Raw genomic sequence first — 115,343 nt, 5'->3', positions numbered from 1 at the left:
ACCGAACGTCGAGAACCTGCTGCCGCCCACCGTGGACGCGGCGGCCGGGATGGGCCTCGACGTCGTCGAGGCCACCGAGTACTACAAGACGTCCCGCGGGGAGAAGCCGAACGGCGCCACCCGCAGCCTGATCTCGCGTCGGGCAGCGGGATACGGATGGGACGCCTTCACCCACGCGGAAGTGCTTCTCACCCAACCGCTGTGCGTCGTCGTCGGCGACAAGCCCGGCGCCTTCGGCTCCTACCGCCACGGCCTCGAGATCTACCGCCGCGCCCGCTCCGAGAAGAAGCAACTCGTCGTGGCCGAAGGCTTCTCGCACTACGACCTGTACGACCAGCCCGAGCCCGTCAAGATCGCCCTCGACGCCCTGATCCCGTTCTACGACACCAACCTCTGACCACGCGCGACAACACCCCATCCAGAAGGAGACACAGCAATGGACAGCATCACTTTCCCCAACGGCCCGATCGCCATGGCAGGCAACCTGTTTCTGCCCGACAACTTCGATCCGCAGAGCAGCTACGCGGCGGTCGTCACCGTGCACCCAGGTGGCGGTGTGAAGGAGCAGACCGCGGGTCTGTACGCCGCGAAGCTCGCCGAAGAAGGCTTCGTGGCACTCGCCTACGACGCCTCGTTCCAGGGTGAGAGCGGCGGCGAACCTCACCACCTCGAGGACCCGGCAGCGCGAGTCGAGGACGTGCGCGCGGCCGTCGACTTCCTGCAGAGCCTGGACTACGTGGACGCCGAGCGGATCGGTGTTCTCGGTGTCTGCGCCGGCGGTGGATACGCCGTGAACGCGGCCCTGACCGACTACCGGATCAAGGCCGTCACCACCGTCAGTGCCGTGAACATCGGCACGTCGTTCCGGCGCGGGTGGTTCGGGACCGACTCCGACGCGGCCGCGGTGCCCACACTGCAGGCGGTCGCGCAGCAGCGGACCGCCGAGGCCCAGGGCGCCGACCCGGCGTACATCCCGTACGTTCCGGAACAGCCGGACGAGAGCACTCCGCGCGACCTGGTCGAGGCGCACGACTACTACCTCACCCCGCGTGCGCAGCACCCGAACGCGAAGAACAAGCAGCTGTTCACCAAGAGCATCTCGCGGATCTTCACGTTCGACGCGTTCCACCTGGTCGAGGACCTGTTCACGGCACCGCTGCTGATCGTCGCCGGCAGTGAAGCCGGTTCGCTGTGGATGTCCACCGAACTGCACAGCCGGGTCCGCAGCCCCAAGAAGCTGGTGGTCGTCGACGGCGGCGCCCACATGGACTTCTACGACGTGCCGAAGTACGTCGACCGGGCCGTGGCCGAGGCGACCCCGTTCTTCCGGGAGAACCTCGCAGCTCGCCCAGTCGAGAACTGACACCACGACGAAAGCCCCGCATCCTGCCGGATGCGGGGCTCTTCGGTCGATCCGCTCAGGCGTGGGCCATGACGGCTTCGGCCTGCGCGATGATGCCCTCGGCGGTCTTCACGTGGGCGATGTCGATGTGCTGGCCCTCGAAGTCGACGGCCGCGCTACCGGCGGCCTCGGCCACCTTGAACGCCTCGATCATGCGGCGGTAGAAGTCGACCTGCTCGGGGGACGGCGTGAACACGTCGTTGGCGATGGCGATGTGCGACGGGTGGATGCACACCATGCCGCGGTAGCCGAGTTGCTTGTTGTCCAGGCAGAATTGGCGGGCACCGTCGAGGTCCTTGATGTCCTGCCACACGCCGGCGACGGGATGGTGCAGGCCCGCTGCGCGGGCGGCGAGGACGAGTCGACTCCGCAGGTACAGCGTCTCCAGGCCGGCCGGGGTGAATTCGAAGCCCAGTTCGCGTCCCACGTCCGCGCTCGGACCGGTGGCGCCCAGCAGGCTGGAGATGCGCGGGGTGGCTGCGGCGATTTCGTCGCAATGCGCCATCGAGACCGCGGTCTCGTAGCTCACGATGAGTCCCACGCTGCCCGCCTCGAGCCCCTGCCGGGCCTCGATGTGCGACACCACGGCGTCGATCCGCACGAGTTCCTCGGCGTCGAAGACCTTGGGCAGGAACAGACCGGTCAGCCCCGGCCGGATCACCGCCTCGAGGTCACTGCCCTGGATCCCGGTCACGAACGCATTGGGCCGCACCCACACGTCGGCGCGAACACCCTCGGCGTGCAAACGGTCGATGGTGGCGGCGGTGACGCCACGCGCCTCGTCCTTGTCCGCGACGGGAACCGAGTCCTCCAGGTCGAGGATCAGGGCGTCGGCGCCGGAGGCCAGCCCCTTGTCGGCCCAGGAAGGCTTGTGACCGGGCACGAACAGCATGGAACGGTACGGATTCATGAACTCTCCTCAGTAGTGAGTACGGGAAGTAGCGGGTATGGGAAGTAGCGGGTATGGGAAGTAGCGGGTATGGGAAGTAGCGGGTATGGGAAGTAGCGGGTCAGGACTCGTCGGCGTAGAGGACGCCGGACGCGAGCAGCTCGTCGATCTTCTCGGCGGGGAGCACCTCGCCCGCGACGGAACGGGTGTCGGCGCCGACCTTGGGAGCACGGTCACCGCGGTCCGGGCGCTCGCCGTCGAACGTCCACGGCGGCCGGATCAGGGCCAGGCCGTCGGGTTGCCACTCGACGAGGTCCAGGTGCTCGACCTGCTCGTGCTCGAGGTAACCGGTCATCGACAGGACCGGGGCGAACGGCACGTCGGCCTCGGTGAGGACCTTCTCCCAGTGGTCCTTCGACTTCGTGGCGAACTCCGCCTCGACGATCGGCACCAGCTCGAAGTAGTTCGACTCCCGCGGGCGGTATTCGGCGAACCGGGGGTCCTCGGCCAGGTCCATGCGGTCCATCGCACGGCACAGCGACTGCCAGAACTTCTGCGAGGACGACAGGTGGACGGCCAGGTACTCGCCGGTCGACGTCGGGACGCAGAAGTTCTGCGCCTGCGGGTGGCGGCTCGTGCGGGCCGGGTTTTTGCCGAGTTCGAAGGACTGCGTGATGCCGTCGATGGTCAGTGCGCTGACGGCCTCCATGATGGACGTCTCCATCCGCTGCGGCTGACCCGTCTTCAGCCGCCCGACGAGGGCCGCGAGGACGCCGGTTGCGGTGCTCAGACCGGTGACGAGGTCCGCGCTCAGGCCACCGGCCAGCTGCGGGTGGTCGCCGTCGCTGAACAGCGAGTACAGACCGCCGAAGGCGTGGCCGATCGTGTCGTAGGCGGGACGGTTGGCCAGCGGACCACCGGCGCCGAATCCGGTGACGGACCCGTACACGATGTCGGGACGCAGGGCGCGGCAGTCGTCGGGGCCGAGCCCCATGGCGGCCACCTTGCCCGGGCGCAGGTTCTCGAGCACCACGTCGAAGTGCGGCACCAGCGCCTTGACCAGCGCGACGCCCTCCTCCGACTTCAGGTCGACCGACAGACTGCGCTTGCCGGTGTTGTACTGCCGGAAGTAGGGGCTGGCGTCGTTCTGATGGCGCCGGAAATCTTCTCCGACCACAGGGCGCTCGACTTTGACCACTTCGGCGCCGAGGGCGCACAGCATCGACGTCCCGAACGGGAGCGCGATGTATCCCCCGATCTCGAGGATCCGGATACCGTCGAGCGGCTTGTGCTGCATGTTGCCTCGCCTTCGTCTCAGCAAAATATTATATATCGTTTACAGTGGGGTCAAGCCCCGCCGGATCGGAGTACCCCACCGAGGCGACTCCCAGTCGGCTGGATCACGGCAAGGCACTTCCATGGAGCTATGCAACATTATATACTTTGCATGGTGCAGCTCACATATCGAGCAGAAGGCTCCGCCCACCAGGCCGGACACCTCGGTCCCGCCTGCGATCCGGACCACTTCCACCCCTTATCGACCAGCGAAGGAGCGGCACCATGAGTGTGCAGACAGAAATTTGGCAGGGGCAGTACGACAAGCTGTTCATCGGCGGACAGTGGGTACTGCCGGCCTCCGAGCGCACCTTCGACGTGATCTCGCCGGCCACCGAAGAGCTCGTCGCGCGCGTCCCGGAAGGCGTCGAGGAAGACATCGACGCGGCGGTGAACGCGGCACGCGAGGCGTTCGACAAGGGGCCCTGGCCCAGGATGGCACTCGACGAGCGGATCGCGGTCCTCCGGAAGCTCAGCGCGGAACTCGCCGCGCGCGAGGCCGACGCCGCCAGACTCGTCAGCGCCGAGATGGGTTGCCCGATCACCCTGTCCACGAAGATGCAGTCCATCGGACCGCGCCTGCTCCTGGACTCCTTCCTGGACCTCGCCCCCGCCTACCCATGGGCCGACACGCGGTCGTCCGCAACCGGCAGCGCGCTGGTGACCCGCGAACCGGTCGGGGTCGTCGCAGGCATCGTGCCGTGGAACGCCCCGCTGCTCATCACCATGATCAAGCTCGCGCCGGCGCTGCTGGCGGGCTGCACCATGGTCATCAAGCCCTCCCCCGAGACCCCGCTCGACGCCTACCTGCTCGCCGACATCCTCGACGAGATCGGTCTCCCCGCCGGCGTCGTGAACATCGTCCCCGCCCAGCGCGAGGCCAGCGAGTACCTGGTGCGGCACCCCGGCATCGACAAGGTGTCGTTCACCGGGTCGACCGCGGCGGGCCGTCGCATCGCCTCGCTCTGCGGCCACGACCTGCGCCGTGTGACCCTCGAGCTAGGCGGCAAGTCCGCCGCGGTGTTGCTCGACGACGCCGACCTCGATGTCGCAGTCGCCGCGATCCGCGCCGTGTCACTGCGCAACAGCGGCCAGGTGTGCAGCAACAAGACCCGGATCGTGGTGGCGCGCTCGCGCCGCGACGAACTCCACGACCGGCTGGTGGACCTGATCAAGTCGATGCCCGTCGGCGACCCGTTCGACCCCGCCACCGAAATCGGCCCGATGGTCAGCGCCAATCAGCGGTCCCGAGTCGAGGGCTACATCGACGACGCGAAGGGATCCGGCGCCTCCCTGCTGGTGGGCGGCGGACGTCCCGACGGTCTCGACCGCGGCTGGTACGTCGAGCCCACGATCTTCACCGACGTCGACCCTGCCGCGAAGATCGCGCAGGAGGAGATCTTCGGCCCGGTTCTCACGGTGCACACGTTCGACACCGAGGCCGAGGCGATCGACATCGCCAACAACTCGGAATACGGCCTCAACGGATCGGTGTTCGCCGCCGACCCCGAACATGCGCTGGCTGTGGCACGCCACATCCGCACCGGCACAATCGAAGTCAACGGGAACCCGGCGGGCTTCAGCGCCCCGATGGGCGGTTTCAAGAACAGCGGCATCGGGCGCGAGGCGGGCCTCGAGGGCTTCGACGCCTACGTCGAGCTCAAGTCCTACGGAATCCCGGGCGGCCTGCTCGGTTCGCTCTCCTGACCCAGATCTACCGAAAGGCAACACACATGGGCAACATTCCACCCGTCGAAGAAGCTGCCGCCCGGCTCGTCACGGATCTGACCTTCGACTCCATCCCCGCCGACGCGCTCGCCGGTGCGCGCCGCCTGATGCAGGACCAACTCGCCCTTCAGGTCGGCAGTGCCTCGCTGCCGTGGAGCAAGGCACTGCTCGAGCTGACGCGCGCGGCGCACGTTCCGGGCAAGTCACACGTCGCCGCGACAGGCGACGAGATGAGCGCCGCGGACGCGGCATTCGTCAACGCCTCCTTCGGCCACGGCTTCGAATACGACGACGCCCACCGGGCCAGCTCGTCGCACCCGGGCAGCACCGTCGTGTCCGCCGCACTCGCGGTCGGCGAGGAACTCGGCGCGACGATGCGCGAGGTGATCACCGGCATCGTCGCCGGCTACGAGGTGTACACCCGCATCGGCAACCTGGCCGCACCCGAACTACTCGAGCGCGGCTTCCACCCGCACGGGTTGCTGTCGAACTTCGGTGCGGCCGCCGTCGTCGCAAAGATGCGCGGCTTCGACGTCGAGACGACCGTGCACGCCCTCGCCATCGCCCTCAGTCACGCGTCGGGCACCACCGAGTACACGTCGTCCGGTGGCTCCATCAAACGCATCCACTCCGGCATCGGCACCCGCAACGGGATCCGCGCCGCCGAGATGGCGGCCGCGGGCATCACCGGTCCGACGACGTTCCTCACCGGCGGTAAGGGCTTCTACCGCACATTCGTCGGACGCCCGGTCGCCGACGACGCCGCGGCCACGTTCGGCCTCGACAAGACGTTCGAGATCACGCGCGTGTGGATCAAGCCGTACTGCTGCTGCGGCATCAACCACGCCTACATCGACGGCGCCCGCCAACTCTCGGCCCGGGCCGCGGACGTCGACTCGGTGCTGCTGGGCATTCAGACCGGCGGCGACGTGGTGATCGGCAACAAGAACGCCAACGCGTACGCACCGAAGATCATCGAGCACCTGCAGTACAGCCTGCCGTTCCAGTTCTCGCTGTCGTTGCTCGGCAAGGGCAACGGATTCTCGACCCACCACGCTTACATGGCCGGCCGGCTCGACCTCGGCGCCGGCAGCGACATCGCCGCCCTCGCCCAGAAGGTGAAGATCGAGGTGAAGCCCCAACTGGACACCGCCTACCCCGGCCGCTGGGTCGGCGACATCACCGTCACCTACACCGACGGCACCAGCGAGAGCCTGTTCGTCGACAACCCCACCGGCACCGCCGAGAACCCGATGTCGCAGGAGGACCTCGATGCGAAATTCCGCGACGTGACCTCGGCATCGCTGGGCCCCGAGCGCGGCGAGACCCTGCTGCAGGCCATCAAGGGCGGCGACCTCGACCAGCCCGCCGCCGACTTCGCGGCCCTGCTGAAGGTCTGATTCCCTCCGACCGCCGGCCCCAACCGGGCCGGCGGCCGATGACGAGAAAGAGAGCTGATGGACGCCCAGACCACAGCCCGGCCGATCCCCGTCGAGTTCACAGGATCCGGTGGGGTCCGTCTTGCCGGTGATCGGTGGGAGACCGACGATCGGTTGACCGATTCGACCGAGGGAACCATTCTCCTCCGCCACGGCGGCGGCCAGACCAGGCACTCGTGGGATCGCACGGCGGCACGATTGGCCGAGAACAGATAGCGCGCAGTCACTTTCGACGCGCGCGGGCACGGCGACAGCGGATGGGCACCCGAGTACTCGGCCGAACTTTTCGCGGCCGACCTCGAAGCGGTACTCGCCGAACTCGGCGGCCGTGTCGTCGTCGTAGGAGCGTCGCTGGGCGGCCGGACGGGCATCGTCGTCGCGGGCGGACGCCCCCGTTCCGTCGCCGGGTTGGTGCGGGTCGACATCACGCATCGAACCGACCACACCGGCCAGCGGAGGGTCCGCGACTTCCTGGGCGCGGCGCCCGACGGGTTCGCCTCGCTCGACGACGCGTCCGCGGCCATCGACGCCTTCCGCGGCACGCCACCCCGTCGTCGCCGCAGCGACGGGTTACGAAAGAACCTGCGTCTCAAGGGCAACGGCCGCTGGTACTGGCACTGGGATCCAGCCTTCGTCGGCTACGCGGACAACCGCGGCAATTCCGACGAGCGGCGGCTCGCCGACCTGACCGCCCGGATCACGGTTCCCACCTTGATAGTTCACGGATCGAGGTCGGAGATCGTCTCGCGGGAGGCGGTCGACGAGATGCTCGCCCTGGTGCCGAACTCCGAGGCCGTCGAGGTGGACGCGGGGCACATGATCGCCGGCGACGACAACGAGGCATTCGCCCTGCACCTCGAGGGCTTCCTCGATCGGGCTCTCCCGTCACGCTGAGCGGAGTCAGCCCGTCGTGCCGGCGACCATCACGGCGACCATTGTCACGGGCTTGTCCGTGCGGTTGCTCCACGCGTGCTTGATGCCCCGGTTGATCACCGTGTCACCCGGCCTGAGCGGAGTCAGCCCGTCGTGCCGGCGACCATCACGGCGACCATTGTCACGGGCTTGTCCGTGCGGTTGCTCCACGCGTGCTTGATGCCCCGGTTGATCACCGTGTCACCCGGCCTGAGCAGGGTCTCACCCGTCTCGTAGATCGCATAGATCTCACCGTCGATGATCGTCGCGATATCGACGGTCTCGGTGGCGTGCAAACCGACGATCTCCTCGCTGTCCGCCTTGGCATCCTCGCCGTGCAGGTTTCCGATCGATGCCGCATAGACAGCCGGATCAATTTCGCTGTCGGGTGGAAATGTCGCCAGGCGGACGACGAGCCCACTGGCCGGCGGCGCGAGTTCCACCTCGGATTCGAGGGTGTCATCGTCGGTGAAGACGGCGGGGAGTGCATCGACCCTCCACACGTCGTTCACGGAGAAGGCAGGCAGTGCGACCCGAGTGCCGGTTGTCTCGTCCACGACGATCGTCGACTTGCCGTCGGCATCGACTCCGGCGATCACGCGCCGTGCGGTCTTCTTCAGGTGCTCACCACTCATCACTGTCCCTTTCCGCTCGAATGCGCCGCCCACGACATGACGGACGTCTCAGTTCGTACAGTATCATATATAATGTTGGCAATGTATGGACCGGCGCGCGTGCAGCGGAGTGTCCAGATAATTGGACACCTTCACCCCGGCTTCCCGGCCTACGTTCAGCGTGGCGAACCCGCCGAATCGAGGAACCACGGAGGTTGCATTGACGACTCGGAATCCATCGGCCGCCGAAAGAAAGTGGTCGACCTGGAAGATGCTGCGAGCGCGAATACGTACGACCGTCATGGCGATCGGCGTTGCCGCAGGCGTGTCCGTCGGTACGGTCATCTCTCCCTCGGCAGGCGCAGCCCTGGCTGATGATGCGGCGGGACCGAGTTACCTTCTGGTCGGTGGCACAGGTTCGTCGAACATCGGGGTGTTGCGCGAATCCGGCGGTCGGCTGACTCCTGTCGGGCAGCCCGTGCCCACCGATACCGGCACGCTGTCGATCGCGGTCACGCCGAATGGCCGATTCGCGTATGTCGCACATACTGTCTCGGGAACACTCCAGGGATTCCGCGTCGGCGACGACGGTGCACTCGAGCGCCTCGAGGACGCCCGCCTCGCCCCCGGCCGACCGATCGTGGGTGCAGTCGTGAGCCCGGACGGGAAGTGGCTCTTCGCCACCGTCGGCTCGATGACCAACGACGTGCAGACGTATGCCATCGCGCCGTCCGGCGCTCTGACACTCGTCGATTCGGTGACTATTCCCGGCGCGACGAGCGGCCTGTCCATTCCGGTGGTGTCTCCGGACGGTCGATTCCTGTTCGCCCCGAGCTTCATCGGGGCGACTATGGATTCCTTCGCGATCGGATCCGAGGGCAGGTTGACACCGACCGGCTCGCAGGTGCCGACCGGTGATCGTCCGGCGTTGCCGTCGGTGACGCCCAACGGCAAGTTCCTGTTCATCACCAACGAGGGGACCAACGACGTCTCCGGCTACCGCATCGCGCCCGACGGTGCACTGACCCCGATCGGGCGCTTCCCGACGAAGGCGATTCCGCACGGTATGGCCATCACACCGGACGGCAGGTATCTCTACCTTCCCCAGACCGGCGGTCAGAGTGTGAACGGATTCGAGATCCGAGACGACGGCGCCCTGGTTCCCGTGCCCGGCGCGGATGCGCCCAGCGCACCGGGACACTTCCCCGGCCGTGTCGTGCTGAGCCCGGATGCCCAGCGGCTCTATGTCATCGACACGCTGACCACGACCGGCATCGAGAAGGTGTTCACCTACCGGGTGAAGCCGGACGGGGCACTCGAGGCCACGGGAGAACCGCCGGTCGATACGGGTGTGACGTTCTCCGACGGCGCCACCGGAGTGTTCGCATCCGTCGGACCTGCGTGAACTACCCACCCACCCCGCACTACCGAATGAAATGTGGAAAGGACATCGACAATGGGACTACTGGACGGCAAGGTCGTCTTCATCACCGGCGCCGCACGAGGGCAGGGTCGAGCACATGCGGTGACCGCTGCGAAGGAGGGAGCCGATGTCATCATCACCGACATCTGCTCACCCGTCGACGGGATTCGATACGCGCTGGCGAGCAAGGAAGATCTCGACAAGACACAGGCTCTCGTCGAGAAGGAAGGCCGACGGGCGGTCAGTGCAGTCGCCGACGTCCGTGATCAGGCCGCGCTCGACGCGGCAGTCTCTCTCGGGCTCGACGCATTCGGCCGGCTCGACGCGGTCATCGCCAACGCCGGACTGTGGGATCTCGGGCCCAAGTCCTGGGAAATCACCGAGCAGATGTGGACGACGGTCACCGATGTGGTGCTCGGCGGTACCTTCCGGACGATCAAGGCCACCGCGCCGCATCTCGTCGAGCAGCGTGGCGGTGCGATCGTATGTATTGCGTCGGTAGGCGGGCTGGAGGCAACGGCCGGATACACCCACTACATCACGGCCAAGCACGGCGTCCTCGGCCTGATGAAGAACACCGCTCTGGAGATCGCGGAGTACAACGTGCGGTGCAACGCGGTCTGCCCCGGCGCGGTGGACGCGAAGATCTGGGACAACCCGATGGGCCACCAACTGTTCGTCGCCCCCGGCGAGAAAGCGAACCGCGATGTGGCGATAGCCGCCACGTACGGCTATGCGCTGCTGGCCGGCAGGCCCGCGCTTCCGCCGAACGCCACAAGTAATGCCGCATGCTGGCTGCTGTCCGACTACGCCGAGCACATCACCGGTGTCGCCCTGCCGGTCGACGCCGGCCACCTCCTGCTCCCCGGCGTGAATTTCGCGCCGCAAACCGAGGGACCGGAAGCCGATCGTTACCGCTCACCTGCCCAGTCGCCCGACGATCTGTGACAGCCTGACGACACCGGCCCCGACCGCTGCACGCGGCCGGGGCCGGTGTCTGAGCGTCCCCCTCGGCCGACCCTTGTTCGAAGCGCGCATATATTATATTGTGTTCTCGCTCACATGTGATGCGAGTCCGTTCTCATCGCGCCTGGCCGGAAGGTGGTGTCGGAGTGCTCAGTAGCTCAGCGCATTCCACGGTCGACGCTCGGCCGGAAATCGCGTCGTCGTGGATGCGTTCGCAATTGTCGGGTCTCGACTCCGATACGACGCCGAGGCTGGACAGGATCGACGTCTCCTCGGACGGGTGTCTCCGACGGGCCGCGGCGCCCGTTCTGGATCGCATCTGCCGCGAGTTCGACGGTGCGCCACTGGTGTTCGTTCTCGCCGACCACGACGCCCGAATCCTGGATATCCGACACGCCAGTCCTGCCGTCCGCGACGCGGTCGCCTGGATGGGAATCGAGCCCGGAATCCGGCTGGCCGAGGATGAAGTGGGAACCAACGCGGTGGGCACTGTCCTGGAGGCCCGGCAACCGCTGCTCGTCCACGGCCCCGAACACTTCATGTCCGCCTTTCACGAGTTCAGCTGCTTCGGCCAGCCGATCATTCATCCAATAACGCGACGACTCGAAGGCGTTCTCGACGTCGGAGGCGGCGCAGGCGAGGATCACCGGTACTTCGCGCCGATCGCCCAGCGGTTGGTCGGGGAGATCGAGGACCGGCTGGCGCTGAGCACACCTGTCGCGCAACGAAATCTGCTGGCGGCCTTCCATTCTGCGGCACGGCGGAAGGAACGGCCGGTGATGGTGCTCGGCGAGGGGATGGTGCTCGCGACCCCGGCGGCCCTCGACCTCCTCGATCCCGCCGACCATGCGGCCGTCCGAGCCGGCGCCGACACCGCTCACACAACGGCCGTCACCAATCGCTTGACGCTCGAATCCGGTCGCGAAGTGGAGTTCACCTGCACTCCGGTCGATGGCGGGAACGGCGTCCTGGTGGATTTCGCTATGGCGAGAACGAGCCCGAAGCCGCAACCACGACCATCGGTCGAGGAGTGGCCGCTCCTCGTCGTCGGAGAAACCGGCACCGGCCGGACAACCGAGGCGGTGCGTGCGGCCGGACCGGGCGGGGCGATCGTCGACGCCGCGGACGTCGTGCACACGGGTGAGCAGGCCTGGGCGGTCGGACTCGGCCGGCAGCTCGAGCAGGATGGTGCCGTCGTGATCATCGAGAACGTCCACTTCCTCACCGATTCGATGGCCACACTGGTTGCCCGCCTCATCCGGGGCACGCGGCGACACGTCGTTCTGACCTCGACGAGTGCGAACGACGACGCGGGGATCCACCCCTCCCTGGTGGGGCTCTGCGCCGCGCGACGTGAACTCGCTCCGCTCCGTCGGCGCCGCCACGAGATTCCGGGGCTGGCCCGTCGGATGCTGGCGGAGGAGGCCGTGACGTCCGACCTGCGCCTCACCCCGGCGACACTGCAGGTCCTGGCGGCACATCCGTGGCCGGGCAACCTCGCCGAAATCCGGCGGGTGATCCACGCGCTGGCCCGGACCCGCTCGGCCGGAGACATCATTCCGACCGACCTTCCCGCACCGTACCGGGAAGTCGGCACACCCCTGTCGCCCATTCGACATGCCGAACGGGAAGTGATCGTCGCGGCGATCGAAGCTGCCGGCGGGAACAAACTCAAGGCCGCGCAGTCACTCGGGGTGAGCCGGTCGACTCTCTACAACCGGCTCCGGGTTCTCAAGATCGCCTGACCTCTCCGGTTCACATCCGGCCCAGCCGTGCCAGTCGCTCCTGGGTCGGCGAACCGTCCTCGGCGGAGTTCAGCACCAATTGCTGCTCGGGCGCGCCGGAGTAGCGGAAGATCTCCCAGTCGAGGGTCAGCTCACCGACGACCGGATGATTGAGCACCTTGACGCCGAAGTCCTGGCGCGCCACGTTTCGCGCCGCCCACCATTGTCCGAACTGACGATCGGCGATCGTGAGTTCGCCGACGAGCGCGGACAGGGCCGGATCGGCCGGGTTGATGGCCGCCTCGCGGCGCAGGATCGCCACACAGGACCGCGCGACCGCCGTCCAGTCGTCGAACAGCTCCCGCATCCGAGGGTCGGTGAAGATGAGCCGCACATAGTTCAGCTCGTGCGGAGCCATCGCATCGAAATCGGCATACACCTTGGTGGCCAAGGGATTCCACGCCAAGATATCGGTCCGAGGACCCAGCACGATGGCCGGGGTGTCGGTGAGCTGGTCCAATAGCCGTCGCACCTGCGGGCGTACCCTGCTGCCACCGGTGCGTGACTGCGCCGCCGGACGGGGCGTGGACCGGTGGGTGGCGTGATCGGCCAGACTGTCGAGGTACTCGGATTGATCCGAGTCGAGTTGCAGCGCTCGCACCAGCGCGGCGAGCACCTGCTCGGACGGGACGAGCCGGCCCTGCTCGATCCGGGTGTAGTAGTCGGTGCTGATCGCGGCGAGCTGCGCCACCTCCTCGCGCCGCAGCCCGCTCACCCGGCGGCGCTGGTCGAGGTCGGGTAGGCCGACGTCGGACGGTGACAGCTCGCTGCGGCGGGTTTTGAGGAACGCGCCGAGCTCACGTAGGTGTGGTGCCTGGTGTATCGGACTGGGCATACAGCCAGGGTAGGTCGGGGGCGCCAGATTATCCTGGGAAGGATTGTTCCCAGGATAAATGTCGCCCTTCCCCGGTTTCCCCGGAGCTCCGAGACTAGGTATCGAGCGATTCGGAATGCGGATCGGAATTCTCGAAACACCACGGAGGCACCATGACCACCAAGACCGATGTTCGGTTCAACAGCAGCGGCTTTCAGCTCGCCGGCCACCTCTACACCCCGGCCGAGGCCGCCGGGCGGCTGCCCGCGATCGTCGTCGGGCATCCCATGACCGGTGTCAAGGAGCAGACTGCGGCACTGTACGCGCAGCGCCTCGCCGATCAGGGTTTCATCACCCTGGCGTTCGATGCCGCGTACCAGGGTGAGAGCGAGGGCGAACCGCGCGGACTGGAGGATCCGTTCCAGCGCGCGGAGGACTTCCGGAACGCGGTGACCTACGTGAGCACCCGCGACGACGTGGACCCGGAGCGGATCGGTGTCCTCGGCATCTGCGCCTCGGGCGGCTACGTGCCGTTCGCCGCACAGACCGACCACCGGATGAAGGCCGTCGCCACCGTCAGCGGCGCGGACGCCACCTGCTTCTTCCGGGTGCCGGACCCCGAGGCCTTCGCGAAGCTGGTGGATCAGGCGGGCGCCGCGCGGACCGCGGAGGCGAAGGGCGAGGACATCCCCATGGTTCCGGTGCTGCCGGACTCGGTGGACGCGTCGACGCCGAAGGCCGTCGCGGAATTCTTCGACTACTACAAGACTCCGCGCGCACAGCACCCGCGATCGATCGGGAAGTTCGCGCTGCGCAGCGTCGACCATCTCGACCAGTTCGACGCCTACGCCGGTGTCGCGAAGATCGCGCCCAGGCCGCTGCTGATGATCGCGGGAACCGAGGCCGAGACCAAGGGCTTCAGTGAGGGCGCGGTGGCGGCCGGCGGCGAGACCGCCGAGCTGTTCGAGATCGACGGCGCCACCCACGTCGACCTGTACGACGTCGACCAGTACGTCTCGCAGGCAGCGGACAAGCTCACCGAGTTCTTCACGAAGAACCTGGCCGGATAGCCGGATCGGCTGCCGGTCGGTGTGACCGTGCCCCGGCCCCCGACCGGGGCACGGTCACGTCAATAGTCCTTTGGTCGTATCGGAATACGACCGGTGACGGATTCCCAGACGCCGCGTCGGCAGCCACACTGAACGCAAAGTATGGCCACCGTCACATTTATCCGACCGCGTGATCCGCAAGCGGATCCTGCCGATCCAGAAGGCCGCAGATGACACTCATCAGGGAACGCACCTCCGTCTCACCGGTGGTGCGCGCATGAAGACGCGAGGGGCAGTCCTGCTCGAGGTCCCGGGACGATACGAGATCGTCGAACTGGACCTCGACGAACTGCGCCAGAACGAGATTCGCGTCCGGATGGTCGCCGCCGGCCTCTGCCATTCGGACGACCACTTCGCCACCGGCGACCAGACGCCCGGGATCCTTCCCATCGCCGGCGGTCACGAAGGTGCAGGCATCGTCGAGGCCGTCGGCCCCCACACGCCCGGCTACGAGGTCGGCGACCACGTCGTCTTCTCCTTCCTGCCGATATGCGGCCGATGCAAGTGGTGCGCCCGGGGGCTGCAGAATCTCTGCGATCTGGGTGCTCTTCTGACCACGGGCTGCCGTTTCGACGATCCCGGTTCGTACCGGCTCTCTCGGGGCGGCAGGCCGGTGGGTCAGCTCGCCGGACTCGGCACGTTCTGCGAACGCATCATCGTCTCGACCGCATCGGCGGTGAAGATCGACAAGGCAGTCCCACTCGAGGTTGCGTGCCTCACCGGGTGCGGCGTCGGAACGGGCTGGGGCGCCGCGGTCAACTCGGCCGATGTGCGCGTCGGCGACGTCGTCATCGTGGTCGGGATCGGCGGCATCGGAATCAACGCCGTCCAGGGTGCGGCCCACGCCGGTGCCAGTGCCGTCATCGCGGTCGATCCCGTTGCGTTCAAACGAGACACCGCACTGAAGTTCGGTGCCACGCACGCGGTCGCGACGATCGAGGAAGCGAACGCGATCACAGCCCCGCTGACCAACGGCCAGGGCGCCGACTCGGCGATCGTCACCGTGGGAGTGATCACCGGGAAGATTGTCGGCGAGGCACTCGCTGCGGTCCGCAAGGGCGGCACGTGTGTTCCGGTCGGAATCGGCGACACCTTCACCAAGGACGGGGACATCAATCTGCACGACCTCACGCTGAGCCAGAAACGGCTGCAGGGTTCGCTCTTCGGTGCGAGTCGGCCGACGTCCGACATTCCCGCGCAACTCGAGCTCTACCGGCAGGGGAATCTGCTGCTCGACGAACTCGTGACGAACCGGTACACCCTCGACGAGATCAATCAGGGATACGAGGACATGAAGGCGGGAAGGAACATCCGGGGGATCGTCGTCTTCGATCACGAATGACCGCCTCACGACACTCGACAGCACGCCGATTCCAGGAGTCCTCATGACATGCGACCACGACCACCATTTCATCAACGGACGCCGGGAGCGCACCCACTCGGCGGACCGCATCTCGGTGATCAATCCGGCCACCGAGGAGCAGTTCGCGTCCATCGCCGACGGCGACGCGTCCGACGTCGACGCCGCGGTGACCGCGGCTGCGGAGGCCGGCGAGAAGTGGGCAGCGCGCACACCGGCCGAGCGTGCCGGTTACCTGCGCGGTCTGGCCGATGCCTTCGAAGCGCGCAGCGACGAGATGTCGGCGCTGGTCACGCGTCAGAACGGAACACCGATCAGCATCTCCCGCGCCATGCAGAGCCAGGTTCCGGTCGCCTACCGGTACTTCGCGTCGTTGGCCGACGATCTCGAGACCGAGAAGCTGGTCGAGACCGCGAGTGGTGACGCGGTGCTGCGCCGTGAGCCCGTCGGCGTGGTGGGCGCCATCACGCCGTGGAACGGACCGCAACCGTTGATCGCCTGGAAGCTGGGGCCGGCGTTGGCCGCCGGCTGTACCGCCGTGATCAAGCCCGCACCGGAGACCTCTCTGGATGCGCTCGTCTTCGCCGAGATCCTCGATGCCGCAGGAATTCCGGATGGCGTGGTCAACATCGTCACCGGCGGCCGGGAAACCGGTGCTGCCCTCGTCTCACACCCGGGCGTGCACAAGGTCGCATTCACCGGCTCGACGGTCGCGGGCAAGGCGATCGCGGCCGAATGCGGCAGGCAACTCAAGCACGTCACGCTCGAGCTCGGCGGCAAGTCGGCGGGAATTCTGCTCGATGACGTCGACCTGGACGCGTTCACACCCCTGGTGATGTCCGCGTGCGCGCCGAACACCGGCCAGACGTGCCGAGCGTTGACCAGAGTGCTGGCGCCCTCGTCGCGGTACGACGAGATCGTCGAGATGCTCGGCGCGACACTGAGCGCCATACCGCAGGGTGATCCGACCGACCCGGCCAACTTCTTCGGACCGCTCGTGAACGCGACGCAACGCGACCGAGTCGAGTCGTACATCGAACTCGGCCGCACCGAAGGCGCCGAGGTCGTCATCGGCGGCGGGCGCCCCGAGAAGCTCGATCGCGGTTACTACGTGGAGCCGACGATCTTCCGTAATGTCACAAACGACATGCGCATTGCTCGCGAGGAGATCTTCGGGCCGGTGCTCGTCGTGATGCCGTACGACACGATCGACGAGGCGATCGCCATCGCAAACGACTCCGACTACGGATTGGGCGGCGGAGTGTTCTCACCCGATCGCGATCGGGCAACCGAGGTTGCCCGCCGCATCGTGACCGGCAGCGTCGGGGTGAACACGTCGACCCTCCCGATCGAGACGCCGTTCGGAGGTCTGAAGAACAGCGGTATCGGACGCGAACTGGGCCCCCAGAGCCTGGATGCCTATCTGGAATACAAGACCATCTTCCGCGGCAGGTGACGCCGAGGCGGTGATCGAACGTCATCGCCTCAGCCAATAGGCCACGGCTTCAGCACGATTCGATGCATCGAGCTTACGCAGGATGTGGGTGATATGGGTCTTGACGGTCCCCTCGGAGATCGACAGTTTTCGTGCAATCGATCGATTGGCGTCGCCTGCCGCCATGAGCTCGATGACATCCACCTCGCGGGTCGACAGCACGGGATGGCGTAGATCGCTCATCGTGATCTGCGGTGGGGCAGCGATTTTCACGTCACTCACCAACCGGGCCATCCCTTCGCTGAGCGAGGTCAGTCCCTCCAGAACCGAGACTCGCGCCAACGTGTGACTCAACCCCTCGGCATAAAGGTTGAGCACCGCGCGGTCGGTGGTATCGACGTCGCGAGCCGGATAGTGGCTGTCGGCGTGGACGAGCCCGATGACCTTGCCGTGCGAACGCAACGGAGCCACGATGTACGACGTGCATCCGGACATCGAGACCAGTTGCCGATTCACCCGCGGATTGTTCTGAACGTCGAACACCAACCCGGAGCGAGCTCGATCGACCACGTCCGACTCGATGATGGAGCCGTCGAGCTTCGGTGGATCCTGGCGGCCGGCCGCAACCATGTCCCGGGCAAGTCGGGGGTCCCGCTCGATGAACATCGAATGCAGGTTCCATGTCGCATCACCGATGGTGGAGACGAGCGCGCGATCGAACCCGATGGTGCACGCCTCGGCCGCGGCCTGTGACAGAAGCTCGTTCGCGGTCGTCGCGACCTGCAAGCGGCCGAGTGCCCGGCGAATCCGCCGCATGGTCTCGACACCCTCGGCGACGCGGGCGTCCTCGACCCGCGACTCCAGGTCGCGGACACGGCCGAGGAGGCCGGTCAGCTCGGCGAGACGAGGCGGCGTGGGGCCCGCCGCGGGCTGGTTCATCTCAGCTATCACGCAGTCCCACACATGCGCCAGGAGCCGCTTCGCTGACGACACGCGCGAGCACTCGGCGACGGAGATGCTGCAGTCCAGGACGTCGCCGGCAGCGATACCCAGCTCGCGAATCTGCGCGGTGACGTCTGCGTCGAGCTCCACATCACTGCGTCGTGTATCTGGGGAAGTCATACTCATGGCACCACTCCAAGACGGGGTGTCTACATCATATACAAATATGATGCGTGACACACGTCCTCAGGACGGCCGAATGCCGGGCGCGCAGTCCACGCCCCCGGCAGACGGTCGCCGATCAGGCGACTGTCTGTCGGGGTACTGCGATTTCAGGGCTGGATACCCGTCTCCGGGCCGATGTACTCCCGGACTCGAACAGCCTTACCGTCACGCGCCTCGACGATCTGCACGAGGTGCAACTTGACCTCCTGGCCGCCCATCTCCAGTTCGACGGACGCCTCGTTGAAAAAGCCGTTTTCGGTGAACGTGATGCCCTCGGGGCGGAAGTCCGGCACGGGCCCGCCCCCGGCGCGTTCGTACACGGCGGCGACGGCCTCGGACACCGAGACCCACTTGTCGTCGGCGCTGTGCCACACGGGGCAGTCCTCGACGCAGATCTCGAGGAACAGGTCGATGTTCGCCAACGCTTTGACCCAGTTCTCCGAAAGTTCGATGGTTGCCTGGTCTGGGGTGCTGCTCATCTGTGGTCGGACCTTCCTGTCGGATTTACTGCAGGTGATCTGCGTCACCCATGCTGCCCGCGCGTGAACCGATCGAGTGTCCAGATATCTGGACACTGCTCGAAAGATGGGGATCGTCCATAAGTCGTAGTGAGAATCCGACCGCAGGCAGATGCACGCGCACTATGCCATTCGCCACACTGGCTCGACGCATATGACGCAGATCACCAACTCGATATGTCCACCTCCGCCTCGTTGCGGTCGACACCCATATCCGAATCGACACAGGAGTCCCATGACTACGGCAACAGTGGCGGCCGAGCCGAGCCGAGTAACGCTCCGCGGCCGCCTGGGCGGCTTCGACCAGGCGTACCTGGTCCTCGGCATCACCGTGCTAATGGCACTGGTCGGCGGCGCGACGACGACGAACTTCCTCACCACCGGAAACCTCACCAGCATCCTCAGTCTGTCCGCAGCGTTCGGCATCCTCGCCGTCGGCGAGGCGATCGTGATCCTGGGCAAGGGTCTGGACCTGTCCGTTGCGGGAATCGGCCTCGGCTGCGCGCAGGCCACGTTGGCACTGATGAGCACGGGTATGCCCGAGTGGCAGGCAATCGGCCTGATGGTCGCCCTGGCCGTCGTCGTCGGCCTCGCCAACGGAGTGATCATCGCCTTCCTCAACGTGCCCGCACTGTTCGTGACGCTCGCGACCGGCATGCTGGTGATCGGTGGCATCGACATCCTCGTCCTCACCCAGAACGTCTACAGCGTTCCCGGTTCGTCGCTACTCGCAGCGATCGCCAACGGTTCCGTGCTCGGGGTCCCGCGTCCCGTGATCATCGCGGGGTCAGTCTTCCTCATTGCCTGGCTGTTCATTTCGTACACGTCCCCGGGACGCCTGATCCGCGCGATGGGAGACAACTTCGACACCGCGCGAGCGTCGGGCGCCCCGGTCCGGCCGCTGCAGATCCTCACCTACGCGATCTCGGCACTGCTCGCCGCCGTGGCCGGCTACGTCGCGGTGTCCATCCAGGGAAGCGTGCAGACGACCATCACGTCATTCGACCCGATCCTGTTCACCGCCCTCACGGTGGTGGTGATCGGCGGTGTGTCGCTGTCCGGCGGCCGGGGAACCATCCTCGGTGTCCTCGCCGGTGCGATATTCGTCGGAATCCTCAACAACCTGTTGATACTTCACGGGCTGAGCACCGCCGTCCAGGACCTCATCCGGGGAGCGGTACTCATCTCGGCGATCGCGTTCGACGCATGGCTGCACCCGCGGAACGAGGAGACCGAGAAATCCGGCGAACTGTGACACCCGATCGGAAATACATCACTCACACAGGCTCTTCCGGCCAGCAGAAGGAATCGAGAACCATGAAGACGATGAAGAAGATCGCCGCGTGCATCATTGCGGTGGCGGCCACAGTCGCCGTCGCGGGGTGCACGGTCAACAGCGGTACTGCCGCGACCCGATCCGAGGGAGGCGAAAAGGCGTTCGGTACCAACGTCGAACTGCTCCCGGCGCGACAGACGGCACTCGACGCGATGCAGGGCAAGAAGATCGCATTCGTGCCGATCCTCTACAAGGGCTACCAGTTGACCGAGAACTGGGGCACGACGATGCAGCGAACGTTCGACAACCTGGGAGCGGACTTCACGGTCTACGACTCGAACTTCAGTAGCGACCGAATGCTCAGCACCATCAACGATCTGATCGCGCGCAAGGCGGCCGACGTGCTGATCCTCCAGAACCAGGATCAGGGCCTACTCGACAGCGTCATCGACCAGGCGGCGAAGGCCGGCATCTACACGGTGGTGCTCAACATGATGTCCAACCGGCTCGGAGACGCCTTCGTCGGAGTCGACGTCTACGGTGCCGCGCAGTCGATCGCGGGCCGTGCCGTCGAAGACTGCGACAAGCGCAACGCCCCCAAAACCATCTCGATCATCGACGGTCCCGGCAACGACCCGGCGTCGATCCTCTGGAATCAGGGCATCAAGGACGCGGTGGAGCCGCTGGGCTACAAGGTTCTCGTCAACCACTCGCAGTTCCAGAATGCGCAGGCTCAAGCGGCCGCCGAGTCGGTGATCCAACAGCAGCAGGGTGAGCTGTGCGGCTTCATGGTGACGTTCGACCTCAATTCGATCACCGTCGGGCAGACGGTCAAGGCCGCGGAGTCACGGGGACAGGTGCAGCCCGGATCGATCGGCGTCTACACCCTCGACGCGGACAGCAACTGGTGCGATGCGCTGAGGCAGGGACTGGTGACCGCGTCGGCGGCCTACGACGTCCAGGGCATCGGCGCCGCCGGCGCCGCGGCGGCCCAGAACTTGATCTTCGACGGCGCACAGCCCGGTGCCGGCAACTCGGTCGCCTACGTCTCGAGCACAGTGGTCGACAGAAGCAACGTCGACCAGACCACGATCGCCTGCTACACGAGCCGGTAGGGACCGATACCTGATGACAACATCGACTACTTTGCGCCGCAGCGGCTTCGGTCCGCTTCGCCGCGGCATCGATGCCTTCCCCCTGACCGGAGGTCGGCCGGCCGAACGTATCCCGCGGTTCCGCACCATCTCCGACCTGTTCGAGAAGCGGTGGATGGAGGGTGCCGTCCCACTCGTGCTGGCACTCGCACTGTGCGTGTATGTCCTGGCGACGACCAACGTCGGCGCGGCCAACGCACCGCTGATACTCGACGAGGTAGCCGAGTGGGGCCTGCTCGCAGTCGGCCTGACGGTCGTCCTCGTCGGCGGCGGCATCGACCTGTCGATCGGATCGATGGTGGGCGTCTGCGCGCTCGGCGCGATGGTCGCCGACCGGGTCTGGATGTGGCCGACCGCGGTCGTCGTCCCGGCGGGGATAGTGCTCGGGGCGTTACTCGGGTCGGTCAACGGGTACCTCATCGCCCATCGGCGGATGCGCCCGTTCATCACCACCCTCGTCACACTCATCGCGTTCGGCGGGGCGGCAGCCGCACTGCAGAACGCGTACAGCACCCAGATCGGCATCGGCAAGCAGTCTCTCGTATGGGACTTCTTCAGCAACGGCACGATCATCGGGATCCCCACCGAGTGGTTCGTCTTCGCGGTGGCGCTGATCGTCGTGCACCTGGCACTGACGCGCTCACGTTGGGGCTGGTGGGTGACGGCGACCGGATCCGACCGGCGCTCGGCGCGTCGTAACGGCATTCCGGTTACCGCCGTGACCTTCTGGACGTATGTGCTGTCCGGCGCGTTGGCCGGCACAGCTGCGATCCTGACGTCGGCACGGCTCAGTCGTACCGATCCCAATATCGGACGGGGTTGGGAGATCATCGTGCTGACCGCGGTCGTCCTCGGTGGGGTGAGCCTGAAGGGCGGGCGTGGTTCGGTGCTCCGCGCGACGGTCGGCGTCGTCGTGGTTGCCATCATCCAGCAGGCCACCGTCGCCGACGGCGCGCAGGGGTCCTACTACACTGTCATTCTCGCGGCCGTGCTGCTGATGTTCACGATCCTCGATCTGCAGTGGGGGAAGTACCGGCAGCGGGCGGTCGAGAAGCTGAAGATCGATCCGGCCCGCCTGTCCCTCGGCCCGCTGGTCGACGTCACCGAACCGGGCACCGTGTGGTCGCTGAACCGGCGGCTCACCGATGCGCCGCCGGTCGGCCTCGGCAAGATCCGGGGAGCGGAGGACTGTGCGGTCGACTCGGACGGCAACGTGTACTGCGGGGACCAGCGCGGCTGGGTGTGGCGGTTCCGCGGCATCGACGACACCGAGGGCGAGATCTTCTCCCGCACCGGCGGATTCCCGTGCGGACACGTCTGGGATGCGGAGGGTCGCCTCGTCGTCGCGGTGGGTGGCATGGGTATCTACCGCATCGGGAGCGACGGCGAACCGGAACTCGTCGCCAACAAGGTCACGCGCAGTCCCCTGTCACTCATCGACGATTCGGGCCTGCGAGCCATCGACGATCTCGACATCGCTCCCGACGGCTCGATCTACGCCTCCGACTTCTCCACACGGACCAACACAGCCGACTTCCTGCTCGAGCTCGTCGAGTTCCGGCCCAACGGCCGGGTCATCCGAGTCACTCCCGACGGCAAGACCGAGGTGGTCGTGTCCAACTACGTCTTCCCCAACGGCATCTGCACCGCACACGACGGCGAGTCGATCCTCATCGCGAGCACCGGCTTGTGTCGCATCGATCGGCTGTGGATCTCCGGGCCGAAGACGGGGCAGCTCGAACCGGTACTGGAGAACCTGCCCGGCTACCCGGACAACATCAACAGGTCGTCTGATGGCAACTACTGGATGCCGTTGTGCGCCATGCGCACCCAGATGTCCGATCTACTCGGGAAGTACCCCGCGGTCCGCCGCAGGATGACCCGCGAGGTGTCCGTGGACAACTGGGTGGTGCCACAGCTCAACGTCTCGTGCGTGATCAAGTTCAGTGACCGCGGCGAGATCCTGTCGGTGCTCTGGGACGAGTCGATGGAGAACTATCCGATGGTCACCGCGGCGAAGGAACGCGACGGTGCGCTGTACCTGTGCGGCGTCAGCAACAACCGTATCGGCCGGCTGGTACTCGACCCGAGTGAAGTCGGCACCATCGATCCCTCGGCGGTGCCGGGGACCGCTCGCACGCGCACTCCCGAGGAGGTCACCCGATGAGTTCGACCCTGAGCACCCTCAGAGAATGGATCAACCCGAATCGGGGCAGGCACCGCACCGTGCCGCCGATGGACACCGGGCTGCGCCCCAATCTCCGGTTGGACGAGGCAACGGAACTCTTGCCTCCCGGGCGGTACGAGCCCGACGACGTGGTAATCACCCGGTCCGGCGCTGCGGCTTTCAGCAGTGGCAACGTCGTGTTCGACTACCACGACGGTGAGGTTGTTCTCCGCGCCGAGTTCTCCGGCAGGGTCGCGGCCCTCGCGGCCGTCGGCGACGAGGTCGTCGCTGCGGTCGAGGGTCGCGGGCTCTGTGCGATCTCACCGTCCGGTGCGGTCGCGGAGATCTGCACGGACCCGTCGGTCACCTCGTGCGTGACCGCGCTGACGGGGACTCCCGACGCCGCCCTGCTCGTGGCCGTCGGCTCGACCACCGGGCAGTCCGCGGAGTGGGCACGGGCCCTGGTCACCGGCGACCGGTCCGGACAGATCGTGCGGGTGGACGGGGCCCGGGCACGGGTGGTTGCCGAAGGCCTGGCATGGCCGTCGGGGATCGGTATGGCCTCCGACCGCGACGTGCTCGTGTCGATCAGCCTGGAGCACCGCGTCGAACTGCGCGAACTCACGGCACTCGGCGACCGGGGGCGCACGATGACGGCGAACCTTCCGATCTACCCCGGTCGGGTGAGCGCCGACGACGGCGGCTACTGGTTCGCCGCGCCGTATGTACGCAACCGGGTCACGGAGATGCTGCTCGACGAACCCGAGGTGCTTGCCGAGATGATCGGCACGATCAGCCGCGACGAATGGTTCGTCCCGCGCCTGCACAGCGAGGACCCCTTCACGGAGACGATGCAGATGGGACAGCTGCGGGTGCTCGGGGTCGTGAAGAGCTGGGCGCCCGCCCGCTCCTGCGGGCTCGTGTTCCGCATGGACCGCACGGGCAGAGTCGTCGAGAGCGCCCATGCCCGCGTCGACAGCAACCGTCACGGCGTCACCGGTGTCGCCGTCCGGGACGGACAGGTGATCGCCGCGGCGTGCGGGTACGGGAATCTGCTGAACCTACAAGAGCACAACAGATGAGGATGGCAACGATGTCAAAGGTAGCGAGTGGCTCATCCGCCGCGCCGGTGATCCGGTTGACGAACGTCGGCAAGAGCTACAACGGAACCCACGCGCTCGCCGGAGTCGACTTCGATGTCCGCCCGGGCGAGGTCCACGCCGTACTGGGTGAGAACGGTGCCGGGAAGTCGACGATGGTGAAGATCATCTCGGGCGCGGTCGCGCACGACACCGGCACTCTCGAGATCTCCGGACGGGAGCGAACGTTCGCGACACCGCGCGAATCGGTGGAAGCCGGTGTGGCGATGGTCTACCAAGAAGGGTCCCTCGTCGAGTCGATGACGGTCGCGCAGAATCTATTCATGGGCGACGAGAAAGTGTTCAACAACCTCGGTCACCTCAATGTCATTGCCCGAGAACTACTCGAATCGCACAACTTCCACATCCGCCCCGACGTGGCGGCCGGTTCACTCGGTGTGGGCCAGAAGCAGATGGTGGAGATTGCCCGCGCGGTCCATCGGAATGCGGACCTGGTGATCCTCGACGAACCGACCGCATCGGTGACACCCGAAGAACGGTTGCAGTTGTTCATGTCGATGCGGAGTCTCGCGCGGCGCGGGATCGGCGTCATCTTCATCACCCACATGCTCGACGAGGCGTTCGAGCAGGCGGATCGCATCACCGTCCTGCGCGACGGCGTGGTCCAGGGGACCCTGGCGAAGCCGGAGTTCACCCACGACCGGGTAGTCAAGATGATGGTGGGCCGCATCGTCGAAATGGGACGCGTGCTGCCGGGCCGCACACCGGAACCGACGCCGACGCTGCAGGTCGAGGACCTGACACTGCTGCCCGCTGTGCGTAACATGGCGTTCTCCGCCTACGCGGGTGAGATCGTCGGCCTCTACGGGCTGGTCGGTGCGGGGCGCAGCGAGGTCGCGATGATCATCAGCGGCATCACGAAGCGTCGTCGCCTCCGCGGTGGCACGGTGCAGCTCAACGGAAAACCGGTCCGCTTCCGAACACCGCGGCACGCGCGGCGGGCCGGCATCGTCTACATCACCGAGGACCGCAAGGCGTCCGGCTTCTTCAGCCATCTGACGATCGCGGACAACATCTATCTCGGCCACCTGTGCAGCGCACTCCGCCTGCCGTTCCTGTTCCGCCCCCGTGTCCGGAAGACGGTGGCGCAGCGGTTCGTCGACCAGTTCGAGGTTCGCACCCTCGCACCCGACAAGGCCACCCTCGAGGAGCTGAGCGGCGGAAATCAGCAGAAGGTCGTACTCGCCAAGGGACTGACCCGCAAGCCGCTGGTCGCGATCATCGACGAGCCGACCCGCGGTGTGGATCTGGGCACGATTCCGGAGATTCACGCGATGATTCGCGCTCTCGCCGACGACGGAGTCGCGGTGGTGGTCATCTCGTCCTACCTGCCCGAGATCCAGGCGCTGTCCGATCGGGTCCTGGTAGCACGCGCGGGCAGCATCGCAGCCGAGTTCTCGCCGGAGGAAGCCGACGAGGAGAGCCTCATGTTCGCGGCGGTCCACTGACGCGCGGCGTCACGGCCTCCGTCACGACACCCGTTCGATGAGATTCACCTTGACGTGGTCCGGTCGCGCGAGGGTGCGCTCGGGCACGAGCTCGACCGCCGCCTTGACGCCCAGCGCCGACCGGACCCGCTGCTCGATCGACGACCGCAGGTCGTCCTGCTGCTCGGTACCGAGTCCGTCGGAATACTCCACGACCAGCATGAGCGGCTTCTGGGTCGAATGCCCCTCGAAGTCGACGCGGATCCGCATCTCGCCGGTGGTGGCCGGCGTCAGCTCCGACACCAATTGCTTGACCGCGGACGGAAAGAGGTTGATGCCGCGCACGATCAGCATGTCGTCGGTCCGGCCGACGCACCGCACCTTGTACCCGGTGCGGCCGCATGCGCAGTCGGTGCCGGTGACGACCACGTGGTCGCGGGTGCGGAACCGCAGCAGCGGCGACGCCTGCCTGCGGAGCGCCGTGTACACCAACTCACCCTGCGCGCCGGGCACGGGCGCGACCATCTCGTCGGTCTCCGGATCGATCAGCTCGGCCACCATCAGGTCCGGGGAGAGGAAGTGCATTCCGTCGCCGGCCTCGCACTCGCCCCAGTAGATGCAGGCGATATCGGTGCCGCCCAGCATCTCCCGTGATGTGGCACCCCACAACGACTCGAGCTTGCAGCGCACGGCGGGCAGGCCGCCACCGGGTTCGCCGCCCACACTGATCGCGCGCACACCCAGATCGCGGGCCCGCAGGCCGAGGATCGCCGGCGCCTGCTCGGCCAGATACGCCAGAAAGTTCGGCGTGCCGATCAGCGCACCGGGCCGCTGGTCCGCCTGCACCCGCAGGAGTCGCTCCGCGCCCGCCTCCGCGCCGATCGGAATGTCGACGATGCCCATGTACTGCGCCATCTGCACGACGGGGATCCCGCCGACGAAGCCCTTGCTCATACCGAACCCGTGAAGCAACCGGTCACCGGGACGAAAACCGTTGGCGTACAGTGCCCGCGCTCCGAGCTCGGACCAGACGTCGATGTCGCGCCGCGTCAACCCGACGTAGGATGGGCTGCCGGTAGTGCCCGACGACGCCTGGATCTGCACGATGTCGGCGGCCTCCGCCGCGACGTGGTTGCCCAGCGGCGGCGTGGCCGCCAGGCTGTCCCGCAGTTCCTGCTTCTCGGTGAACGGCAGCCCCGCGAGGTCCTCCACCGTCCGCACACGGGTGACGTCGACGGAATGCTCGGCGAACTTCGCCTTGTAGAAGTCGCTGCGGGCGGCCAGATAGTCGAGTTGCTCGCGCAGCCGACGGTTCTGCAGATCCGCAGCGTCGCCGGGAGTGAGCGATTCGACCGCGCTCCAGTGCCGTGACGAATGAGGAACAGCCATGGTGCGATCCCTCTTCCTACTCGAATTCGGCCCTGATGGCGTCGGTGTGCGCGCCGAGGGCGGGCACCGCGCCGCTGCGCACCGGCCACCCGTCGGCCACCGCGGGCGGCAGCAGCGCAGGCACCGGGCCGGACGGGGTACCCACCTCGCGCCACCGTCCTCGCTCGACGAGCTGCGGGTGCTCGGCCAGGTCGCGCACGCTGTTGAGCCGGGCGTTGCCGATCCCCGCGGCGTCCGCCGTCTTCTGGATCTCCGCAAGCGTGTGCTCGGCGCACCACGCCCCCACGACCGCGTCCAGCTCGTCACGCGCCTCGACGCGAGTGTCGTTGTGCGCGTATCGGGGTTCGTCGGCGAGTTCCGGCCGGCCGATCATCTCGGCGAGGCGTCCCCACTCGCGGTCGTTTGTGGTCCCGAGCACCGCGGTCTGCCCGTCGGAGGTGGGGTACGCGCCGTAGGGCGCGATCATCGGTGAGCCCATACCGACGGGCACCGGCTCGGTGCCGGCGTGGATCACCTGATTGAGGGCGAACCCCATCATCTCGGCTACGGTGTCGAGCATGGCGATCGGGATGACCGCTCCCCTGCCGGTCCGCTCCCGGTCGTAGAGCGCGGCGAGCACGGCGGAGTACGCGTACAGCGCCGTGCCGACGTCGGCCACCGGGATGCCCGGCTTGGCCGGCTGCCCCGGTGCGCCGGTGATGCTGCAGGAGCCGCCCTCCGCCTGGATGAGCAGGTCGTAGGCCCGCTTGTGGTCGAGGGGACCACCCTTGCCGTAGCCGGAGATGTCCACGACGATCAGCCGCGGGTAGTCACGCGAGAGGTCCCGGGTACCGATTCCCAACCGGTCGAGCGCGCCGGGCGCGAGGTTGCTGACCACGACGTCGGCGGTGGCGAGAATGTTCAGGAAGGTGCCCAGGTCGGTTGCGGACTTGAGGTCCAGCGCCGCCGACTCCTTGCCGTGGTTCAGCCACGTGAAGTGCGCCGACATCCCGCCGACGACGGAGTCGTAGGCGCGCGTCGAGTCGCCGAAGCCAGGGGCCTCCACCTTGATCACCCGGGCCCCGAGGTCCGCGAGGTGGCGCGTGCACAGCGGCGCCGAGATCGCCTGCTCCAGCCCGACCACGGTGATGCCGGCCAGCGGACCCTGCGTTCGTTGTTCGGTTGCGGTCACGTGAACTTCGGCTCCCTCTTCTCGCGGAACGAGGACACGCCCTCGACCACGTCCGGACCACCGAAACCGAAGAACTCCAAGCCCAGCGAGGCGTCGAAGATCGGCATGGCCTGTCGGTACCAGCCGTTGAGCGCCATCTTGGTGCCCTGGATCCCGGTCCGGGAGCCGGCGGCCAGCTTCCGCGCGATCTCCATCGCCCGGTCCTGCACCTGGTCGTCGTCGACGCACAGCGACACCATGCCGATCCGCTCCGCCTCCTCGCCGGTGAGCACCTCGTTGGTGAGCAGGTGGTACTTGGCCTTCGCCATGCTCGTCAGCAGCGGCCAGCAAATGGCCGCGTGATCCCCGGCGGCGACACCCAGCCGGACGTGGCCGTCGACGATCTTCGCGCGGCGGCCCGCCACCGAGATGTCGGCGAGCAGCGCGGCCACGAGGCCGGCACCGGCGGCCGGTCCGTTGATTGCGGAGACGATCGGCTGCGGGACCTCGATGATGTTGCGCACCAGGTCGCGTGCCTCACGCATCACCCGGGTCCGCGACGAGTAGTCGCCGATCATGGCCTCGACGAGATCGAAGCTGCCTCCCGCCGAGAACGCCCGGTCGCCGGCGCCGCGGATGACCACGACGCGCACCGACTGGTCGAGACCGATCACCGGCCAGATGTCGGCCAGCTCGCGGTGCGCGTCCGGGCCCACCGCGTTGAGGTTCGGCCCGTCCAGCATGATGCGGAGAATGCCTTCTTCCGGGCGGTCTACCTTCACGGACGTGAAGTCCTCGTAGCTGGTCACTGTTGCTTCCTTCCTGGGAAATTCTCGGGTCGATCGGTGCGCCGGCAGCTCGGTCAGGCGCCGACGTCCCACCGCGACGCGACATCCGCGGTCGCGACCGTGCCCACCCGCGGCGTCTCGGGTTCGCGAGCGGGTGTGCCGCTGAAACGCGGCGCGGGCATCGGATGCAGGACACCGCCGACGGTCCGGTACACGCCGCGCTGGGTGTTGTGGGGATCCACGGCGGCCTCGTCGAACGTGAGCACCGGGGTGACGCAGGCATCGGTACCCGCGAATACCTTCTCCCATTCGTCGCGGGTGCGGCGCTCGACAGCGTCGCCGATGAGCTTGCGCAGATGCGGCCACGCGGCGCGGTCGTTCTGGTTGGGCCAGTCGTCGGTATCGGGGCCGAGCCGCGAGGTGAACTCCCGGTAGAAGTCGGGTTCGAGCGCGCCGACGGCGATGTAGCCGCCTTCCGCGCACCGGTAGGTGTCGTAGAACGGTGCTCCGGAGTCGAGAAAGTTCGTCCCCGGATCGTCCGAGTAGAGGCCCGCGGCGCGCAGACCCTGCAGCTTGGCGGTCAGGGCCGCGACGCCGTCGACCATCGCCGCGTCGATCACCTGCCCCCGCCCCGTTCGGGCGGCGGAGACCAGGGCGCACGCAATGCCGTACGCGCCCATGGCGCCGCCCGCCGCGTAGTCACCGAGCAGGTTGATCGGCGGCCGCGGCGCACTGTCGGACCGTGCCATGGCGTGCAACGCGCCGGACTGCGCCACGTAGTTGATGTCGTGTCCGGCGTCCCGCGACCGCGGACCGGTCTGTCCGTAGCCGGTCAAGCGCACGTAGACGAGGCGATCGTTGCGTGCCATCACCTCGTCCGGTCCGAGCCCGAGCCGTTCGGTCACGCCGGGCCGGTATCCCTCGATGAAGACGTCCGCGGCTTCGGCCAGGCGCAGCACACTCTCACGTCCGGCCGGGTCCTTGAGGTCGACGGCCACCGCGTCGACGCCGCGGTTGACGACGTCGACTTCCTCGGTGAGACCGTCCGTCTGGCTGAGGGCGCGGGCCGACCGGTTCGGGGGCCGCACCACCCGCACCACATCGGCTCCCATGTCGGCGAGCAGCATCGAGACATACGGCACCGGACCCATTCCCGCGAGCACCAGCGCCCGGACTCCAGCCAGCGGACCGGTCATCGTCACACTCCTTCGTAAGTGGGGCTCAGTACGACCGCGGCAGGCCGAGCACCTGCTGCGAGACGTAGTTGCGCACCATCTCCTGCGAGAACGGCGCGTTGCGCAGGAGTCGCACCTCCCGCCACAGCCGCTCGATGTGGTACTCCTTCGCGTACGCGTAACCGCCCAGTGTCGAGAACACCCGGTCGCACGCTTCGAAGCCGGCCTCGGCGCCGAGGTACTTCGCCGCCGCGGCCTCGTGCCCGCACTCCTGCTTGTCGTCGAACAGCTTCGCGGCGTGCATCGCCATCCGCTCGGCGGCCTCGAGACGGATCCACGAGTCCGCGAGCGGATGGGCGACGGCCTGGTTCTGGCCGATCGGGCGATCGAACACCACCCGGTTCTTCGCGTACTCGGTGCCGATCTCGAGCGCCGCGCGACCGAGGCCGATGCCCTCCATCGCGACGACGATGCGTTCGGGGTTGAGTCCGTCGATGATGTAGTAGAAGCCCTTGTCGACCTCGCCGACCACGTCCTCGTCGGCCACGAACAGATTGTCGATGAACAGTTCGTTGGTGTCGATGGCCGCGCGCCCGAGCTTGTCGATCTCGCGGATCGTGACGTGCTTGGGGTCGAGTTCGGCGAAGAAGATCGTCATCCCGTGCAGCGGCTTGTCGTCACGCCGCGGCGACGTGCGGGCAAGCAGCAGGATGCGGTGCGCGTTCTGAGCGTTGGTGATGAACACCTTCTGGCCGTTGATGACCCAGCCGCCGTCGACCTTGGTCGCCTTGGTCTTGATACGGGACGTGTCCACGCCGGCGGTCGGCTCGGTGATGCCGAACGCGGTGAGCATCTCACCCGAGGCCAGCTTTGGGAGATACTTCTTCTTCATCTCCTCCGAGCCGTACCGGACTATCGGCGCCGGCGGGAAGACGTAGAAGTGGATCGCCGAGCCACCGCTCATACCGCCGCCGGAGGAGGCGATCTCGCCCATCATCACCGCGGCCTCCTGGAGACCCAGGCCGATTCCGCCGTACTCCTCCGGGATCATCGCGCCGAGCCAGCCCCCGTCCGCGAACGCCTTGATGAAATCCCAGGGGTATTCGTGCTTGTTGTCCTTGTCGAGCCAGTAGTTGTTGTCGAACTTCCGTGCCAGCTCGCGAGTCGCCTTGCGGACGATCTCGATGTTGCTTTCGGTGTCGAAATCTGCCATCTCAGTACTCCTAGTCTTCGCCCGCGTACACGGGAATGTCCTCGAGCGGCGTCGCCGGGTCGAGCGACGACATGTCGCCGATCGGGGCACCGATGAACCGCGACCGGATGGCGCGGCGCATGATCTTTCCGTTCTTCGTCTTCGGCAGCGTCGGCACCGCATAGACTTCGGGCGCAAAGGATTTCCCCGCATTCGCCAGCGCCGTCGCCTGCAGGTCGTCGTTGTCGACACCGTCGGCACGCAGAACCGCGAACGCCACCGCACGCTGACCGCGCATCTCGTCCGGCACGCCGATCACCGCGACCTCCGTGATCCGGTTGTCACGCAGCAGCGCCGCCTCGATCTCGGCCGGCCCCACGCGGCGCCCGGAGAGCTTGATCGTGTCGTCCGAGCGGCCGTGGATCCGCCACATGCCGGCAGCATCGACGCTCGCGAGATCGCCGTGCACCCAGACGCCGTCCCAGCGACTCCAATAGGTGTCCAGGTAGCGGTCCCGGTCCTGCCAGAAGGCGTGCGTCATTCCAGGGAACGTGTTGAGCACCGCGAGTTCGCCGATCCGGCCGACGACGGGCGTGCCGTCGTCGTCGAGCACGGCGGCATCGACGCCGGGCAGTGGTCCGGTGAACGCCGCCGGTGCGGCGGGCAGGAACGGGTAGCCGACGAGGATGCCGCCGCCGACCTCGGTGCCGCCGCTGTAGTTGACGATCGCGCGCTCTCGCCCGCCGACCTCGTCGAACAGCCAGAACCAGGTCGGCTCGTCCCATGCCTCTCCGGTGGAGACGAACGTCTTCAGGGTCGGCATCGCCGGAGCGCTGCCGTCGCCCGCCGCCTTGAGTGCGCGTGCCGCCGTCGGTGCGATGCCCTGCACGGTGACACCGTTGCGGTTCACGATCTCCCACATACGATTCGGTGTGGGATGGGTGGGCAGGCCCTCGATCATCACGATGGTCGCGCCGAGCTGCAGCGGGCCGGTCATGAGCATCGGGCCCACGAGCCAGCCGAGGTCGGTGATCCAGGAGACCACGTCGTCGGCGTGCACGTCGAAGCCGTAGGCGAAGTCGACCGCGGTCTTGGCCGCGAAACCGCCGTGCGAGTGCACGATTCCCTTCGGCCTGCCCGTGGTGCCGGACGTGTAGACGATCGTCAGCGCGTCGTTCGACTCGGTGTCCGCCACGTCGACAGGGTCCGGATCCGCGGGCAGTTCGTCGTAATAGACGTCGCGGCCGGCCTGCATCGGCACGTCGGTGCCCAAATGCCGGATCACCACGACGGAGCGGACCGACGGCGCCTGCGCCAGTGCGGCGTCCGCGGTCGCCTTCATCTCGACGACCTTGTCGCGACGGGTCGTGCCGTCGGCGGTCACCAGGAGCACGGCGTCCGAATCCTGCAGTCGCGTGACCAGGGCGTCGGGCGCGTAACCACTGAACGTGGGTACCGCGACCGCGCCGATCATCGCGATGGCGAGGAAGGCCACGGCCGCCTCGGGCACGACCGGCATGAACAGCACCACCCGATCCCCGCGGCGCACTCCCAGGCCCGCGAGGTGCGCCGCGAACCGGCTCACCTCCGACCCGAGCTCCGCGAAGGTCAGCGTGCGCCGCTGTCCCCCGTCGCCCTCGTAGACCACCGCGGTCTTGCCGGCGAGGTCACCACGGGCGTGCCGGAGGGCCGCCAGTTCGGCGACGTTGATCCGGCCACCCGGGAACCATCTCGGGAATTCCTTGCCGTCGGACTCGTCGAGAACACGGTCGAACGGAACCGAGAACTCGACGTCGAGGTCGGCGAGCGCCTCGCGCCAGAACCAGTCGGGGTCGGCGACGGCGCGACGGCCCAACTCGGCGACGGCGGCGGCATCGGCGCCGAATCCCCAGCTCTTCATCGCGGCGAGCAGCCTCGAGCGCTCACGTACCGCGGGGCCGGGAATCCAGGCCATCTCCTCGGGCCGGCTACTGTCGCCCATGTCTGTGTTCTCCTCGTCTGGGGCTGTCGGTGGTCGGGTCGGGGTGAGCGATCAGGCCTGCGCGTCGGCCGACTTCTTGAGCATCAGGCCGACGCGGGTGGCGTCGCACACGATCTCGTCGCGCTGGTTGATGCCGTAATGGCGGAACGTGACGATGCCGGAGTCGTTGCGACTCTTCGATTCCCGGGCCGACACGATCTCGGTGCGCACGTGGATGGTGTCACCGTGGAACACCGGCTTGGGGAACTTGATCGAGTCGAAGCCGAGGTTGCCAAGGGTTGTCCCGTAGGTGGTGTCGTGCATCGAGATACCGGCAACGAGGCCGAGGAGGAACAGGCTGTTCACCAAACGCTGCCCGTGGATGGAGTCTTTGCTGTACTCCGCATCCAGGTGGAGCGGCGCCATGTTCAAGGTCATCGTGCTGAACAGGACGTTGTCGGTTTCGGTCACGGTGCGGCGCACCTCGTGATCGATGACCATTCCCGGTGCGAATTCCTCGAAGTACAGACCCGGCATGTGACGTCCTTTCTCTCGAGCGACGACGAGTACGACCGTCGATCGCTGCAGTGCGTAGCCTCACTGTAGAAGAAATATATTATGCACGCAAGGCTGCAATGTTTAGTGCCTGATGCATTGCGCAAGTCCATCTATTGGTGAATAGTATATGATGCATAACACACAGCGTCGACGGTGTGATCCCGCAGACAAGACTGAAGGACGCCCTTACGTGAACAACACCGAAGAAGACCTCATGACCGACCTCGCGCCCAAGCAAGTCCCCAAGTCCGAACCGACACCAGAACCGCGCAAACTCACAGCCTGGGGCATCACAGGAATGCTCGTGGTGCTGTACCTCATGAATGCGTCCGACAAGGCGGTGTTCGGCCTCATAGCGCAACCGCTCAGTGAAGACCTCGGACTGAGCGCGTCGCAGATCGGCTTCACCGGCAGCATGTTCTTCCTCGCCTTCAGCTTCGGCGGCTTCTTCGCCGGGCCGATCAACAAGGTTCTCGCGCTCCGGTGGTCCATCGCGATCATCGCCGTGCTGTGGGGCGTCGTCATGCTGCCGCTGGTCGTGTGGTCGACATTCGCCGTGCTGCTGGCGAGCCGGATGCTCCTCGGCCTCACCGAAGGGCCGACATCCGCGCTGCTGCACACCGCCGCCTATTCATGGCATGCGCCCGCGAAGCGGGGTCTGCCGAGCGCACTCATCATCAGCGGAAGCATGCTGGCCAAAATGCTCGTCGTCCCGATCCTCGCGCTCGTGGTGGCCGAGTACGGGTGGCGAGCAGCCATCCTCGTGCTCGCTTTCGCAACCACGCTGTGGTGCATCCCGTGGCTGCTGACCTGGCGGCCCGGCCCGTACACCGTCGGCGGCAAGCACACGCCGACGGACGACACCGACAGCGAGCCGGCGGTCGCGTGGCGGCGGCTGCTCACATCGAAGACCTTCGTATCCGCCGTCCTCATCGCGATGAGCGCCTACGCACTCATGACCGTCGTGCTCACCTGGTTGCCGTCGTACTTCGAGCAGGGTCTGGGGTACTCGCGGCTCGAGTCGGGCACGTTGTTCGCGGCACCGAGCTTCGTCGGGCTCGCGACGCTCGTCGGCGGATCCTGGCTGAGCGACCGCGGCATCAGCCGCGGCCTGTCGATCCGCCTGGTCCGCGTGGTCGTGCCGTGCGTCGGCGTCATCGTCGCCGGGGTGCTCCTGCTCAGCCTGCCGGCCCTGGGGACCCCGATCCTCGCGGTCTGCGCGGTCTCGGTGGCGTACGGGCTGGTCGTTGCGGTGTTCCCGCTGCTCAATGCCGCGGTGATCGCGACGTGCCCGCCGCGCCAGACAGCAGGCGTGATCGGCGCCTTCTTCGCGTTGCAAGCGATCGGCGGGATCATCGGACCGTGGTCGATGGGGATCGTCGTCGACGCCTCGGCAAGCAAGATCGACGGGTACCAGGCGGCGTTCCAGTGCCTGGGCATCGTGGGTGCCGTCGTCGCGGTTCTCGCGCTGATTCTCGCCGACCCGGCGCGTGATCGCGAGCGCCTCCGCGTCACCCGCTGACCCACAGGCGATCCGATGTGCGCAGTACTTCCGGCAGCAGCCAGGAGTACTGCGCACAAACGTCTGTCCCGTCGGAGTTATCTCGAGCCGCTGCCCCTTTCCGGCATTCAATATATTATGTTTTAACTGTACTCGTCGAACGATCGGAGCGCGTCCCGTGACAGCATCGCACGCCGCACTGGAAGCCACCCCGGAGGAATGGCGGCTGCGTGCGCGGTGCCGCGGCATGGATATCGCCGTCTTCTACCTCGACGAGGACAATAGGAATTCGCAACTTCAGCGCGAGAGTATCGCGAAGAACATCTGCCGACGCTGCCCGGTGATCAACGAATGCCGTCAGTACGCCATCCGTTTCGGCGAACAACACGGCGTGTGGGGCGGATTGACCCCGAGGGAACTCGGCGCTGCAAGAAAGTGGAGCCGCTGGCAGCGGTAGACACATCGGCGCCGCCCTCGCCAGTCTCCGGCAAGGGCGGCGCTGTGTACCGATCCGATCAGTCAGCGGTATTGGGCTGCAACCGATTCAGGATTGTCGAGATGTCGTCGACGTTCTCGAGGTCGTACACGGCCTCGATGACGGCGTCCGCGTCCGCGTCGCCCACTACTCCTACTCCGTCGATGTTGTGGCGGAACTTGGCGATCAGTTCGTCGTCGGTCATGTAGGTGACCGGGTCGGGGGATGGACTGCCCTTGGGGTAGCCGCGTTCGCCGGAGAACCGGGTGCCGCGCGCATGGACCTCGATGCGCGATCGGCGTGCGGCCGGGTTGCTCGCCAGTGCCGCGGTGTAGTCGGGGTGTTCCTGAAAAGTCGTCTTCGTGGTGAGCTCGAGGACGGACGGGTCGAGGACCGCTTCCGGCGTCTGCCAGTCCTTGCCGGGGGAATCCGGTGGGCGGCGAGGGCAAGGCCGTGGGTCATGCTGAACTGCGCGTCACGCGGATTGCGGATGGTCTCGTTGACCCACACCGGCTGCATCACGAAGCTCTCGCCCCAGGCGTTGATGGCCTCGATCTCGTCGGGCTTGATGTCGTTGACCTCGATGATCTCGGTGAGGGCATCGAACAGCGCGTGCATCACCCGGCAGTGGGGATACGGCTTGAACGACTGGAACGGGGTGAAGGTCCACTCCGTCCCGAGACCCGCGGTGATGGGCGCCGGCTCCCAGCGCGAGGTCCCGATGAATCGGGGAAAACCGTACTCGCGGTCGTCGAGCATCTGGTGGTCACCGGTGTGCCCGAGTTCGGCCAGGCTCGCGGCCGTCACGGCCGACAGGGCCATACCCCCGGCGAGCTGGTATTTGATCGTGGTCGACGGCGCGTGCATCATCCATGCCCGCTGGGTGTTGGTCGGCATCGTCGAGCCCATGATCCCGAGCGCATCGGCCAGCGTCTCATTGCCGAACCCCTTGACGACGCCGATCGCGGCCGCCGCACCGAACAGCGTGCTGCTGTAGCCGATGACCTTCGGAATGGTCACCACACCGTCTTTGATGTCGCGCAGATAGTCGGTGGCCTTGCCGATGCGGTACGACATCTCGTGCGCCACCGCTATCGCCGTGAGCAGTCGCTCACCCGAGGAGTGCAGGGCCTCGGCGGTCGCCAACGCACCGGGCACCACGTAGGGGGTCACGTGACCGGGCGGCAGGACCGCGTCCTGGTCGAGCGCGTTGACCAATTCGGCGTTGGCGAAAGCCGCACCGGGTACCGACGTCTTCGTGCCCGTCCCGATGATCGACGCCGAACCGCCCGCACCACCGAGGAATTGGCCGTACTCGACACCGCGTTGCGCACCCGCGTCGCCGAGCGATGCCACCGCGCAGCCGAGGGTGTCCAGCAGAATCCGCTTGGACTCGGCAACCACGTCACCCGGGAGTGATCGCCCTTCGGCGCCCGCGGCGAAATCCGCGAGTTCTTCGACAATTGTCGGCATCAGATTCTTCCTCTTCTTGCTGTGATGGTGGGTGTGACGTTGGCTTCGGTTATACAGGCCACTGAATGTGCTTGACCTCGAAGAACTCCCGAAATCCCTCCTCTCCGCCCTCGCGGCCGATTCCGCTGTGCCCGGGTCCACCCCACGGGGCGTCTCCGCGCATGCCGCCACCGCCGTTGACGGTGACGGTGCCCGACCGCAGGCGACGAGCGAACGCGAGAGCGTCGGGGGTGGGGCCCCACACGTTGGCGTTGAGCGCGTACTTGACATCGTTGGCCATGCGGAAGGCGTCGTCCAGGTCGGTGTAGGGCATCACCACCCCGACGGGAGCGAAGAGTTCCTCCTGCGCGATCTCCGCGTCGTTCGAGATACCGGTGACCAGAGTCGGTTCGAGAAAGAATCCGTCATCGAGGCCGGGCGGCCGGCCCCCACCGACAGGAATCTCGGCGCCCGCCTCCCGGGCGCGCGCCAGGAAGCCCTCCACATTTCCACGATGTTCGCCGGTGATCAACGGTCCCAGGACAGTGTCGGGGTGATGGGGGTCGCCGACCGTGAGGCCACCGGGGAACTTGCCCGACCTCTCGACGTACTCGTCGAAATCGGCCTGAGGCACCAGGGTTCGTGTCGTCGCCCCGCACGCCTGGCCGCTGTTGCGGGTGAAGCGCAGCGCGGACGCGGGCACCGCCTTCTCGATGTCGGTGCCGGGCAGCACGATGTTGGGTGACTTGCCGCCGAGCTCGAGGACGACCTTCTTCAGCGTCGGGGCCGCCAAGGTGAGGATCTTGCTGCCGACCGCGGCGGAACCGGTGAACGTCACCAGGTCGACCTCCGGGGCACTGACCACCTGCGCAGTCACACTCGGCGAACCGAAGACCAGGTTGACCGCGCCCGGCGGAAATCCCGCCTCCTCGATCAACCGCATGATCGCGGCCGTCAGCAACACGGCCCGCGGCGAGGTCACCAGGACGGTCGAGCAGCCCGACGCCAGTGCGGGGCCGAGCTTGTACGCGCACATCATGACCGGGACGTTGTAGGCGACGACCGCGGCCACCACACCGGCCGGGTCCCGCACCAGCATGCTGCTCGAGACCACCGGGTCGTGATGCAGCGGAAGGGGCTGCTCGTACCCGTCCCGCGGCCCCCGCGCCGCCGCGTCGGCGAACCACCGGAAGAATCGGACGGGCAGATCGACGTGCAGGGCCGCGGCGCTGCTGATCGGTGTGCCGATCTCGGTGGCGGCGAGGTCGACGATCTTCTCCCGGTCCCGCTCGAGCAGATCCGCCAGCCGGTGCAGCAGGGCACCGCGCTCACCAGGCCCGAGACGGCTCCACTCGCCGTCGTCGAACGCCCGCCGGGCAGCGGACACCGCTGCGGCGACCTGCGCGGGGCTCGCCGCCGGTGTGACGGCCAGTTCCCGACCGGTCGTCGGGTTGATCGACCGGATCGCCTCCCCTTCGCCCGCGATCCGGCGGCCGTCGATGTGGCACTCGGCCTCGACAATCGGTGCGGTCATGACAATGAACCTCTGTCTCTCGATCGTGAACGGCGCCCCTCCCGCCTCGCGGCCGCGCAAGGACACCATACTCAATATATTATGTTTTACGAGCCTTTCGGCCGCTATCCCGCCATGTAGCCGCCGTCGACGACGAACGAGCCGCCGGTTGCATAGCCGGCTCGATCGGACAGGAGCCAGCACGCCATCTCGGCGATATCGTCGGGTTGCGCGAGTGCGCCGAAGGGAATCCGGGACATGATGGTGGATCCGCTGCGGCGCTTGGCGTCCTTCATCAAATCGGTGTCGGTGTAACCCGGGCACACCGCGTTGATCCGGATGGTCGGCGCGTATTCGATTGCCGCAGTTTTGGTCAGGCCGACGACGCCGTGTTTCGCCGCCGCATACCCGGCTGTGGTTTTGAATCCGGTGAGACCCGCGAGCGATGCGGTATTCACGATGACGCCCCCACCCTGCGTCACCATCTGCTTCAACTGGGCGCGCATACAGAGCCACACGCCCTTGAGGTTTACCGCGATGGCCCGGTCGAATGCCTCCTCGTCCCAATCCGCGACGGATCGACCACCCTGACCGATCTGCCCGCCGCTCACGCCCGCATTGTTGAACGCGCCGTCAAGGCGGCCGTAGTGTTCCACCGCCGCGGCGACCATCGCATCCACCGACGATCCGACCGTGAGGTCGGCGGGAAGCGCGACCGCGTCACCGCCCGCCGCACGCACGAGGTCCGCCGTCGCCGCGACGCCTTCCTCGGACACATCGGTCGCCGCGACCCGGGCGCCTTCCTTCGCGGCCAGCAGGGATGTCGCGCGCCCGATGCCTCCCGCCGCGCCGGTAACGAGTACTACTTTCCCGTCGAGCAATCCTGACATTTCCGATCATCCTTCCGAGCAGACGTTGTGGTACCGATCTATCCGACGCGTGATGCCGGCCAGTCGCGGGCCGGCGAACGCCATGCGGGCCAGTTGTCCTCGGGCTCGGGACGCGTCACCGACACATGGTGAAAGCACTCTTGGCACTTCACGACCATGCGGGGCCCGAGGTGGTTGGCGACGGGATAGCGAGCGAGACTCGTTGCGCCGCATGACGGACATGCGCCGTCGACGGTCGTGCGTTCGACGTAGACCCGGTCGGTCTCGGGACGGGGGAACAGGAGCCGGTCGACTGCCATGGGGATGCCTTTCTCAGAGATTCCAGTTGCGGGGGGTGGCCACCGGCACGCTCCAGCGCCCCTGGTCGCGGTCGGCGGCCAGCTGCGCTCGTCGTGCCGATGTGGCGGCCTCGTCGACGTCACCGTTCACGATCACGACCCCGTGGGCGTCCGCCGCGAACTCAGGGCTGACAAGTCCGCTGCGGACGTCCTGCAGCACCTTCCCGGAGATACGGGCGAGGGGGTCACCCCAGCCGCCGCCACCGCCGATGACGAAGCGCAGCGCATCGCCGGCTTTCAGGACGAGTCCGGAGAACTTGCCGGTCCGGTAGCGCGCACCGCGCCCGAACTCACCGTTGTTCGGGTCCGGTCTGCCCTGGTCGTCGAACATGCCGAACAGCGGCTCGGCTCCACGCAGGTCGAGTGGGTCGCCATGTTCGGCAAGGTCGAAGTTGTCGATGTACCAGCCGTAGGCCGGCGAGCCGGCGCCACCTCCGTTCGAGCCGGGAGCGCCGCAGCGGACCCGGTCGGCGGTGATGGTGACCATCGTGTCGGACTCGGCGAAGATCGAGTAGACCGAGCCGAGACCGCCGCGGAATTCTCCGGCTCCGGCGGTGTCGATCACCATCTCGTGCTGGACGATGACCAGGGGGCTCTCGATCTCGACGTGTTCCTGCACCGACGTCCGGCAGTTTCCGATCGGAATCACGCAGAAGGAGACACCGTCGTCCTTCCACGTGCCGCCCCAGCCGCCACCGGCGAGCGCGAATGCACCCCACGGCGTGCCTTCGTGGCCCGGGCGGGTGTCGATGCCGCCGAGGCTGACGACGACGGCAGTGCCTGTGTCACAGGCGAATGCCTCGTCCATCGCCTGGCTCAGTGCCTGGGTGACGACGTTGATCCCCCGCGCGCCAATGTCGGCGTGGTTGGAGCAACTCGACGGCGGCAGAACCTGCACCACGCTGCCGGACGGCAGCAGAGTCTCGATCGGCCGCAGCGTGCCACTGTTGACCGGTGTCGACGGGTCGACCATCAGCTTGACCGCCTCGATGCAGCGCGAGGCCTCGCACCAGGCGGTGCCACAGTTGCCGAGGGGCTGCCGACCCGAACCGGAGAAGTCGATCTCCATGGAATCTCCGCGGACCTTCACCGTCACGTTGACCGGGATCGGTTCGTCGGTGACGCCGTCCTCGTCGAGGAAGTCCTCTGCGGTGTAGTCGCCGTCCGGAATACTCGCGATGCCGCGCCGCATGCTGGCCTCGGTGGCCTCGATAGCGAAGCGGCCGGCCGCGCGCACCTTCTCCAGGCCGCCGCGGGCGATCAGATCCTGTAACTGGCGCTCGCCGACGACCAGGCAGCCGTGCAGGGCCCGCAGGTCGCCGAGCACGAGCTGCGGCACCCGGTTGTTCTCCAGGATGAAGTTGAACAGCGGACGAACCGGAACGTCGTTCGCGTACAGCAACGTCGGCGGCAGCTTCAGCTGCTCCTCGAAGTGCGTCTGGGTGCCGTTGGAGAAGCCACCCGGGATCGCCCCGCCGAGGTCGACGAGGTGGGATGTCGAGTGCAGCAGGAACTCCACACGGCCGTCAACGAATACGGGCCGGAGCAGGTTGACGTCGGACTGGTGGATGGTGCCGCGCCACGGGTCGTTGACGAAGATGACGTCACCGGGCTGCATGCGGTCGATGTCCCAGTCGTCCATCACGAAGTTCGCGATGTGCGGGGCGGTGAACGCGTGCTGCATGCAGCCCTCCCACAACGCGACCGTTTCCCAGCCGTCGTCGGTGCGCATGTGAATCGCGCTGGTGCAGTCCAGGATGTCGCGACAGACCGGGGAGAAGGCGCTGCGCATCAGCGAGTCCAGCATCTCCCGGGCGACCTCAGTGAGGCCGTAGCGGAGGATGTCGAGTTCGACGTCGACCGCGGGGCCGGGGTCAGGGGTGGTGATCGTCATGGTCTGCTCCTCAGCTCTGGGGCTCGATGATGAGATTCAGGTCGCCGTCCACGTAGGCCGTCCGGCCCGGAAGGACGAGGGTTGTCGCGAACTTCTCGGCGACGAGGGCGGGGCCCTGCACCCGCTCGAAGGGTTGGAGGCGCTCCCGAACGTAGATGGACACCTCGACCTGCTCGGTCGTGCCCGGCAAGGTGAGCTCCGTCGTGCGGAGGAACGCCTCCCCGTCGTCGGGGGTGAGGTCGGTCTTGTGCTGCTCGCGCGGGATGATCGCCGTCACCTCCACCGTCGAGATCACGACGGGGATCTCGGTGGCCGCGAAACCGTATGACTCCCGGTAGAAGTCGTGGAACTGCGGCACCAGATCGGCCACACTGCCGGCAGTGAGAGCGCCGGAGTGGATGGGCATGCGATTGTCCCACGTCTGGCCGCGATACATCGCGAAAACGGCCCGCTCGAAGCGGATTCGATCCACGTCGGCGCCCTGGCTGTCGAGTTCGCGGCGGATGCGGTCCTGCAGCCCAACGAACGCGGCCTCGATCGCTTCGGCGCTCGCGGGTGCGAGCGGGCTCATGATCGACTGTGCCCGGGTGACCATCAGGTCGCTGCGGAGCAGCCCCATGGCCGAGAACTGGCCGGGGTTGCGAGGCACGATCACCTTGTCCAGACCCAGGATCTGCCCGACGCGGTCGGCGAGCATGGGGCCGGCCGACCCCGAGGGCTGCAGGGCGAACTCACGGACGTCGAGACCCCGGTAGACCGAGATCGTGCGGACCTTCGCGGCGATGTCCTCACACGCGACCTCGTAGGCGGCCGACGCGAGCTCGAGGGCCGACATGCCGAACTGCTCCCCGGTCTTCCGGAGCGCATCGAGCGATGCGTCGACGTCGAGCCGAATGGAACCGTTGGCGAACAGGTCCGGCTGGAGGACCCCGAGAGCCGCGCACGCATCGGTGAGCGTGGGCTCGACGCCCCCGCGCCGGTAACACACCGGACCGGGATTCGATCCGGCCGAAGCCGGACCGACCGCCACATTGCCGAGCGTGCTGGGCCGGATCAGGCTACCCGCACCCGAGCCGACGCTCTCCACGTCGACCAACGGCATGGTCAGGGTGAGACCGGTTTCCAACGTCCACAGATCGGTGAGCGGCGTCTTGCCGTGCACGATCGCCGCCACGTCCGTGCTCGTGCCACCGACGTCGATGGTGAGCAGGTTCGGCGAACTGCTCTCGTTGGCGAGCTTGACGCTGCCGCTCACACCACCGACCGGACCGGAGACCAGCTGGAACACCGGGGCCCGGCCGGCGTCGGCGAACGTCGCGACACCGCCGTTCATCATCATGATCCACAGCGTCCCAGCGTAATTGCGCTCGGACAGCTGGCTCATCAGTCGGTCGAGGTAGCCGACGACGGCCGGGCCCACGTACGCGTCGAGGGCGACGGTCGTGGTGCGCTCGTGCTCCTTGGTCACCGGGTAGAGCGCGGAGGTCTGAATATAGGCGTCCGGCAACTCTTCTGCGACGATCTCCGCCGCCCGCTGCTCGTGGTCGGGGTTGATGTAGGAGTTCATCAGGCACACCGCCACCGACTTCGCACCCTGGCTCGCGAGGGAACGTGCAGCGTCGCGAACGGCGTTCTCGTCCAACGGCAACAACTCAGACCCGTCGTACCGCAGTCGCTCGGGAACGCCGAATCGCGATTCACGCTGCACGATGGGCCGCTCCTGGTGCGGTCGCAGCCAAGTGGGATCGTAGAAACGGTCACCGAATTCGCGGTGCATACGACCGATGTCGAGCAGATCCCGGTGACCGCGCGTCGCGATCAGACCGGTGCGCTCGCCGGTGCGGCTGAGCAGGGCGTTGATGCCCACCGTGTGCCCGTGCACGATCTCGGCGACGTCCGGAACCTCGACACCGATCGCCTCGATGCTCAGCAGTACCCCCTCCTCCTGCTGAAGGGTCGACAGCACCTTGCCGTCTCGGGTCTCACCCGTCCTGCGGTTGAGCGCAATGATGTCGGTGAAGGTGCCACCGACATCGATGCCGACAATCCAGTCGGCTGCCCGCTCACTCTGCGTCATATCTCGGCCTCCGTGCTGTGTGCTTCAGTGACATGCGCAGTGCATCTGCGCCACGTTTGTGTTACACGTCACTCTTCCGCACGGAGGATGCGGGAACATCTGACGGAGGTCGTAGATCCGTACGACCTTCGGCCGACGCCAGCCTTACGTCGTAGTTCGCGTGACGTCGGAATTGCGCAACCAGATCGACACGGCCTCGGCCCGGTTGGCTGCGCCGAGTTTGCGAAGGATGCGGGTGATGTGGGTCTTGACGGTTCCCTCGGAGATGACCAGCCTGCGGGCGATCTTGCCGTTGGAGTCGCCCTCCGCCATGAGTCGCACGATCTGCACCTCGCGGCGGGTGAGGACGGAGTCGTCGTCGCGACCGAGCGCGACGGACTTCGCTACTGCTACCCCGGGGCCGGATGCCTTGGTCCAGCGTCCGAGTCCGTCCAGCTGGGTACGCACCGCCGAAAGCCCCTCGAGCACACTGACTCTCGCCAGGTTCTGGCTCATCCCTTCGGCGAACGTCGACAACAGTGCTTGATCGACACTGGTGAGTTTGCGTTGCTGGTGATAGCAGTCGCCGTGCACCAGGCCGACGACGTCGCCGTCGACCATCAGCGGCGCAATGCCGTACGACGAGGATCTGGTGATCTCGGCCAGCGGGCGGTTGACGCGAGGGTTGTCCTGCACCTCGTGGACGAGCGTCGCTCGAGCACCGACCACGGTGTCGTTCTCGACGAGCATGCGGTCGAGAACGGGCGGATTCTCCCTGCCCACCGCCACGATCTCCTCCGCCCAGCGAGGGTCGCGGACGACGTGCATCGAATGCAACCGCCACGACCCGTCCACCGTCGACAGCAGCGCACGATCGAAGCCGAGGCTGCACACCGCCTCGGGAGCGCGGGCCAGCAGCGCGTCGACGGTCTGCGCGTCGCCGACCCGTGCCAACGCCGACTGAACCGTAGCCAGAATCTCCGCGTGGTCGGCCAGCCCCAGCTGCGCCACCGCAGCCTCCGCCTCGCGGATGCGACCGAGAATCGCCATCAAGGCCGTCAGAACATCGCACGACTGGTCGTGACGGCCGATCGCACACGTCATCTCCGCAGTCACCAAGTCCCACAGCCAGCCCAGCGCCTGACTGTGGGACTGTGCGCCGACCGGCTGCGGACCGCTCAGGTCGCGGTCGAGCAGCACACTCACGTCGTGGGTGATGTCGGCGATCGCATCGTGCAGCGCGACGGCATCCTGCCGGATAGACGAGTTGCGCATACTGCACTCCCATGAAGTCGCTGACCTACGCACCATGCTAGGCATCCTGCTGAGCCACGTCACGACCCGCGGCGGGCTAGCGGCGCTGCGGCTCCAGCGCCTCCGGGACCTCCGACGGCGCGGTCGCGTCGCGTGTCACCCGACGGGATTGGTCGAACAGCCCGCCGACGACCACCAGAACCGCGCACCCGATGATCAGTAGCGATACGCCCCACGTCGAGTGGCTGGGCGACATGGTCACCATCGTCAGCGCGAGGATCGGGGCCAGGCCCCCTGCTGCGGCGCCGCTGACCTCCCGGCCGGTGCCGATACCCGAGGCGCGGACCTCGGTGGGGAATTGCCGTGCCATGTACGGGCTCGCCGCCACCATGATCATCGGCGCCAGGACACCCGTGGTCACGACCATGACACCCCAGATGAGCGGGGAGCGGCCGGTGTCGAACAGCCAGAACGCCGGGAAGGCCATCAGGGCGACCCCGATCGCTGCGCCGATCATGACCTTGCGGGTGTCCACACGGTCGGACAGGCGCCCAATCAGCGGACACGCGATGATCGCCGCGATGCTCGCGAACGTCACCCCGAGGGCGCCGACATTCTTCGCCACACCCTGAAACTCCGTGAGGTAGGACAGTGAGAACGTCTTGAAGGTGTAGGAGAGGGCGGAGTACCCGCCGTACACGGCCGCGACCACGACCAGGCCCCGCCAGTTGCCGCGCACCAGGTCGCGCAGAACCTGGAAGCCCTTACGTTGCCGCGCCTCGGTCGCCACCTTCTCGAATTCCTCCGACTCGGGCATCGCGCGGCGAATCCAGTAACCCACGATCACGATCGCGAAGCTCGCGATGAACGGCACCCGCCATCCCCACGTGTAGAGGGCTTCGTCGTCGAGGCTGGTGACCGCGGCAACTGCGAGCGACGCCGCAAGCAGGCCGATCTGGGCGCCCATCACCGGATAGGCGCCGTACCGGCCCCTGGTCTTCTCGTCGGCATGCTCGTACGCCACCGTGATTGCGCTGCCCAGTTCGGCACTCGCACCGAAGCCCTGCAGGATCCGCAGAATGATCAGCAGCGCCGGCGCCGCCACGCCGATCGCGGCATACGACGGTACGAGTCCGATGAGCCCGGACGCGATTCCCATGATCAGCAGGCTGATCGACAGCACAGCCTTGCGCCCGATGCGGTCACCCAGGATTCCGAAGAGGATGCCCCCGAAGGGCCGGGCCAGGAATCCGACCGCGAACGTGGAAAACGCCGCGAGGGTGCTGGCCGACGAATTCGCCGACGGGAAGAACACCTTGCCGAAGACGAGCGCCGCCATCGACGCGTAGAGGTAGAAGTCGAACCACTCCAGCGAGGTTCCGATGATGACAGCAGCTCCGACCTTCTTCACGCTCTTGGGGGATTCCCGCCGAACGGATATCTCGCGTTTCTTCGCCACGCGTCAAGTCCTCTCTCGGGGCCAACTTGTCGCGTTAATCTATTATGCATAATCTTTAAAATCAAGTGGCTGGGATCACGGGTGGTGAACGAAAGGGACGTGCGCCACCCCTCGATCGATACCCGGGGCGAGGGTCGCGGACCGCTGCCGCGTAACGCGCGAACAGTGGTGGTTCGCTACGCCGATTCGACGCTCTCGCGCTCGGCAGTCGCCGGCACGGACTCGACGACCAGATCGTCGATCGCAGTGGCTTCGCGTGACAGGTCCGACCGGGCGAACGTCGCGAGGATCAAGCTCGACCATTCGACGCTCGGCCGGGTCGCGTGGTCGTAGACCGCCAGCAGCAATTCGTCCTTGTCGCGGAACAGCCGGTACGGAATCGTCGCATCGACCTTCAGTTCCACGCCGAGGCGACGCATCGTCAGCCCCGCGGCGCCGTCACGCTGAGCGAGTTCGAACGCAGCCTTCACACGACGAATTGGACAACGCCGCATTCGCCGCGGCCGAGGCCGTTGCCGCAGCGTTGGCCTGAACGGTCACTGCGTCTCACCGGCCGGGCCCATTCCGCCGTCAGCCGCCCGGACCGCCCGTTCGGCAGTGATGGGGGTACGCGTTCGACAAATTGCGTAGCTCGTCTTGCCCGCAGTTCGACGCCGTGCGTGAACGCGCTGATCGATTCCAATCGAACACGAAGACCCGGGGTACCCGCCTCCCTCTCGGCCGTACTGGTTGTTGTTCATCTGTATAGTGGCGGTGAGAAGAGAAGAGGTGGGTATGGAGCCCTTGGTTGATCCACGTGCCAGCGATGCGGACCTGACGGCGAAGGCCCGCATTCGTAATGCGGCGCTCGATCTGTATTCCCGTGACGGGGAGGATCGGGTGTCGATGCGGGCGGTTGCCGCGGCCGCGGGAGTCACGGTGGGGCTGGTGCAGCACCATTTCAAGACCAAGGCGGGTATCCGAGATGCAGTCGAGCAGTTGGTCATCGACTATTTCGCGACCGCGATCGCGGGAGCCGCGAGCACGGGATCGCCGGCGGAGGTGGCGTCGGCACGCGACGAGGCGGTCGGCCGGATGCTGGAGGCGAATCCGACTGTCGTGAACTATATTCGGCGCGCACTGCTCGATCCGGCCGGCCCGAGGGGTCGTCTCCTCGAGCGTCTGACCGACCTCACGTACGCGGAGATCACGAAGTTACGGGACTCCGGTGTCGCCTCGACGAAGAAACGCGACAGCGTGCAGGTGATCGAAGTTCTGGTGCGTCAGCTCGGGCAGCTGTTTCTCGCGCCGATGATCAACACGATGTGGGAGCAGTTGGCCGGCCCGGACGCGCCGGTGGAGGATCGGCCGGTTCTGGTGGTGGGGATGGAGGATCCCGATCCGGCTTCGTGACCTCGGCCGGGCCCGCCGGTCACGCGATTACGGCAGACATCAGTGCGGGTGCACCCTCGGGGTGCACCCGCACTGTCGTTCCGGCCGGGGGGACCTCAGCCGAGCCGTTCGATGATGGTGACGTTCGCCTGGCCGCCGCCCTCACACATGGCCTGGAGTCCGTACCGCCCGCCGGTGCGTTCGAGTTCGTGCAGCAGGGTGGTCATCAGCCGGGTGCCGGTCGCTCCGATCGGGTGGCCGAGGGCGATCGCGCCGCCGTGGGGATTGAGCCGTTCGGGATCTGCTCCGATGTCGTGGAGCCAGGCCATCGCGACGGGCGCGAAGGCCTCGTTGACCTCGTAGGCGTCGATCTGGTCGATGGACAGGCCGCATCGGTCCAGGGCCCGGCGGGTCGCCGGGATGGGGGCGGTGAGCATCATGATCGGATCCGCTCCCAGCACGCTCATGTGGTGCACGCGGGCGCGCGGTGTCAGGCCAAATCTGTTCACCGCCGACTCGGAGGCGATGAGCATGCCCGAGGCACCGTCGCTGATCTGGCTGGATACTGCCGCGGTCAGCCGGCCCTGCGGGGTCAGGGTGGGCAGTGCTGCCATCTTCGCCGCCGTGGTGTCCGGGCGTGGGCACTCGTCCACGGCCACGCCGTCGAAGGGTTCGATTTCGGCGTCGAAGTATCCCTGCTCGAGGGCGTGCACGGCCCGGCGATGGCTTTCGAGGGCGTAGGCCTCCATCGCGGAGCGGTCGAAGTTCCATCGCCGGGCGATCAGTTCGGCGCCCCGGAACTGGGAGATCTCTTCGCCGCCGTACCGGGCGGTCCACGTCTTCGAACCCGAGTACGGATCGGTGGCACCGTACGGTTCGCCGGCCGTGACGGACGACATCAGCGGGATCTGACTCATGTTCTGGACGCCGCCGGCCACGACGATGTCCGCGGTCCCGCTCATCACGGCCTGCGCCGCGAAGTGCACCGCCTGCTGGGAAGACCCGCATTGCCGGTCCACGGTGACCCCGGGCACCGACTCCGGCAGTCCGGCCCCGAGCGCCGCGATCCTGGCGATGTCGCCGGACTGTGCCCCGATGGTGTCCAGGCACCCCAGGATCACATCGTCCACCATGGCTGGGTCGAAATCGTTGCGCCCGATCAGGGTTCGGATGACATGCGCCGCGAGGTCGACCGGGTGCGCGCCGACGAGGCCACCCCCGCGTCGGCCGACGGGGGTCCGAACCGCGTCCACGATGTATGCCTGTGACACGTGCTGCTCCTTCGTTGCCGGGGCGTCGTTACCGCGGTGCCATGCGGATGGCGCCGTCGAGGCGGATGGTTTCGCCGTTGAGCATCGGGTTGGTGACGATCGCCTCGACGAGCTGGGCGTATTCGCTGGGATCCCCGAGTCGGCTGGGGTGCGGGACCTGGGCGCCGAGGGACTGCTGCGCCTTCTCCGGGAGGGTGGCGAGCAGCGGGGTCTTGAACAGGCCGGGGGCGATGGTGTTCACCCGGATCTGCAGTGACGCCAGATCGCGGGCGATGGGCAGGGTGGCCCCGACGACGCCGCCCTTCGATGCGGAGTAGGCGGCCTGCCCGATCTGCCCGTCGAACGCGGCGACCGAGGCGGTGTTCACGATGACTCCGCGTTCACCTGCGACCGGCTCGTTCTGCGCCATCGCGTGGGCGGCGAGGCGGATGACGTTGAAGGTTCCGGTGAGGTTGACCTTGATGACGCGCTCGAACGCGTCCAGTGGGAACGGTCCGTCCTTGCTTACGGTCTTGATTGCGTTGCCGATTCCGGCGCAGTTCACCACGATCCGCAGTCCGCGATCGATATTGGCCAGCGCGACGGCGTCGGTGACCGCGGCGTCGTCGGTGACGTCGGCGGGCACGAATTGCACGGTCTCCCCCAGCGCGGCGAGGTCGGCGGGGTCGGCGGACGGCAGGTCGAGCGCGATCACGCGGGCGCCGGACTTCGCCAGCGTGGTGACGGTGGCCAGACCGAGGCCGGATGCGCCGCCGGTGACGAGGGCAGTCGTGCCGGAAATGTTCATGGGTGTACTCCTGTGAAGTGATGCGGGGACGAACGACGTGAGTGGGTCAGAGGGTGCGGGCGATGAGGTCCTTCATGACCTCGTTGGTGCCGCCGTAGATCTTCTGCACGCGTGCCGCGGTGTACATCTGGGCGATCGGGTATTCCATCATGTAGCCGTAGCCGCCGAAGATCTGCAGACAGCGGTCGACGATCTCGCACTGCTTCTCCGATCCCCACAGCTTGGCCATCGACGCGGTCGCGGCGTCGAGCGTGCCGTCGATGGCCCGTTGGATGCAGTGGTCGATCAGTGTCTTGCCGGCCAGGACCTCCGTCTTGCATTCGGCCAGCACGAATTTGGTGTTCTGGTAGTCGAGGACCGACTTGCCGAACACGGAGCGGTCCTTGGCGTAGCGGATGGCCTCGGTGACGGCGGCTTCGGCCATGGCGACGCCGGTGATGCCGATGCTCAGCCGTTCCCGTGGGAGTTGCTGCATCAACTGGTAGAAGCCCTGGCCCTCGACCTCACCGAGGAGGTTGCCGACGGGAACACGCATGTCGGTGAAGAACAGTTCGCGGGTGTCCTGTCCGTGCTGACCGATCTTCTGCAGGACGCGACCGCGTTCGAAGCCGGGCAGGCTTTCGGTTTCGGCGACGAGCAGCGAGATGCCCTTCGCTCCCAGGGAGGCGTCGGTCTTGGCGACGATGATCAGCAGATCGCAATGCGAGCCATTGGAAATGAACGTCTTCGACCCGTTGATCACGTAGTCGTCGCCGTTGCGGATGGCGGTGGTCCGCACCGACTGTAGATCCGATCCGGTGCCGGGTTCGGTCATCGCGATGGCGAGGACCAGCTCACCGGTGACCAGTTTCGGCAGCCACCGCGCCCGCTGCTCGTCGGTGCCGAATGCGGAGATGTAGTGGGCGGCGATCGTGGAATGCACCCCGAACCCGAACGCGGAATCGTGGGCGAACGTCAACTCCTGCTGGACGACGGCCTCATGGCCGAAGTTGCCTCCGCCACCACCGAATTCCTCCGGAAGGTCGAGGCACAGCAGTCCCGCGGCACCGGCCTTGTTCCAGAAGTCACGGTCGACCTGGTGTTGCGCGGCCCACCGTTCCTGATGGGGTGTGCATTCCTTGTGGAAGAACTCGGCGGCGTGCTTCCGCAGCACCTGCTGGTCGTCGTTCTCCCACGGGGAGCGGTAATCGGGAAATAGTTCAGACATGACGGGCTTCTACTTTCCGGTGAAGGCGGGGGCGCGTTTGGCGAGGAACGCGGACTGCCCCTCGTGACAATCCGCAGACCGTACGGCGATGTGGAAGTTGCGTTTTTCGTGTTCGAGGCCCTGGCTCAGTGACGTCTCGAGTGCGCGCAGAGCGGCGTCCTTGGCCAGCGCCACCGCCAGCGGGGAATTCTTCGCGATCCGCTGTGCGAGAGCAACGGCGTGCGCCCGTGCCTCACCGTCCGGGACCGTCTCGGCGATCAGGCCCGCGGCGCAGGCTTGGTCTGCGGTGCGGAAGTCACCGGACAGCAACATCGCCATGGCCTTTGACTTTCCGACCGCACCGACCAGACGCTGGGTGCCCCCGGCGCCGGGGATCACTCCCAGCTTGACCTCGGGCACTGCGAATTTCGCAGATTCACCCGCGATGGCGATGTCGCAGGCGAGGGCCAGTTCGCACCCGCCGCCCAGCGCCAACCCCTCGATGGCGGCGATGACGGGTTTGGGGAAGGTCGCCAGGTCGGACCAGAACGTGCCCCCGAACTCCTCCCGCGCGCCGAGCAGCGCGGCGTCACGAAGAGTGTCGAAGCCGGTGATGTCGGCTCCGGCGCAGAACGTTCCGCCTGCCCCGGTGATGATCACCGCGCGAATGTCGTCGTCGTGCCGGAGGGCGCGCAATTCTGCGGCCATCGCGGCGAGCAGATCGTTGCTCATGCTGTTCTTCGAGCCGGGGCGGTTGATCTCGAGGATGGCGATGCCGCCCTGCCGGGTGGTGACGAGAATTGCCGGTGTTTCAGTCACAGGGTGTCCTTGTAGATGTCGGCGTGCGCGGCGCGCATCACCTTCTTGTCGAGCTTGCCAACGCTGGTTCGGGGCAGTCGGTCGCAGAAGACGACCGTGTCCGGCAGCTGCCACTTGGCGAACGACCCCGTGAGGAGGGCGTGGATCTCCTCGATCGGCAGGTCGTCGCCGTCTGTGGTGACGACCAGCGCCACGGGGCGTTCCTGCCAGCGCGGGTGGTGGACGCCGACCACGGCGGCTTCGGCGACTTTCGGGTGGGCGGTGATCGCGTTCTCCATGTCGATGGACGAGATCCATTCGCCGCCGCTCTTGATGACGTCTTTGATGCGGTCGGTCAGTTTCAGGTAGCCGTACGCGTCGATCTTGCCGACGTCTCCGCTGCGCCAGTACCCGTCCTGGAAGCGGTCGCCGTCGTCGTCGAGTTTGTGGTAGCGCTCGATGATCCAGGGTCCGCGGAGCAGGATCTCACCCTGCGCCTGTCCGTCGTGCGGCAGGTCGTTGCCGTCGGCGTCGACGATCCGGATGTCCACACCGTTGACCGGAAGACCCTGCGAGCGTTTGAGATCCCACTTCTGCTCGTCGGTCAGCGTGGTGCGCAGCGACGGCTTGATCGCACCGTTTGCGGTGACGAACGGCGTGGTCTCGGTGGCGCCGTAGCCGTGCAGGATGTCGGCGCCGGTCAGGTCGTGGAAACCGCGCATCATCGACAGTGGCGGCTCGGTGGCACCGGAGAGCAGTTTCGTCCGCCGGAAATCGGGTTTGACGTCCAGGGTCCTGATGTAGTCGAGCATCGGCTCGAAGATCGCCGGCGCGCCGTTGGCGACGGTGACCTCTTCGGCGATCATCTCGTCGACCAGCACCGAGGTGTCCTCGGCCATGTACCGGCCGGGAAGCACGATCTTCGCGGCGCTGTAGGTTCCGGTCTGCGGCAGCCCCCAGGACTGTCCGTGGAACATCGGGGTGATGAGCATGACGGCGTCGTCCGCGCTCATACTCAGCGCTGCCGCCTGACTCATGGTGTGCAGGTAGATTCCTCGGTGCGAGTAGTAGATCCCCTTGGGCCGCCCGGTGGTTCCGGTGGTGTAACACGCACTGTAGGTTGCATGTTCGTCGATCATGGGCCAGTCGTACACCTCGCTCGCGTCGGCCATGAGGTCCTCGAAGTGGTGGACGTTCTCGAGCGTGGTGCTGATCTGCGACATCGGCTTGTCCGACATCAGCACCCAGCCCTTGACGTTCGGTGCGTGTGGGGCGAGGGCTTCGGCGACAGGGAGCAGGGACTCGTCGACGAAGATGAACCGCGCGTCGCTGTGACCCACCACATACGCGAGGTCCTCGGGTGACAGCCGCAGGTTCATCTGCAGCATTGCCGCGGCGATACCCGGGATCGCCCAGTACAGCTCGTAGTGCCGCTTGCTGTTCCAGTCCAGGATGCCGACCATGTCGGCCGGCCCGATCCCGAGCCACGTCAGGACGTTCGCCGCCCGCTGGACCCGGCGGTAGGCGTCGGCGTAGGTGTAGCGGTCCCAGCCTCCGTCCGCGGTGCGGAACACGATCTGCTGTTCGGGGTACGTGCGGGCCGAGTGCCGGATCAGGGTGGTGGTGTTCAACTGGTAGTGGTCGCCGTGCGTGGACGGTAGACCTTGGATGATCGCGCTCGTCATCACTGCTCCTCAGATCCGTTCGATGATGGTGGTGTTGGCGGTGCCGTTCGCCTCGCAGATGCTCTGCAGCCCGACCGATGCGCCGGAGCGCTCGAGCTCGCACAGCAGGTCGGTGAGCATCCGGGCGCCGGTTGATCCGAGGGGATGGCCGATGGCGACCGATCCGCCGTTGACGTTGAGCTTGTCGTCGGGGACCCCGAATTCCTGTGCGAACATCATCGGGACTCCGGCGAAGGCCTCGTTGACCTCGAAAAGGTCGATGTCGTCGACCCCGAGACCGGAGAACTCCAGAGCCTTGCGGGTGGCGTCGAGGACCGCGGTGAACTGGATGACCGGATCGGCGCCTGCCACCGACAGCGCGCGGAACCGTGCCCTGGGCGTCAGTCCGTGGCGTTCGGCGAACGCGCGGTCGGCGATCAGCAGGGCGGCGGCACCATCACTGAGCTGCGACGAGTTCGCGGCGGTGGTGCGCCCGTCGGCGGCGAACACCGTCGTCAACGATGCCATCTTGTCGCGGTCGAGGTGCTCGCGGATGCCCTCGTCACTCTCGACGAGCGCGCTGGCCGCATCGTCGGGATCTACCCGCATCGGTACCAACTGCTCGCGAAACTTCCCCGCCCGGGTCGCAGCGAGAGCGCGCCCATGGCTGCGGGCGCTGAAGGCGTCCAGGGCAGCCCGGCTCAGGTCGAATTTTTCGTTCATCAGCTCCGACGACGGGCCCTGCGCCACGAGGGCGCCGCCGTAACGGGCGAGTTCGCGCGGGCTGTAATGCGGTCCGAGCGGTGCCCCGGGCACCATCGCGGCCGGCATCGGCACCTGCGACATCGACTCGACACCGCAGGCGATCGCCAGATCGTAGGAGCCCGCGAGCACGCCCTGCGCGGCGAAGCTGACCGCCTGCTGACCCGAGCCGCACTGCCGGTCGACGGTCACCGCGGGCACCGACTCCGGAAATCCGGCGGCGAGCACGGCGTGCCGGCCGATGTTGCCCCCCTGTTGTTCCTGCTGCAGAACACAACCGGTGATCACGTCGTCGATCTGGGCGGGATCGATGCCGGTGCGCTCGACCAGCGCCCGCAGCGTCTGTCCGAGCAGGTCGACCGGGTGCCAGGCGCTCAACGCGCCGCCCCGCCGCCCGACCGGGGTGCGGACGGCGCCGACGATCACGGCTTCACGAACGGTCATGCTGGTACTCCTTGTCCAGGTTTCTGAATTCCGATGAGCGGTATGTCGACCCGCTCGGCGAGTTCTTCCCATTCCTTGCTGGTCCGGGTGGCGAAGATGCGCTCGAGTTCGTCGCGTTCCCCCGCGACGCCGAGGACGTCGCGGGTGCGGGACCAGAAATGCGGTTCGAGCGCCGCGAGGGCGATGTGCCCGTCGGAGGTGGCGTAGATGCCGTATCCGGGAACGGCGCCACCGAGCGGTGTCGACGAATGCCCCATCAGTCCGTGGCGCACCGCGGCACCGGCATCGGCTGCAGCATCCGCGAGGACCACACGGTAGCTCTCCCCCCGACGGGGTTTCGACGATGCACCGAGAGCGAGGAGCGCTGCCGACACGGCACGTTCGGCGCCGAGCAGATCGGCGACGGGAACAGTGGGCATGAGCGGCGGCTGCAGTGTGCCGTTCACCGCCTGGTAGGTCAGGTCGTGACCGGGCAGGTCCTCGAGTGCGCCGTCGTGGCCGACGATCTCCACGTGCGCGAGGCGTGGGTGCACCGACTGCAGTTCGGTGAGCCCGAGTCGGCGCAGCGCGGAGGGCCGCATGGCGGTCACCAGTAGGTCGGAGGCCGCCAACTCGGTATCCAACCGTTCGCGTCCCGCCGGATCCTTCAGATCCACTGTGAGAACCTGCTGGCCCTGTGTGAGTTCGCGATACCACTGCGGGCACGCGCTGCGGAGCGGATCACCCTCGGGCGGTTCGATCTTGGTGACCGCCGCTCCCATCACCTGCAGGCGGGCGACGGCGAGTGGTCCCGGCAGATTCACGGCAAGTGTGAGGACCCGTACGCCCTCGAGCGATTTGGATTCGAGCATCAACATTCCCTTCGTTGCTATACAACTGTATCGGAAAATATCTGTTTGTAAATAGAACTGGTCAGCGGTATCGCATCGCGCGCTCGTCGCGGGAGCTCGGGGTGCGCCGCGCTTCAGGCTTTACATATGAATGTTTTTCTATACAGTCGTATAGGAGAACGAAGTGTCGTGATCATCGCTGTTCAGCGAACTTCGTTGCGCCAGAACACAATCATCACAACTTAGGAATCAGTCATGAGCTATGCCCGCACAGCAGGTCCTCGGCCCGTCCTGGCCGACAAGTTCGGCCTTCGGGACAAGGTTGTCGTGATCACCGGGGCGTCGTCGGGGCTCGGGGTCGCGTTCGCCGCGGCATGTGCCGAGGCCGGTGCGGACGTGGTGGTCGCCGCACGGCGCGCACCCCTTCTGGAGGACACCCTCGCCACGGTGACCGGCACCGGTCGCAGCGGCCTCGCCGTGGCCGCGGACGTCACAGACGCCGACGACTGTCACAAGGTGGTCGGTGCGGCCGTGGAGCGGTTCGGGCGCGTCGACGTGCTGATCAACAACGCCGGCATCGAAGACCACGCACCCGCGTCGCGGCTGTCGTTGGCCGAGTTCGAACGGGTCGTCGCGGTGAACCTCACGGCATGCTTCTCGATGGCCCAGGCCGTCGCCCCCGCGATGGCGCCTGGCTCGTCGATCGTGAACGTGGCCAGCGTCATGGCGCACACCACACTCGACGCCCCCACGACGGCGTACTCGGCGTCGAAGGCCGGACTCCTCGGACTCACCCGGTCACTCGCGCGACAGTGGTCGGGGCGCAAGGGAATTCGAGTCAACGCACTGCTCCCGGGGTTCTTCCCCTCGGAGATGACCGACGGCATGCCCACCGAACTCATCGGTCCCCGACTCGTCATGGGCCGCCTCGGTGACCCCGCCGAACTCGCCGCGGCGATGGTCTTCCTCGCCTCCGACGCCAGCAGCTACATGACCGGTAGCCAGCTCGTGGTGGACGGCGGGTTACTGCTCTCATGAGTTCCCCGATCAACGAGCGGCCGATCGTCGTCGCCGGCGTATCCACCCGAGTGCTCGAAGTCGACGGAGACGGGCCGCCGATCCTGCTGCTGCACGGCTTCACCGACTCGGCGGACTCGTGGCGCCCGCTCTTGCAGGAGTTCGCGAGCCGGGGCCGCCGCGCAGTGGCGGTCGATCTGCCCGGCAGCGGTCGCGCCGATCGGCTGGCCCGCCCGGCGTTGCCCCACCACGACGCGTTCGTCGACGGGTTCGTACGTGCCTACGCCGAACGCGGCGATGTGGTTGTGGTGGGAAACTCGCTCGGCGGCCTGCTCGCGCTGCGCGCGGCCGCCCGCAGCGAGGTGCCCCTCGGCGCCGTGGTCGGCATCGGGCCGGCAGGCCTGGCCTACGGCTGGCGACTGCGGTATCTCACGACGGTCCTGCGTTGCCTGGATCCGTTGCTGCAGTTCGTCGACCGAGCACCCGTGCCCGCGGCGCTGATCCGCCGCGGGGCAGCGCGGTTCTATGCGCGCGGCCTCGCCGCAGGCCGCGCCGAGTCCGGGCTCGCGCTGCGGTACGCGGAGCACGTCCACGGCATGCGTGATGTGGGCAGATTGCGCAGCGATCTGCTCGCGCTGAGTCGGGAGAGCGATCACGACCCCCTGCGAACCGACCGGATCCGCCTACCGGTCCTACTGATCTGGGGCCGCGAAGACAAGCTGGCAGATCCGAACAGCGCGCCGGCCTTCCTGTCCACGGTGCCCACGGCAACACTCGAGACTCTCGACAACTGCGGCCACTGCCCGCAACTCGAGGAACCGGGCCGCATCGCCGACCTGATCCTGTCCACCCCCTGCAACCAACCGACACCGAAAGCAGACAGCTAATGGGCTCCACCCCGACCGCGAGCAACATCGATCGCGTCATCGCCACCATCGTCAACGGCATCGAGGTCGCCAGGTACGGCGGCCTCAAGACCGAGGAGGAGCCCGCACCGCACGACGTCGTGGCACACGAACCGGTGTACCGCCTGCGGCACTACTACCCGGACTCGCCGGCCGGGCTTCCGCCGGTCATCCTCGTGCCACCGCTGTCGCAGGTTGCCGTCGTGTGGGACATTTCGCCGCAGACCAGTGCGGTCGCGATGCTGCGCGAGCAGGGCCTCGACCCGTGGGTGGTCGACTTCGGAGATCCGGCGGTCGAGCCGGGCGGCAACGAGCGCACCTTCGGTGACCACGTACTCGCCGTCGCCGACGCGGTGCAACGGGTCCGGCAGGCCACCGGTCGGGACGTGCATCTCGTCGGGTACTGCCAGGGCGGCATCTTCTGCTACACGGCGACCGCGTATCTCGGCAATGCCGGCGTGGCGAGCGTAATCGCGCTGGGCAGCCCGCTCACGACCCTCGACATCGACCGCGTCGTTCCACAGGACCTGTTCTGGGGCATCGTCGGGCTCGAGAGCAAGATCATCGGCAAGACCGGCCTTCCCCGATGGTTCGTCACACAGCTGTTCAACTGGTCGAGCCCACATCGCAACATCCGCAACGACATCGAATTCCTGCTCGCCCTGCACGACCGCGAGTCGCTGCTGCCACGCGAACCGCAACGCAAATTCCTCAAAACCGGCGCGTGGATCAGCTGGTCCGGTCCCGCACTCGTCGAACTGCTCGAATTGCTCGCGGACAACCGCCTGGTCGAGGGCGGCGTCGTGATCGGTGACCGCACCGTCGGATTCGCAGACATCACCTGCCCGATCCTCACCTTCGTCGGTGAGGCCGACTTCCTGGCACCGCCGGCGACGGTGCGCGCGGTCCGGCGGGCGGCACCCAACGCCGACATCCACGAATGCACCCTGCCGGTCGGACACTTCGGGCTGCCGGTCAGCTCGCATGCCAAGCAGAAAACCTGGCCCGGCATCGGTGCGTGGGTGCGCTGGACGAACGGAGAGGGTGACCTGCCCGACTTCATACACGAACTCGAGCCGTCCTCCGACGTCGAGGCACCGGCGCCACGCGGAAGCATCGCCGGACTGACCTACGGCGCCGGTCTCGTCGCCGGAACCGGGTTCAACCTCCCCGCCGCCCTGTCGCGCGCCGGAAAGCACCTGGCCACCACGGTCGTCGAGCTGTCGAGGGAAGCCGCCGCTGCGGCGCCCCGCCTGGTGCGGCTCGAATCGATGGGTCCGCGCACCACGATCTCCTACGGTGCGCTACTCGACGACCTGGCCCGCTCGCGCCCGGACAAGGTGGCCTTCCTGTTCGCCGATCGCGTGCACACCCACGCGGAAACCAAACAACGCATCGACAGCGTCGTCTGCGGGCTGGTATCGGCGGGTGTCCGCAAGGGCGAGCGAGTCGGAGTGCTCATGCACACCCGCCCGAGCTCCCTCGTCGCGATCGCGGCCCTCAACCGCATCGGTGCGGTCGCCGTGCTGCACCGCCCGGGGCACGACCTCGCCGAAGAGATACGGCTCGGGCACGTGACGAAGATCCTCGCCGACCCCGAGCACGCGGCGACCGCGGCAACAACCGCGCTGCCGGTGTTCGTTCTCGGCGCAGTCCACGAAGACCGCGACATCCCGTCCGGCGCAGTCGACCTCGAGCAGGTCGATCCCGACCACGCGCGCCTGCCTGCCTGGTACCGGGCGAACCCGGGGTGCGCCGGCGACGTCGCGTTCGTCCTCTTCGGCGGCGCTGAGGAGCAGACCCGCGCCGATCTGATCACCAACGGCCGGTGGGCGACCTCCGCGTTGGCGGCCTCGACTGCGTGCGCGTTGACCCCGGGCGACACGATCTACTCCAGCAGCCCACTGCACCACCCGACCGGTCTGCTCCTGGCGACGGCCGCCGCAACCGCATCCGGTGCCCGCGTGGCACTGATCGACGAGTTCGACCCGGAGACGTTCTGGTCCCAGGTACGCCGCAACCGGGCCACAGTGGTGACCTACACCCGCGACATGCTCGAACCGCTGGTCGACGCGCCGGAGCGAATCCGGAAGAACCATCCCATTCGACTCTTCGTCGGCTCGGCGATGCCGGCCGACCTGTGGCGGCGGGTCAGCGACCGGTTCGGATCGGTCGGTGTCCTGGAGATGTACGCCTCGACGCGTTCGGACGCAATCCTCGGCAATGTCAGCGGTCGCAAGATCGGTTCGGTGGGCAAACCGCTGCCGGGAACGCCACGGGTGTGCGTCGTCGAGATGGAGGACGGCCGGATCCGCACCGGCGAGGACGGCTACGCGGTGCCTGCTCGGCCGGGACAGGTCGGCCAACTGCTCGTCGACGCCTCGGGGAAGATCTTCGCCGGCAACGACATCGCGCTGCGCGGTGTGTTCGACCGGGATGACGAGTGGATGGCTACCGGCGACCTGTTTCGCGTCGACCGGGACGGTGACTTCTGGTTCGTGACCTCGATGCCCGGCGCCACCGAACAACCCGACGAGTGCCTCCTCGAACTCCGGGCGGTCGAGACGGCGCCGGCACAGTGACCGCGCGATGGGGAACTGGCAGCGAAACACGTCCCAGGCTCGGCAAGTCCGGTAACCCGCCGACTCGACGCCGTGGCGGCAGCCGGACCTCTTCCCGCGGCAGCACCGCGGGATCTCGCAGCGTCGATCAGTACCGCCCGTTCGCCGGATTGTCGCCGTCGACCACCACCCTCGCCGCGAGTTGCCGCCGGAGGAGGTTGAGCGCCGCGTGCTGGAGGAGGAGTACGGCCTCGACGTTCGTCCCGAGGATGCGCGCGACCTCGACGGCTGGGAGGCGGTGCGCGAGCCGGAGTCGCAGCACGGTCTTGTGGTGGTCGGGGAGGGTGTCCATCAGGATCGCGGCCCCGGCTGCCTCCTCGTCGTCGATGGTCACGACAGGCCTTTCTCTCGGATCGCACCACTGTCGCCGACCCGATGTCCCAGGTGGAAGGGACCGGCGTCCCGTTCGTCCGGGATCTTGCCGACACGGCTCCGACGGCCGGCCCGACGCTTACGCTGAATGTCATGGCCGCTCTTCGTGCGGAGTGGATCAGAATCTGGCGCAACCCGGCAGACACGCTCGCGACCGTTGCGTTCAACGCCGTCCTGATGATCGGGGCCTGGTTCCTGCTGCCCCGGAGCTGGTTGTTCGAGTGGACCGGGCCGTCCGGCTTCGCCCTGGCCCTCGCCGGCTGGATGTACGCCGACGTCACCGCCACCAACGTGCTGGCGCCGGACAGTGAGCGGGTTCTCGCCGCACTCGACGACCGGGACGCGCTGGGTGCGATGCTCGGCGCCAAGGCGGTGGCGCTGTGGATGCTGATCGCCCCGATCTGCGCGACCATCGCGATCGTCGTCGGCTTCGCCGAGCAGGACTGGCTGTTCACCGCGGTGGTGGTGGTCGCGGTGGCGCTGTGCCCGTTCGGTGCGCTCGCCGGGGCGAGTCTGGTCGGGGTGTACTTCCCGTATCACCAGCGGCCGCTGCGGTGGCGATGGGAACAACGTGCCCGGTGGCGCACCGTCGTCGTCCGGTGGCTGATCCTGCTGGTGGTGCCGTACGGGGTGTTCCCTGCGTTCTCGGCGGCGATCGCCGTCGTCCCGGTCGTGCTGTGGCGCCTCGTCCGTCCGGCCGACGTGCACTCGCGGATGGGTACCGCGGACTTCGCGCTGTGCGTCGTCCTCGCCGTCGTCATCTCCGCGCTGATGTGGGTGGCGGCGCGGCGAATCGCTTTGTCACGCATACAACGCCACGAACCGTTGGCCGTCTACCTGCGTGACCGAGACAGGGGCTGAGCCGGATCTGTCGCGGGTCCCTGCCTACGTGAGTGCCGATGCGTGCCCCGGCACGCTTTCCCACTCACCTGCGCAGGTGAGTGGGAAAGCGTGCCGGGGCACACTTTGCCACTCACGTCAGGAGAGGTGCTCCGGCTGGGGCTGCGACTTGTGGACCTGGTCCGATCCGACCGCGTCCTGGCTCGCCTCCGGTGGGCATTCGGCGCTGTACTTGCCGGCGTGTTCCAGGGAGACGACGACGGACTTCGACGTGGGACAGTTGCTGCCGGTCGCCGTGGAATCGAGCGGCACCAGCGGATTGGTCTCCGGATAGTAGGCGGCGGCCGACCCCCGGGGCGTGTCGTACTCGACGATCCGGAAGTCGTGGGCGCAGCGGACGCGGTCGTCACCGTCCCAATGCGTGAAGAGGTCCACCATGTCGCCGTCGTCGAACCCGAGGGCCGCGATGTCGTCGCGGTGCAGGAAGATCACGCGGCGCCCGCCCTCGATGCCGCGGTACCGATCGCTGAGCCCGTAGATCGTGGTGTTGAACTGGTCGTGGCTGCGGATCGTCTGCAGGATCACGTGCCGCGGGGGCACCTGCAGCACGTCGATCGGGGACACCGCGAATTCGGCGCGCCCCGAGTGGGTGGGGAACGTCCGGGAGTCGCGCGGCGGGTGCGGCAGAACGAAGCCGCCCGGCTTGCGGACGTTCACCTCGTACCCTTCGCATCCGGGCACCACCCGCGAGATGTGCAGGCGGATGTTCGCGTAGTCGTCCCGCATCTTCTTCCACTCGAGACCGTAGCGGTCGCCGAGCGTCGCCTCGGCGATGCGCGTGACGATACCCACCTCCGAATCGAGTTGCGGGCTGGCCGGTTTCAACGGACCCCGGGAGGCATGAACCGAGCACACCGAGTCCTCGACGGAAATGAACTGCGGCCCACCGGCCTGGACGTCCTGCTCGGTGCGTCCCCGCGTCGGCAGGATCAGGGCCGTGTCGCCGCACACGAGATGCGACCGGTTGATCTTCGTCGAGACGTGGACCGTCATCCGGGTCTTGCGCAGCGCGGCCGCGGTGACGTCGGTGTCCGGGGCGGCCTGGACGAAGTTGCCGCCGAGCCCGAGGAAAAAGTGGGCCTTGCCGTCGCGCATGGCCCGGATCGAATCGACGGTGTCGTAGCCGTTCTCGCGGGGCGGGTCGAAGTCGAACTCCTTCGCGAGCGCGTCCAGGAAATGCCGCGGCGGGCGCTCCCAGATCCCCATCGTGCGGTCGCCCTGCACGTTCGAGTGCCCGCGCACCGGCAGCAGCCCGGCGCCGGGCTTCCCGATGTTCCCCTGCGCGAGCGCGATATTGGTGACTTCCTTGATGATCGCCACCGAGTTGTGGTGCTGAGTGAGCCCCATCGCCCAGCAGAACACGGTGGCATCGGAATCCCGCAGCATCCGGGCCGCGTCGGTGATCTGTTCCCGCGACAGCCCGGTGGTCCGGGTGACGACGTCCCAGTCGAGGTCGGCGACGTGCTGCTTCCACAACTCGAATCCGATCGTGTACCGGTCGATGAATTCGTGGTCGAGGGCGTCCCATTCGACGAGCAGTGAGCCGAACGCCTGGAGCAGGGCCAGGTCGCCGTTCAGCGCGATGGGCAGGTGCAGGTCGGACAGGTCGGTACCGTGCCCCACCATCCCTCGCGGGGTCTGCGGATTCTTGAAGTTGACCAGACCGGCCTCGCGGAGCGGGTTGATCGACAGGATCTTCGCGCCGTTCTGCTTGGCCTTCTCCAGTGCCGACAGCATCCGCGGATGGTTGGTTCCCGGGTTCTGCCCCTGCAAGACAATGAGTTTCGCCTGATACACGTCGTCCATCGTGACGCTGGCCTTGCCGATGCCGATCGACTCCTGCAGCGCGATGCTGGTCGATTCGTGGCACATGTTGGAACAGTCGGGCAGATTGTTCGTCCCGAACGCGCGGACGAACAGCTGGTACGCGAACGCGGCCTCGTTCGACGCCCGGCCGGACGTGTAGAAGATCGCCTCGTCCGGACTGTCCAAGGCGTTCAGCTGCTCGCCGATCAGCGTGAAGGCCTCGTCCCATTCGATGGGCTCGTAGTGCGTTCCGCCGGGCCGCTTCACCATCGGATGCGTGATCCGGCCCTGCTGCCCCAGCCAGTGCTCGCTGTGGCAGTCGAGTTCGGCGATACTGTGGCGGGCGAAGAATTCGGGGGTCGCCCGGACCCGCGTCGCCTCCTCCGCCACCGCCTTGGCGCCGTTCTCACAGAACTCCGCGGCGTGGCGGTGACCCGGGTCGGGGTCGGGCCAGGCGCAACTCATGCAGTCGAAGCCCTCGGCCTGGTTCAGGCGCAACAACGTCTCGGCGGTGCGGACCACACCCATCTGCTCGAGCGCGCGTTTCATCGACACCGCGACAGCGGTCGGCCCGGCCGCATGGTCCTTCGGGTGCCCGACCTCGAGGTCGGCCTCGTCGTAGTCGAGTTCCTCGTCCCTGTGACGCATCGTTCAGCCTTTCGTCACGATCTCCCCACCAGGCAGCCGAGGTAGTCGATGACGTCGTCGGTCGCGGTGGCCGGGGCGGTGAGCGCGACGTAGCCGTCGGGGCGCACCACCACCAGCGTGCCACCGTGTGCCCCGTAGGCGCTACGCGCGAAACCGCGGTCGTCGACGACGTCCACGCCGGGACCGCGGGAATCACCCACCACCACGTATTTCACGTCGTCGGGCGCGTCTTCGGCCAGGGTCTGCAGGGCGTGCCGGGGCCCGCCGTCGAACCCGAGAACCGTGAAGTGCGTCCCGCGGAAGACGTCGAACAGTCGCAGTGGGGAACCGTCCGGGCTCAGGCACGGCGCGTCGGGTGCGCGGTCACCCGCGCGGACGCCCGTCGTCACGTCCCCGTCCCGGGACAGCGAACTCCACGGGTAGCCCAGACCGAGTTGCTGGCCGTCCTCGGTCGCCGCGCCGGCGAACCCCGATGAGTCCTCGCGTCCGAGGTTGTCGGTCACCTTCTGCAGCCCCGCGCTGCTCACCCCGAGCGTCCAGCGGGCGAGCGGCAACCGCTCCTCCTGATACGTGTCGAGGAGCGACGGATCCGCGGAGCCGGCCAGGACGAGCGCGAGTTTCCAGCCGAGGTTGTAGGCGTCCTGGATCCCGGTGTTCATCCCGAGCCCACCGGCGGGCGGATGAACGTGCGCGGCGTCGCCGGCGAGGAACACCCGGCCGTCGCGGAAACGGTCCACCATGCGCACGTTCACATGCCAGGTGGACAGCCACGTCGGTGCGGACAGTCGCACGCCGGGATCGCAGGCGATGTCGTCGAGCACTCGCTGGAAGTACTCCAGCGACGGTTCGGGCAGGTTCCCCTCCTCGTCGAAGTCCGCGAACGGCACTCCCTGGAACTGCCAGGAGTTGATCCCACGGAACGGGCACAGCGCGACGAAGCCCTTCTCGGGGTGCGACCACTGGTACCAGCGGTCGGGGGTCAGGCCGTCGACGGACACGTCGCCGAGGAGCATGCCCTCGATGCCGCCCGTCCCCTCGAACGACACCCCGAGCGCCTTGCGCACTGTGCTGCGTCCGCCGTCGCAGCCGACGAGGTAACGCGCCATGACGGTCCCGCCCCCGGCGAGCCGGACGGTCACCTTGTCGGTGGTCTGCTCGAAACCCACCACCTCGACGCCGCGCTCCACGTCGATACCGAACTCGGAGAGACGCTCTCGCAGAATCTGCTCGGTCCGCCACTGCGGGATCATCAACCCGCTCTCGTAGGGCCGGTCGGGTGTGGGGTTCAGGTCTGCGTGGGGGTCGCTGTCGCCCACCACCCGGCCCCGCACCGCGACCCGGTTGGGAAGGTGCCGGAATCCGGCCTCGACGACCTCGTCGACGATACCGAGATCGTCCATCACTTCTTGGCTGCGCGCGGTCAATCCCTTTCCGCGCGAACCCGCGAACGGCTCGGGAGACTTGTCGAGGATCCGCACTTCGACGCCACGCCGCGCCAGTTCCAGAGCGAGCGTGAGACCGGTCGGCCCGGCCCCGGCCACCACTGCCTCGGTAGGGCTCATGGCGTCATCGTATTCGCGGCGGCACCGATCCCGCGGGAAAGTCGCCGCACCCGCTCATCGGCTCTCGCTCAGAAGTTTCCGCGGGCGGCTTGTTCGCGTTCGATGGCTTCGAAGAGGGCTTTGAAGTTGCCGATGCCGAAGCCGAGGGAGCCGTGGCGTTCGATGAGTTCGAAGAACACGGTGGGCCGGTCGACGAGGGGTTTGGTGAAGATCTGCAGCAGGTAGCCGTCCTCGTCGCGGTCGACGAGGATGCCGCGTTTCTGCAACTCCTCGATCGGGGCGCGGACGTTGCCGATCCGGGCCCGCAGTTCGGGGTCCTGGTAGTAGGAGTCCGGGGTGGCCAGGAACTCCACCCCCTCGGCGGTGAGCCGGTCCACCGCGGTGAGAATGTCATTGGTGGCCAGCGCCAGGTGCTGGGCGCCGGGACCGCCGTAGAAGTCGAGGTACTCGTCGATCTGCGAGCGTTTCTTGGCGATGGCGGGCTCGTTGAGCGGGAACTTCACGCGGTGGTTGCCGTTGGAGACGACCTTGCTCATCAGTGCGGAGTAGTCGGTGGCGATGTCCTCGCCGACGAATTCGGCCATGTTCGTGAAGCCCATGACCCGGTTGTAGAAGTCGACCCAGTGGTCCATCTTGCCGAGTTCGACGTTGCCGACGACGTGGTCGAGGGCCTGGAACAGGCGCTTGGGGGCGCCGTCCCGTTTGGTGTGCGACGAGGTCCGGGCGAGGTAGCCGGGCAGGTAGGGGCCGGTGTAGTGGCTGCGGTCGACGAGGGTGTGGCGGGTGTCGCCGTAGGTGGCGATCGCGGCGATCCGGACGGTGCCGTGCTCGTCGGTCACGTCGTGGGGTTCGTCGAGGACGGTGGCGCCCTGGGCGCGGGCGTGGGCGATGCACTTGTCGACGTCGGGGACGGCGAGGGCGATGTCGACGACGCCGTCGCCGTGGGTGCGGTGGTGCTCGATCAGCGGGCTGCCGGGGTTCACGGCGCCGTTGATGACGAAGCGGACGGCACCGGATTCGAGGACGAAGCTGTGGTGGTCGCGGTTGCCGGTGGTCGGTCCGGAGTAGGCGACGAGGGTCATCCCGAACGCGGACTGGAAGTAGTGGGCGGTCTGGGTGGCGTTGCCGACCACCCAGACGACGGCGTCCCAGCCGCTGACCGGGAACGGGTCGCGGGTGCCGTCGTATTCGACGAGCCCGACCAGTTGTTCGAGCTGGCCGAGGTCGAGACCTGCCAGGCGTTCCTTGTCGGTGAGAGTCTGCTCGATCGTCATCGCTGTCTTCCTGTTTCGGGGACGGAGGGCTTGGCCTGTTGTGTGGGTCACTACGAAAACCCAGACCGGCCACATAGGCAACCGAGCCAGCAGAAGCTAGCCGTGGTGCCACCTTCGGGCGCCTCGAGGACGGATTTCTTATACAGTCGGACTAGTTGAATTCGTTCGGAGAGGTCTGGCCATGAAGGACGCAGTGCAGTTGGACGAGCTCGACTTCGCCCTCCTCGACGCCATGCACGACGACCCGAAGGCCGGCGTGCTGGAGCTGTCGCGCCGGATCAAGGTCGCGCGGGCCACCGTTCAGGCGCGGGTGCGCAAACTCGAGGAGTCCGGCGTGATCGCCGGGTACGAGCCGCGCCTCGACATCGCCGCCGCGGGGTTCGACGTGCAGGCGTTCGTCACGCTGGAGACGGCGCAGGGCGCACTCGACTCCGTGACGTCGGAACTGGAGTCGATCCCGGGTGTGCTCGAGGCCTTCGCGACCACCGGTTCCGGCGACATCCTGTGCCGCATCGCCGCCGGCTCCCACCTCGGGCTGCAGCAGACGCTGATCGATCTGAACAAGTCGAGCGTCGTCGCCCGGTCCACCAGCGTGATGGTGCTGTCGGTGATCGTCCCGTACCGGTCGATGCCGCTGCTGCGAACCCTCGACCGACCGCGTCCGGCGAAGGCGCCGGCCTACCGCACCGCGCCCGCAGACGCGGATTAGCAACGCGTTCCCCGCTTCTGCTGCACAAATTGAATAGAAAATCGACGAACTTCTTTCTCGGTGATGTTCATCGTGGCTATCTGCTGCGCAGCCGGTTGCGGCGCACGAGTGGTGCCCACCACAGTGATCGCCGTAACAGCGCGGGCACGGCCGGGAACACCGGCCGGATCGCCCCGAGCCCCGGCCGTCCAGAAACCGAGAGAAGCCATGAAGAATCTGCTCACCCGATTCGAAGAGAAGGCCCCCGAGATCGTCTTCGAGTGGCACGACACGGAGACCTCCGCCCGCGGATGGACGGTGATCAACTCGCTGCGCGGCGGTGCTGCCGGCGGCGGAACCCGGATGCGCCGCGGTCTCGATCGGCGCGAGGTGGAGTCGCTCGCCAAGACCATGGAGGTCAAGTTCACCGTCTCGGGTCCGGCCATCGGCGGCGCGAAGTCGGGCATCGACTTCGACCCGACCGACCCGCGCAAGGACGAGGTGCTGCGCCGCTGGTTCAAGGCCGTGACCCCGCTGCTGAAGTCGTACTACGGCACCGGCGGCGACCTGAACGTCGACGAGATGGCCGAGGTCGTGCCGATCACCGAGAGCTACGGGCTGTGGCATCCGCAGGAGGGCGTCGTCAACGGGCACTTCGCGGCGACCGATCGTGAGCGGGTGCAGCGGGTCGGGCAGCTGCGCCTGGGCGTCGCGAAGGTCGTCGAGGATGCGCGGTTCACGCCCGACCCGCAGGCGAAGTACACGGTGTCGGATCTGATCACCGGGTGGGGCGTCGCCGAATCGGTGCGGCACTACTACCGGGTCTACGGCGGCGAACTGGCCGGCAAGCGCGTGATCATGCAGGGCTGGGGCAACGTCGGCGCCGCCGCCGCGTACTACCTGGCGCAGTCCGGTGCCCGGATCGTCGGAATCCTCGACCGCAACGGTGGATTGACGAACACCGACGGCTACGACTTCGAGCAGATCCGCGCGCTGTTCCTGGCCAAGGAGGGCAACGAACTGCGCGCAGCCGGCATGGTGCCGTTCGAGGAGATCAACTCGACGATCTGGAGTTCCGGCGCCGAGATCTTCCTCCCCTGCGCCGCGTCCCGTCTCGTGACCCGCGACCAGGTGGACCGGTTGATCGCGGGCGGCCTCGAGGTGGTGGCGAGCGGCGCCAACGTGCCGTTCGCGGACGACGAGATCTTCTACGGCCCCACCTACGAATACGCCGACAAGAGCGTCGCCGTCGTCCCCGACTTCATCGCCAATTGCGGCATGGCCCGGGCGTTCGCGCTGCTGATGGAGGGCGACATCGAGGTGTCGGACGAGGCGATCTTCGGCGACGTCTCCGCCACCGTGGCGACGGCGCTCGAGCGTTGCTTCGCGCGTTCGTCGCAGCCGACCGGAATCGCCGGTACCGCGTTCGAGATCGCACTCGATCAGCTCGTCTGACGGCACGGGAGACCCCATGAACACAGTTCACGACCCACCGGCCTCCACCACGCGCCTGCAGCAGGCGATGAAACCGCGGCAGCTGGTGATGATGAGTCTGGGCGGCGCGATCGGTGCCGGACTGTTCGTCGGCTCCGGCGCGGGCATCGCCGTCGCCGGGCCCGCCGTGCTCGTCTCCTTCCTCATCGCCGGGTTTCTCGTCGTCCTCGTCATGCGGATGATGGGCGAGATGGTGGCCGCCGACCCCGACAGCGGTGCGTTCTCCGTCCACGCCGAGAAGGCGATGGGCCCGATCGCCGGCCGGACCATCGGCTGGCTCTACTGGGTGCAGGTCGTCATCGTGGTCGCCGCGGAAGCGACCGCGGCGGCGGCGATCACCGCCGCCTCCCTACCCGGGGTGCCGCAATGGGTGGCCGCCCTGGCGTACATGAGTGTGCTGACCGCCGTGAACCTCGCGGGTGTCTCCCGCTTCGGTGAGTTCGAATTCTGGTTCGCCGCACTGAAGATCGCGGCGATCGTCGCGTTCCTGGCGGTCGGCTCCGCGATGATCTTCGGCTGGATCCCGAGTTTCGACGCGCCCGGTCTGTCGAACCTCACCGGCCACGGCGGATTCGCCCCCACCGGAGTCACCGGCATCGCCGCGGGCCTGCTGATCGTGGTCTTCGCGTTCGGCGGCACCGAGGTGATGGCCATCGCGGCCGCCGAGACGTCGGAGCCCCGGCGCAACGTGAGCCGGGCGGTGCGGTCCATCGTGTGGCGGATCCTGGTGTTCTACGTCGGTTCCGTCCTGATCATGGTGACGGTGCTGCCGTGGACGGCGGGGGAACTCGCGACGGGTCCGTTCGTCGCGGTCCTGAACGCCGCACACGTGCCGGGCGCCGGCGCCGTCATGACCGTCGTCGTGGTCATCGCGCTGCTGTCGTCGCTGAACGCCATGCTGTTCAGCGGTTCCCGGATGATCTACTCGCTGTCCGAGCGCGGGGCGGCCGCGAAGGTGTTCGGCCGGGTGTCGGGCAACGGCGTCCCCCGCCTGGCGGTGCTGGCGTCGGTGGCGTTCGGTTTCGTCACCGTCGTCCTCAACTACCTGGCACCGGATCGTGTTCTCCCGCTGCTGCTCAACGCGGTCGGTTCGACGATCCTGGTGTTGTGGACGTTCGTCACTGTCTCGCAGATCGTGCTGCGGCGGCGCGCCGAGAAGTCGGGCCGGACGGATCTGCCGCTGAAGATGTGGGGCTTCCCGTATCTGTCGTATGTCGCACTCGCGCTGCTGGCCGCGGTCGCGGTGCTCGCGTTGTTCGACGACGCGGCACGCAACCAGCTGTTCGCGACGCTCACGTTCACGTGTGCGATCACGCTCGCATGCTGGGCGCTCGGGCGCAGGCAACGCGGCGCGACCAGCGGTGAAGCACCGGAGAAGCTGCCCGAGACCGTCAGCTGAGAGGCCACCGCCGCACGCTCACGGACGTCGAGGGGTCGTCCGCGAGAGTGCGGTGGTGTCCCGCTCAGCGGACACCTCCCGGTCGCCGAACGTCCCCGCGGCCTACCGTCGACTACACACGACGAAGGGGCGGGAATGACCACACCTCCAGACGTTTTCGCCCCGGCCACGCTGGGCCCCATCACGTTACGCAACCGCATCATCAAATCGGCCACGTTCGAGGGACGCACCCCCGACGCCCTGGTCACCGACGAATTGATCGAATTCCACCGCCGCCCCGCGGCGGGCGGAGTCGGAATGTCGACGGTGGCCTACTGCGCCGTGGCACCGGAGGGTCGCACCGAACGCGGACAGTTGTGGATGCGCCCGGACGCCGTCCCCGGGCTGCGCCGACTCACCGATGCCATCCACGCCGAGGGTGCGGCCGCATCCGCCCAACTCGGGCACGCCGGACCCGTCGCCAACGAGAAGTCCACCGGACTGCCTGCGCTCGCACCGTCGCGGTCGTTCAATCCGCTGAGCATGCGGATGATCCGCAGCGCCACCACCGCCGACATCACCAGAATCACCGCCGCCCACGGCACCGCGGCGCGGCTCGCCGTCGAGTCCGGCTTCGACGCCGTCGAGATCCACTTCGGCCACAACTATTTCGCCAGTGCGTTTCTCAGCCCGAAGCTGAACCGTCGCACAGATTGCTACGGTGGATCGCTCGAGAACCGGGCCCGGGTGGTGCGGGACGCCGCCCGCACCGTGCGCGACGCCGTCGGCGGCCGGGTTGCGATCCTCGCCAAGCTCAACATGGACGACGGCGTCCCCGGCGGGTTCTGGCTCGACGAGGCCATCCAGGTCGCCCGGCTTCTGGAGCACGACGGCAGCGTCGACGCCCTCGAACTCACCATGGGCAGTTCACTTCTCAATCCCATGTACCTGTTCAAGGGTGACGCGCCGGTCCGCGAGTTCGCCGCCGCTATGCCGCAGCCCGTCCGCCTCGGCGTGCAACTGGCAGGCAAGTCGCTGATCCACGCCTACCCCTACCGCGACCTGTTCATGCTCGAGCACGCCCGCCAGATCCGCGCGGCGGTGGCGTTGCCGCTCGTCCTGCTCGGCGGAGTCACCGACCGGGCGGGGATGGACACCGCCATGGCCGAGGGGTTCGAATTCGTCGCCATGGCCCGCGCGTTGCTGCGCGAACCCGATCTGGTGAACCGCATCCGCGCCGAGTCGCGCACCCAATCGCTGTGCATCCATTGCAACAAGTGCATGCCCACCATCTTCAGCGGAGCACGCTGCGTGCTCGTCGACTGATTCGCGGCACGGCCGGCCTGCTCACACGTGGAGCGCGAGGAGGGATCCGATGCCGACGACGGCGCCGAAGATCAGTGGGATGCAGATGATGTCGATGAAGATGCCGGTGCTGATCATCTTGATCATCGGCACGTAGCCCGATCCGTAGACGATGGCGTTCGGTGGCGTCGAGACCGGGAGCATGGCGCCGGCATTCGCGCCGAACACGCCGGCCATGGCCGGGATGATCGGGTCGACGCCGATGGCGAGGGCGATCGGGATGATGATCGGGACGACGATGCCGACGCTGGCCGTGTTGCTGGTGGTCTCGGAGATGACCAACCCCATGACGATCGCGATCAGGGCGAGAACCCAGGAACTCTGCACACCCGTGGCCCGGGCGATGGTGGTGCCGAGGGTTTCCGCGAGTCCGGTGGCGTTCATCATGGTGCCGATCGTCAGGCCGGCGCCGACGAGGAGAACTGTGCCCCAGTCGATCTTGGCGGCCTCCGACCAGGTGAGGGTGGATTCGCCGCTCCCGTTCCCGCGGGGCAGGAAGAACAGCAGACCGGCGGTGAGGACGACGACGGATCCCTCGTTGAGGTGATCGGTGAAGGCGGTGACGATCGGGCTCGTGACACCGAAGGTGGTGACGAGGGACGGCAACACCCAGAGGACAACGGTGACGAGAAAGATCACCAGGACGTTGCGTTCGCCGCGGTTCATCGGGCCGAGGTCTGCGTAGTGGGCGCGGAAGTAGTCCTGCCCGCCGCGGATGTGCTTCACCTCGGGCCGGTTGACGAGGATCAGCGCGACCCACATGACCGCGCCCATCACGAGGAGGTACGGGGCCGACATGGAGATCCAGTCGAACAGTTCGACCTTGTAGCCGGTCATCCGCTCGATGGTGCCGCGGCCGATGACGTTGGCGATTCCGGTGATCGGGGTGAGGACCGAACCGATACTCGCGCCGTAGGCAATGGACAGCATCAGCAGGCAAGAGAATTTGGTGCGGTTGGTCCTGATGCCCGGGTTCTGCTCCTGAATGAGATCGCCGATCGTCTTGACCACGCCGATGCCGATGGGAAGCAGCATCGCGGCGGTGGCGGAAGACGACACGAACATCGAGAGGATGCAGGCGACGACACCGAACGCCGCCGCGGTGCGGTACGTGCTGTTGCCGATGCCCGGGAACGAGAGCACCTTGAGGGCGAACCGCCGGTCCAGCCCGTGCACCGTCATTGCGCGGGCCAGGATGAAGGCGCCGATCACCAGGAACACCGTCGCGGAGCCGAAGGACCCGTACACCTCCTGGGGTGTGCCGACGCCGAGGACGACGAGTAGGGCGATGCCGATCAGCGCGGTCACCGGGATGGGGACGGGTTCGGTGATCCACAGCAGGACCACGACGGTCAGAACCGCGAGCATGGCCTGCTGGGAATTCGGCATGTCGATCGGCAGCACCAGGATGCCGATGAGCAGGGGCAGCGCGGCGATCAGGCCGAGACGTCCGCGGATGAAGTCGAAGCGTTCCTCTCCTGCGAGTTTCGGTGGCTGCTCCGTCGCGGGGGCGAGTGTGCGCATGTCAGATCCTTGCCAGCTGCGGAATGGAGGGCAGGTCTTCGTCGACTGCGGCACCGCTGTGCCATCCGCGGACAGCGCTCGCGGCGATGTCCTTCGCCTCACCGAGGTAATCGTCGGCGGTGACGAGTTGCGCGGGCAGCAGTTCGGCGACACCGGCCTCCGCCGCGACCTCGCGCAGGGTGTCGGCGAGCACGCGATGCGAGGTTCGGGCGCGGGTCGCAGCCGTGTAGAGCAGGTCGTGGGCGCGTTCGCGGCCCAGGGCTTCGGCGAGCTGGATCATCTGCGCCTCGGCCATGACCAGCCCGCCGTCGAGGTCGAGGTTCGCGCGCATCCTGTCGGCGTCGACCCGCATGCCCGTGACGATGACGAGCGCTTCGGACAGGGCACTGCCGGCCAGGACCCCGAGTTGTGGGATCACCTGCCATTCGATCTGCCACTCGCCGGCGCTGCGTTCGTGGCCCGCCTCCTGGATGCGGCTCAGCGACGACAGCAGCGCCCCGGCGGTCTGGGACAGTCCGATGATGGCCTCCGACGAGATCGGGTTGACCTTCTGCGGCATCGTCGACGACGCACCGCGGTGGCTGTTGTAGGGCTCGAAGACCTCGCCGATCTCCGTGCGGGAGAGATCGACGATGTTGCGGGCGAGCTTGGCGCACGTCGCCGCGACAGTGGCGCAGAGCCAGCCGTATTCGGCGATACCGTCGCGGTCGACATGCCACGGGATGTCGGTGTCGTGCAGGCCGAGCAGATCGGCGACGCGGGTCCGGACGTCCGCGGACTTCGCTCCGAGCGCTGCGGACGTGCCGCCCGCCCCGAACAGGGAGATCACGGCGATCCGCGGCACCGCCTGCTGGAGACGTTCGCGGTGTCGGGTGAACTGACCCAGCAGCGTCCCGAGGGTGGCGCCGAACGTGGTCGGCACCGCCTGCTGGGCGTGGGTCCGGCCGGGCATCACGGTGCCGGCGTGGGCCTCGACCTGGACCGCGAGCGCATCGCCGAGTTCGCCGAGCTGCCAGTCGAGCGCGGCCAGCGACCGCGCGAGCTGCAGGGCGAGCCCGGTATCCATGATGTCCTGCGTGGTCGCACCGTAGTGGACGCGACCGTTCGGTCCGTCCGGCAGCGCCCCGGAGATCTGCCGCACCAGCCCGAGGATCGGGTACCCGACATTCTTCGACGTCTCCCACAGGGAGTCGCGGTCGATGTTGTCGATGCGAGCCGCTGCCGCGATCGCCGCGGCGTCGTCTGCCGAGATGACCGCGTGCTCACCCTGAGCGATGGCGAGGGCCCGCTCGGTGGCCAGCCAGCTCTCGATGCAGCTGTCGGCGGAAAAGATGTCGAGTTGCGCCTCGTCCCCTGCCAGGTGAGTGAGGAGGGAGAACGGGTTTCTTGACTGAATGGACACGAAGGGCCTTTCGCCTGACGTAGTGGATCACCCACATCCGCGACTGTGACTCACGCCATGTGGAATCGGTTCCACATCACTGTGGCGTAAGCCACTCGTTCTGTCAAGAGAGGTCGTTTCCCCGACGTCCGCCGTCGTCCTCGACGCCTTTACCTGCGGTTACGTTGGGTATGGTGGGCTTGTGCCCAAACTTCAGGACGTCGCCGCGCTGGCCAAGGTGGGGGTGGGTACCGCCTCACGCGCGATGAGCGGGCGCGGCTACGTGGACCCCGATACGCGCAAGAGAATCCTCGAGGCGGCCGACGCATTGGGCTACCGGCCGAACAAGGTCGCCCAAGCACTGCGGGAGAACAAGACGCGCGTCGTCGGATTGCTACTCCCCGACATCTCGAACGAGTTCTACACCGACAGCGCCGCCGTGCTGCAGTCCGTTCTGTTCGAGGCCGGATTCCAGCTCGTGGTCAGCGCGAGCGGCAACGATCCGGAATCCGAGGAACGCGGACTGCGCTCCCTGCTCGATCACCGCGTCGACGGAATCATCCACGTCCCCGTCGACGCTCGGCGTACATTGCCGACCGGCGTGCCGATCGTGCAACTCAACCGTCACTCGGTCCCGCTACAGACCGACGCAGTCGTCAGCGACGACGAATTCGGCATCGAAGCGATCACCGACCTGGCCCTGCAGGCGGGACACACCGATCTCGCACTCGTCATCGGCGGGGCCGATCACAGCACCACCGCCGACCGCATGCGCGGGTTCCGCAACGCCGTCGACCGCGCGGGAATACCGGAGGCGCCCAAGGGAACTGCCGGGCGCCGCTTCCGCATCCTCGAGGGCGACTTCACCTCGGCATGGGGGCGGAACGCGATGCACGCGATCGCCGGCGACCTGCCTGACGTCGTCATCGCCGCCAGTAGCCGGATCGCGCTGGGCGTCCTGCACGCCTGCTCCGACCTCGGCCTGTCGGTGCCCAGCCACCTGTCCGTCGCCGCGCACGGAAACCCCGAATGGTACGAGGTGTTTCCGCCCGGAATCACGTCCTACGCCCCGCCCCTGGCCGAGATGGGGCAGGAGGCGGCGGTGCGGATCCTCGCCAAGATGAAGGCCGGCGCCGAGGACGGCGTCCCCATCACGACGAGACTGAGAGGAGAAGTCCACCACCGTCATTCGATCGGCGGCAGCCTCTCCGCGCCCACTTCGTGACGACTTCCGGTCACCAGCTCGTCTGCGCCAGCACCGCATCCAGCGCCGCGTAGCTCTCGTTCATGCCGCCCTCCATGCCGGACTGCAACATGCCGTCGCGCTCCTCGGGGGTGTGGAACTGACTGACGACAGACAGCTTGGTGCGCCCGTCACCGAGGTCGGTGTAGGTGTTGTTCTCGACGATGACGTGGCCCGGCATGCCGTCCCACTCGAACGTGTACACCAGGCGCTCCTCCGGGGTGATCTCCCTGAATCTGCCCTCGAAACCGTGGGTCTCGCCGTCCGAGTGTTCGACGAAGCGCCAGTGCCCGCCGCGTTCGAATTCCCAGCGTTCGACGTCGAGTTCGTTTCCGCGACCCCACCACTGGGCGAGGAGTTCCGGTCTCGTGAACGCGGCCCACACGCGTTCGCGGGGAGCGTTGAAGATGCGTTCGACGTGGATCTCCCGGTCCGTCGGCGTCGAGACGGTCGCGGTCGTGGAAGTCTGCGAAGTGCTCATGACGTGCCTTCCGTTCGATTGAGAAATTCGTCCAGACGGTCCAGGCGCCCTTCGAGCGACAGCTGGTAGTCGCGGATCCAGGCCACCTCACGCTCGAGGGCATTGGTCCCCAGCATGCAGTACCGCACCCGGCCACGTTTCTCGGTCACGACCATCCCGGCCTCTTCGAGCAGTCGAACGTGCTTCTTGATGCCGGTGAGAGTCATCTCGAAGAGTTCGGCGAGGTCGCTGATCGAGCAGGCGCCGTCACCGAGCCGGCGGAGAATCCCACGTCGCGTGGGGTCTGCCAGTGCGGCGAACGTAGCGTCGAGAGCCGAATACTGAACCATCCAGTTCAGTGTTGCACCGACCCCCGCCCCGGTCAAGACCGGCGCCGAGGGACCCACGAGCGTTTCGGGCGCTCAGATAAGCTTGGGCCGTGGTCCACCGATGACAGCGTCGCCCGACGAACACGAAGAGGCGATCCGCGATCGCCCGCACAGTCGCGCCACGCCCGCGAGAGCGCGGCGCAATCCGGCACTCGTTCAGGCCGACATCCTCGAGGTCGCGACCGCGGAATTCGCCGAGAAGGGCCTGTCCGGCGCCAGCGTCAACGAGATCGCCGAGAAGACGCAGACCACCAAACGCATGATCTATTACTACTTCGGCGGCAAGGAAGGTCTGTACACCGCCGTCCTCGAGCGCAACTACAAACTCATCCGCGAACTCGAACACGAGGTGGACCTCGAACACGCCGAACCGGTCGATGCGCTGAGGTTGATCGCGCAGTTGACGTTCGACCACCACGACACGCATCGCGCCTACGTCCGCCTCGTCAGCGGAGAAAACATGATGAAAGGCAAGTACATTCGGCAGTCCGACGAGGTGGCCGGACTCGGCATGCCCGTGCTGGCGGTACTCGAGGACGTGCTGCGCCGCGGTCAGGAGGCCGGCGTGTTCCGCCGGGACGTCGAGGCCATCGACGTCCACATGCTCATCAACAGCGTGTCGCTGTTCCGCATCTCCAACCAGTACACGTTCGACGCGCTGTTCCAGCGCGATCTCGCCGCCGACGAGCTCAGGTCGCACCTGCGCACCGTCATCGGTGACGTCACGGTTCGCTACGTCTGCATCTGACGGCCCACAAGCTCCTCCACACACCCTTCGCGCCTGCTGAGAGCGGGTTTGTCGCGCCGTTTGTACCTACTGGACACTTTTTGGCCCGCGAGGTACAAAGCTATTGCGCCCGTCACATCCGGTGCGCTAGATTCAGGGCCTGCGCAGGACGAACTTCCGTTCGCCATACGAACGCCAGTCGGGCGGTGTCATGCACGCACAGAGGAGAGACCGAATGACGACGACTATCGATGCCACGGGCACCGGTCCTCGGACAGACCTGCAGAAGGTCAAACGAGCAGCCACCGCCGCATTTCTCGGCAGCATGCTCGAGTACTACGAGTTCTACATCTACGCCTCCGCAGCCGCCCTGGTCTTCGGCAAGGTCTTCTTCCCCTCGTCCAGCGCGGCCACCGGAACCCTGTTGTCGCTGGCAACGTTCGGCGTCGCGTACATCGCCCGGCCCATCGGAGCGGTCCTGCTGGGACATCTCGGAGACCGCGTCGGACGTAAGAAGATCATGCTGTTCACGCTCGGATTGATGGGCACGGCAACATTTCTCATCGGCTGCCTGCCCGAGTACAAGCACATCGGAATCTGGGCGCCGATCCTCCTCGTCTGCCTCCGCGTGTGTCAGGGAATCTCGGCAGCCGGCGAGCAGTCCGGAGCCAATTCACTGACCCTCGAGCACTCCCCGGAACACCGGCGGGCCTTCTTCACCAGCTGGACCCTCACCGGCACGCAGGCCGGCTTCATCCTTGCCACCCTGGTGTTCCTCTCCGTCGCCACCCTGCCCGAAGACCAGCTTCTCAGCTGGGGATGGCGGATCCCCTTCCTCGCCAGCGCCATCGTCGTCTTCGCCGCGTACATCGCGCGACGCAAGCTCGAGGAGCCGGAGGTCTTCACCGAGAATCGCGAGAACGGCGAACTCGAACGCTTTCCCGTCGCGACACTTCTGCGCACCCACTCGACCGATGTGCTGCGAGTGATTCTCTGCGCGTTCCAGTCGGTCGGCGGCACCATCTTCGCGGTCTTCGGACTCGCGTTCGCGACCAGCGCCGAGGTAGGCATCAGTCGCCCGACCATGCTCTGGGCGGCCGTCGTCGCCAACGTCGTCGCGTTGTTCATGCAGCCGTCGCTCGCCGTCCTCGCCGACCGCATCGGCCGCAAGCCGGTGTTCATCAGCGGCGTCGTCGGTCTCGCGCTGTCGATCTTCCTCTACTTCTGGGCGATCTCCACCGCGAACGTGGTACTCATCTTTGCCGGCGCGATCGTCTTCACCGGAATCTGCTACAGCGCACCGAATGCCATCTTCCCGTCGTTCTACGCGGAGATGTTCAACACGAAGGTGCGATTCTCCGGCATGGCGCTCGGCACCCAGATCGGTTTCGCCTTCGCCGGTTTCGCACCCACCATCGCATGGACCATCGTCGGCGACAGCCGAACGAACTGGATCCCGGTCGCGATCCTGGTGGCGGTCGCATGCCTGATCTCGGCAGCGGCGGCCTCCACCGCACGCGAGACCTACAAGACACCGCTCGCGCAGCTCGGCAAGCCCATCGCCTGACACGTCGCCACCAATCCTTCACACGTTTACGACGACAAGGAAGAACCCATGACCACCACACGCTTGAAAATCGGAATCGTCGGCTGCGGCAAGATCGCCATCAACCACGCCAAGGCTCTGCACGCCATGCCCGAGGTGGAACTGGTCGCCTGCAGTGACACCGACCAGGACAGAGCCGAATCCTTCGCTGCCGCACACGGAATAGCCCACGCCTACGACGACCTCGAGACTCTGCTCGGCAGCGGCCTCGACGCCGTCACCATCTGCACCCCGCACCCGACCCACGAAGCGATCGTCCTCGCGGCCGCCGAACACGGACTGCACGTGCTGTGCGAGAAGCCGATCGCGATCGCGCTCGACGAAGCCGACCGCATGGTCGAGGCGACGGCCGCCGCGGGGGTGAAGTTCGGCGTACTGTTCCAGCGCCGATTCTGGCCTGCCGCTCAGCGCATCCGAGCCGCCATCGATGCCGGCGCGCTCGGCGGCGAGCCCGTCGTCGCCACCTGCACCGTGCGGCTCGGCCGCGACCGCGAATACTACACCTCCGACCCGTGGCGCGGCCGCTGGGACACCGACGGTGGAGGTGTGCTGATGACTCAGGCCATTCATTACATCGACCTGCTGCAGTGGTTCATGGGTGACGCCGTCGAGGTGAGTGGTCATATCGACACCCTGGTGCACGGCGACTACATCGAGGTGGAGGACACGGTCGCAGCCACCGTGAAGTTCTCGTCCGGCGGACTCGCCACCATCACCGCCGGCACGACTTTCACACCCGGTCTGGGCACCCAGATCGTGGTCGGTGGACGCAACGGGCGCACCGTGAGCCTGACGGAATTTCCCGAGGGGATGCCGGCGGTCAACGACATCTGGACCGTCGAGGGCGAGGAGGAGTACCTGCAGATGCACTCGACGGACATCGAATCGGATCCGCCGCTCTCGCAGATCCATGTCGGTCTCGCGCCGTTCCATCAGATGCAGATCGAGGACTTCGTCCACGCCATCGTCGAGGACCGCGCGCCCGCGGTCTCCGGACGCGACGCGCGTCGCGCGCTCGAGATCGTCCTCGCCATCTATGAATCCTCCCGGACCGGGCAACCCGTCTCACTCACCTCGGGCGCCCTCGCCGGACTGCAGTAACTGCACCGCAACCTTTTTCACTCCGTCAGGCGAGGACGACACGATGCATTCACCGACCTTCCTGGTCGTCAACGGACCGAACCTCAACATGCTCGGGACGAGGCAGCCCGAACATTACGGTCACCACACCCTCGACGACGTCCGCATAATGTGCGAGCGGACCGCCGAACCACTGAACGTCGAATTGACGTTCTTCCAGTCGAATCACGAAGGCGCGGTGATCGACCGCATCCATCAGGCCCGGGGATCCGCACACGCCATCGTGATCAACCCCGGCGCGTGGACCCACACGTCCGTGGCCCTTCGCGACGCGTTGGTGGTCCCGGAGATCCCGATCGTCGAGGTGCACATCACCAACATTCACGCCCGCGAGGAGTTCCGTCATCGCTCCTTCGTCTCGCCGATCGCGAGTGCCGTCATCGCCGGTGCCGGGATCTCCGGGTACAAGTTCGCGATCGAACATCTCGCGGCCGTGCTGGCCCCGGCAGAAGGGGACGCGATCCGGCCATGACCGACAGACCACTGCTGTCACTCTCGCCGCTCACTGCCGTCGACGCCTCACCACCGGACCTGGTGGCCGCGGCCGCCGACGCCGGCTTCGACTGTGTGGGAATCCGGGCGAGAGCGGCCGCCACCGACACCCAATGGCCGATGCTCGACAACGGCCCGATGGTACGAGAGACGCGCCGCCGCGCCGACGATCTGGGCATCGAGATCCTGGACGTCGAGGTCCTGCGGATCACCGGCACAGACGACGTGGAGGCCGCTCTGCGGGTACTCGACGCGGCGTCGACGCTGCGTGCGAGCTATGTGCTGGTGAACGGCAACGACCCGGAGCCCACCCGGCAGGCCGATACCTTCGCACACCTGTGCCGTGAGGCGGAGCAACGAGGTGTGTCGCTGGCGTTGGAGTTCATGGCGTTCAGCCGGATCCGGACCCTCGGCGACGCCACCGCCGTTCTGACGCACGCTGCCAGTCCCGCCGCGGTGCTCGTCGTGGACGCGCTGCACCTGGCTCGGACCGGCAGCACAGTCGACGAGGTCCGGGCTGTTCCCGACCGCTGGCTGTCGTACGCTCAGCTGTGCGACGCCCCGAGCGCGGCGCCGGCCGGTCACGCCGGACTGATCACCGAAGCGCGCACCGACCGGCTGCTGCCCGGCGAGGGTGAACTCCCGTTGCACGACTTGGTCGGTGCCCTTCCCGCCGGCACCGTCTTCTCCGTGGAGGCCCCGGTCCTCGCTCACACTGGGTGGGCGGTCGGCGACCGCGCCGAGTATGCGTACCGGGCCCTGCGCGACACGGTGTCCGCGGCGTAGGCCCGGCCGGCGACGGCGCCCGCGGCATCTCGGCGCCGGTACGGATCGGTAACGAATCCGGACGACCCGCCTGTCGCCGCCCTGGGCATCTCGCGGGCGCCGTTAGCGTCGGAGCCGTCGGCACACGTCCGCACACCCAGGGGGCGCAGATGGAAACACGCGTCTTTCCTCGCCGCCCGGCGATCGTGGTGGCGCTCGCGGTGTGCGCGACGTTGGCCGTCGTCGCGGTGCTCGGCACCGTCGACCCGTGGACGCCGAAGATCGGACTGTTCACCGGCGGCGCCGATCTGCACGTCTACCGCGACGGTGGCTGGCGGGTTCTGCACGGCCTGCCGCTGTACAGCGGACCCGTCGCGCTGGGGTTGCTCTACACCTACACGCCGTTCTCCGCGATCGTGTTCGTGCCGCTCGAACGCATACCCGGCGCGTACGTCGACAACCTGTGGATGGCGTTCAACCTGGGTGTGCTGGCGGGCTGCATCCTCCTGTGCTGGCGCATCCTCGGGTACCGGATCACCCCGCACCTGCTGCTGGTCACCGCGCTGACGACGGTGACCTGCACCTTCGTCGAACCGGTGCGGACGACGCTGTTCTACGGCCAGGTCAATCTGGTGCTGATGCTGTGGGTGCTCTGGGACTTCTCCCGGCCGGAGCGCAGCGTGCTGCGCGGGGTGGGTATCGGGCTGGGCGCGGCCGTCAAACTGACCCCCGGCTTCTTCGTCGTCCAGCTCCTCGCCCTGCGCCAGTGGCGGGCGGCCGCGGCCGCGACGTCCATCTTCGCGGGCACGGTGGCGTTCGCCTGGGTGATCGTGCCCGACGACTCCCGCCGGTACTGGACCAGCACGTTCTTCGACTCCACCCGCATCACCGACGACGCGCACCCGTCCAACCAATCGTTGCGGGGAACACTGACCCGGCTCACGGACGGGCAGGCACCGCCGTGGCTGTGGCTGATCCTCGCGGGAGCCGTCGCCGTCGTCGGCCTCGTCGTGTCGGTGCGCCTGTACGAACGCGGCGAACGGTTGCTGTCGGTGGTGCTCGGCGGGCTCACCGCCGCCGTGGTGTCGCCGTTTTCGTGGAGCCATCACTGGGTGTGGCTGGTGCCGCTGATGGTCTACCTGATGCACCGCGCGGTCTCGGACACCGGACGGTGGTGGTTCGCGTTCGCCGCACTGTTCGCGTCGACGGCGGCGTGGCCGTACTGGTGGAGCCCGGACTTCGCCGTCGTCGGACTGTTCCTGTTTCCACCGTCGTGGCCGGTCGCGTTCGGGCTGCAGAACATCTACGTGCTCGTGTACGTCCCGGTCCTCGTCTCGGCGATCCGGATGGTCACCCGGCGCACCCGGCATCGGCCGATCCTCACCTTGGTCGTGACGTACCCGCCGGCACCGGAACCGTCGGAGATGTCGCTGCGAAGCGCGTGACGGCACCGCCTTTCCGCGCCCCTCGACGCACCGTCCGGAATACCCTGGCAAGTGCACGCACCGTGCACCGCCTGGACTCTGCACCCCCGGAATCGAACTGCCATGACCGAGCGCCCGCCGAGTGATTCGACGGTCGCGACTGGGCCGCCCACCGAACTGGGCGAGGAAACTCAGCTGCCGCCGTCGACGACGTCGGGCGCCGAACCGGTGTTCGTCGTCGACAGTGGCGTCGAACGCCTCGTCGCGGATTGGGAGTCGTCGGGTTCGCCGGCCGAACTCACCGAGTACCTGCCCGACACCGCTGCGATCCGGCGGGCGGCGCTGATCGAGTTGATCAAGGTGGACCTCGAGTATCGGTGGCTGCGTTCGGGCTGCCCGAAACGCATCCCGGAGTACTGCCTCGAATTCCCGGAACTACTGGCCGAACCGTTGCCGCCGGAACTCGTCTACCTGGAGTACCGGGTCCGCAGTCGGAGCGGCGCCGACGTCGATCCCGAGGAGTACGTCGCCGAGTACCCGCAGCAGGCGGACCGGTTCGAGACCCTGCTCGAGGACGACCGGCGCATGGACCGGCGCTCGGCGAGCGCGGCACTCGGCCCGGACGACGACTTCGACGTCGGCGGGCGCCTCGACGATTTCGATCTGATGATGGAACTGGGCCACGGCGCGTTCGCGCGGGTGTTCCTCGCCCGGCAGCGGTCGATGCAGCGGTGGGTGGCGCTGAAGATCTCCCGCAACATCGGCAACGAGCCGCAGACCCTCGCGCAGCTCGACCACCCGTACATCGTCCGTGTCTACGACCAGCGGGTGCTGGAGGATCGCCGCCTGCGGGTGCTGTTCATGGAGTACGTCCCCGGTGGCACGCTCCTCGACGTGGTGCGGCTGGTCCGCAAGACCCCACCCGAGCAACGCTCCGGACAGTTGCTGCTCGATTCGGTGGACCGCGTCCTCGAGGCGCGGGGCGAGATCCGGCCCGAGTACTCGAGTGTGCGGGACGAGATCGCCGCGCTGTCGTGGCCGGAGACCGTCGCCTGGATTGGTCTGCGGCTCGCCGACGCACTCGACTACGCGCGGGCGCACGGCGTCCTGCACCGCGACATCAAACCCGCGAACGTGCTGCTGGGCCTCGAGGGCATCCCGAAGCTGGCCGATTTCAACGTCAGTTCGAGCGACAGCGTCGAGAATCGCGGCGCCGGCGGATTCATCGGCGGCTCCGTCGCCTACATGTCGCCCGAACAGTTGGAGGTGATCGACCCGGACACCCGCCGGACCGCCTCCGACCTCGACACCCGCAGCGACATCTTCGCGCTGGGGGTCATGCTGTGGGAACTGCTGACCGGGGCGCGGCCGTTCCCGGACGATGACGGAACTGCGTCGCCGCCGTCGCCGCAGGTACTTCTCGAGTCACGTCGCCGGGGCGTCGACCCGGAGCGGTCCGCGCTCCCCGAGGACTGTCCGGCCGCGATGCGGCGGATCCTGGTGAAATCCCTCGCGCCCGACCGGGACGACCGGTGGTCGAGTGGCCGGAAGCTGACGCGTCAGTTCGCGCTCTGCCTCGACCCGCACGCCCGCGATCTCGTCGACCCGGCGCCGGGAAGCGTCCGGTCGAGGATGTGGCGGTGGGCGCTGCCCATCGTGCTCGCCGCGGTCGGCATCCCGAATCTGCTGGCTGCGGGATACAACTACTACTACAACAAGGTGCTCATCATCGCGACGCTGCCCGCCGAGGCGCAGCAGGATCTGGAGTTCGTCCACCTGGTGATCGGCGGAATCGCGTTTCCGCTGGGCGCGGTTCTCATCGTCTACTGGTGTCGGCTGTCGCTGACGGTGCCGCGTGGTCTCCGCAACGGCCGAACCTACAGTTCCGAGGTGCTGGAGAAGGCACGGGCCACGACGCTGGCGCTCGGACATCGGGCGGTGGTGGTCAGCTTCGGGCTGTGGGTCGTCGCCGGGGTCGCCTACCCGATCGCCCTGGAACTCACGGCCGGCGGCATCCCGCTGCGCGCGTACACGCAACTCCTCGCGTCCCTCGCCGTGTGCGGGGCGGTCGCCCTCGCCTACCCGTTCTTCATCCTCACCTTCTACGCGGTGCGGTGCCTCTGCCCGATCCTGCTGTCGCACGGCGAGTTGCGCGGAAGCGACGGCCGCAACATCCGGGCCCTCGGCCGGGGCATGCCGCGGTACCTCGCCGTCGCCGCGGCCGTCCCGCTGATCGGGGTCGCCGGGCTCAGCTTCGTCGGCGGGAGCACCGGCGATGCCGTGAACGCGACGGTCCGCGCGCTGTGCCTGGGCGGGATCTTCGCCTTCATCGCCGTGTACCAGCTGTTCCGAAGGATCGAGAGCGATCTGCGCGCACTCGCGCGGGTCGTGTCGCTGGAGGTGCCGGGATCTCCGACCCATCGGCGTCGGTAGGAGCGGCCGGGTGGAAAAGAGAAGGCCCCTGGTGCTGCCGGGTCGGGGTCCGACAGCACCATGGGCTCAACAAGTATTTCTCCCGAAGCCCCCTCCGCGTTACACCCCGTGTGTCGCGGTCCCGGCGAGGCCGCCCATCGTCATGTCGTAGAGGGCCGTGGCCAGCTGGTTTCGCCGGTCGCGCAGGTCCCGGCGAAGGTACTCGAGGCCCACCTCCCGATAGCTGACGGTGAGCACCAGGAGCAGCGCGTCGAGGTCGACACCCGGGCCGATCGCGGACGGATTCAACGTCACATACGTACGCAACAGGTCGCGGCATCGTTCCTCGATCCGGACCGAACGGTGAGCCGCCAGCGACAGGTGCGGGGCATCGTTGAGCAGCGAACCGAGGACGTCGCGGTACTCGTCCAGGACGGCGAGGAATTGGGTCTGCAGGGCGGCGTCCTTCAGGAACGTGCCCTCCGCGACCGACTGCTCGAGCTGCGCCCCGAACGCTGCCGTGGTTTCCTCCATGATCCGGTCCATCAGGACGTCGATGATCTCGTCCTTGTTCGCGAAGTACTGATACACCGATCCTTTCGAGATGCCCGCCGCTTCCGCGATGGCATTCGTGCTGCAACCGGTGTACCCCTTCGCCCGCAAAACCTGACCAGTTGCCGACAGGATGCGTGCGACCGTCGCCTGCGAACGCTGCTGGGAGGGGTCTTTCCGCTGGCCAGTGCCCATTCGCGCAGCCTTCCCGATCTGTCACACAATGCGACTTGTACCCGTCCGATTCGGTGGAGTGAACTGTAACTCACAGCAACTCGAGCGGGGCTGAGGCACCAGGACGCCCCTCTCGACGACCGAATCGAGTACCTCGAAAATGACAGAAACCCAGTCTCGGGAATCCGCCGCCGGCTTCTCCGATTTCACGCCGCCGCGACGCTTCGACATGGACTCGGAGTGGGGTCGCCGCTCGATGCGGACGCTGTCGCGGTTCGTGCACGGCGACCCGACGCCCACCGCGGCGGAGCGGGAACTCCACGCCCGGGCGGTCGTCAGCCAGGACGAGATCGGTGCCGCGCTCGCGCGGGCGGTGCTTGTCGACAAGACCGTGACGATGGCCCAGTTCTCCCGGGCACTCGCCGACGGCATCGGCAGCGTGCCCGACCCCGCGCCGGCACTGGTCGCCTTCTTCGACGCGGTGGACCACCGGCCGTCGTGGATCGACGACCGTCGCCTCGAACGCGGGGCCGCGGTCTGCCTGCGCAGCGGGATGACCGGACTCGACCTCCTCGCGACCGGTTCGCTGATGAACGGCTACCGCAGCGCCGCCACCTCCCGCCAACTCGTGGCCACCGGCAGGCTCGTCGGGGACGGCGCCGGTCAGCGGGTCGCCGAGACGGTGCGGTGGTGGTACGAGTGCGTCCTCCCGGGTGGCTTGGAGCGTGACCGCCGCGGCTGGCAACTGTCGGTCCACGTCCGGTTGATGCACGCGTTCGTCAATCTGACGCTGCTGCAGGACGAGGACTGGGACGTGTCCGACTGGGGCATGCCGATCAACCAGTCGGATCAGGCGGGGACGCTCGCGCTCTTCTCGACGACGTTCCTCGTCGGCCTCCGCTCGCTGGGGGTGTGGGTCTCCGCCGACGAGGGCGCGGACGTCATGCACCTGTGGCGGTACATCGGATGGCTGATGGGCATCGACGACCAGTGGCTGGTCGACGACGAGAACACCGGACGCCGCACCATGTGCCAGATCGGGATGTTCGCTCCCGGACCCGACGACAACTCCCGGGTGCTGGCCGACTCACTGCAGAAGTCGTGGGCCGGCTTCCACTACCCGCACGCGGAGGCCCTGCGACGCCGACTCAACCGCCAGCGTCTGCTCAGCATCCAGCGGATGTTCTCCGGTAAGAGGGGCATGCAGGAACTCGGACTGCCGGTCGTGCCTGCCTGGTTCGTTCCGCTGGCACTCGCCGGGAACGGGACGATGCACGGTGCGGCGCGGGTGAGTCCGGCCGTCCGGCACCGCGTCGGCCGCCGCTCCCGGCGGCGAGTGGAGGCGTGGCTCGCCGCGAACGAGACGCCGTCGATCGCTCAGCGGCGCTCGTAGATGCCGCGCACGTACGCCGCCTGCCCGGCGTGCTGAAGATCGTCGGAGACGACGCTGACCAAGCGGACCCCGAGAGTGACCGGCGGATCCCAATTCTCGTCGACGATCCGGTCGAGGTCGTCCGTGCCGATCGTCTGGACGTAATCGACGGTGCGGTCGTGGACGGCGTCGTGGTACTCGCGCAGCAGTTCGGCCCCGGTGCGCACCTTCGCCACCTCGTCCGAAGACTGCCCGTAACCGATGTCGGTGACCCGGAACGGGAGGTCGAAGCGCTCCACCCACCCGCCGGACGTCCACACCTGCTCGGTCCCCGCGACTCCGGCGACGTGATCGTCCTGCACCCGCGTCAGGTGCCAGATCAGCCAGGCGATGGTGTTCGCGTTCGCGTCCACCCGGAACGTGAGGGCGTCGGCGGGCAGATCGGCCAGCGTCGAATGCACGGTCTCCTGAATGCGATCGAAGGCGTCGGTCAACAGTGCGCTATGGTCCACGATCTTCCTTTCGTCGTGTGCACATCACGTTCCACTATGACCCCAGGCGGGCCCGTTCGGCATGCCTCTGGACGTTCTCGTCCGACTCCGGCGCCGACGCGAGCGTGCTCGGCCACCAGATCTTCTGCCCGATGTCGACGGTGAGGGCGGGCACCAGGAGCGACCGCACGAGGAGTGCGTCGAGGAGCACACCGAACGCGACGATGAAAGCGATCTGCGCGAGGAAGATCAGCGGGATGACGGCGAGCGCCGAGAAGGTTGCCGCCAGAACCACTCCCGCCGACGTGATCACGCCGCCGGTGACGGTCAGACCGCGTAGCGCTCCGCGCCGGGTGCCGATGCGCCGGGCCTCTTCCCGGACCCGGGTCATCAGGAAGATGTTGTAGTCGATTCCGAGGGCGACGAGGAACACGAACGCGAACAGCGGGACGACGGGATCGGCGCCCGGGAATCCGAAGACGTGCTCGAAGACGAGGGACGAGATACCCAGGGTCGCAGCGAAGGACAGCACGACCGTCCCCATCAGCAGCAGCGGCGCGAGCAGTGAACGCAGCAGCAGGCACAGGATCGCGAACACCACGAGGATCACGACGGGGATGATCAGGGTGCGATCCCTGGTCGACGTCGTCTTGGTGTCGAGGTCCGTGGCGGTGGCGCCGCCGACGAGGGCGTCGGCGCCGTCGATCGGGTGGACGGCATCGCGCAGGCGGACGATGGTGTCCTCGGCTGCGGCCGAATCGGCCGGATCGGTCAGGGTCGCTTCGATCGCCACGCGGCCGTCCACCACCAGTGGGTCCTGCGTGCCGGGGGCGGTCAGCACGGTGAGGTCGCCGACGCCGTCGACCCGGTCGGCGTCGAGTACCGCATCGAGTGCGCCCTCGTTCGCGATGATCACCGCCGGCGAACCGGAACCGGCGTCGAAGTGGTCGCCGAGGATCTGCTGGCCCGCAACGGAGTCGACGTCGAGCAGGAACGTCTCGGACTCCGCGACGCCGCTCGCCTTGAACTGAGGAAGCAGGAGCGCGAAGAGCACCAGCACCAAGCTGGACGCCACCCAGAATCGGCGCGGATGTGCGCCGATCCGCGCGGCGAGCGCGGCCCAGAACTTGTGGTCGGCGGCCTCGCCCTTCTCGGCATGATGCGCGTCGAAGGCGGGCCTGCTCGGCCAGTACGCCGCGCGGCCGAGGAGCACGAGCACCGCGGGGAGATACGTCATGGATGCGACGAACGATGCCGCGATGCCGATGGCGGCGACCGGTCCGAGACCGCGGTTGGAGTTGAGATCGGACAGCAGCAGGCAGAGCACGCCGGCGATGACGGTGCCCGCGGAGGCGGCGACCGGTTCGAGTGTCGCCCGCCAGGCGGTCCGCATGGCGCGGTACTTGTCCTGCTCGATTCGCAGTTCCTCGCGGTAGCGGGACACGAGTAGCAGGGCGTAGTCGGTGGCGGCGCCGAACACCAGGATGAACAGGATCCCCTGGCTCTGACCGTTCAGCGCGATCACGCCGGCGTCGGCGAGCAGATAGACGAGCAGACTCGACAGTCCCAGCGCGAAGACGGCGGACGTGATCACCGCGAACGGGAGGATCGGGCTGCGGTAGACGACGATGAGGATGAGGATCACGACGACACCCGCCACCAGGAGCAGCAGTCCGTCGATTCCCGCGAACGCCGACGACAGATCCGCCACCTGACCGGCGGGCCCGGTGACGAGGACGGTGAGACCGTCCGGTGCGGCACCGAGCGCGTCCCGGAGTTCGGTGACACTGTCGCCGACCTCCCCTGTGCTGTCGATGGGCACGAACATCTCCAGCGCCCGACCGTCAGCGGACGGGATCGGCGGCGACACCTCCTCACCGAATCCCTCCGAACCGGCGAAGGCGGCCGCGGTGCCCGAGAGGAATTCGGTGTCGGCGGCGGTGATCCCCGACGTCCGTTCGGCGACGACGATCGCGGGCACGAACCGGGTGTCGGTGAAGCCCTTCTGCAGGGCGGACACCTCGGTGGCCTCGGCCGACGCGGGCAGGAACGACGTGCTGTCGTTCTGCTGAACCGTGGACAATTTGCCGGCGAACGGCCCACCGAACCCGCCGACGGCGAGCCAGACGATCACCAGCACGGCTGGCAGAATCCACCGCAGGCGACGAACCGGGCGTGGGCGGGCAGTTGTGGTCACGTGCTCTCCAATGCTGGACGGTTCGACGACCGGATGTCCGGATTGCGACGATCCTATTTTGTTCAGCCTGCTGAGCAAATTGCAAATGGAGGCGAAGAAATGACGAGCGACGGCATGGATCAGTGGCCCACCGGACGGCTGTTGTCCACGGCTGCGCGCCTGGTCGAGCACTCGTGGGAGGACATTCTCCGGTCGCAGAACATGACCCACGCGGGACTGATCTGCCTGCACACGATCGCCGGCCGGCCGGCCTCGCAACGCGACATCGCGAAGGCCTCGCGGGTGACGGATCAGACCATCAGCCGCACCATCGACCGCCTCGAGCGGGGCGGGTACGTCACCCGGGAGACCGATCCGAACGACGAGCGCCGCAAACGGGTCGCGATCACCGAGCCGGGACGCGCGATCTACCAGCACCTGCTGACCCTGGAGAAGGAGGACGCGGCCCTCACCGCCGCCGTCGGCGACGTGGGGCCGCTGCGCGAACAGCTCCTCCATCTCGTCCGGTCGCTGGGACTTCCGCCCCGGGACGAGGACTGATCCTGCCGCGGGCCCGTCACACATTCGCAGGCAGGGCGATGACGACCTCCTGCTCGTTCCCCGGCAGATAGTGAACCGTCACCACCCTGCCGACCTGGACGTGCCCGACCGTGCGCGGCGGCATGAACTTCTCGACGCGGGTGGTGAACGTCGTGCCGTCGGGCCGGGTGACCGCCAACCCGAGCTCCACCTTCGAATTCCCGTTGCGGATCTCCCCGGGCACACTGAGCGACTGCACCACCGCCTGCGCGGGAATGCCGCGAGCCGCGATGTCGAGCTTGGCCGGGGTGGTGACACCCTGCCGAATCATGGATCGGTTCAACGCGTCCTGCGCCGACGTCACGTCACCCGAGCGGTCGATCTCGACCTTGTCGGTGCGGCCCGCAAGGTAGCGGACGGGGAGCACGACACCCGGACGGAGAAGCGCCAACTCGGTCAGCGGCACGATCATCCTGGCGTGCGACTCGAACATCTTGCCGTCGTCGCCCTCCACGGCGAGGTCGATCCGCACTTCCGGTTGGTCGTTGAGAGTCATGCCCGTCTGCTGCACCGACCGCACCGTTCCGATCCCGACGGCTCCGTTGCGGAACGCGGCACTGTTGCGCCCCGTGAACGCCGCCAGCACGCTGTCGCCGGTGACGGCGAAACACACCACGACCACGCTGACCGCGACGATCGGCCAGATCATCTGCGGGCCGACCCACGACAGCGCGTCGATTCCGTAGTTCGTCCGGCCCCGATCGCCGAGGCCGTACCAGAGGTAGTAGCCGACCGAGCCGACGAGAAACACCAGGGCGGCGGTACGCACGATCTTCTTCACGAGGTGTCCTTTCCGTGCCTGAACTGGGGGGAGGTGGGACGCGCGCGAACTCGAGGTGGCTCCGCGCGCGTCCCGGGGTGGGCCGGGGCTCAGCCGCCCACGACGGTCGAGCATGCGAACGTGATGTCGAACTTCGCCGAACTCGGCGCGGTCGGGTTGCTCATGTCGGGCGCCCCGACGCCTTCGCCGGTGACCGTGTAGGTGTCGCCGTCCTTGACGACCTTCGCGGAGCCGCCGGGCATGCCCTGCCCGAAGCCGAGTGCGTACGGGAGGCCGTTCGACCCGCCCTTGCTGCCGGCGATCCCGACCGCCTGCACGGTGTCGGTGCCGGTGATCGTCGCGGAGACCGCCAGGTCGCCGTACGTCGCGTTGCCGGTGTCCGCCAGCGCCAGGGCCAGGGTGTCGCCCTGCTTGGCGCAGGTCGCGTCGAAGTTCGCGTCCAGCGCCTTGCCGTCGACCGCGGCCGCCGACGCACCCGCCGGGGCCTGCTCGGAGCTTCCGCCGCCGGAGCTGTCGCCGGTGTCGCTGCAGCCCGAGACGAGCAGGGCGACGGCGGCCGCCGCGACGATGCCTGCGGTGTAGACGCGCTTCTGAGTCCGAACGATCTTGTTCATGATCCGTCCTTCACGTTTCGTGAGGGGCGCTCGGCGCCCGTCGTCGATTCCTTCGGCTCGCGGACTGGAGCCGATGTGAGAAAGGTAGGAACTTCTCGCGCCCTACCGATCCCAGATTTCTCGCTGCGTCGACGGGCCGCGCCTGCGGTAACCTGCTCGAATGCGGACGGGACCGAGGGGCTCAGCGGCTGCTCGGCGACCGCGGGCGATGGTCCTCGACGAGGTGTGGCGCGAACTGGAAGGCGTCGAACCGCTCAGCGGGCCCGACGGCGGACCCCTGAGCCGCACGGTGAAACTGATCCTCGATCCGCTGGTCATCCGCCCGGTACAGAACCCGCTGTGCGCCGGTCCGATCGTCACCGCCGACGCGGCGCAGCTGCTCGCCACCCGGGTGCACGCCTCCGCCGACGTACTGCGGGCCACCGCGGCCTGGTTCACGCTGCTCAAACGGGTCCGCCGGGCGCTGCGCATCACGGACGGCAACCCGCAGGACCTGTACTTCCAGCGGTGTTTCGAACTCGCGACCGGTTCGGGTGCACCCGACCCGCTCCGCGACGGGTCCGTCGCCGAGGCCACGCTGCGCGACGTGCACGAGGTCGCCGCCGGCCGCACCACACAGGCGTTGAAGGCCCACGTCACCGACCCGGCGCGGGCGCGGGAACTGAGCGCCCTCATCGACCTCGCGTGGGGGCGGCGACCGCTGTCGGGCGCCGCGACGGGCGACCACGCCGACGCTGTGGCCGCGGTCCTCGACGCCTGTCCCGGCGCGCGTCTCGAGGAGGACGGTGACGACGGACGGCACGCCCTCGACGAGCTGATCGCCGGCCACGCGGGGACTCACCACGGGATTGCGTTGTGGACGATCGAGGTCTCGGCTCACCGGTTCGGCCTGACGGTGCATCCCGTCCCCGGACCGCCACACCTCGGAACCTCGGCGTCCACCTCGGCGCTCGGGCTCCCCTTCGACCGCTCCGTCCATGAACGCGTCTTCACGGTGCTCCGCGCGTCGACCGACCGTGCGGAGCTACCGCCGATACACGAACTGGTGACCACCGAGATCGCCCGAAGTTGCTCGCCCTGGGCACTTCTCGACGAATCGTTGCGGGTCGCGGCGACGACGGGTGCCGCACTCGCGACCGGTCTCCGCCCGATCGGGACGGCACCCGCTCCCACGACCACGGACACGACCGCCGTCCGGGTGATCAACGGTCGCTGGCAACGCGAGGCGTACGTCCTGCAGGCGCGCCGCCTCACCGTGAACGCCGACGCGGCGACGCTGTCCGACACGAATCCGCTGGCGGCCATCGCCGCCGAACTCCGCGAGCCGTGGCGGCCCTACCTCCGCCGCCTGTGGGTCCGCCTGCACGGCCGCGACGTCCGAGAGTTCTCCGTCCACGAACCAGGCGAACTGTGGGATCTCCTGGACGGTGTGGCTCGGTCGGTCATCCTCGACCACCGGATGCGGGTCAAGCAGGCGCTCAGCGCAATTCCGCTCGCGGATGCGGCGGATGCTCCCGAATCGAGGGCGAGTTGACCACCGGCACCGTGCGGATCGACCGCGTCGCCGACGGGGTCTGGATCATCGCCCCAGAGAACGCACCGAGCGTCCTCGACGACGCAGCGGGCATCGACGTGACGGTGCTGGAGGTGCTCGGCGGGCACCTGTCGTGGAGTGTGTTCGCCGAACACACCGTCCCGGTCGCGGTGATCGACGACGTCGACTCGGCGCAGAACTGGGTGTGGGCGGTGTTCGGCGAGGAGGTGGCACTCGCCGTGGCCGAGGGCGAGACCGGGAGCGAGGTCACGGTCGAACCGGCCCGGCCGCGGGTGGCCGTCGGCGCCCGACGCCTCGCGTTCGCGCACTGGGCGGCGCGGTGGTGGCCGACGTCGACGGTCGACGCCATCCCCGCGCTCGACGCGGGGCTGGTGAACCGCGAGATCGCAACACTCGTCGAGGACTGCGATCTGCTCGTCGACGGGGACGACGCGCTCGCGCCGGAAGGACCCACGCTCGCCGACCGTCCCGGGCGGGCCGACGACTACGCGCTCGCCGCAGGCGCCGCGACCGCGACGCGGCCGGGCACCCTCGTGCTGACGCGAGGCATCACGGGATCCGACTGGCGCCGGTACCCTCCCGGTCTCGTCGACTGTTCCGAGCGCGCGGTGTCGTGGGAGGTGGTGCGCACCTCCGGGAACACCGCCGTGCGCGTCAGTATCGTTGCGGCACCGGATGTCTCCGAACCCGTGCCGGATCATGTCCGCCCCCGCGCCCTGATCGGCACCGCCTCCGGCGCCGTCGACGTCGCGCTGCGACTGTCGGGAGACGTCTGGTTCGGCGAGTCGGCCGCACCACCCGGTGCGGAAGCAGGAGTGTCTGTGGACGTGTATCTGCCCGGGTTCGGCGTGAACGGTGTCGCGGACGTCGGAGGTTCGGACGCCCGGGAGCGGGTTCGAGCCCTGGCCCGTCTGCGGCTGCGGCGGGCCGCGGAGCCGACTCCGGACGACGGACCGGACGCGCCGCTGCTCGCCGAGATAGACGCGGCCGCCTCGGATTCGGACTTCTGACGTGGACGACCGGACGGGCCGCGACCTTCTTGCCGCGGGAGCCGCGGCCTATGCGCGGGGCGACGTCGCCGAGGCGCTCCGGACGTTCGAGCAGGTCGCCGCCGCGGCCACCGGCGATCTCCGGACGAGCGCGATCATCAATGCGGCCAGCATGTCCGACGAACTGGGCGAGCACGCGAAGGCCGTCGACCTGTACCGGGAGGCCCTCGCGGTGATGCCTGCCGACGCGATCCGGATGCGTCCGGCGGCGCTGGTCAACCTGTCACAGGCACTGCAGCACATCGGTGATCTCGACGGCGCCCAGGGCGCGCTCGAGCAGGCGCGGGAACTGCTCGCGGCCGGCGGCGAAGACCAGGGTGACCTGCGGGTCGCGTGTCTATTGTCGCTCACCGCGGTCGCGATGCATCGGCAGCAGTGGGCGCACGCGGCCGACGTGGCCACCGAGTCCCTCGACGCGGCAGTCCGTTTCGCCCCGGGGCTCGCGGGCCATCCGTTGATGAACCTCGCTGCCATCCATTTCGAGACCGGGCGTTTCGATCTCTCCGACGACTTCGCCGGGCAGGCGCTCGCCGCATTCGAGACGGCGGGCGACGTCAACGCGGTCGCCGAGACGCAGCAGAACCTGGGCATCATGCGTGTCCGCACGGGTCGCCTCGACGATGCGGAACCGCTGCTGCTGTCGAGTCAGTCGTATTTCGAGCGGGCCGGGATCGGCCACCGGGCGGGAATCGGATCGAAGGTGCTGGCATTTCTCGCCGAGGGCCGCGGCGACACCGCACGCGCGGCGGCGCTCTACCGCCGCAGCCTCGACTACTTCCGGGGGTCCGGAGCGGTGCTCGACGTCGCGGACGTCGAGACGCGCCTCGCCACCGTCGCCTTCGCCGAGGGCCGACCGGGCGAGGGCGAGAGACTGCTCGCCGCCGCGTTCGCCACGTACCGCGAACTGGGTCTCGGACTGCACTGCGCGCAGGTCGACTTCTGGCACGCGACCCTCCTCGAATCCGTGCCGACCGCCGCCGGCACACCGGACGATGCGGCGCAGACACGGGCCACCGCGCTCGCCGTGCCCGCGGCGATCGCCATCGACGCCGTGCGATACACACTCCCGAACGGCCGACAGCGCGAGCAGTGGAACCGCGAGATCGCCGACCCGGCGATGCAATTGGCGTTCCGTCTCGCCTACGCCTCCGGCGACGCCCGGTTGGTCGCCGATCTCGTCGAGGCGCAGTGCGCGGGGACGACGGTGGACATCGGCCGGGCAGGGCACGGCACCGCGGCGCGACTGCCCCTGCAGTTGCCCGACCCTCCCCCGGTCGGCGCCGCCGACACCGACGGCTCCTTCCTGCTCGGCGCCGCACTGGCGGGAGTCGCGGCCGGCGCCGGCCTGCCGGTGCCCCTCCCCCCGCGGCTCGCCGTGACGTCGGACGGACGGATCGTGCTGGGCTCCTCGATCGCGGCCGCCGAGAAGCGCTATGGGCGCGAGGTCCGCGACCACCGCGTGGTGCCGGCCTGGTGATCCCACTTTCCCTTCCCTGCGAGGTGATTCAGGGCCGGAGGGTGTCACGGTGGTCACACCGCACGTCCGGTGACCGCCCCGGGACGTGTGGGTGAATGTCCACGCTGACCTGCGAAGTGTCCGATTCGACGGCCATTGATAGCCCCATCCAATCTATGGAATAGGTCTCATAGATTGGACCTATTCCAATCTGCTGGATAGCCTCGTCGCTGTCGGCTTCCAGTCTTACGAATAGAGGTTCCAATGGCCCTGATCAACACGCAGATCAAGCCCTTCGCGGCGTCCGCTTTCAAGGACGGCGCGTTCATCACCGTGTCCGCGGACGACATCAAGGACAAGTGGGCTGTCTTCTACTTCTACCCGGCCGACTTCACCTTCGTCTGCCCGACCGAGCTCGGCGACCTCGCCGATCACCACGAGGAACTGCAGCGTCTCGGCGTCGAGGTCTTCTCGGTGTCCACCGACACCCACTTCACGCACAAGGCGTGGCACGGATCGTCCGACACCATCGGCAAGATCAAGTACGCCATGATCGGTGACCCGACGCAGGAGATCAGCAAGAACTTCGAGGTGCTGCGCGAGAACGAGGGACTGGCCGATCGCGGCACCTTCCTCGTCGACCCCGACGGCGTCATCCAGTTCACCGAGGTCACCGCAGAAGGCATCGGCCGCAACGCCGCCGAGCTGGTCCGCAAGGTCAAGGCCGCTCAGTACGTCCGGTCGCACCCGGGCGAGGTCTGCCCCGCCAAGTGGGAAGAGGGCGAAGAGACCCTCGCTCCGTCGCTCGACCTCGTCGGCAAGATCTGACGTAGCCCAGTCGACCGTAGGCACGGGCTCAGATCTTCTGAGCCCGTGCGCGCGGTTCCCGGTGCTCCGCTCCCGTGGGGGGCAATCGGTATCGCACCAACACTTTCCGGACCGCCCAGAGCTGGTTTCCGGTTTCCGATCCCTTTCCTCCCCGATCGATGGAGTAGATCCGCATGCTCGAAGCCTCGCTCGCCGGCCAATTGAAGTCCCTGCTCGAACGGCTGACCCTGCCGATCGAGCTCGTCTCCTCACTCGATGACGGCCCCAAGTCCACCGAACTCGCCGAACTGCTCACCGAGATCGCGGCGATGTCGGACAAGGTCACCTACGAACGCCGCGACGACGACGCGCGACGCCCGTCCTTCGCCGTCCGCCGCAGTGGCACCGACATCGAGGTCCGCTTCGCCGGGATCCCGCTCGGCCACGAATTCACCTCGCTCGCACTCGCTTTGCTCCAGGTCGGCGGTTACCCGTCGAAGGAGTCCCCCGAACTGCTCGAGCAGGTCCGCAACCTCGACGGCGACTTCCACTTCGAGACCTACTTCTCGCTGTCCTGCCAGAACTGCCCGGACGTGGTGCAGGCCCTGAACCTGATGTCCGTGCTCAATCCGCGCATCAGCCACGTCGCGATCGACGGCGCCCTGTTCCAGGACGAGGTCGACGGCCGCCAGATCATGGCCGTGCCGACGGTCTTCGTCAACGGCGAGCTCTTCGGCTCCGGCCGGATGAGCCTCGAGGAGATCATCGGCAAGCTCGACGTCGGTGCCGCCGACCGCGCCGCCACCGCGATCGCGCAGAAGGACCCGTTCGACGTGCTCGTCGTCGGCGGTGGCCCGTCCGGTGCCGCGGCCGCGGTGTACGCCGCGCGCAAGGGAATTCGCACCGGTATCGCCGCCGAGCGCTTCGGCGGCCAGGTGCTCGACACCATGGCGATCGAGAACTTCATCTCCGTTCCCTACACGGAGGGCCCCCAGTTCGGGTCTGCGCTCGAGAATCACGTCCGCCAGTACGGCGTCGACATCATGAACACCCAGAAGGCCGCGAAGCTCGTGCCCGCTGCCACCGAGAACGGTCTCGTCGAGATCGAACTGGAAAGCGGTGCCTCCCTTCTCGCACGGACCGTCATCCTGTCGACGGGTGCACGGTGGCGCTCGATGAACGTGCCCGGCGAGGACCAGTACCGGAACAAGGGCGTCACCTACTGCCCGCACTGCGACGGACCGCTGTTCAAGGGCAAGCGCGTCGCCGTGATCGGTGGCGGCAACTCCGGAGTGGAGGCCGCGATCGATCTCGCCGGACTCGTCGAGCACGTCACGCTCATCGAGTTCGACTCCGTGCTCCGCGCCGACGAGGTGCTGCAGCGCAAACTGCGCAGCCTCCCCAACGCGGACATCCTCCTGAGCACGCTCACGACGGAGGTCGTCGGGGACGGCAACAAGGTCACCGGTCTGGCGTACCAGGACCGCACGACCGATACCGCTCACACGCTCGACGTCGAGGGGGTATTCGTCCAGATCGGTCTCCTGCCCAACACCGAGTGGCTGGCCGGGAGCATCGAGCTGTCCGATCGCGGCGAGATCGCGATCGACGACCGCGGCCAGACGTCGGTCCCCGGCGTGTTCGCCGCCGGCGACTGCACCACCGTGCCGTACAAGCAGATCGTGATCGCCGCCGGTGCCGGCGCGACGGCAGCGCTGAGCGCATTCGATCGGCTCATCCGAACGGGTGTGCCTGCCGAGGATTCCGCCGCCGCAACCGTCGGCTAGTTCGGTCACCCACCCGGGTGCGTGGCACGCACGCCACCGCCCGGGTGGGTAGGGAATGCTGGGGCGGTGCCGACTCACCTGTCCCACCCGCCGACCTCGCACGAGCAGCCCACCGCGATCGTGCGGATGGCCGACGCCGGCGACCTGTACACGTCGTGGCGGTGGACCCACGACTCCCACCCCGGCGGTGTCGGCGTCGCCCCCGCCGCGCAGGTGGACGAGGCCGTCGCCGCGCTGGCCCGGGCCCTGCCCGACCTCACGGACCCGCAGGGGCTGCACCGTTCACTGACGACGGGCGCCTTCGCCGGCTACGAGTCCGAACACGATCTGGCTCAACTCCTCTCCCGCACATTTCTCCCGTTCGGCCTCGCCCGGCAGTTGCACGAGCTGTTCACCCGCGGTGTGCGCCCTCATCTCCGAATCCAGCCGTCACCCCGGGTCGCGCAGGTGCCGTGGGAACTGATCGCTCCCGACGCCGGGCTGCGTCTCGTCGACATCGCGGACGTCAGCCTGCTGGCCCCGCTCAGCATCGTGCACTCACCCGGTCGCCCGGTCCGAACCTGGACGGACGGCCACCGGCTCCCCGTCGTCGCGGTCCTCGACCCCCGGGTTCCGGGGTTCCGCGCCGATTCGGTTCTCGGTTCCGTCCTGGGGCGGATGGCCGCGGACAGCCCGCTGTCGCAGCGGGTCGCGACGTACGCCGGCGAGGACCGGCTGCTCCCGGCCGTGGACCGACCACTGGACGTGTTCCGCCGCGAAGACGTCGACCGGGCATGGCTCGGTGCGGCGTTGCGCGAGGGCGCGGGCCGGCTGGTGTACGTCGGGCACGTCACCGCGGCGGCACCCGAATCCGGTCAGAGCGAGCACGCCGAACTGCACCTCGCCTGCTCCGCCGACGCCATCGGGTTCGCGGAGCCGACGCGCGCGCACCGGCCGTTGTCCGCGAAAGACCTCCTGCTGGGAACGCACACACTCACCGACGAACCGATCCGCGGCGCCGACCTGTGGCCGATCCCGAGCCGGGTTGCGCTCATCGCCTGCGAGAGCGGCGGCGACCTGCGGTTCACCGAGGCCCTCGGACTGGTCTCCGCGATGATCGCCGGCGGGGCGGAACTCGTCACCGCGAGCCGCTGGGCACTTCCCACGGACCTCGCGTTCCAGCGCATCGCCGGCGCCGCACCACACGCCCGCCCACTGCAGGACGCCATCTGCTCGATCGACGCGGCACACGAACTGCCCGACGCGGTCGGCGCGCTCTGCGCGTGGCAGCGCGACCGGGTCGCGACCTGGCGGGAGGAACGGACGATCGAGCATTCACCGGTGCTCTGGGCGGCGTTCGCGACCGTCGCGGTGCCCTGAAACACCTGGTGCAGTACCGAGCTTTGCGTTCCCCACATCGTGTCGGTCGGTCGTTGTACCGTCGTTGCTGTCGGTTCCGGCACCTAGAAGGAGCATGCCTCATGACCTCTCGTCTCAACCCCTACATCAGCTTCAACGGCAACGCTCGGCAGGCGATGGAGTTCTACAAGGACGTCTTCGGTGGCACCCTGGCGGTGAGCACATTCGGTGAGTTCGGCGCCCCGGACGCCGAAGGAGCCGACAAGATCATGCACGCCATGCTCGAATCCGACAACGGGTTCACCCTCATGGGGGCAGACACGCCGCCCGGCATGGAACACAACCCGGGCACCAACATCGCAGTGAGCCTGAGCGGCGACGACGGCGACCTGCTCCGCGGTTACTGGGCCAAGCTCTCGGATGCCGGCTCCGTGTCGGTGCCCCTCGAAAAGCAGATGTGGGGAGACGAATTCGGTGCCTGTACCGACCAATTCGGTATCTCATGGATGGTCAACATTGCCGGGACGCCCAGCTGATCGCAGCGCCGGGTAGTCCTGCAGGTCGATGTCGGTGGCGAAGGAGTCGGTCAGCTTCATCATCAGGCCGAACAGGGCCTTGGACTTGAACGTCCAATTCCGCAGCCTGATGCGAGTCGGCGACTTCGGCGCGAGAAACGGTCCAGCGCTGGCCTTGCGGGCGACCTTCGCATACCTGTGCATCTGCTCGTTGTAGCATCCGAACGCCACGCGGTGGTCGCCACCGGCGACGGCGAGTTCGCCCGCGAGCACATACGCACCGACGAGGGCGAGACCGGTTCCGAAGCCGCCCAGCGTGTTTCCGTACGCGGCATCGCCGAGTAAGGCGACACGTCCGGCGGTGTAGGTATCGGTCTCGACCCTCGCGATCGAGTCGAGGTAGAAGTCGGGCGCGTCGTCCAGGTGCCCGAGCAACGCGGGCACGCGCCATCCCGCACCTGCGTACGCGGCGGCCAGCAGTCGCTTCTGCTCGGTGATGTCGCCACGGTCGTAGTCGATCGGGTCGGAGGCGAAGACGAACAATTCGGGAGCCTTCGGTCCACCGACGACGGCCATCCTTCCCGGTTCGTTGTACATCCATCCCGTCGCGCGTTCCCGGTCGGGCGACGCCGCAGTCACCGCGTCCGTGGTGCCGACGACGGCGTAGTAGTACCCGAGGAATCGGACGAAGTCCTCCTCCGGCCCGAACCGGTGTTTGCGCACGGCCGAGTGGATGCCGTCGGCGCCGAACACCAGGTCGAAACGGCGTGCGTGCGATTTCTCGAACATGACCTCGACACCGGACTCCGTGTCGGTGACCGCGGTGACGGAATCACCGAAGAGGTACTCGCACGAATCCGCGGTCCGTTCGTAGAGGATCTCGGTCAGGTCGCCCCGCAGGATCTCGACGTCCCCGCCGATGAACTCACCGGGCATCGTCGCCAGGTGCTTGTCGCGCTCGTCCACGATCCGGAGGTCCGTCTTTCCGGTCTGCCTGCGGCGCACCTCGTCGAGAATCCCCATCCTCTCCAGCACCCGCCGGTGCACCTCGCCTTCGAAGTCGACGGCCTGGCATTGGTAGACACTATTCCGGTTGACTTCCTCTCGGCAGTGAACGACCGAGATTCCCCTCGGGACTCGCGTCTCGAGGTTCCTGTTTCACCGACAGTCGCCGCCCCGCACTTTAGGTGCGGGGCGGTCTCACACCGTCTCCGCAGGCTGCCACCGTCAGTCCGACGGCCAAAATGTTCCTTGCCGCGTTCACGTCCCGATCGTGGACGGCGCCGCACCGGCATGTCCACACCCGCACATCCAGCGGCATCGTCGACGCGATCTCCCCGCACACCGAGCAGGTCTTCGACGACGGACAGAACCGGTCGATCACCACCACCCGCCGCCCGTACCAGTCGGCCTTGTACTCGAGCATCGACCGGAACTCGGACCACCCCGCATCCGAGATCGCCCGAGACAACGACCGATTCTTGACCATGTTCCGCACACTCAGATCCTCGATGGCGATCACTTGATTTTCGCGCACCAGCCGAGTGGAGAGTGTGTGCAGATAATCGCGGCGCCGATCGGCGATCCGACCATGAATCTTCGCGACCTTCAGTCGGGCCTTGGCCCGGTTCCGGGATCCCTTCTGCTTCTTGGCCAGCATCCGTTGCGCCTTCGCCAGCCGCTCACGATCCGTGCGCTCATGGCGCGGGTTGGTGATCTTCTCCCCCGTCGAGAGCGTGTACAGGCTGGTGATCCCGGCATCGAGCCCGACCACCCGACCCGTCGACCCGAGTTCGGTGATCGTGTCCTCTACGAGGATCGAGATGTGGTACTGACCACGAGCATTACGCGACACCGTCACCTGCGACGGCGTCGCCCCCTCGGGCAACGGCCTCGACCACCGAATATCCAGGGGTTCGGACTGCTTGGCCAACCGGATCTGCCCATCCCTGAAAATGAAGCAGTTCGAGTAGTAGGTCGCCGAATCCTTCGACTGGCCCTTCCTCTTGAACTGCGGGTAGCCGGCCTGCGTGCGCCAGAACCTCTCGAACGCACCCTGCAACTGCCGCAGCGACTCCTGCAACGGCCCCTTCGACGGCTCCGCCAACCACTCCGTCTCAGCGTCCCGCTTCCATCCGGTGAGCATCTTCGACGTGTCGCTGTAGGTCACCCGACGCTGCTCCTGCGACCATGCCCGCGACCGCTCCGCCAACGCCCGGTTGTAGACATACCGGGTGCACCCGAACGTCCGAGCAAGCTGTTCCGCCTGCACCACAGTCGGATAGAAACGAAACTTGAACGCCCGCTTCACCACCCTCCCCGCCATGACCCAGACACTAGCCCCACAGTCCGACAAATCCAGATCGGCCATCCCGGCCCTGAAGGACCCGGTTTGCGCCGAAAGACTCACGGATCAAGAGTCGGCCGGAGGAGCGCAAGATGGTCACCCAGCCCCGTACCGCCGAGCTGCTCTGGGGATCACCGGACAGACCGAAGCGCGGCCCCAAGCCGGCGCTGAGCCTCGAGCGGATCGTCGCCACCGCCATCTCGATGGCCGATGCGGAGGGCCTCGCCACGCTGTCGATGCAGCGCCTCGCGGAGGACCTCGGGTTCACCAAGATGTCCCTCTACCGCTACACCCCGGGGAAGGCCGAGCTGACCGCCCTCATGCTCGATGCCGCTCTCGGACCCGCACCCGACCTGTCCGAGATCGACGGCGTTGGCGCGCAGCGCTCCACGAGTGGGCACTGCGCATGTGGGCGGGTCTGCGACGGCATCCGTGGGTCGTGGACGTCGCCGTCGGCCCCCGCGTGATGGGACCGAACGAACTGGGCTGGCTCGAAACCGGCCTCTCGGCACTGAGCGGCACCGGGCTCACCGGCGGAGAACGACTGGATTCGGTCGTCCTGATCACCGGCCACGTCCGCAGCCTCGCTCAGCAGTCGACGGCCCCCGGCGCCGAAACCGACACACCCGAGAAGGCCCTGAACGCGCTCATGACGGGAATCCTCACCGACAACTCCGAACGCTATCCCGAGGCGGCGGCCGCCTTCGCCTCCGCCCGCTCCTCGTCCGGGCAGGACGACGCGCTCGAATTCGGCCTGGCCCGGATCTTCGACGGCCTCGCCGCACTCGTCGCGGAGCGCGCCGAATAGCGGGCCGCGGCCCGATCAGGTGGATCGAGGCCTGAGCAACACGGCGATTGTCACAGCCAGGACGCCGCCGCACAGAAGTCCGGCAAGCGCTGTGGCCCAACGCTGCCCCATCGATGCATCCGTGGAAGTCAACGCGCTCACCAGCATCGTCGCCGCACCTGTCACTGACAGGGTGACATTCCAGCTCAGAAGGTGACTGGTTCCGGTGTGGACACGCAGAAGGGACGGGGGGATCAGCACGTTGGAGACAATGAGAAGCACAATGCCTGGGTAGAGCAGAGCGTTCATTGCTGTCCTATCACAGAGCGGTGGACGGAGAGGACGAGTTCATCCGCGGGACTTTGCATTGGCGCTGTTTCTGCACGCTGAGCTCAGCTTTCCACCGATGCCCGGGTGCGGGGACAGTAGCCATTTACCAAGATTTTCCACCGGTTGAGCAAATATCGCCGATGCTCTCGCTGCCGGGCACGGATATCGTGGTGATCGGTCACAAGCCCTCCATCTCCACTACCCTCAATGCGAGCGCGACATCCAGGCGCAGAATGGGATCCGTCGTGAACGGGCCGACGATGCTCTCCAACTTGCCGATTCGGTATCGCAGCGTGTTGTAGTGGAAATGCAGGACGCGTGCAGTCTCGGCGACGTTGCAGTTGGTGTCCAGGAGTGCCTGCATCGTCTGGCGGAGATCGATCGCCTCGTCTGCGTCGCCGGCCAGCGACCCGAGGATCTCGGTGGCGAACGATCGGAGCTCGGCGCTGTCGTCGACCAGGGAGAGCAGTCTGTGGACGCCCAGGCTGTCGAAGTGTGCGACAGAACCGTTCCCGCGCATGCGCCGCCCCACCGTCACGGCCTTACGTGCCTGGTCGTACGCCTGCGGAAGCTCGGCAGCCGAACCGATGACCCGGCTCACGCCGGTGCAGAAGGAATGCCTGCCGCCTCCACGGTCACCGGTGACGGCCGCAATCAGATCGTCCACGACAATTCTCGCGTCGTCGTCACCGACCGGCATCAACACCACCACCTCGTGGCTGAACCCGACCACCGGTGCGTACCGGTCCCTGCGCCGGACCACTTGTTTCCAGGCAGCAGTGAGTCTCTGTTGCGGCATCCGTCCGGCACCCGGCGGCCGTATCCCAGGGCCGGCGGTCGAGCGAGCGGGGTCCGGGTCGAGCTCCGCGACAACGACCACCATGGCGCGGTTCACGTCCCATTCGAGCTGCGCGCAGTGCTCCGTAATCTGTGCAACCGTACCGGCATTCCCGTTGAGTACGTCGCGCAGAAAGTCGCCGTGAAACCTTGATTCGACCGCCGACACGGCGAGTTGCTTGGTCACCGCCAGCGCGACAACGGTTGCGGCTCGCTCCAGCGCTTGTACGGCGACGGAGCCCAATCCGCCGTCGCCCACGAAGGCGACGATGACGCCGTGTTCGGTCCCGCCCGCGTGAACCGGTGCGACGGCGATCTGGCCGGCTTCCGTGCCCGGCGCCGGCTGCAGGCCGTGGCGCAGACGCTCGGTGCGAAGCCGGCCGGACGGGTCGAACAGCGGCAGCCCCTCCAACACCTGCAGATTGGCCGTCGTACCCGCTGACGCGTTGACCCGCCCGTCCGGTGTGCAGATCAGCACCGCAGCGTCGAACAGCGCGGCGACCTCGTCCGCAATCTGCGGCAGGTCGCCACCTTCGAGGACGATCTTCGTCAAGGCACGGTGCATGCGATCGGCAACGTCGAGGGCGAACGCCTGCCGATCGACGAGGTGTGTGAACACCTCGGACATCACCTCGTCGAAACCGATGTCGTGCGGGATGAGAAACAGCGGGATTTCGAGACGGTCCGATGCCTCGAGCATCGCGGCAGGGAGATCGCCGAGGTACCGGCCCTCCTTGACACCGAGTGCGGCTGCGCCGCACCGGGCGAGGCCCTCGACGAGTTCGACCAGCGCGAGGGGGTCGAACGGCTCGCCCGAATCTGCATGTCGCAGAGGGAACCCCGTGGTGATCAACAGTTCGTTGGGTTTCACCCACGGCAGGATGTCCGGCACCTCGATGACGTTGACCCGCTGAACGGTCTGCTCCAGTCCGCCCGCCCCCGCGATGAGAGTGGAGCCGGCCAAGCTGGGGAGGGTCAGCACCTCCCGAATCGTCAACGCGTATCCGGCAGGTGACGGCAGATCGACTGCGTCCACGGGTGCAGCTCAGTTCGAGAGGAGTGCCGGCGGAAGCACACGCTGCGTCCACTTCGTCTTCTGCTCGTACGCGTGGGCGAGTTGGAGGACGGCTCGGTCAGCGCCGTGTCGGCCGATTATCTGAATTCCCATCGAGAGCCCGCGGCCATCGAAACCGACCGGCATCGCGGCAACCGGGAGGCTCGTCATCGTCCACGGTGCGACGGTCTCCATCCACCGGTGGTAGGTGTCCATGGGCCGGCCGGCGATCTCGGTGGGCCAGTGTGTGGACTTGTCGAAGGGGAACACCTGAGCACTGGGCGCGAGGATGTAGTCATACGTTTCGAACATCTTCGTGAGTGCGGCCTGCCAATCGTTGCGGGCCGCCGCGGCCTTGGTGACGTCGAGCGCGGACAGTGCGATTCCGTGTTCCATCTCCCACACGAATTCGGGCTTCATCTGCTCGCGTGTCTGCGGGGCGTCGTAGAGGTCGACCAGGCCGAGCTGTGCCCACCAGCGCCATCTCAGAAAGAGCTGCCAGATGTCTTCGGGCTTGTAATCGGGAAGCGCCGCCTCGACGTGGCAGCCGATGTTCCGGAATGCGTCGAACGAGGACTCGCACAGCTCGAGAACTCCGGGTTCCGTCGCCAGGTACCCGTCCCAGTCGCCCACCCATGCGATCCGCGTTCCGCGGAAGTCCCGCTCGAGGTTCCGCGTGAAGACCTCGGGATCCTCGCCGATGCCGAGCGGGGCGCCTGCGTCGGGCCCTGCCATCGTCGACAGGAGTTGCGCCACGTCGGCAACCGACCGACCCATCGGGCCGACCACCGCGCCCTGAGCGATGAAGCCTGCCTCGGGGATGCGTCCCCAGGAAGGACGAAATCCCACAACATTGTTGAAGGCCGGCGGATTTCGCAGCGACCCCATGTAGTCGCTGCCGTCGGCAACCGGGACCATCCGCAATGCCAGGGCCGCGGCGGCACCGCCGCTGCTTCCACCTGCGGTGCGTGACGTGTCGTACGGTGTCGCCGTCGTACCCCATACCGGGTTGTACGTCTGGGACCCGAGTCCGAATTCGGGGGTGTTCGTCTTGCCGATGACGATGGCACCCGCCGCCTTGATCCGCGCGACGAACAGATCGTCCGCGTCGGCGATCCGGTCGGCGAAAATGGGTGATCCGGACGTGAACGGAAGCCCCTTGGCCGCCGAGAGATCCTTGACGGCGTGCGGGAACCCGTGCATCCAGCCGAGGTAGTGCCCGTCGGCGAGCTGATGGTCCCGTTCGCGCGCCTCGGCCAGCAACTCGTCCCGGCCCCGCAGGGCAACGATGGCGTTGACACTGCCATTGTGCCGTTCGATGTGGTCGAGATAGGCAGTCATGACGTCGACGCACGACACCTCGCGGCTCTTGATCAAGCCGCTGAGCGTCAGCGCGTCGCACATGACGAGATCGTCGTATCCTCCTGGACCGCCGAAGGGTTCGACGTCAGTCCGGGGCGAATCGCCCGCGTCGACGGGATCGATGACGTGTGACACTTGTGAACCTCTCCACGGTTTCGGAAGCGATTGCCGGCGATCGAGGGTGCGCAGCGGCCCGGTGGCGGCCACGCACCCTCGTTCACGGTGCGACCAGGAACTACTGGCCGAGGTCGACGATGGCGGCGACGGGGCCGCCACCCTCCGGGCCCTGATGTGCGGCCGACACGGACACGAACACCGCCGGGTCACCGGTGACCGACGACGCGACACCGCCTACGCACGACTTGATCTGACGGTGCCAGTGCACGTCCGAGTCGTCGAGCATCGCGTTGCGGCGGCCGCGCACCGTCCCGTCTTGACTCGCCTCGCACTTGAGGAAGACATTGACGAGCCGGCCCCCCAGGTCGCTCGTGTGGGGCCGCTCGGGCAGCTCGAGTCCCGCATCCCGGATCGCCGACCAGATGCCGTCCTGATCGAGCGGATCCTTCATCACGCTGTGCCCGATCCGGTAGCGGCCGCCGACACCGCGCGCGTTGCCCACCACCACGATCTGAGCCCGGTCCAACTCGACACCCGAGGAGCAGGATGCGACCGACGAGTAGAGGTCCCGGCTGTGCATGACGTCGGCATCGCCCGGCATCTCGATCTCGCCGAGGGCGACGGCAATCCCCAGTGCCGTACCACCGTTCGACAGGTCCATCGACTCGTGCGTCTGCTCGGTCCACACCGTCTCGCCGCGGCTCTTGGCGTCCCGGATGGTGTGGATCGTCAGCAACGGCGTCTTCGTCTGCACGTAGTGCACGTCGGCGGGGTCGGTGATTCCGGCGTTGTCCATCGCCATCTTCACCGCTGCTGCCACCTTGGTGATCATCGCCGTGCGACCGATGTCTTCGGGGAGAAGCTGCTCACTCATCGCGACACCGACGGTCAGTCGCGGCTCGTCGGTCTTCACCGCCTTCTCCGCCGGCACGGTTGCGAAGATCGTTGCGTGCGGGCTGATCACACCGTCGGTACCGCCGGACCAGACGATGGGCACCCCGGCCACCTCGTCCGCGCTTCGGCTGCCCTTGGCGGAGAGGACCTCACGGAAGGCCCGGTCCGCGATGATGCGCGTGTAGTCGTTGACGCCGCCGTTGCCCTCGGTCTTGCCGATGACTGCGACGACGCGGTCCGCTTCGAACACACCGTCGTCGATGAGCTTCGCCAGCTCGCCGGCGTCGGACACGCTGTGCAGGGGAACCTTGCGGACCTCGATTGCTTCGGGCATTGACATCTCCTCTATACGTGGCTTGCGGGTAGTCGAGATCAGCCGGTGGCGATCGGAACTCCAACGCAGCCCACGCTATGAGGGCGAGCACCTTCGGACATTGGCAAAGTTTGCCCAAACCAGAACTCACATTGGGCAGAGTTGGCCAGTGCCGCTGGTGACAGGATCAGAGGGTGCTCGTCTGGGCTACCTGGCTGGTCACGTGATCGGAGTGACCGGCGCCGAGGGGGTCGGGCCACCCCGACCACGTGTCGGGACCAAAGTCGATTTCCGCGGTGGTGAGGAGACAGATGTCGAGCTGATGCCGAAGGGTGTCGGCGTCGATGCCTTGGCCGATGAAGACGAGTTCCTGTCGGCAGTCACCGACCGGTTCTTCCCATTTGTCGAGAATTCCGTGGCGGCGGTAGTCGTCTTCCGGCCAGTAGCTGTCGGGAAGGAACTTCCACCACCGTCCGACGTACCCGTGTCGGATCACGTGACCGGCTTGGGAGATGCTGCCGATCTCGGTGAACCGGCCGGCATTCCAGAAGTACCCTTTGGCGCGGAGAAGTCTGCCGTTCGTCCAGTCGCCGGTGAGGAACCGGTGTAGCCGCCCCGGGTGGAAGGGGGCGCGTTCGCGGTAGACGACCGAACCGATTCCGTATTCCTCGGTCTCGGGGGTGTGCTCTCCCTGGAGTTCCTGCAGCCAGCCGGGCGCCTGGGCTGCCCTGTCGAAGGAGAACAGGCCGGTATCCATGATGGCGTCGAGTGGGACGTGTCCGTGAGATATCGCGTGGATGTCCGCGGTCTTGTTCAGCGATCGAATCAAGGCGGTCAGCTCGGCGAGGTGCTCGGCGGAGACGAGGTCGGCTTTGCTGATCAGGACCACGTCGGCGAACTCGATCTGATCGACCAGAAGATCGGAGATGTCGCGTTCATCCTCGGGAGCGTCGGCCCCGACGGGACCGCCGGACCGGTAGTCCCGGAGAAAACTGTGGCCGTCGACGACGGTCACCATGGTGTCCAATCGCGCGATGTCGGCAAGCGCGTGCCCGTCGGTGTCGATGAACGTGAATGTCTCGGCGACGGGCAGGGGCTCGGAGATGCCGGACGATTCGATCAGGAGGTAGTCGAATCGTCCGTCGGCGGCCAGGGTTCTGATCTCGTCGAGGAGATCCTCCCGCAAAGTGCAGCAGATGCAGCCGTTGGTCATCTCGACGAGCTTTTCCTGTGATCGACTCAGCGAGATCTCTCGTTCGACCTCGGCACTGTCGATGTTGATCTCGCTCATGTCGTTGACGATCACCGCGACGCGCCGGCCTTCACGGTTGCGCAGGATCTGGTTCAGGAGTGTCGTTTTTCCTGCACCGAGGAATCCGGACAGCACGGTGACGGGGAGGCGCGTGTCATTCATTGGTCGGTTCCTTCCGGAGAATCTGGTTGTACTCGACGACAGACCGGCGGCGGAGGCGCGGAGTTCCGGGCAGGCTTTCCACCGCCGGTCTGTGTTCATCGTGTCGGATGTGTTCAGGCGGCTACCTTTTCGAGGTATCCCTCGAAGAGGTCGACCACGACACTGCCTGCGTCGGTGTCCTCGCCGAAGAGATCCTCCGCCGCGAACTGGACGTGATAGGTGGATTCGGCACCGGCGTCGTCGCGCCCGTGGCCTATCGAGTCGGGGAACGGCCATTTCTCGGTGGTGCGGTGGGTGATCGTTCCGACCCGGCCGCGGCAGTATGCCGGCATCCGGATGTGCCCGGGCACGTGCTCGTCGCGGACCCGAACGCGCTGCCCCACCTCGAAGGTGATGCCGTCCGTCCGCGCCGGCCGGCCTTCCGATTCCGCAGGAAGGGACAACGGGAACGGGCCGCCCGCGAGCGCCTCGAGCTCGTCGTGGGTCAGGATTCCCTTCTCCACCATCAGGGTTGCGACGCCGATGACGTACCGCTCGTAGTACGGCGTCATCATGTAGTGGCGTGGTTCCATTCGTTCGACGACGTGTCTGACTTCGTCGACACTGAACGCCCCCAGGTCTGCGGCGCCGAGGAACAGCAGACTGTAGGGGAGGTGCTCCCACTCCGCGTGAAAGGGTCCGCCGATGTCGGCGTTGACGGTGTGTGGGACCTTACCGAACCCCTGGACACCGGCGAGATCGTGTACTCCATCCATGGATCTGTTCCTTCTCTTCGGGTGCTCAGGCGCTCGGAACCTGCGGGATCGCGACCCCGATCAGGCAATCTTTGGTGACGATCTGCTGGAGTTGCTCCCGGCTCCACCCCTCGGTGCCTGCCGGCCGCTGGGGCAGGACGATGTAGCGTGTTTCGGCGGTGGTGTCGTACACCCGGATCTCGACGCCCTCCGGAATGTCGGTGCCCATCTCGGACAGCACTTTTCTCGGTTCACGAACCACGCGGGCGCGGTACTCGAAGCTCTTGTACCAGGTCGGCGGCAGGCCGAGGATCGGCCAGGCGGTGCACGAGCACAGAGAGCAGACGATCACGTTCTTGAGTGTGGGCGTGTCCTCGAGCGCCACGATGTATTCGCCCTGCGGTCCCAGGTACCCGTACGTGCCGACGGCCTCGGTACCGTCGGTGAGCAGAAGTTGCCGGAACTCGTCGTCGGTCCATGCCCGGGCGACCAGTTCTGCGCCGCGGTGGGGGCTGAAGTCCTCTTCGAACGTCTTCTTCCAGCCTTCGACGTATCCCTCGGGAACCAATCCCTTGCCGTCCAGCGCCCGGAACAGCGCCCAGGCGCGGTCGGCGGCCGGTGCCTGTGCGGGAGTCGCGTTCTCTGGTGTGTGTTCGATCGTTACCGACATTCTTCACCTTCTCTGTAGGGGCTGAAAATTGCGAATAGCTCTACTGCGGCGGCTGCGCATCACGCAGCATGCCGGTCTGCGGATGGCAATTGATGTACTCGTATCGCTGGTCGCGCGCGTCGAATACCGAGACTTCATGGTAAAGGCGAAGTTTCGACAAGCTGGCTGCGACGCGGAAGAAAGTGGTGAAGATTCGCAGGTGGGTGGGATGAGATTCCGCCCAGCGTTCGAGCTTGTCCAGCGAACCCCAGTGGCCGATGTTGTAACTCTGGTCGAGAAAATTTCCGTCCAGATCGATGTTGCGCACAAACCTGTTGCTGTAGCAGCCCACCGATTGTCCGTTGTCGCGCAGAAAGTCCATGCCGTCCTGCAGAGTGGGCAGAATCTCGTCGAGATACAAGTTGCGTTCCGCCGTTTCGGCCTCGGCCCAGTCCTGCCCGGAGCGGATCAGTGCGATGTTGTCGTGACCCTGAACCACCACGCGGCCACCTGCGGCGGGATCACCACTGAGTACGCGCAATTCACCCGACGGCTGGATCCAGTCGGTCTGGGAGATCGGGAAGCGCTCGCGCATCGAGCCCCAATAGCCGTGCTCATTGATCTCGCCGCTGATACCGCCCATGACGGCACCGACACCCGGAAGGGCGTCCTGGAACGCGTACAGCGTCTCGAACTGTTCGGCCCGCGGGGCCACGATCTCACGGAAGTACCCCAGCCCCTCCGACAGCCTCCCGTCCGATGCCCACCAGTCGGCCACCTCCGGAAACTGGAGCCAACGATCATGGGCAGCAATATCTTTCCAATAGCCCACGACCATCAGATTCTCATGACTCTGATTGTCGACGTGATGGGTCAGGTCATAGTGCAACGGGCCGTCGGGCAGATCGAAACCAGCCACCATGTCGCGCATGGCGCGCAGCGCGGCCGGGCGTTGCGCGTCACCGCGGAACTGCACACCGAGGTATCCCATCACCACCTGCTGCACTTCTTCGGCGGCACGTCCCACCCACATCGGAAAGGGTGGCTGGTAGCCATCCGGGACGCGTCGGGTCAACGTGCGGGGGCAGGTGAGGTGATCGCTGATTGCAGATTCCATGAGGGCTCCTGGTTCCGGTTCATCGCGTGCGGGCCGCCGCGTCGGCGGCTGAAAATCCCGGCAACACAGAAGTTACCTCCCCGACCGACGGCGAATCTGACCGAGAGAGACAGGTATTTGGACGAGAGGGACAACTCGAGTTGCGTCCCGACGTCAGGTCCGCGGCGCTGCCGCCGTCGCCCGGTACTGGCGCGGGCTCATCCCGTACTCGCTCTTGAACGTGCGGCTGAACAGTGAGGGGTCGGCGAAACCCCAACGGCGAGAGATCTGGCCCAGCGAGCGATCCGGGGTCGTGCTCTGGGCCAAGTCGCGGCGACACTGCTCGAGTCGCCGCACTCGGATGACGCGCGATACCGTCGTGTCCTGCTCGGCGAATACCCGGTGCAGGTGCCGGGTGGAAATGCCGAGGGCCGAGGCGATCACGGACGGCGAGAGCGATGGATCTCCGAGGCTCTCGTCGATCATCGTGATCGCTGCGCGGTAGGTACTCGAACGTGGCGCGCCGACCGGCCGGCCGACGGCCCGCAGGACGGCAGTGACCAGGTCGCCGACCTCGTCCACGATTGCGTTCCCCGCTCCGGCATCGGATGCGATCCGGCTCGTCACGATGTCGTGAAGGAACCGGCCCACAAGCCCACTGGCTCCGGCACGGCCGTCGAAGGCTATCGCGGTGAGGTCGTGAATCTCCGCTTCGCTGAACGACAGTGAGCTCCTCGGCCACGTGAAGACCTCGAGCACCCACGAACCGTCATCCGGATGCCCGTCGATCCGCCAATCGAAAGGGCGAGACGTGTCGTACAGGACGAAGTCGTCGTGATCGAGTACGCACTCCCGGTCATCCTGGGTGACCACGGCACGCCCACGACGGATCCGCCCGATCTGGAGGTAGTCGGCACGGTCGGCTCTGGCCAGGCTGCCGCTGCGGGCGATCCGTTGCTCGGTCGATTGGACTGTGGACACCTTGAGATGAGCAAGTTCGGACGACCGCACCGCACCGGTGAACCGGGGGCGGTCTTCGATGCCCGAGACACTGAGGGCGACGAAGTGCTCGCGCAGCATGTCCTCCCAGTCGGAGGCCCGTGTCGTCCGCACGGGTAATGCAAACCCGGACCTGACAAGCATCGGTACCTCTCTTCGGTCTGATCGCGCAACGCTCCCCCGGGAGCCTTCGGTTACCGGTGCAATTCCCGGTACCTGCTCGGGCTGACGCCGTATCGGGTGGCGAACGCTCGGCTGAATACCGACAGATCGATGAATCCGAACTGCGCGGCGATATCGGTCAGCGAACGGGAGGCGTTGCGCGGTGACAGCATCGCGTCACGGCAGACCTCGAGTCGGTGTGCCCGGATCGTGGCTGCCACGGTGTTTCCGAATCGAGCGAACACTCTGTGAACGGTTCTCGTGGAGATGAAGAACGCATGGGCGATGCGCTGCGGGGACAGGTCCGGGTCGTCGAGATTCCGCTCGATGTACCGGAGCATGTTCGCGTAGAGGTCGCGTGCGGTGACATCGGGATCGTCCGGCTCAGCCTCTTCCTGTGCGGCGGTGATTGCCAGGTCTGCAATTCCGTCCGCCAGCCGCATCGCACCGCTTGGCGACGGTTCCTTCTCGACTGCGAGAAGTCCGGCGAGCATCGGCGACAGTAGCTGTCCTACTGCCGAATTGGATCGCACGGTCCGTGCCGTCAGTTTCTGCGACTCACCCTCGGTCAGCGAGACGGCACCGCGCGGCCACGTGAATACCTGGAGGTGCCATTCCGGTCGCAGGTTCCAGGTGAACGGGCGGGAGGATTCGTAGATGGCGAAGTCGCCCGGCCGCAGTGTGCACGTTCGTCCGTCTTGGACGAGTTGTCCCTCACCGGCGACGACCATGCCGATCTGCATGAGGTCGAGCGGATGCCGGTCGGTCAGCTGCGGCGTCCTGTGAAAGGTCTGCGGTGTGGCCAGGACGTCGGCGGCCAGCAGATGCGCGAATCGCCGGGTGTGGACCGCCCCCGCGAAGCGATCGGATTCGCCCGGGCTGATCTTCAATGCCACGAAGGTCTCGCTGATCACCTCGACCCAGTCTCGGAGGGCAGCTGTCCGGATCACCTCCGTGCGGCGGTGCTCGCCACCCGGTGCGAGCGACAACGGCATGAGCAGCCCCTTTCCCTCGCCTGCACGTCACGCTAAGAGCAATCCGGCGTCACTGTCAATGACAGCTGACCACTGTTTCCGCTGGAGACAGGCCTCGGCGGCGAAGTTGGCACTGAGCGCAAAGCGGGCTGTCACTCTGAGACAAACGCTGCGGTTC

97 protein-coding genes and 4 pseudogenes (1 of these 101 running past the window's edge) are annotated in these 115,343 nt (G+C 67.2%); 46 read left to right on the top strand and 55 right to left on the bottom strand.

Annotated elements, in window-relative coordinates:
* Both BLV94_RS31100 and BLV94_RS31095 read left to right on the top strand, forming a co-directional pair.
* On the top strand, window positions 1–397 hold the 3' portion of the coding sequence (locus tag BLV94_RS31100; RefSeq protein ID WP_143051442.1) for an alpha/beta hydrolase. It extends 530 nt beyond the left edge of the window; only the last 397 of its 927 coding nucleotides appear in the window; the start codon falls outside the window, past its left edge; the stop codon is at window positions 395–397.
* A 39-nt stretch (window positions 398–436) separates the two neighbouring features.
* Window positions 437–1,363, top strand: coding sequence for an alpha/beta hydrolase (locus tag BLV94_RS31095; protein WP_072944531.1), 927 nt, complete (start codon window positions 437–439; stop codon window positions 1,361–1,363).
* Between the two features lie 55 nt (window positions 1,364–1,418).
* Here the strand turns inward: BLV94_RS31095 and BLV94_RS31090 are convergent, their stop codons facing one another.
* Window positions 1,419–2,312, bottom strand: a complete 894-nt coding sequence (locus tag BLV94_RS31090; protein ID WP_072944529.1) for an HpcH/HpaI aldolase/citrate lyase family protein — start codon at window positions 2,310–2,312, stop codon at window positions 1,419–1,421.
* Window positions 2,313–2,412: 100 nt separating this feature from the next.
* Window positions 2,413–3,588 carry a CaiB/BaiF CoA transferase family protein gene (locus tag BLV94_RS31085; protein ID WP_072944527.1) on the bottom strand — a complete coding sequence of 392 codons (1,176 nt, stop codon included), beginning with the start codon at window positions 3,586–3,588 and terminating at the stop codon, window positions 2,413–2,415.
* A 263-nt stretch (window positions 3,589–3,851) separates the two neighbouring features.
* On the opposite strand from BLV94_RS31085, the gene BLV94_RS31080 reads away from it, so the two are divergent.
* The 4 genes and pseudogenes from BLV94_RS31080 to BLV94_RS31070 all read left to right on the top strand — a co-directional run.
* On the top strand, window positions 3,852–5,333 hold the full coding sequence (locus BLV94_RS31080; protein WP_072944525.1) for an aldehyde dehydrogenase: 1,482 nt from the start codon (window positions 3,852–3,854) through the stop codon (window positions 5,331–5,333).
* 26 nt (window positions 5,334–5,359) lie between these two features.
* Complete coding sequence (locus BLV94_RS31075) at window positions 5,360–6,754, top strand: MmgE/PrpD family protein (protein ID WP_072944523.1); 1,395 nt, start codon at window positions 5,360–5,362, stop codon at window positions 6,752–6,754.
* A gap of 57 nt (window positions 6,755–6,811) precedes the next feature.
* Window positions 6,812–7,009, top strand: a complete 198-nt coding sequence (locus BLV94_RS51095) for an alpha/beta fold hydrolase (protein WP_244163700.1) — start codon at window positions 6,812–6,814, stop codon at window positions 7,007–7,009.
* A 15-nt stretch (window positions 7,010–7,024) separates the two neighbouring features.
* A pseudogene (locus BLV94_RS31070) lies at window positions 7,025–7,687 on the top strand (alpha/beta fold hydrolase); the annotation flags it as partial.
* A 122-nt stretch (window positions 7,688–7,809) separates the two neighbouring features.
* Here the strand turns inward: BLV94_RS31070 and BLV94_RS31065 are convergent.
* Window positions 7,810–8,340 (bottom strand): cupin domain-containing protein, encoded by a 531-nt coding sequence (locus tag BLV94_RS31065; RefSeq protein ID WP_072944522.1) that lies wholly within the window; start codon window positions 8,338–8,340, stop codon window positions 7,810–7,812.
* Window positions 8,341–8,620: 280 nt separating this feature from the next.
* Here BLV94_RS31065 and BLV94_RS31060 point away from each other — a divergent pair, with 280 nt between their 5' ends.
* From BLV94_RS31060 to BLV94_RS31050, 3 genes are all read left to right on the top strand, one after another.
* The gene (locus BLV94_RS31060; RefSeq protein WP_072944520.1) at window positions 8,621–9,724 is read left to right on the top strand and encodes a lactonase family protein; all 1,104 of its coding nucleotides are present in this window, start codon (window positions 8,621–8,623) and stop codon (window positions 9,722–9,724) included.
* Window positions 9,725–9,775: 51 nt separating this feature from the next.
* The gene (locus BLV94_RS31055) at window positions 9,776–10,690 is read left to right on the top strand and encodes a mycofactocin-coupled SDR family oxidoreductase (RefSeq protein WP_072944518.1); all 915 of its coding nucleotides are present in this window, start codon (window positions 9,776–9,778) and stop codon (window positions 10,688–10,690) included.
* A 164-nt stretch (window positions 10,691–10,854) separates the two neighbouring features.
* On the top strand, window positions 10,855–12,453 hold the full coding sequence (locus BLV94_RS31050) for a sigma-54-dependent Fis family transcriptional regulator (protein WP_143051440.1): 1,599 nt from the start codon (window positions 10,855–10,857) through the stop codon (window positions 12,451–12,453).
* 10 nt (window positions 12,454–12,463) lie between these two features.
* Here the strand turns inward: BLV94_RS31050 and BLV94_RS31045 are convergent, their stop codons facing one another.
* Window positions 12,464–13,327 (bottom strand): helix-turn-helix domain-containing protein, encoded by an 864-nt coding sequence (locus tag BLV94_RS31045; RefSeq protein WP_072944515.1) that lies wholly within the window; start codon window positions 13,325–13,327, stop codon window positions 12,464–12,466.
* A gap of 152 nt (window positions 13,328–13,479) precedes the next feature.
* Between BLV94_RS31045 and BLV94_RS31040 the strand changes: the two genes are divergently transcribed.
* The 3 genes from BLV94_RS31040 (at window position 13,480) to BLV94_RS31030 (ending at window position 17,231) form a co-directional block, all read left to right on the top strand.
* Window positions 13,480–14,376, top strand: a complete 897-nt coding sequence (locus BLV94_RS31040) for an alpha/beta hydrolase (protein ID WP_072944513.1) — start codon at window positions 13,480–13,482, stop codon at window positions 14,374–14,376.
* A gap of 256 nt (window positions 14,377–14,632) precedes the next feature.
* Window positions 14,633–15,757, top strand: a complete 1,125-nt coding sequence (locus BLV94_RS31035) for an NDMA-dependent alcohol dehydrogenase (RefSeq protein WP_072944614.1) — start codon at window positions 14,633–14,635, stop codon at window positions 15,755–15,757.
* 43 nt (window positions 15,758–15,800) lie between these two features.
* Entirely contained in the window at window positions 15,801–17,231 is a 1,431-nt protein-coding gene (locus tag BLV94_RS31030; RefSeq protein ID WP_072944511.1) for an aldehyde dehydrogenase, read from the top strand.
* 21 nt (window positions 17,232–17,252) lie between these two features.
* On the opposite strand, the gene BLV94_RS31025 is transcribed toward BLV94_RS31030, so the two are convergent.
* Both BLV94_RS31025 and BLV94_RS31020 read right to left on the bottom strand, forming a co-directional pair.
* Window positions 17,253–18,332: a LuxR C-terminal-related transcriptional regulator gene (locus tag BLV94_RS31025; RefSeq protein ID WP_072944509.1), complete on the bottom strand. Its 1,080-nt coding sequence runs from the start codon at window positions 18,330–18,332 to the stop codon at window positions 17,253–17,255.
* A gap of 152 nt (window positions 18,333–18,484) precedes the next feature.
* Window positions 18,485–18,856, bottom strand: a complete 372-nt coding sequence (locus BLV94_RS31020) for a nuclear transport factor 2 family protein (protein WP_244163699.1) — start codon at window positions 18,854–18,856, stop codon at window positions 18,485–18,487.
* A gap of 274 nt (window positions 18,857–19,130) precedes the next feature.
* On the opposite strand from BLV94_RS31020, the gene BLV94_RS31015 reads away from it, so the two are divergent.
* From BLV94_RS31015 to BLV94_RS30995, 5 genes are all read left to right on the top strand, one after another.
* The gene (locus BLV94_RS31015) at window positions 19,131–20,150 is read left to right on the top strand and encodes an ABC transporter permease (RefSeq protein ID WP_167372197.1); all 1,020 of its coding nucleotides are present in this window, start codon (window positions 19,131–19,133) and stop codon (window positions 20,148–20,150) included.
* A 62-nt stretch (window positions 20,151–20,212) separates the two neighbouring features.
* A complete protein-coding gene (locus tag BLV94_RS31010) occupies window positions 20,213–21,286 on the top strand; it encodes a sugar ABC transporter substrate-binding protein (RefSeq protein WP_072944504.1) in 1,074 nt (357 codons plus the stop codon).
* Window positions 21,287–21,299: 13 nt separating this feature from the next.
* A complete protein-coding gene (locus BLV94_RS31005) occupies window positions 21,300–23,492 on the top strand; it encodes an ABC transporter permease (protein ID WP_083395721.1) in 2,193 nt (730 codons plus the stop codon).
* A complete protein-coding gene (locus BLV94_RS31000; RefSeq protein ID WP_072944499.1) occupies window positions 23,489–24,574 on the top strand; it encodes a hypothetical protein in 1,086 nt (361 codons plus the stop codon). Before BLV94_RS31005 ends, BLV94_RS31000 begins: the two co-directional genes overlap by 4 nt.
* An 11-nt stretch (window positions 24,575–24,585) precedes the next feature.
* A complete protein-coding gene (locus tag BLV94_RS30995) occupies window positions 24,586–26,100 on the top strand; it encodes a sugar ABC transporter ATP-binding protein (RefSeq protein ID WP_072944497.1) in 1,515 nt (504 codons plus the stop codon).
* A gap of 21 nt (window positions 26,101–26,121) precedes the next feature.
* Here BLV94_RS30995 and BLV94_RS30990 read toward each other — a convergent pair whose 3' ends face one another.
* The 7 genes from BLV94_RS30990 to BLV94_RS30960 are packed head-to-tail and all read right to left on the bottom strand — an operon-like array spanning window position 26,122 to window position 34,270.
* Window positions 26,122–27,468 (bottom strand): phenylacetate--CoA ligase family protein, encoded by a 1,347-nt coding sequence (locus BLV94_RS30990; RefSeq protein ID WP_072944495.1) that lies wholly within the window; start codon window positions 27,466–27,468, stop codon window positions 26,122–26,124.
* 16 nt (window positions 27,469–27,484) lie between these two features.
* Window positions 27,485–28,639: a CaiB/BaiF CoA transferase family protein gene (locus BLV94_RS30985; protein ID WP_072944492.1), complete on the bottom strand. Its 1,155-nt coding sequence runs from the start codon at window positions 28,637–28,639 to the stop codon at window positions 27,485–27,487.
* The gene (locus BLV94_RS30980; RefSeq protein WP_072944489.1) at window positions 28,636–29,427 is read right to left on the bottom strand and encodes an enoyl-CoA hydratase/isomerase family protein; all 792 of its coding nucleotides are present in this window, start codon (window positions 29,425–29,427) and stop codon (window positions 28,636–28,638) included. The genes BLV94_RS30985 and BLV94_RS30980 overlap by 4 nt, the downstream gene beginning before the upstream one ends.
* 53 nt (window positions 29,428–29,480) lie before the next feature.
* Entirely contained in the window at window positions 29,481–30,602 is a 1,122-nt protein-coding gene (locus BLV94_RS30975; protein ID WP_072944486.1) for a CaiB/BaiF CoA transferase family protein, read from the bottom strand.
* A 25-nt stretch (window positions 30,603–30,627) separates the two neighbouring features.
* Window positions 30,628–31,794 (bottom strand): acyl-CoA dehydrogenase family protein, encoded by a 1,167-nt coding sequence (locus tag BLV94_RS30970; RefSeq protein ID WP_072944485.1) that lies wholly within the window; start codon window positions 31,792–31,794, stop codon window positions 30,628–30,630.
* A gap of 10 nt (window positions 31,795–31,804) precedes the next feature.
* The gene (locus tag BLV94_RS30965; protein WP_072944484.1) at window positions 31,805–33,754 is read right to left on the bottom strand and encodes an AMP-binding protein; all 1,950 of its coding nucleotides are present in this window, start codon (window positions 33,752–33,754) and stop codon (window positions 31,805–31,807) included.
* A gap of 51 nt (window positions 33,755–33,805) precedes the next feature.
* The gene (locus BLV94_RS30960; RefSeq protein ID WP_037229976.1) at window positions 33,806–34,270 is read right to left on the bottom strand and encodes a MaoC family dehydratase; all 465 of its coding nucleotides are present in this window, start codon (window positions 34,268–34,270) and stop codon (window positions 33,806–33,808) included.
* Window positions 34,271–34,481: 211 nt separating this feature from the next.
* On the opposite strand from BLV94_RS30960, the gene BLV94_RS30955 reads away from it, so the two are divergent.
* Both BLV94_RS30955 and BLV94_RS30950 read left to right on the top strand, forming a co-directional pair.
* Complete coding sequence (locus tag BLV94_RS30955) at window positions 34,482–35,813, top strand: MFS transporter (protein WP_083395720.1); 1,332 nt, start codon at window positions 34,482–34,484, stop codon at window positions 35,811–35,813.
* A gap of 157 nt (window positions 35,814–35,970) precedes the next feature.
* On the top strand, window positions 35,971–36,249 hold the full coding sequence (locus BLV94_RS30950; protein ID WP_072944483.1) for a WhiB family transcriptional regulator: 279 nt from the start codon (window positions 35,971–35,973) through the stop codon (window positions 36,247–36,249).
* Between the two features lie 58 nt (window positions 36,250–36,307).
* On the opposite strand, the pseudogene BLV94_RS51620 reads toward BLV94_RS30950, so the two are convergent.
* From BLV94_RS51620 to BLV94_RS30905, 10 genes and pseudogenes are all read right to left on the bottom strand, one after another.
* Window positions 36,308–36,613 (bottom strand): annotated as a pseudogene (locus tag BLV94_RS51620) (MmgE/PrpD family protein); the annotation flags it as partial.
* 146 nt (window positions 36,614–36,759) lie between these two features.
* Window positions 36,760–37,740 (bottom strand): annotated as a pseudogene (locus BLV94_RS30945) (MmgE/PrpD family protein); the annotation flags it as partial.
* 49 nt (window positions 37,741–37,789) lie between these two features.
* Entirely contained in the window at window positions 37,790–39,253 is a 1,464-nt protein-coding gene (locus BLV94_RS30940; protein ID WP_072944481.1) for an aldehyde dehydrogenase family protein, read from the bottom strand.
* A gap of 104 nt (window positions 39,254–39,357) precedes the next feature.
* Complete coding sequence (locus BLV94_RS30935; RefSeq protein WP_072944480.1) at window positions 39,358–40,122, bottom strand: SDR family NAD(P)-dependent oxidoreductase; 765 nt, start codon at window positions 40,120–40,122, stop codon at window positions 39,358–39,360.
* A 38-nt stretch (window positions 40,123–40,160) separates the two neighbouring features.
* Window positions 40,161–40,421: a hypothetical protein gene (locus tag BLV94_RS30930; RefSeq protein WP_072944479.1), complete on the bottom strand. Its 261-nt coding sequence runs from the start codon at window positions 40,419–40,421 to the stop codon at window positions 40,161–40,163.
* Between the two features lie 13 nt (window positions 40,422–40,434).
* Window positions 40,435–42,354, bottom strand: coding sequence for a hydantoinase B/oxoprolinase family protein (locus BLV94_RS30925; RefSeq protein ID WP_072944478.1), 1,920 nt, complete (start codon window positions 42,352–42,354; stop codon window positions 40,435–40,437).
* A 10-nt stretch (window positions 42,355–42,364) separates the two neighbouring features.
* Complete coding sequence (locus tag BLV94_RS30920) at window positions 42,365–44,431, bottom strand: hydantoinase/oxoprolinase family protein (protein WP_072944476.1); 2,067 nt, start codon at window positions 44,429–44,431, stop codon at window positions 42,365–42,367.
* A gap of 144 nt (window positions 44,432–44,575) precedes the next feature.
* Window positions 44,576–45,685: a LuxR C-terminal-related transcriptional regulator gene (locus BLV94_RS30915; protein ID WP_072944474.1), complete on the bottom strand. Its 1,110-nt coding sequence runs from the start codon at window positions 45,683–45,685 to the stop codon at window positions 44,576–44,578.
* 76 nt (window positions 45,686–45,761) lie between these two features.
* Window positions 45,762–47,123 carry an MFS transporter gene (locus BLV94_RS30910; protein ID WP_072944472.1) on the bottom strand — a complete coding sequence of 454 codons (1,362 nt, stop codon included), beginning with the start codon at window positions 47,121–47,123 and terminating at the stop codon, window positions 45,762–45,764.
* A 176-nt stretch (window positions 47,124–47,299) separates the two neighbouring features.
* Window positions 47,300–47,593 carry a TetR family transcriptional regulator gene (locus BLV94_RS30905; RefSeq protein WP_244163698.1) on the bottom strand — a complete coding sequence of 98 codons (294 nt, stop codon included), beginning with the start codon at window positions 47,591–47,593 and terminating at the stop codon, window positions 47,300–47,302.
* Between the two features lie 304 nt (window positions 47,594–47,897).
* On the opposite strand from BLV94_RS30905, the gene BLV94_RS30900 reads away from it, so the two are divergent.
* The gene (locus BLV94_RS30900; protein ID WP_072944470.1) at window positions 47,898–48,515 is read left to right on the top strand and encodes a TetR/AcrR family transcriptional regulator; all 618 of its coding nucleotides are present in this window, start codon (window positions 47,898–47,900) and stop codon (window positions 48,513–48,515) included.
* A gap of 95 nt (window positions 48,516–48,610) precedes the next feature.
* Here the strand turns inward: BLV94_RS30900 and BLV94_RS30895 are convergent, their stop codons facing one another.
* Genes BLV94_RS30895 through BLV94_RS30865 form a run of 7 tightly spaced genes read right to left on the bottom strand, consistent with a single transcriptional unit; the run spans window position 48,611 to window position 56,257 of the window.
* Entirely contained in the window at window positions 48,611–49,765 is a 1,155-nt protein-coding gene (locus tag BLV94_RS30895) for an acetyl-CoA C-acetyltransferase (protein WP_072944469.1), read from the bottom strand.
* Window positions 49,766–49,793: 28 nt separating this feature from the next.
* Window positions 49,794–50,552 (bottom strand): 3-hydroxyacyl-CoA dehydrogenase, encoded by a 759-nt coding sequence (locus BLV94_RS30890; RefSeq protein ID WP_072944467.1) that lies wholly within the window; start codon window positions 50,550–50,552, stop codon window positions 49,794–49,796.
* 46 nt (window positions 50,553–50,598) lie between these two features.
* On the bottom strand, window positions 50,599–51,759 hold the full coding sequence (locus BLV94_RS30885) for an acyl-CoA dehydrogenase family protein (protein ID WP_072944465.1): 1,161 nt from the start codon (window positions 51,757–51,759) through the stop codon (window positions 50,599–50,601).
* A gap of 9 nt (window positions 51,760–51,768) precedes the next feature.
* Window positions 51,769–52,557 carry an enoyl-CoA hydratase/isomerase family protein gene (locus tag BLV94_RS30880; RefSeq protein ID WP_072944463.1) on the bottom strand — a complete coding sequence of 263 codons (789 nt, stop codon included), beginning with the start codon at window positions 52,555–52,557 and terminating at the stop codon, window positions 51,769–51,771.
* Window positions 52,554–54,221: a long-chain-fatty-acid--CoA ligase gene (locus BLV94_RS50050; protein WP_072944461.1), complete on the bottom strand. Its 1,668-nt coding sequence runs from the start codon at window positions 54,219–54,221 to the stop codon at window positions 52,554–52,556. The genes BLV94_RS30880 and BLV94_RS50050 overlap by 4 nt, the downstream gene beginning before the upstream one ends.
* Window positions 54,222–54,230: 9 nt before the next feature.
* On the bottom strand, window positions 54,231–55,406 hold the full coding sequence (locus BLV94_RS30870; protein WP_072944458.1) for a thiolase family protein: 1,176 nt from the start codon (window positions 55,404–55,406) through the stop codon (window positions 54,231–54,233).
* Window positions 55,403–56,257, bottom strand: a complete 855-nt coding sequence (locus tag BLV94_RS30865; protein ID WP_143051438.1) for a CoA transferase — start codon at window positions 56,255–56,257, stop codon at window positions 55,403–55,405. Before BLV94_RS30865 ends, BLV94_RS30870 begins: the two co-directional genes overlap by 4 nt.
* 234 nt (window positions 56,258–56,491) lie before the next feature.
* Here BLV94_RS30865 and BLV94_RS30860 point away from each other — a divergent pair, with 234 nt between their 5' ends.
* From BLV94_RS30860 to BLV94_RS30850, 3 genes are read left to right on the top strand one after another with little or no spacing between them, the layout of a single operon-like run.
* The gene (locus tag BLV94_RS30860) at window positions 56,492–57,274 is read left to right on the top strand and encodes an SDR family NAD(P)-dependent oxidoreductase (RefSeq protein ID WP_072944454.1); all 783 of its coding nucleotides are present in this window, start codon (window positions 56,492–56,494) and stop codon (window positions 57,272–57,274) included.
* The gene (locus BLV94_RS30855) at window positions 57,271–58,140 is read left to right on the top strand and encodes an alpha/beta fold hydrolase (RefSeq protein ID WP_072944452.1); all 870 of its coding nucleotides are present in this window, start codon (window positions 57,271–57,273) and stop codon (window positions 58,138–58,140) included. The genes BLV94_RS30860 and BLV94_RS30855 overlap by 4 nt, the downstream gene beginning before the upstream one ends.
* Window positions 58,140–60,740, top strand: a complete 2,601-nt coding sequence (locus BLV94_RS30850) for an AMP-binding protein (protein ID WP_074933857.1) — start codon at window positions 58,140–58,142, stop codon at window positions 60,738–60,740. Before BLV94_RS30855 ends, BLV94_RS30850 begins: the two co-directional genes overlap by 1 nt.
* A gap of 127 nt (window positions 60,741–60,867) precedes the next feature.
* On the opposite strand, the gene BLV94_RS30845 is transcribed toward BLV94_RS30850, so the two are convergent.
* Window positions 60,868–61,113, bottom strand: coding sequence for a sigma factor-like helix-turn-helix DNA-binding protein (locus BLV94_RS30845; protein ID WP_072944446.1), 246 nt, complete (start codon window positions 61,111–61,113; stop codon window positions 60,868–60,870).
* 131 nt (window positions 61,114–61,244) lie between these two features.
* Between BLV94_RS30845 and BLV94_RS30840 the strand changes: the two genes are divergently transcribed.
* Complete coding sequence (locus BLV94_RS30840) at window positions 61,245–62,012, top strand: hypothetical protein (RefSeq protein ID WP_072944450.1); 768 nt, start codon at window positions 61,245–61,247, stop codon at window positions 62,010–62,012.
* A 117-nt stretch (window positions 62,013–62,129) separates the two neighbouring features.
* Here the strand turns inward: BLV94_RS30840 and BLV94_RS30835 are convergent, their stop codons facing one another.
* The 3 genes from BLV94_RS30835 to hppD all read right to left on the bottom strand — a co-directional run bounded on the left by BLV94_RS30835 (window position 62,130) and on the right by hppD (window position 67,341).
* A complete protein-coding gene (locus BLV94_RS30835; RefSeq protein ID WP_074933855.1) occupies window positions 62,130–64,505 on the bottom strand; it encodes an FdhF/YdeP family oxidoreductase in 2,376 nt (791 codons plus the stop codon).
* Window positions 64,506–64,519: 14 nt separating this feature from the next.
* The gene (locus tag BLV94_RS30830) at window positions 64,520–66,067 is read right to left on the bottom strand and encodes an FAD-dependent oxidoreductase (protein WP_072944435.1); all 1,548 of its coding nucleotides are present in this window, start codon (window positions 66,065–66,067) and stop codon (window positions 64,520–64,522) included.
* 68 nt (window positions 66,068–66,135) lie between these two features.
* A complete protein-coding gene (gene hppD, locus BLV94_RS30825) occupies window positions 66,136–67,341 on the bottom strand; it encodes a 4-hydroxyphenylpyruvate dioxygenase (RefSeq protein ID WP_072944433.1) in 1,206 nt (401 codons plus the stop codon).
* 181 nt (window positions 67,342–67,522) lie between these two features.
* Between hppD and BLV94_RS30820 the strand changes: the two genes are divergently transcribed.
* The 4 genes from BLV94_RS30820 (at window position 67,523) to BLV94_RS30805 (ending at window position 72,227) form a co-directional block, all read left to right on the top strand.
* Complete coding sequence (locus tag BLV94_RS30820; RefSeq protein ID WP_072944431.1) at window positions 67,523–68,050, top strand: Lrp/AsnC family transcriptional regulator; 528 nt, start codon at window positions 67,523–67,525, stop codon at window positions 68,048–68,050.
* 207 nt (window positions 68,051–68,257) lie between these two features.
* On the top strand, window positions 68,258–69,484 hold the full coding sequence (locus BLV94_RS30815; RefSeq protein ID WP_072944429.1) for a Glu/Leu/Phe/Val dehydrogenase dimerization domain-containing protein: 1,227 nt from the start codon (window positions 68,258–68,260) through the stop codon (window positions 69,482–69,484).
* Between the two features lie 16 nt (window positions 69,485–69,500).
* Complete coding sequence (locus tag BLV94_RS30810; protein ID WP_072944427.1) at window positions 69,501–70,922, top strand: amino acid permease; 1,422 nt, start codon at window positions 69,501–69,503, stop codon at window positions 70,920–70,922.
* A 135-nt stretch (window positions 70,923–71,057) separates the two neighbouring features.
* Window positions 71,058–72,227: an NADH:flavin oxidoreductase gene (locus tag BLV94_RS30805; protein WP_072944425.1), complete on the top strand. Its 1,170-nt coding sequence runs from the start codon at window positions 71,058–71,060 to the stop codon at window positions 72,225–72,227.
* Between the two features lie 21 nt (window positions 72,228–72,248).
* On the opposite strand, the gene BLV94_RS30800 is transcribed toward BLV94_RS30805, so the two are convergent.
* Window positions 72,249–73,790, bottom strand: coding sequence for an SLC13 family permease (locus BLV94_RS30800; protein ID WP_072944423.1), 1,542 nt, complete (start codon window positions 73,788–73,790; stop codon window positions 72,249–72,251).
* Between the two features lies 1 nt (window position 73,791).
* The gene (locus tag BLV94_RS30795; protein WP_244163697.1) at window positions 73,792–75,192 is read right to left on the bottom strand and encodes a class-II fumarase/aspartase family protein; all 1,401 of its coding nucleotides are present in this window, start codon (window positions 75,190–75,192) and stop codon (window positions 73,792–73,794) included.
* A 181-nt stretch (window positions 75,193–75,373) separates the two neighbouring features.
* Between BLV94_RS30795 and BLV94_RS30790 the strand changes: the two genes are divergently transcribed.
* Window positions 75,374–76,396 carry a LacI family DNA-binding transcriptional regulator gene (locus BLV94_RS30790; protein ID WP_072944421.1) on the top strand — a complete coding sequence of 341 codons (1,023 nt, stop codon included), beginning with the start codon at window positions 75,374–75,376 and terminating at the stop codon, window positions 76,394–76,396.
* 10 nt (window positions 76,397–76,406) lie between these two features.
* Here BLV94_RS30790 and BLV94_RS30785 read toward each other — a convergent pair whose 3' ends face one another.
* Both BLV94_RS30785 and BLV94_RS30780 read right to left on the bottom strand, forming a co-directional pair.
* Window positions 76,407–76,895, bottom strand: a complete 489-nt coding sequence (locus tag BLV94_RS30785; protein ID WP_072944419.1) for an SRPBCC family protein — start codon at window positions 76,893–76,895, stop codon at window positions 76,407–76,409.
* Window positions 76,892–77,224 (bottom strand): ArsR/SmtB family transcription factor, encoded by a 333-nt coding sequence (locus tag BLV94_RS30780; RefSeq protein WP_072944441.1) that lies wholly within the window; start codon window positions 77,222–77,224, stop codon window positions 76,892–76,894. Before BLV94_RS30780 ends, BLV94_RS30785 begins: the two co-directional genes overlap by 4 nt.
* Before the next feature lie 100 nt (window positions 77,225–77,324).
* Here BLV94_RS30780 and BLV94_RS30775 point away from each other — a divergent pair, with 100 nt between their 5' ends.
* The 7 genes from BLV94_RS30775 to BLV94_RS30745 all read left to right on the top strand — a co-directional run bounded on the left by BLV94_RS30775 (window position 77,325) and on the right by BLV94_RS30745 (window position 85,850).
* The gene (locus BLV94_RS30775) at window positions 77,325–78,011 is read left to right on the top strand and encodes a TetR/AcrR family transcriptional regulator (protein WP_072944418.1); all 687 of its coding nucleotides are present in this window, start codon (window positions 77,325–77,327) and stop codon (window positions 78,009–78,011) included.
* A 214-nt stretch (window positions 78,012–78,225) separates the two neighbouring features.
* Window positions 78,226–79,557, top strand: coding sequence for an MFS transporter (locus tag BLV94_RS30770; protein ID WP_072944416.1), 1,332 nt, complete (start codon window positions 78,226–78,228; stop codon window positions 79,555–79,557).
* Between the two features lie 48 nt (window positions 79,558–79,605).
* Window positions 79,606–80,697, top strand: a complete 1,092-nt coding sequence (locus BLV94_RS30765; RefSeq protein WP_072944415.1) for a Gfo/Idh/MocA family protein — start codon at window positions 79,606–79,608, stop codon at window positions 80,695–80,697.
* Between the two features lie 43 nt (window positions 80,698–80,740).
* On the top strand, window positions 80,741–81,208 hold the full coding sequence (gene aroQ / locus BLV94_RS30760) for a type II 3-dehydroquinate dehydratase (RefSeq protein WP_072944413.1): 468 nt from the start codon (window positions 80,741–80,743) through the stop codon (window positions 81,206–81,208).
* Window positions 81,205–82,014, top strand: coding sequence for a sugar phosphate isomerase/epimerase family protein (locus BLV94_RS30755; RefSeq protein WP_072944411.1), 810 nt, complete (start codon window positions 81,205–81,207; stop codon window positions 82,012–82,014). Before aroQ ends, BLV94_RS30755 begins: the two co-directional genes overlap by 4 nt.
* A 149-nt stretch (window positions 82,015–82,163) precedes the next feature.
* Complete coding sequence (locus tag BLV94_RS30750; protein WP_072944409.1) at window positions 82,164–83,438, top strand: glycosyltransferase 87 family protein; 1,275 nt, start codon at window positions 82,164–82,166, stop codon at window positions 83,436–83,438.
* Between the two features lie 102 nt (window positions 83,439–83,540).
* Window positions 83,541–85,850, top strand: a complete 2,310-nt coding sequence (locus BLV94_RS30745; RefSeq protein WP_072944407.1) for a serine/threonine-protein kinase — start codon at window positions 83,541–83,543, stop codon at window positions 85,848–85,850.
* Window positions 85,851–85,949: 99 nt separating this feature from the next.
* On the opposite strand, the gene BLV94_RS30740 is transcribed toward BLV94_RS30745, so the two are convergent.
* Complete coding sequence (locus BLV94_RS30740) at window positions 85,950–86,576, bottom strand: TetR/AcrR family transcriptional regulator (protein WP_072944405.1); 627 nt, start codon at window positions 86,574–86,576, stop codon at window positions 85,950–85,952.
* A 139-nt stretch (window positions 86,577–86,715) separates the two neighbouring features.
* Here BLV94_RS30740 and BLV94_RS30735 point away from each other — a divergent pair, with 139 nt between their 5' ends.
* Window positions 86,716–87,948, top strand: coding sequence for an oxygenase MpaB family protein (locus tag BLV94_RS30735; RefSeq protein ID WP_072944403.1), 1,233 nt, complete (start codon window positions 86,716–86,718; stop codon window positions 87,946–87,948).
* Here the strand turns inward: BLV94_RS30735 and BLV94_RS30730 are convergent.
* The gene (locus BLV94_RS30730; protein WP_072944401.1) at window positions 87,933–88,439 is read right to left on the bottom strand and encodes a mycothiol transferase; all 507 of its coding nucleotides are present in this window, start codon (window positions 88,437–88,439) and stop codon (window positions 87,933–87,935) included. The two genes, BLV94_RS30735 and BLV94_RS30730, sit on opposite strands and share 16 nt — an antisense overlap.
* 34 nt (window positions 88,440–88,473) lie before the next feature.
* Window positions 88,474–90,615, bottom strand: a complete 2,142-nt coding sequence (locus BLV94_RS30725) for an MMPL family transporter (protein ID WP_143051437.1) — start codon at window positions 90,613–90,615, stop codon at window positions 88,474–88,476.
* Window positions 90,616–90,714: 99 nt separating this feature from the next.
* Between BLV94_RS30725 and BLV94_RS30720 the strand changes: the two genes are divergently transcribed.
* Window positions 90,715–91,155: a MarR family winged helix-turn-helix transcriptional regulator gene (locus BLV94_RS30720; protein WP_072944399.1), complete on the top strand. Its 441-nt coding sequence runs from the start codon at window positions 90,715–90,717 to the stop codon at window positions 91,153–91,155.
* A gap of 16 nt (window positions 91,156–91,171) precedes the next feature.
* Here BLV94_RS30720 and BLV94_RS30715 read toward each other — a convergent pair whose 3' ends face one another.
* Window positions 91,172–91,975, bottom strand: coding sequence for a hypothetical protein (locus BLV94_RS30715; protein WP_072944397.1), 804 nt, complete (start codon window positions 91,973–91,975; stop codon window positions 91,172–91,174).
* Between the two features lie 89 nt (window positions 91,976–92,064).
* Complete coding sequence (locus BLV94_RS30710) at window positions 92,065–92,589, bottom strand: lipoprotein LpqH (protein ID WP_072944395.1); 525 nt, start codon at window positions 92,587–92,589, stop codon at window positions 92,065–92,067.
* Window positions 92,590–92,797: 208 nt separating this feature from the next.
* Here BLV94_RS30710 and BLV94_RS30705 point away from each other — a divergent pair, with 208 nt between their 5' ends.
* The 7 genes from BLV94_RS30705 to BLV94_RS30675 all read left to right on the top strand — a co-directional run bounded on the left by BLV94_RS30705 (window position 92,798) and on the right by BLV94_RS30675 (window position 101,117).
* The gene (locus BLV94_RS30705) at window positions 92,798–94,123 is read left to right on the top strand and encodes a hypothetical protein (RefSeq protein ID WP_072944394.1); all 1,326 of its coding nucleotides are present in this window, start codon (window positions 92,798–92,800) and stop codon (window positions 94,121–94,123) included.
* Window positions 94,120–95,154: a hypothetical protein gene (locus BLV94_RS30700; RefSeq protein WP_072944392.1), complete on the top strand. Its 1,035-nt coding sequence runs from the start codon at window positions 94,120–94,122 to the stop codon at window positions 95,152–95,154. Before BLV94_RS30705 ends, BLV94_RS30700 begins: the two co-directional genes overlap by 4 nt.
* 1 nt (window position 95,155) lies before the next feature.
* Window positions 95,156–96,670, top strand: a complete 1,515-nt coding sequence (locus tag BLV94_RS30695; protein ID WP_072944390.1) for a tetratricopeptide repeat protein — start codon at window positions 95,156–95,158, stop codon at window positions 96,668–96,670.
* 243 nt (window positions 96,671–96,913) lie between these two features.
* Window positions 96,914–97,477 carry an alkyl hydroperoxide reductase subunit C gene (ahpC, locus tag BLV94_RS30690; protein ID WP_072944388.1) on the top strand — a complete coding sequence of 188 codons (564 nt, stop codon included), beginning with the start codon at window positions 96,914–96,916 and terminating at the stop codon, window positions 97,475–97,477.
* A gap of 173 nt (window positions 97,478–97,650) precedes the next feature.
* Complete coding sequence (gene ahpF / locus BLV94_RS30685) at window positions 97,651–99,243, top strand: alkyl hydroperoxide reductase subunit F (protein ID WP_072944386.1); 1,593 nt, start codon at window positions 97,651–97,653, stop codon at window positions 99,241–99,243.
* 66 nt (window positions 99,244–99,309) lie between these two features.
* Complete coding sequence (locus tag BLV94_RS30680) at window positions 99,310–100,602, top strand: CHAT domain-containing protein (RefSeq protein WP_072944385.1); 1,293 nt, start codon at window positions 99,310–99,312, stop codon at window positions 100,600–100,602.
* A 101-nt stretch (window positions 100,603–100,703) separates the two neighbouring features.
* Complete coding sequence (locus BLV94_RS30675; RefSeq protein WP_072944383.1) at window positions 100,704–101,117, top strand: VOC family protein; 414 nt, start codon at window positions 100,704–100,706, stop codon at window positions 101,115–101,117.
* Here BLV94_RS30675 and BLV94_RS30670 read toward each other — a convergent pair.
* Both BLV94_RS30670 and BLV94_RS30665 read right to left on the bottom strand, forming a co-directional pair.
* A complete protein-coding gene (locus tag BLV94_RS30670) occupies window positions 101,082–102,131 on the bottom strand; it encodes an FAD-dependent monooxygenase (protein ID WP_244163696.1) in 1,050 nt (349 codons plus the stop codon). The genes BLV94_RS30675 and BLV94_RS30670 overlap by 36 nt on opposite strands.
* A 148-nt stretch (window positions 102,132–102,279) precedes the next feature.
* Complete coding sequence (locus tag BLV94_RS30665; protein WP_072944381.1) at window positions 102,280–103,422, bottom strand: RNA-guided endonuclease TnpB family protein; 1,143 nt, start codon at window positions 103,420–103,422, stop codon at window positions 102,280–102,282.
* A 113-nt stretch (window positions 103,423–103,535) separates the two neighbouring features.
* On the opposite strand from BLV94_RS30665, the pseudogene BLV94_RS51860 reads away from it, so the two are divergent.
* Window positions 103,536–104,251, top strand: a pseudogene (locus BLV94_RS51860) (TetR/AcrR family transcriptional regulator).
* A gap of 15 nt (window positions 104,252–104,266) precedes the next feature.
* Here BLV94_RS51860 and BLV94_RS30655 read toward each other — a convergent pair.
* The 10 genes from BLV94_RS30655 to BLV94_RS30610 form a co-directional block, all read right to left on the bottom strand.
* Window positions 104,267–104,539 carry a hypothetical protein gene (locus BLV94_RS30655; protein WP_072944380.1) on the bottom strand — a complete coding sequence of 91 codons (273 nt, stop codon included), beginning with the start codon at window positions 104,537–104,539 and terminating at the stop codon, window positions 104,267–104,269.
* 199 nt (window positions 104,540–104,738) lie between these two features.
* Window positions 104,739–106,433, bottom strand: a complete 1,695-nt coding sequence (locus tag BLV94_RS30650; protein WP_072944378.1) for a PucR family transcriptional regulator — start codon at window positions 106,431–106,433, stop codon at window positions 104,739–104,741.
* Window positions 106,434–106,442: 9 nt separating this feature from the next.
* Window positions 106,443–107,948 (bottom strand): amidase, encoded by a 1,506-nt coding sequence (locus tag BLV94_RS30645; RefSeq protein ID WP_072944376.1) that lies wholly within the window; start codon window positions 107,946–107,948, stop codon window positions 106,443–106,445.
* 100 nt (window positions 107,949–108,048) lie between these two features.
* Window positions 108,049–109,158 carry a barbiturase gene (bar, locus tag BLV94_RS30640; RefSeq protein ID WP_072944374.1) on the bottom strand — a complete coding sequence of 370 codons (1,110 nt, stop codon included), beginning with the start codon at window positions 109,156–109,158 and terminating at the stop codon, window positions 108,049–108,051.
* 166 nt (window positions 109,159–109,324) lie between these two features.
* Complete coding sequence (locus BLV94_RS30635; RefSeq protein WP_072944372.1) at window positions 109,325–110,551, bottom strand: GTP-binding protein; 1,227 nt, start codon at window positions 110,549–110,551, stop codon at window positions 109,325–109,327.
* Window positions 110,552–110,664: 113 nt separating this feature from the next.
* A complete protein-coding gene (nthB, locus tag BLV94_RS30630) occupies window positions 110,665–111,306 on the bottom strand; it encodes a nitrile hydratase subunit beta (RefSeq protein WP_072944370.1) in 642 nt (213 codons plus the stop codon).
* A 25-nt stretch (window positions 111,307–111,331) separates the two neighbouring features.
* Window positions 111,332–111,955, bottom strand: a complete 624-nt coding sequence (gene nthA / locus BLV94_RS30625; protein WP_072944368.1) for a nitrile hydratase subunit alpha — start codon at window positions 111,953–111,955, stop codon at window positions 111,332–111,334.
* Between the two features lie 40 nt (window positions 111,956–111,995).
* Window positions 111,996–113,051 (bottom strand): aliphatic aldoxime dehydratase, encoded by a 1,056-nt coding sequence (gene oxdA / locus BLV94_RS30620; protein ID WP_072944366.1) that lies wholly within the window; start codon window positions 113,049–113,051, stop codon window positions 111,996–111,998.
* A 153-nt stretch (window positions 113,052–113,204) separates the two neighbouring features.
* Window positions 113,205–114,110 (bottom strand): helix-turn-helix domain-containing protein, encoded by a 906-nt coding sequence (locus tag BLV94_RS30615; protein WP_371851562.1) that lies wholly within the window; start codon window positions 114,108–114,110, stop codon window positions 113,205–113,207.
* A 113-nt stretch (window positions 114,111–114,223) separates the two neighbouring features.
* Entirely contained in the window at window positions 114,224–115,186 is a 963-nt protein-coding gene (locus tag BLV94_RS30610) for a helix-turn-helix domain-containing protein (RefSeq protein ID WP_072944362.1), read from the bottom strand.
* Window positions 115,187–115,343: the final 157 nt, after the last annotated feature.

The organism is Rhodococcus koreensis (assembly GCF_900105905.1).
GTDB lineage: Bacteria > Actinomycetota > Actinomycetes > Mycobacteriales > Mycobacteriaceae > Rhodococcus_F > Rhodococcus_F koreensis.
The sequence above is the reverse complement of the archived record's forward strand: the minus strand, read 5'-3'. Positions and strand labels throughout refer to the sequence as shown.

Bases quoted from the DNA above. Each gene is read 5' to 3' on its own strand.
- hppD (WP_072944433.1), bottom strand. From the start codon at position 67,341: ATGACGATCGAGCAGACTCTCACCGACAAGGAACGCCTGGCAGGTCTC.
- BLV94_RS31045 (WP_072944515.1), bottom strand. From the start codon at position 13,327: ATGCCCAGTCCGATACACCAGGCACCACACCTACGTGAGCTCGGCGCG.
- BLV94_RS30930 (WP_072944479.1), bottom strand. From the start codon at position 40,421: ATGGCAGTCGACCGGCTCCTGTTCCCCCGTCCCGAGACCGACCGGGTC.
- BLV94_RS31035 (WP_072944614.1), top strand. From the start codon at position 14,633: ATGAAGACGCGAGGGGCAGTCCTGCTCGAGGTCCCGGGACGATACGAG.
- BLV94_RS30755 (WP_072944411.1), top strand. From the start codon at position 81,205: ATGACCGACAGACCACTGCTGTCACTCTCGCCGCTCACTGCCGTCGAC.
- bar (WP_072944374.1), bottom strand. From the start codon at position 109,158: ATGCCCGAAGCAATCGAGGTCCGCAAGGTTCCCCTGCACAGCGTGTCC.
- BLV94_RS31025 (WP_072944509.1), bottom strand. From the start codon at position 18,332: ATGACTTCCCCAGATACACGACGCAGTGATGTGGAGCTCGACGCAGAC.
- BLV94_RS30720 (WP_072944399.1), top strand. From the start codon at position 90,715: ATGACGAGCGACGGCATGGATCAGTGGCCCACCGGACGGCTGTTGTCC.
- BLV94_RS31020 (WP_244163699.1), bottom strand. From the start codon at position 18,856: ATGAGCAGCACCCCAGACCAGGCAACCATCGAACTTTCGGAGAACTGG.
- BLV94_RS31040 (WP_072944513.1), top strand. From the start codon at position 13,480: ATGACCACCAAGACCGATGTTCGGTTCAACAGCAGCGGCTTTCAGCTC.
- BLV94_RS31010 (WP_072944504.1), top strand. From the start codon at position 20,213: ATGAAGACGATGAAGAAGATCGCCGCGTGCATCATTGCGGTGGCGGCC.
- ahpF (WP_072944386.1), top strand. From the start codon at position 97,651: ATGCTCGAAGCCTCGCTCGCCGGCCAATTGAAGTCCCTGCTCGAACGG.
- BLV94_RS30710 (WP_072944395.1), bottom strand. From the start codon at position 92,589: ATGAACAAGATCGTTCGGACTCAGAAGCGCGTCTACACCGCAGGCATC.
- BLV94_RS30920 (WP_072944476.1), bottom strand. From the start codon at position 44,431: ATGACGCAGAGTGAGCGGGCAGCCGACTGGATTGTCGGCATCGATGTC.
- BLV94_RS31075 (WP_072944523.1), top strand. From the start codon at position 5,360: ATGGGCAACATTCCACCCGTCGAAGAAGCTGCCGCCCGGCTCGTCACG.
- BLV94_RS30785 (WP_072944419.1), bottom strand. From the start codon at position 76,895: ATGAGCACTTCGCAGACTTCCACGACCGCGACCGTCTCGACGCCGACG.
- BLV94_RS30705 (WP_072944394.1), top strand. From the start codon at position 92,798: ATGGTCCTCGACGAGGTGTGGCGCGAACTGGAAGGCGTCGAACCGCTC.
- BLV94_RS30805 (WP_072944425.1), top strand. From the start codon at position 71,058: ATGACCACACCTCCAGACGTTTTCGCCCCGGCCACGCTGGGCCCCATC.
- BLV94_RS30865 (WP_143051438.1), bottom strand. From the start codon at position 56,257: ATGCTCGAATCCAAATCGCTCGAGGGCGTACGGGTCCTCACACTTGCC.
- BLV94_RS30775 (WP_072944418.1), top strand. From the start codon at position 77,325: ATGACAGCGTCGCCCGACGAACACGAAGAGGCGATCCGCGATCGCCCG.
- BLV94_RS30940 (WP_072944481.1), bottom strand. From the start codon at position 39,253: ATGACCGCACCGATTGTCGAGGCCGAGTGCCACATCGACGGCCGCCGG.
- BLV94_RS30735 (WP_072944403.1), top strand. From the start codon at position 86,716: ATGACAGAAACCCAGTCTCGGGAATCCGCCGCCGGCTTCTCCGATTTC.
- BLV94_RS31055 (WP_072944518.1), top strand. From the start codon at position 9,776: ATGGGACTACTGGACGGCAAGGTCGTCTTCATCACCGGCGCCGCACGA.
- BLV94_RS30870 (WP_072944458.1), bottom strand. From the start codon at position 55,406: ATGACCGTTCGTGAAGCCGTGATCGTCGGCGCCGTCCGCACCCCGGTC.
- BLV94_RS51095 (WP_244163700.1), top strand. From the start codon at position 6,812: ATGGACGCCCAGACCACAGCCCGGCCGATCCCCGTCGAGTTCACAGGA.
- BLV94_RS31090 (WP_072944529.1), bottom strand. From the start codon at position 2,312: ATGAATCCGTACCGTTCCATGCTGTTCGTGCCCGGTCACAAGCCTTCC.
- BLV94_RS31015 (WP_167372197.1), top strand. From the start codon at position 19,131: ATGACTACGGCAACAGTGGCGGCCGAGCCGAGCCGAGTAACGCTCCGC.
- BLV94_RS30860 (WP_072944454.1), top strand. From the start codon at position 56,492: ATGAGCTATGCCCGCACAGCAGGTCCTCGGCCCGTCCTGGCCGACAAG.
- ahpC (WP_072944388.1), top strand. From the start codon at position 96,914: ATGGCCCTGATCAACACGCAGATCAAGCCCTTCGCGGCGTCCGCTTTC.
- BLV94_RS30915 (WP_072944474.1), bottom strand. From the start codon at position 45,685: ATGCGCAACTCGTCTATCCGGCAGGATGCCGTCGCGCTGCACGATGCG.
- BLV94_RS30610 (WP_072944362.1), bottom strand. From the start codon at position 115,186: ATGCCGTTGTCGCTCGCACCGGGTGGCGAGCACCGCCGCACGGAGGTG.
- BLV94_RS30615 (WP_371851562.1), bottom strand. From the start codon at position 114,110: ATGCTGCGCGAGCACTTCGTCGCCCTCAGTGTCTCGGGCATCGAAGAC.
- BLV94_RS30750 (WP_072944409.1), top strand. From the start codon at position 82,164: ATGGAAACACGCGTCTTTCCTCGCCGCCCGGCGATCGTGGTGGCGCTC.
- BLV94_RS30855 (WP_072944452.1), top strand. From the start codon at position 57,271: ATGAGTTCCCCGATCAACGAGCGGCCGATCGTCGTCGCCGGCGTATCC.
- BLV94_RS30890 (WP_072944467.1), bottom strand. From the start codon at position 50,552: ATGAACATTTCCGGCACGACTGCCCTCGTCACCGGCGGCGCATCCGGC.
- BLV94_RS30830 (WP_072944435.1), bottom strand. From the start codon at position 66,067: ATGAGCCCTACCGAGGCAGTGGTGGCCGGGGCCGGGCCGACCGGTCTC.
- BLV94_RS30960 (WP_037229976.1), bottom strand. From the start codon at position 34,270: ATGCCGGGTCTGTACTTCGAGGAATTCGCACCGGGAATGGTCATCGAT.
- BLV94_RS31005 (WP_083395721.1), top strand. From the start codon at position 21,300: ATGACAACATCGACTACTTTGCGCCGCAGCGGCTTCGGTCCGCTTCGC.
- BLV94_RS30675 (WP_072944383.1), top strand. From the start codon at position 100,704: ATGACCTCTCGTCTCAACCCCTACATCAGCTTCAACGGCAACGCTCGG.
- nthB (WP_072944370.1), bottom strand. From the start codon at position 111,306: ATGGATGGAGTACACGATCTCGCCGGTGTCCAGGGGTTCGGTAAGGTC.
- BLV94_RS30635 (WP_072944372.1), bottom strand. From the start codon at position 110,551: ATGAATGACACGCGCCTCCCCGTCACCGTGCTGTCCGGATTCCTCGGT.
- BLV94_RS31030 (WP_072944511.1), top strand. From the start codon at position 15,801: ATGACATGCGACCACGACCACCATTTCATCAACGGACGCCGGGAGCGC.
- BLV94_RS30935 (WP_072944480.1), bottom strand. From the start codon at position 40,122: ATGTCAGGATTGCTCGACGGGAAAGTAGTACTCGTTACCGGCGCGGCG.
- BLV94_RS30820 (WP_072944431.1), top strand. From the start codon at position 67,523: ATGAAGGACGCAGTGCAGTTGGACGAGCTCGACTTCGCCCTCCTCGAC.
- BLV94_RS30990 (WP_072944495.1), bottom strand. From the start codon at position 27,468: ATGGCTGTTCCTCATTCGTCACGGCACTGGAGCGCGGTCGAATCGCTC.
- BLV94_RS31065 (WP_072944522.1), bottom strand. From the start codon at position 8,340: ATGAGTGGTGAGCACCTGAAGAAGACCGCACGGCGCGTGATCGCCGGA.
- BLV94_RS50050 (WP_072944461.1), bottom strand. From the start codon at position 54,221: ATGACGAGCGCGATCATCCAAGGTCTACCGTCCACGCACGGCGACCAC.
- BLV94_RS31080 (WP_072944525.1), top strand. From the start codon at position 3,852: ATGAGTGTGCAGACAGAAATTTGGCAGGGGCAGTACGACAAGCTGTTC.
- BLV94_RS30815 (WP_072944429.1), top strand. From the start codon at position 68,258: ATGAAGAATCTGCTCACCCGATTCGAAGAGAAGGCCCCCGAGATCGTC.
- oxdA (WP_072944366.1), bottom strand. From the start codon at position 113,051: ATGGAATCTGCAATCAGCGATCACCTCACCTGCCCCCGCACGTTGACC.
- BLV94_RS30810 (WP_072944427.1), top strand. From the start codon at position 69,501: ATGAACACAGTTCACGACCCACCGGCCTCCACCACGCGCCTGCAGCAG.
- BLV94_RS30850 (WP_074933857.1), top strand. From the start codon at position 58,140: ATGGGCTCCACCCCGACCGCGAGCAACATCGATCGCGTCATCGCCACC.
- BLV94_RS30835 (WP_074933855.1), bottom strand. From the start codon at position 64,505: ATGCGTCACAGGGACGAGGAACTCGACTACGACGAGGCCGACCTCGAG.
- BLV94_RS30740 (WP_072944405.1), bottom strand. From the start codon at position 86,576: ATGGGCACTGGCCAGCGGAAAGACCCCTCCCAGCAGCGTTCGCAGGCG.
- BLV94_RS30655 (WP_072944380.1), bottom strand. From the start codon at position 104,539: ATGAACGCTCTGCTCTACCCAGGCATTGTGCTTCTCATTGTCTCCAAC.
- BLV94_RS30765 (WP_072944415.1), top strand. From the start codon at position 79,606: ATGACCACCACACGCTTGAAAATCGGAATCGTCGGCTGCGGCAAGATC.
- BLV94_RS31095 (WP_072944531.1), top strand. From the start codon at position 437: ATGGACAGCATCACTTTCCCCAACGGCCCGATCGCCATGGCAGGCAAC.
- BLV94_RS30745 (WP_072944407.1), top strand. From the start codon at position 83,541: ATGACCGAGCGCCCGCCGAGTGATTCGACGGTCGCGACTGGGCCGCCC.
- BLV94_RS30965 (WP_072944484.1), bottom strand. From the start codon at position 33,754: ATGGGCGACAGTAGCCGGCCCGAGGAGATGGCCTGGATTCCCGGCCCC.
- BLV94_RS30840 (WP_072944450.1), top strand. From the start codon at position 61,245: ATGGCCGCTCTTCGTGCGGAGTGGATCAGAATCTGGCGCAACCCGGCA.
- BLV94_RS30885 (WP_072944465.1), bottom strand. From the start codon at position 51,759: ATGTCTGAACTATTTCCCGATTACCGCTCCCCGTGGGAGAACGACGAC.
- BLV94_RS31085 (WP_072944527.1), bottom strand. From the start codon at position 3,588: ATGCAGCACAAGCCGCTCGACGGTATCCGGATCCTCGAGATCGGGGGA.
- aroQ (WP_072944413.1), top strand. From the start codon at position 80,741: ATGCATTCACCGACCTTCCTGGTCGTCAACGGACCGAACCTCAACATG.
- nthA (WP_072944368.1), bottom strand. From the start codon at position 111,955: ATGTCGGTAACGATCGAACACACACCAGAGAACGCGACTCCCGCACAG.
- BLV94_RS30780 (WP_072944441.1), bottom strand. From the start codon at position 77,224: ATGGTTCAGTATTCGGCTCTCGACGCTACGTTCGCCGCACTGGCAGAC.
- BLV94_RS31000 (WP_072944499.1), top strand. From the start codon at position 23,489: ATGAGTTCGACCCTGAGCACCCTCAGAGAATGGATCAACCCGAATCGG.
- BLV94_RS30975 (WP_072944486.1), bottom strand. From the start codon at position 30,602: ATGACCGGTCCGCTGGCTGGAGTCCGGGCGCTGGTGCTCGCGGGAATG.
- BLV94_RS30900 (WP_072944470.1), top strand. From the start codon at position 47,898: ATGGAGCCCTTGGTTGATCCACGTGCCAGCGATGCGGACCTGACGGCG.
- BLV94_RS30970 (WP_072944485.1), bottom strand. From the start codon at position 31,794: ATGGCAGATTTCGACACCGAAAGCAACATCGAGATCGTCCGCAAGGCG.
- BLV94_RS30925 (WP_072944478.1), bottom strand. From the start codon at position 42,354: ATGACGATCACCACCCCTGACCCCGGCCCCGCGGTCGACGTCGAACTC.
- BLV94_RS30995 (WP_072944497.1), top strand. From the start codon at position 24,586: ATGTCAAAGGTAGCGAGTGGCTCATCCGCCGCGCCGGTGATCCGGTTG.
- BLV94_RS30665 (WP_072944381.1), bottom strand. From the start codon at position 103,422: ATGGCGGGGAGGGTGGTGAAGCGGGCGTTCAAGTTTCGTTTCTATCCG.
- BLV94_RS30800 (WP_072944423.1), bottom strand. From the start codon at position 73,790: ATGCGCACACTCGCCCCCGCGACGGAGCAGCCACCGAAACTCGCAGGA.
- BLV94_RS30770 (WP_072944416.1), top strand. From the start codon at position 78,226: ATGACGACGACTATCGATGCCACGGGCACCGGTCCTCGGACAGACCTG.
- BLV94_RS31060 (WP_072944520.1), top strand. From the start codon at position 8,621: ATGGCGATCGGCGTTGCCGCAGGCGTGTCCGTCGGTACGGTCATCTCT.